This is a genomic window from Enhydrobacter sp., assembly GCF_030246845.1.
GTDB lineage: Bacteria > Pseudomonadota > Alphaproteobacteria > Reyranellales > Reyranellaceae > Reyranella.
Genome location: NZ_CP126889.1, coordinates 2,785,001 through 2,895,272 on the forward strand (window position 1 = coordinate 2,785,001; position 110,272 = coordinate 2,895,272).

General features: G+C 65.6%; 110 protein-coding genes, 1 tRNA gene, 2 rRNA genes, 2 pseudogenes and 1 riboswitch (2 of these 116 cut by a window edge). Of the genes and pseudogenes, 61 read left to right on the top strand and 54 right to left on the bottom strand.

The genetic code is table 11. The features are described from left to right. From OJF58_RS13965 to OJF58_RS13975, 3 genes are all read left to right on the top strand, one after another. A 23S ribosomal RNA gene (locus OJF58_RS13965) occupies window positions 1-1,785 on the top strand; it begins 945 nt to the left of the window's first position. Between the two features lie 82 nt (window positions 1,786-1,867). Beyond that, window positions 1,868-1,982, top strand: a 5S ribosomal RNA gene (gene rrf, locus OJF58_RS13970). A gap of 57 nt (window positions 1,983-2,039) precedes the next feature. Continuing rightward, window positions 2,040-2,116 (top strand) — tRNA-Met (locus OJF58_RS13975). Window positions 2,117-2,243: 127 nt separating this feature from the next. Here the strand turns inward: OJF58_RS13975 and OJF58_RS13980 are convergent. Continuing rightward, the gene (locus OJF58_RS13980) at window positions 2,244-2,789 is read right to left on the bottom strand and encodes a pyridoxamine 5'-phosphate oxidase family protein (protein WP_300778230.1); all 546 of its coding nucleotides are present in this window, start codon (window positions 2,787-2,789) and stop codon (window positions 2,244-2,246) included. A gap of 219 nt (window positions 2,790-3,008) precedes the next feature. Here OJF58_RS13980 and OJF58_RS13985 point away from each other — a divergent pair, with 219 nt between their 5' ends. Next, entirely contained in the window at window positions 3,009-3,431 is a 423-nt protein-coding gene (locus OJF58_RS13985; RefSeq protein WP_300778231.1) for a CBS domain-containing protein, read from the top strand. Between the two features lie 84 nt (window positions 3,432-3,515). Here OJF58_RS13985 and OJF58_RS13990 read toward each other — a convergent pair whose 3' ends face one another. After that, on the bottom strand, window positions 3,516-3,878 hold the full coding sequence (locus tag OJF58_RS13990; protein ID WP_300778233.1) for a hypothetical protein: 363 nt from the start codon (window positions 3,876-3,878) through the stop codon (window positions 3,516-3,518). Window positions 3,879-4,036: 158 nt separating this feature from the next. Between OJF58_RS13990 and OJF58_RS13995 the strand changes: the two genes are divergently transcribed. The 7 genes from OJF58_RS13995 to OJF58_RS14025 all read left to right on the top strand — a co-directional run bounded on the left by OJF58_RS13995 (window position 4,037) and on the right by OJF58_RS14025 (window position 10,185). After that, window positions 4,037-4,873: a universal stress protein gene (locus OJF58_RS13995; protein WP_300778235.1), complete on the top strand. Its 837-nt coding sequence runs from the start codon at window positions 4,037-4,039 to the stop codon at window positions 4,871-4,873. Window positions 4,874-4,878: 5 nt separating this feature from the next. Continuing rightward, window positions 4,879-6,222, top strand: a complete 1,344-nt coding sequence (gene hemN, locus OJF58_RS14000; protein WP_300778238.1) for an oxygen-independent coproporphyrinogen III oxidase — start codon at window positions 4,879-4,881, stop codon at window positions 6,220-6,222. Between the two features lie 32 nt (window positions 6,223-6,254). After that, the gene (locus OJF58_RS14005) at window positions 6,255-6,470 is read left to right on the top strand and encodes a hypothetical protein (RefSeq protein ID WP_300778240.1); all 216 of its coding nucleotides are present in this window, start codon (window positions 6,255-6,257) and stop codon (window positions 6,468-6,470) included. 72 nt (window positions 6,471-6,542) lie between these two features. Further along, window positions 6,543-8,108, top strand: coding sequence for a PAS domain S-box protein (locus tag OJF58_RS14010; RefSeq protein WP_300778241.1), 1,566 nt, complete (start codon window positions 6,543-6,545; stop codon window positions 8,106-8,108). Next, window positions 8,098-8,724, top strand: coding sequence for a response regulator FixJ (gene fixJ, locus OJF58_RS14015; protein ID WP_300778243.1), 627 nt, complete (start codon window positions 8,098-8,100; stop codon window positions 8,722-8,724). The genes OJF58_RS14010 and fixJ overlap by 11 nt, the downstream gene beginning before the upstream one ends. A 74-nt stretch (window positions 8,725-8,798) precedes the next feature. Beyond that, a complete protein-coding gene (locus OJF58_RS14020; protein ID WP_300778245.1) occupies window positions 8,799-9,173 on the top strand; it encodes a response regulator in 375 nt (124 codons plus the stop codon). Window positions 9,174-9,303: 130 nt separating this feature from the next. Then, complete coding sequence (locus OJF58_RS14025; protein WP_300778246.1) at window positions 9,304-10,185, top strand: ABC transporter transmembrane domain-containing protein; 882 nt, start codon at window positions 9,304-9,306, stop codon at window positions 10,183-10,185. A 13-nt stretch (window positions 10,186-10,198) separates the two neighbouring features. Here the strand turns inward: OJF58_RS14025 and OJF58_RS14030 are convergent, their stop codons facing one another. Continuing rightward, window positions 10,199-10,486 carry a c-type cytochrome gene (locus OJF58_RS14030; RefSeq protein ID WP_366526838.1) on the bottom strand — a complete coding sequence of 96 codons (288 nt, stop codon included), beginning with the start codon at window positions 10,484-10,486 and terminating at the stop codon, window positions 10,199-10,201. 76 nt (window positions 10,487-10,562) lie between these two features. Beyond that, window positions 10,563-10,823, bottom strand: coding sequence for a hypothetical protein (locus OJF58_RS14035; protein ID WP_300778250.1), 261 nt, complete (start codon window positions 10,821-10,823; stop codon window positions 10,563-10,565). On the opposite strand from OJF58_RS14035, the gene OJF58_RS14040 reads away from it, so the two are divergent. From OJF58_RS14040 to OJF58_RS14070, 7 genes are all read left to right on the top strand, one after another. Further along, entirely contained in the window at window positions 10,822-11,019 is a 198-nt protein-coding gene (locus OJF58_RS14040) for a hypothetical protein (RefSeq protein ID WP_300778251.1), read from the top strand. The genes OJF58_RS14035 and OJF58_RS14040 overlap by 2 nt on opposite strands. A gap of 164 nt (window positions 11,020-11,183) precedes the next feature. Beyond that, entirely contained in the window at window positions 11,184-12,260 is a 1,077-nt protein-coding gene (locus OJF58_RS14045; protein ID WP_300778252.1) for an NAD(P)-dependent alcohol dehydrogenase, read from the top strand. Window positions 12,261-12,273: 13 nt separating this feature from the next. Continuing rightward, on the top strand, window positions 12,274-13,656 hold the full coding sequence (locus tag OJF58_RS14050) for a GH1 family beta-glucosidase (protein WP_300778254.1): 1,383 nt from the start codon (window positions 12,274-12,276) through the stop codon (window positions 13,654-13,656). Continuing rightward, window positions 13,653-14,630 carry a glucokinase gene (glk, locus tag OJF58_RS14055; RefSeq protein WP_300778255.1) on the top strand — a complete coding sequence of 326 codons (978 nt, stop codon included), beginning with the start codon at window positions 13,653-13,655 and terminating at the stop codon, window positions 14,628-14,630. The genes OJF58_RS14050 and glk overlap by 4 nt, the downstream gene beginning before the upstream one ends. Window positions 14,631-14,635: 5 nt before the next feature. Next, the gene (locus OJF58_RS14060) at window positions 14,636-15,754 is read left to right on the top strand and encodes an SbmA/BacA-like family transporter (protein WP_300778256.1); all 1,119 of its coding nucleotides are present in this window, start codon (window positions 14,636-14,638) and stop codon (window positions 15,752-15,754) included. A gap of 91 nt (window positions 15,755-15,845) precedes the next feature. Continuing rightward, window positions 15,846-16,535 carry a cyclic nucleotide-binding domain-containing protein gene (locus OJF58_RS14065; protein WP_300778258.1) on the top strand — a complete coding sequence of 230 codons (690 nt, stop codon included), beginning with the start codon at window positions 15,846-15,848 and terminating at the stop codon, window positions 16,533-16,535. Then, the gene (locus OJF58_RS14070) at window positions 16,528-17,262 is read left to right on the top strand and encodes a CBS domain-containing protein (RefSeq protein WP_300778260.1); all 735 of its coding nucleotides are present in this window, start codon (window positions 16,528-16,530) and stop codon (window positions 17,260-17,262) included. The genes OJF58_RS14065 and OJF58_RS14070 overlap by 8 nt, the downstream gene beginning before the upstream one ends. Before the next feature lie 94 nt (window positions 17,263-17,356). On the opposite strand, the gene OJF58_RS14075 is transcribed toward OJF58_RS14070, so the two are convergent. From OJF58_RS14075 to OJF58_RS14085, 3 genes are read right to left on the bottom strand one after another with little or no spacing between them, the layout of a single operon-like run. Further along, a complete protein-coding gene (locus tag OJF58_RS14075; protein ID WP_300778262.1) occupies window positions 17,357-18,205 on the bottom strand; it encodes a hypothetical protein in 849 nt (282 codons plus the stop codon). Window positions 18,206-18,250: 45 nt separating this feature from the next. Continuing rightward, a complete protein-coding gene (gene phbB / locus OJF58_RS14080) occupies window positions 18,251-18,973 on the bottom strand; it encodes an acetoacetyl-CoA reductase (RefSeq protein ID WP_300778263.1) in 723 nt (240 codons plus the stop codon). 30 nt (window positions 18,974-19,003) lie between these two features. Continuing rightward, complete coding sequence (locus OJF58_RS14085; protein WP_300778264.1) at window positions 19,004-19,876, bottom strand: universal stress protein; 873 nt, start codon at window positions 19,874-19,876, stop codon at window positions 19,004-19,006. 200 nt (window positions 19,877-20,076) lie between these two features. Here OJF58_RS14085 and OJF58_RS14090 point away from each other — a divergent pair, with 200 nt between their 5' ends. The 5 genes from OJF58_RS14090 to OJF58_RS14110 all read left to right on the top strand — a co-directional run bounded on the left by OJF58_RS14090 (window position 20,077) and on the right by OJF58_RS14110 (window position 27,045). Next, entirely contained in the window at window positions 20,077-21,186 is a 1,110-nt protein-coding gene (locus OJF58_RS14090; RefSeq protein ID WP_300778266.1) for an HlyD family efflux transporter periplasmic adaptor subunit, read from the top strand. A gap of 1 nt (window position 21,187) precedes the next feature. Next, a complete protein-coding gene (gene rbbA / locus OJF58_RS14095) occupies window positions 21,188-23,929 on the top strand; it encodes a ribosome-associated ATPase/putative transporter RbbA (RefSeq protein WP_300778268.1) in 2,742 nt (913 codons plus the stop codon). Window positions 23,930-23,932: 3 nt separating this feature from the next. Next, window positions 23,933-25,057: an ABC transporter permease gene (locus OJF58_RS14100; RefSeq protein WP_300778269.1), complete on the top strand. Its 1,125-nt coding sequence runs from the start codon at window positions 23,933-23,935 to the stop codon at window positions 25,055-25,057. Window positions 25,058-25,140: 83 nt separating this feature from the next. Then, window positions 25,141-25,962 carry a universal stress protein gene (locus OJF58_RS14105; RefSeq protein ID WP_300778271.1) on the top strand — a complete coding sequence of 274 codons (822 nt, stop codon included), beginning with the start codon at window positions 25,141-25,143 and terminating at the stop codon, window positions 25,960-25,962. A gap of 66 nt (window positions 25,963-26,028) precedes the next feature. After that, window positions 26,029-27,045, top strand: coding sequence for an ATP-dependent metallopeptidase FtsH/Yme1/Tma family protein (locus OJF58_RS14110; RefSeq protein ID WP_300778273.1), 1,017 nt, complete (start codon window positions 26,029-26,031; stop codon window positions 27,043-27,045). On the opposite strand, the gene OJF58_RS14115 is transcribed toward OJF58_RS14110, so the two are convergent. After that, a complete protein-coding gene (locus OJF58_RS14115; protein ID WP_300778275.1) occupies window positions 27,042-27,422 on the bottom strand; it encodes a hypothetical protein in 381 nt (126 codons plus the stop codon). The genes OJF58_RS14110 and OJF58_RS14115 overlap by 4 nt on opposite strands. Before the next feature lie 54 nt (window positions 27,423-27,476). Here OJF58_RS14115 and OJF58_RS14120 point away from each other — a divergent pair, with 54 nt between their 5' ends. The 3 genes from OJF58_RS14120 (at window position 27,477) to OJF58_RS14130 (ending at window position 29,000) form a co-directional block, all read left to right on the top strand. Further along, window positions 27,477-28,064 carry a hypothetical protein gene (locus tag OJF58_RS14120; protein WP_300778277.1) on the top strand — a complete coding sequence of 196 codons (588 nt, stop codon included), beginning with the start codon at window positions 27,477-27,479 and terminating at the stop codon, window positions 28,062-28,064. Between the two features lie 114 nt (window positions 28,065-28,178). After that, entirely contained in the window at window positions 28,179-28,622 is a 444-nt protein-coding gene (locus OJF58_RS14125) for a DUF3775 domain-containing protein (RefSeq protein ID WP_300778278.1), read from the top strand. A 102-nt stretch (window positions 28,623-28,724) separates the two neighbouring features. Beyond that, window positions 28,725-29,000: a hypothetical protein gene (locus tag OJF58_RS14130; RefSeq protein WP_300778279.1), complete on the top strand. Its 276-nt coding sequence runs from the start codon at window positions 28,725-28,727 to the stop codon at window positions 28,998-29,000. A 55-nt stretch (window positions 29,001-29,055) separates the two neighbouring features. Here OJF58_RS14130 and prs read toward each other — a convergent pair whose 3' ends face one another. The 6 genes from prs to OJF58_RS14160 form a co-directional block, all read right to left on the bottom strand. Continuing rightward, window positions 29,056-30,015, bottom strand: a complete 960-nt coding sequence (gene prs, locus OJF58_RS14135) for a ribose-phosphate diphosphokinase (protein ID WP_300778280.1) — start codon at window positions 30,013-30,015, stop codon at window positions 29,056-29,058. Next, complete coding sequence (locus tag OJF58_RS14140; protein WP_300778281.1) at window positions 30,012-31,349, bottom strand: nicotinate phosphoribosyltransferase; 1,338 nt, start codon at window positions 31,347-31,349, stop codon at window positions 30,012-30,014. Before OJF58_RS14140 ends, prs begins: the two co-directional genes overlap by 4 nt. Beyond that, a complete protein-coding gene (locus OJF58_RS14145; RefSeq protein WP_300778283.1) occupies window positions 31,342-32,418 on the bottom strand; it encodes a hypothetical protein in 1,077 nt (358 codons plus the stop codon). The genes OJF58_RS14140 and OJF58_RS14145 overlap by 8 nt, the downstream gene beginning before the upstream one ends. 162 nt (window positions 32,419-32,580) lie before the next feature. Continuing rightward, a complete protein-coding gene (locus OJF58_RS14150) occupies window positions 32,581-33,231 on the bottom strand; it encodes a phosphoribosyltransferase (protein WP_300778284.1) in 651 nt (216 codons plus the stop codon). A 42-nt stretch (window positions 33,232-33,273) separates the two neighbouring features. Beyond that, window positions 33,274-34,902, bottom strand: coding sequence for a chaperonin GroEL (gene groL / locus OJF58_RS14155; protein ID WP_300778286.1), 1,629 nt, complete (start codon window positions 34,900-34,902; stop codon window positions 33,274-33,276). Between the two features lie 58 nt (window positions 34,903-34,960). Next, complete coding sequence (locus OJF58_RS14160; RefSeq protein WP_300778288.1) at window positions 34,961-35,875, bottom strand: 1-phosphofructokinase family hexose kinase; 915 nt, start codon at window positions 35,873-35,875, stop codon at window positions 34,961-34,963. A 152-nt stretch (window positions 35,876-36,027) separates the two neighbouring features. Between OJF58_RS14160 and OJF58_RS14165 the strand changes: the two genes are divergently transcribed. From OJF58_RS14165 to OJF58_RS14185, 5 genes are all read left to right on the top strand, one after another. Then, window positions 36,028-36,708 carry a hypothetical protein gene (locus tag OJF58_RS14165; protein ID WP_300778289.1) on the top strand — a complete coding sequence of 227 codons (681 nt, stop codon included), beginning with the start codon at window positions 36,028-36,030 and terminating at the stop codon, window positions 36,706-36,708. 74 nt (window positions 36,709-36,782) lie between these two features. Next, the gene (locus OJF58_RS14170) at window positions 36,783-37,361 is read left to right on the top strand and encodes an HPF/RaiA family ribosome-associated protein (RefSeq protein WP_300778290.1); all 579 of its coding nucleotides are present in this window, start codon (window positions 36,783-36,785) and stop codon (window positions 37,359-37,361) included. Window positions 37,362-37,866: 505 nt separating this feature from the next. Further along, window positions 37,867-38,391: an Hsp20/alpha crystallin family protein gene (locus tag OJF58_RS14175; protein WP_300778291.1), complete on the top strand. Its 525-nt coding sequence runs from the start codon at window positions 37,867-37,869 to the stop codon at window positions 38,389-38,391. Between the two features lie 142 nt (window positions 38,392-38,533). Beyond that, complete coding sequence (gene ppsA / locus OJF58_RS14180) at window positions 38,534-40,954, top strand: phosphoenolpyruvate synthase (RefSeq protein WP_300778293.1); 2,421 nt, start codon at window positions 38,534-38,536, stop codon at window positions 40,952-40,954. Between the two features lie 51 nt (window positions 40,955-41,005). Next, a complete protein-coding gene (locus OJF58_RS14185) occupies window positions 41,006-41,227 on the top strand; it encodes a ChaB family protein (protein ID WP_300778295.1) in 222 nt (73 codons plus the stop codon). Here the strand turns inward: OJF58_RS14185 and OJF58_RS14190 are convergent. Both OJF58_RS14190 and OJF58_RS14195 read right to left on the bottom strand, forming a co-directional pair. After that, complete coding sequence (locus tag OJF58_RS14190; RefSeq protein ID WP_300778297.1) at window positions 41,222-41,719, bottom strand: host attachment protein; 498 nt, start codon at window positions 41,717-41,719, stop codon at window positions 41,222-41,224. The genes OJF58_RS14185 and OJF58_RS14190 overlap by 6 nt on opposite strands. 4 nt (window positions 41,720-41,723) lie before the next feature. After that, window positions 41,724-42,158 (bottom strand): DUF2267 domain-containing protein, encoded by a 435-nt coding sequence (locus tag OJF58_RS14195; RefSeq protein WP_300778298.1) that lies wholly within the window; start codon window positions 42,156-42,158, stop codon window positions 41,724-41,726. 168 nt (window positions 42,159-42,326) lie between these two features. On the opposite strand from OJF58_RS14195, the gene mgtA reads away from it, so the two are divergent. Further along, the gene (gene mgtA / locus OJF58_RS14200; protein ID WP_300778300.1) at window positions 42,327-44,873 is read left to right on the top strand and encodes a magnesium-translocating P-type ATPase; all 2,547 of its coding nucleotides are present in this window, start codon (window positions 42,327-42,329) and stop codon (window positions 44,871-44,873) included. A 26-nt stretch (window positions 44,874-44,899) separates the two neighbouring features. Here mgtA and OJF58_RS14205 read toward each other — a convergent pair whose 3' ends face one another. Beyond that, the gene (locus OJF58_RS14205) at window positions 44,900-47,413 is read right to left on the bottom strand and encodes a cation-translocating P-type ATPase (protein WP_300778301.1); all 2,514 of its coding nucleotides are present in this window, start codon (window positions 47,411-47,413) and stop codon (window positions 44,900-44,902) included. A 248-nt stretch (window positions 47,414-47,661) separates the two neighbouring features. Between OJF58_RS14205 and OJF58_RS14210 the strand changes: the two genes are divergently transcribed. Continuing rightward, window positions 47,662-48,441: a universal stress protein gene (locus tag OJF58_RS14210; RefSeq protein WP_300778303.1), complete on the top strand. Its 780-nt coding sequence runs from the start codon at window positions 47,662-47,664 to the stop codon at window positions 48,439-48,441. Between the two features lie 26 nt (window positions 48,442-48,467). Here OJF58_RS14210 and OJF58_RS27145 read toward each other — a convergent pair. From OJF58_RS27145 to OJF58_RS14230, 4 genes and pseudogenes are all read right to left on the bottom strand, one after another. After that, window positions 48,468-50,921: pseudogene (locus OJF58_RS27145) on the bottom strand (cbb3-type cytochrome c oxidase subunit I). Window positions 50,922-50,931: 10 nt separating this feature from the next. Beyond that, window positions 50,932-52,143, bottom strand: a complete 1,212-nt coding sequence (locus tag OJF58_RS14220; protein ID WP_300778305.1) for an NnrS family protein — start codon at window positions 52,141-52,143, stop codon at window positions 50,932-50,934. Between the two features lie 6 nt (window positions 52,144-52,149). Continuing rightward, window positions 52,150-52,596, bottom strand: coding sequence for a CBS domain-containing protein (locus OJF58_RS14225; protein ID WP_300778306.1), 447 nt, complete (start codon window positions 52,594-52,596; stop codon window positions 52,150-52,152). After that, on the bottom strand, window positions 52,596-53,300 hold the full coding sequence (locus tag OJF58_RS14230) for a succinate dehydrogenase iron-sulfur subunit (protein WP_300778308.1): 705 nt from the start codon (window positions 53,298-53,300) through the stop codon (window positions 52,596-52,598). The genes OJF58_RS14225 and OJF58_RS14230 overlap by 1 nt, the downstream gene beginning before the upstream one ends. Window positions 53,301-53,612: 312 nt before the next feature. Here OJF58_RS14230 and OJF58_RS14235 point away from each other — a divergent pair, with 312 nt between their 5' ends. Then, on the top strand, window positions 53,613-53,825 hold the full coding sequence (locus tag OJF58_RS14235; RefSeq protein WP_300778310.1) for a hypothetical protein: 213 nt from the start codon (window positions 53,613-53,615) through the stop codon (window positions 53,823-53,825). A gap of 43 nt (window positions 53,826-53,868) precedes the next feature. Here OJF58_RS14235 and ccoS read toward each other — a convergent pair whose 3' ends face one another. From ccoS to OJF58_RS27155, 10 genes and pseudogenes are all read right to left on the bottom strand, one after another. After that, a complete protein-coding gene (gene ccoS / locus OJF58_RS27150) occupies window positions 53,869-54,099 on the bottom strand; it encodes a cbb3-type cytochrome oxidase assembly protein CcoS (protein ID WP_366526770.1) in 231 nt (76 codons plus the stop codon). Continuing rightward, entirely contained in the window at window positions 54,099-56,348 is a 2,250-nt protein-coding gene (locus OJF58_RS14245) for a heavy metal translocating P-type ATPase (RefSeq protein WP_300778311.1), read from the bottom strand. The genes ccoS and OJF58_RS14245 overlap by 1 nt, the downstream gene beginning before the upstream one ends. Further along, window positions 56,345-57,160: a DUF2189 domain-containing protein gene (locus tag OJF58_RS14250; protein ID WP_300778312.1), complete on the bottom strand. Its 816-nt coding sequence runs from the start codon at window positions 57,158-57,160 to the stop codon at window positions 56,345-56,347. The genes OJF58_RS14245 and OJF58_RS14250 overlap by 4 nt, the downstream gene beginning before the upstream one ends. Then, a complete protein-coding gene (locus tag OJF58_RS14255; RefSeq protein WP_366526771.1) occupies window positions 57,157-57,339 on the bottom strand; it encodes a hypothetical protein in 183 nt (60 codons plus the stop codon). Before OJF58_RS14255 ends, OJF58_RS14250 begins: the two co-directional genes overlap by 4 nt. Window positions 57,340-57,377: 38 nt before the next feature. Then, window positions 57,378-58,256, bottom strand: a complete 879-nt coding sequence (gene ccoP, locus OJF58_RS14260) for a cytochrome-c oxidase, cbb3-type subunit III (RefSeq protein WP_300778316.1) — start codon at window positions 58,254-58,256, stop codon at window positions 57,378-57,380. Window position 58,257: 1 nt separating this feature from the next. Further along, window positions 58,258-58,437, bottom strand: coding sequence for a cbb3-type cytochrome c oxidase subunit 3 (locus tag OJF58_RS14265; protein WP_300778318.1), 180 nt, complete (start codon window positions 58,435-58,437; stop codon window positions 58,258-58,260). Window positions 58,438-58,439: 2 nt separating this feature from the next. After that, window positions 58,440-59,171, bottom strand: a complete 732-nt coding sequence (ccoO, locus tag OJF58_RS14270; protein ID WP_300778320.1) for a cytochrome-c oxidase, cbb3-type subunit II — start codon at window positions 59,169-59,171, stop codon at window positions 58,440-58,442. 4 nt (window positions 59,172-59,175) lie between these two features. Continuing rightward, window positions 59,176-60,828 carry a cytochrome-c oxidase, cbb3-type subunit I gene (ccoN, locus tag OJF58_RS14275; protein WP_300778322.1) on the bottom strand — a complete coding sequence of 551 codons (1,653 nt, stop codon included), beginning with the start codon at window positions 60,826-60,828 and terminating at the stop codon, window positions 59,176-59,178. 515 nt (window positions 60,829-61,343) lie between these two features. Further along, entirely contained in the window at window positions 61,344-61,970 is a 627-nt protein-coding gene (locus OJF58_RS14280) for an XdhC family protein (protein WP_300778324.1), read from the bottom strand. Beyond that, a pseudogene (locus tag OJF58_RS27155) lies at window positions 61,971-62,219 on the bottom strand (XdhC family protein); the annotation flags it as partial. A 257-nt stretch (window positions 62,220-62,476) separates the two neighbouring features. Here OJF58_RS27155 and OJF58_RS14285 point away from each other — a divergent pair. Then, window positions 62,477-63,337: a LysR family transcriptional regulator gene (locus OJF58_RS14285; RefSeq protein WP_300778326.1), complete on the top strand. Its 861-nt coding sequence runs from the start codon at window positions 62,477-62,479 to the stop codon at window positions 63,335-63,337. Here OJF58_RS14285 and OJF58_RS14290 read toward each other — a convergent pair whose 3' ends face one another. After that, window positions 63,338-64,987 (bottom strand): AMP-binding protein, encoded by a 1,650-nt coding sequence (locus tag OJF58_RS14290; RefSeq protein WP_300778328.1) that lies wholly within the window; start codon window positions 64,985-64,987, stop codon window positions 63,338-63,340. It lies immediately after the preceding gene. 113 nt (window positions 64,988-65,100) lie between these two features. Here OJF58_RS14290 and yghU point away from each other — a divergent pair, with 113 nt between their 5' ends. Next, window positions 65,101-65,976, top strand: a complete 876-nt coding sequence (yghU, locus tag OJF58_RS14295) for a glutathione-dependent disulfide-bond oxidoreductase (protein ID WP_300778329.1) — start codon at window positions 65,101-65,103, stop codon at window positions 65,974-65,976. A 44-nt stretch (window positions 65,977-66,020) separates the two neighbouring features. Here the strand turns inward: yghU and OJF58_RS14300 are convergent, their stop codons facing one another. Then, entirely contained in the window at window positions 66,021-67,193 is a 1,173-nt protein-coding gene (locus tag OJF58_RS14300; RefSeq protein WP_300778330.1) for an FAD-dependent oxidoreductase, read from the bottom strand. Between the two features lie 222 nt (window positions 67,194-67,415). Between OJF58_RS14300 and OJF58_RS14305 the strand changes: the two genes are divergently transcribed. The 3 genes from OJF58_RS14305 (at window position 67,416) to OJF58_RS14315 (ending at window position 70,597) form a co-directional block, all read left to right on the top strand. Further along, window positions 67,416-68,603, top strand: a complete 1,188-nt coding sequence (locus tag OJF58_RS14305) for an aminotransferase class V-fold PLP-dependent enzyme (protein WP_300778332.1) — start codon at window positions 67,416-67,418, stop codon at window positions 68,601-68,603. A gap of 195 nt (window positions 68,604-68,798) precedes the next feature. After that, a complete protein-coding gene (locus OJF58_RS14310) occupies window positions 68,799-70,055 on the top strand; it encodes a hypothetical protein (RefSeq protein WP_300778334.1) in 1,257 nt (418 codons plus the stop codon). A gap of 20 nt (window positions 70,056-70,075) precedes the next feature. Further along, on the top strand, window positions 70,076-70,597 hold the full coding sequence (locus tag OJF58_RS14315; RefSeq protein ID WP_300778336.1) for an OB-fold domain-containing protein: 522 nt from the start codon (window positions 70,076-70,078) through the stop codon (window positions 70,595-70,597). A gap of 129 nt (window positions 70,598-70,726) precedes the next feature. Here OJF58_RS14315 and lepA read toward each other — a convergent pair whose 3' ends face one another. The 5 genes from lepA to rpmI all read right to left on the bottom strand — a co-directional run bounded on the left by lepA (window position 70,727) and on the right by rpmI (window position 76,767). After that, window positions 70,727-72,529, bottom strand: coding sequence for a translation elongation factor 4 (lepA, locus tag OJF58_RS14320; protein ID WP_300778337.1), 1,803 nt, complete (start codon window positions 72,527-72,529; stop codon window positions 70,727-70,729). Window positions 72,530-72,609: 80 nt separating this feature from the next. Continuing rightward, window positions 72,610-75,006, bottom strand: coding sequence for a phenylalanine--tRNA ligase subunit beta (gene pheT, locus OJF58_RS14325; protein WP_300778339.1), 2,397 nt, complete (start codon window positions 75,004-75,006; stop codon window positions 72,610-72,612). Beyond that, complete coding sequence (gene pheS, locus OJF58_RS14330; RefSeq protein ID WP_300778340.1) at window positions 75,003-76,103, bottom strand: phenylalanine--tRNA ligase subunit alpha; 1,101 nt, start codon at window positions 76,101-76,103, stop codon at window positions 75,003-75,005. Before pheS ends, pheT begins: the two co-directional genes overlap by 4 nt. Window positions 76,104-76,203: 100 nt before the next feature. Next, window positions 76,204-76,560: a 50S ribosomal protein L20 gene (gene rplT, locus OJF58_RS14335; RefSeq protein WP_300778341.1), complete on the bottom strand. Its 357-nt coding sequence runs from the start codon at window positions 76,558-76,560 to the stop codon at window positions 76,204-76,206. 3 nt (window positions 76,561-76,563) lie between these two features. Beyond that, complete coding sequence (gene rpmI, locus OJF58_RS14340; protein ID WP_300778344.1) at window positions 76,564-76,767, bottom strand: 50S ribosomal protein L35; 204 nt, start codon at window positions 76,765-76,767, stop codon at window positions 76,564-76,566. A 150-nt stretch (window positions 76,768-76,917) separates the two neighbouring features. Here rpmI and OJF58_RS14345 point away from each other — a divergent pair, with 150 nt between their 5' ends. Further along, window positions 76,918-77,676: an SDR family oxidoreductase gene (locus OJF58_RS14345; RefSeq protein WP_300778345.1), complete on the top strand. Its 759-nt coding sequence runs from the start codon at window positions 76,918-76,920 to the stop codon at window positions 77,674-77,676. Window positions 77,677-77,883: 207 nt separating this feature from the next. On the opposite strand, the gene infC is transcribed toward OJF58_RS14345, so the two are convergent. The 3 genes from infC to OJF58_RS14360 form a co-directional block, all read right to left on the bottom strand. Further along, a complete protein-coding gene (gene infC / locus OJF58_RS14350; RefSeq protein ID WP_300785274.1) occupies window positions 77,884-78,420 on the bottom strand; it encodes a translation initiation factor IF-3 in 537 nt (178 codons plus the stop codon). Between the two features lie 59 nt (window positions 78,421-78,479). Then, window positions 78,480-80,420 (bottom strand): threonine--tRNA ligase, encoded by a 1,941-nt coding sequence (gene thrS, locus OJF58_RS14355; protein ID WP_300778346.1) that lies wholly within the window; start codon window positions 80,418-80,420, stop codon window positions 78,480-78,482. 255 nt (window positions 80,421-80,675) lie between these two features. Continuing rightward, window positions 80,676-81,791, bottom strand: a complete 1,116-nt coding sequence (locus OJF58_RS14360) for a glycosyltransferase (RefSeq protein ID WP_300778348.1) — start codon at window positions 81,789-81,791, stop codon at window positions 80,676-80,678. 44 nt (window positions 81,792-81,835) lie between these two features. Between OJF58_RS14360 and OJF58_RS14365 the strand changes: the two genes are divergently transcribed. Further along, complete coding sequence (locus tag OJF58_RS14365) at window positions 81,836-82,591, top strand: alpha/beta hydrolase (protein ID WP_300778349.1); 756 nt, start codon at window positions 81,836-81,838, stop codon at window positions 82,589-82,591. On the opposite strand, the gene OJF58_RS14370 is transcribed toward OJF58_RS14365, so the two are convergent. After that, window positions 82,588-83,448 carry an SDR family oxidoreductase gene (locus tag OJF58_RS14370; protein ID WP_300778351.1) on the bottom strand — a complete coding sequence of 287 codons (861 nt, stop codon included), beginning with the start codon at window positions 83,446-83,448 and terminating at the stop codon, window positions 82,588-82,590. The two genes, OJF58_RS14365 and OJF58_RS14370, sit on opposite strands and share 4 nt — an antisense overlap. Window positions 83,449-83,511: 63 nt before the next feature. On the opposite strand from OJF58_RS14370, the gene OJF58_RS14375 reads away from it, so the two are divergent. Together OJF58_RS14375 and OJF58_RS14380 are read left to right on the top strand one after the other, a co-directional pair. After that, window positions 83,512-84,315, top strand: a complete 804-nt coding sequence (locus OJF58_RS14375) for a tetratricopeptide repeat protein (protein WP_300778353.1) — start codon at window positions 83,512-83,514, stop codon at window positions 84,313-84,315. A gap of 33 nt (window positions 84,316-84,348) precedes the next feature. Further along, window positions 84,349-84,981: a hypothetical protein gene (locus OJF58_RS14380; protein WP_300778354.1), complete on the top strand. Its 633-nt coding sequence runs from the start codon at window positions 84,349-84,351 to the stop codon at window positions 84,979-84,981. A 13-nt stretch (window positions 84,982-84,994) separates the two neighbouring features. Here the strand turns inward: OJF58_RS14380 and rnhA are convergent, their stop codons facing one another. Genes rnhA through ispH form a run of 3 tightly spaced genes read right to left on the bottom strand, consistent with a single transcriptional unit; the run spans window position 84,995 to window position 87,350 of the window. Continuing rightward, window positions 84,995-85,441 carry a ribonuclease HI gene (rnhA, locus tag OJF58_RS14385; protein ID WP_300778356.1) on the bottom strand — a complete coding sequence of 149 codons (447 nt, stop codon included), beginning with the start codon at window positions 85,439-85,441 and terminating at the stop codon, window positions 84,995-84,997. Next, window positions 85,438-86,397 carry a homoserine kinase gene (locus tag OJF58_RS14390; protein ID WP_300778358.1) on the bottom strand — a complete coding sequence of 320 codons (960 nt, stop codon included), beginning with the start codon at window positions 86,395-86,397 and terminating at the stop codon, window positions 85,438-85,440. The genes rnhA and OJF58_RS14390 overlap by 4 nt, the downstream gene beginning before the upstream one ends. Further along, window positions 86,397-87,350, bottom strand: coding sequence for a 4-hydroxy-3-methylbut-2-enyl diphosphate reductase (gene ispH, locus OJF58_RS14395; protein ID WP_300778360.1), 954 nt, complete (start codon window positions 87,348-87,350; stop codon window positions 86,397-86,399). The genes OJF58_RS14390 and ispH overlap by 1 nt, the downstream gene beginning before the upstream one ends. Window positions 87,351-87,487: 137 nt before the next feature. Between ispH and OJF58_RS14400 the strand changes: the two genes are divergently transcribed. From OJF58_RS14400 to gcvPB, 7 genes are all read left to right on the top strand, one after another. After that, window positions 87,488-87,730, top strand: a complete 243-nt coding sequence (locus tag OJF58_RS14400) for a CDGSH iron-sulfur domain-containing protein (protein ID WP_300778362.1) — start codon at window positions 87,488-87,490, stop codon at window positions 87,728-87,730. Then, on the top strand, window positions 87,727-88,269 hold the full coding sequence (locus tag OJF58_RS14405; protein ID WP_300778363.1) for a hypothetical protein: 543 nt from the start codon (window positions 87,727-87,729) through the stop codon (window positions 88,267-88,269). The genes OJF58_RS14400 and OJF58_RS14405 overlap by 4 nt, the downstream gene beginning before the upstream one ends. Before the next feature lie 18 nt (window positions 88,270-88,287). Further along, a complete protein-coding gene (locus OJF58_RS14410) occupies window positions 88,288-89,628 on the top strand; it encodes a (Fe-S)-binding protein (protein ID WP_300778364.1) in 1,341 nt (446 codons plus the stop codon). A gap of 82 nt (window positions 89,629-89,710) precedes the next feature. After that, window positions 89,711-89,803, top strand: a riboswitch (glycine riboswitch). A gap of 163 nt (window positions 89,804-89,966) precedes the next feature. Further along, entirely contained in the window at window positions 89,967-91,088 is a 1,122-nt protein-coding gene (gene gcvT, locus OJF58_RS14415) for a glycine cleavage system aminomethyltransferase GcvT (protein WP_300778365.1), read from the top strand. A gap of 9 nt (window positions 91,089-91,097) precedes the next feature. Beyond that, window positions 91,098-91,472 carry a glycine cleavage system protein GcvH gene (gene gcvH / locus OJF58_RS14420; RefSeq protein ID WP_300778366.1) on the top strand — a complete coding sequence of 125 codons (375 nt, stop codon included), beginning with the start codon at window positions 91,098-91,100 and terminating at the stop codon, window positions 91,470-91,472. A gap of 12 nt (window positions 91,473-91,484) precedes the next feature. Continuing rightward, the gene (gene gcvPA / locus OJF58_RS14425) at window positions 91,485-92,831 is read left to right on the top strand and encodes an aminomethyl-transferring glycine dehydrogenase subunit GcvPA (protein WP_300778368.1); all 1,347 of its coding nucleotides are present in this window, start codon (window positions 91,485-91,487) and stop codon (window positions 92,829-92,831) included. Then, the gene (gcvPB, locus tag OJF58_RS14430) at window positions 92,831-94,429 is read left to right on the top strand and encodes an aminomethyl-transferring glycine dehydrogenase subunit GcvPB (protein ID WP_300778370.1); all 1,599 of its coding nucleotides are present in this window, start codon (window positions 92,831-92,833) and stop codon (window positions 94,427-94,429) included. The genes gcvPA and gcvPB overlap by 1 nt, the downstream gene beginning before the upstream one ends. Window positions 94,430-94,441: 12 nt before the next feature. On the opposite strand, the gene OJF58_RS14435 is transcribed toward gcvPB, so the two are convergent. Together OJF58_RS14435 and OJF58_RS14440 are read right to left on the bottom strand one after the other, a co-directional pair. Beyond that, window positions 94,442-94,846 carry a type II toxin-antitoxin system VapC family toxin gene (locus tag OJF58_RS14435; protein WP_300778372.1) on the bottom strand — a complete coding sequence of 135 codons (405 nt, stop codon included), beginning with the start codon at window positions 94,844-94,846 and terminating at the stop codon, window positions 94,442-94,444. After that, on the bottom strand, window positions 94,846-95,085 hold the full coding sequence (locus OJF58_RS14440; RefSeq protein WP_300778373.1) for a type II toxin-antitoxin system VapB family antitoxin: 240 nt from the start codon (window positions 95,083-95,085) through the stop codon (window positions 94,846-94,848). Before OJF58_RS14440 ends, OJF58_RS14435 begins: the two co-directional genes overlap by 1 nt. Window positions 95,086-95,132: 47 nt before the next feature. On the opposite strand from OJF58_RS14440, the gene OJF58_RS14445 reads away from it, so the two are divergent. After that, window positions 95,133-96,221 carry a TIGR03617 family F420-dependent LLM class oxidoreductase gene (locus OJF58_RS14445; protein ID WP_300778375.1) on the top strand — a complete coding sequence of 363 codons (1,089 nt, stop codon included), beginning with the start codon at window positions 95,133-95,135 and terminating at the stop codon, window positions 96,219-96,221. 128 nt (window positions 96,222-96,349) lie between these two features. Here OJF58_RS14445 and OJF58_RS14450 read toward each other — a convergent pair whose 3' ends face one another. From OJF58_RS14450 to OJF58_RS14475, 6 genes are all read right to left on the bottom strand, one after another. Further along, on the bottom strand, window positions 96,350-96,883 hold the full coding sequence (locus OJF58_RS14450) for an ATP synthase F0 subunit B (protein WP_300778376.1): 534 nt from the start codon (window positions 96,881-96,883) through the stop codon (window positions 96,350-96,352). Continuing rightward, window positions 96,883-97,452, bottom strand: coding sequence for a F0F1 ATP synthase subunit B' (locus tag OJF58_RS14455; RefSeq protein ID WP_300778378.1), 570 nt, complete (start codon window positions 97,450-97,452; stop codon window positions 96,883-96,885). The genes OJF58_RS14450 and OJF58_RS14455 overlap by 1 nt, the downstream gene beginning before the upstream one ends. 27 nt (window positions 97,453-97,479) lie before the next feature. Next, complete coding sequence (locus OJF58_RS14460; protein WP_300778379.1) at window positions 97,480-97,707, bottom strand: F0F1 ATP synthase subunit C; 228 nt, start codon at window positions 97,705-97,707, stop codon at window positions 97,480-97,482. Between the two features lie 52 nt (window positions 97,708-97,759). Further along, window positions 97,760-98,488, bottom strand: coding sequence for a F0F1 ATP synthase subunit A (locus OJF58_RS14465; protein WP_300778381.1), 729 nt, complete (start codon window positions 98,486-98,488; stop codon window positions 97,760-97,762). A 48-nt stretch (window positions 98,489-98,536) separates the two neighbouring features. Further along, the gene (locus tag OJF58_RS14470; RefSeq protein ID WP_300778383.1) at window positions 98,537-98,911 is read right to left on the bottom strand and encodes an AtpZ/AtpI family protein; all 375 of its coding nucleotides are present in this window, start codon (window positions 98,909-98,911) and stop codon (window positions 98,537-98,539) included. Between the two features lie 127 nt (window positions 98,912-99,038). After that, on the bottom strand, window positions 99,039-101,240 hold the full coding sequence (locus tag OJF58_RS14475) for a rhodanese-like domain-containing protein (protein ID WP_300778384.1): 2,202 nt from the start codon (window positions 101,238-101,240) through the stop codon (window positions 99,039-99,041). An 85-nt stretch (window positions 101,241-101,325) separates the two neighbouring features. Here OJF58_RS14475 and OJF58_RS14480 point away from each other — a divergent pair, with 85 nt between their 5' ends. From OJF58_RS14480 to OJF58_RS14505, 7 genes are all read left to right on the top strand, one after another. Further along, on the top strand, window positions 101,326-103,206 hold the full coding sequence (locus OJF58_RS14480) for a lytic transglycosylase domain-containing protein (RefSeq protein ID WP_300778386.1): 1,881 nt from the start codon (window positions 101,326-101,328) through the stop codon (window positions 103,204-103,206). 46 nt (window positions 103,207-103,252) lie between these two features. Next, on the top strand, window positions 103,253-103,615 hold the full coding sequence (locus OJF58_RS27160) for a type II toxin-antitoxin system Phd/YefM family antitoxin (protein WP_366526772.1): 363 nt from the start codon (window positions 103,253-103,255) through the stop codon (window positions 103,613-103,615). Continuing rightward, the gene (locus OJF58_RS14485; protein ID WP_300778388.1) at window positions 103,509-103,913 is read left to right on the top strand and encodes a type II toxin-antitoxin system VapC family toxin; all 405 of its coding nucleotides are present in this window, start codon (window positions 103,509-103,511) and stop codon (window positions 103,911-103,913) included. The genes OJF58_RS27160 and OJF58_RS14485 overlap by 107 nt, the downstream gene beginning before the upstream one ends. Then, entirely contained in the window at window positions 103,913-104,542 is a 630-nt protein-coding gene (locus tag OJF58_RS14490) for a cysteine dioxygenase (RefSeq protein WP_300778390.1), read from the top strand. The genes OJF58_RS14485 and OJF58_RS14490 overlap by 1 nt, the downstream gene beginning before the upstream one ends. 95 nt (window positions 104,543-104,637) lie before the next feature. Then, window positions 104,638-105,606, top strand: coding sequence for a tripartite tricarboxylate transporter substrate binding protein (locus tag OJF58_RS14495; RefSeq protein WP_300778392.1), 969 nt, complete (start codon window positions 104,638-104,640; stop codon window positions 105,604-105,606). After that, window positions 105,603-106,094, top strand: a complete 492-nt coding sequence (locus tag OJF58_RS14500; protein WP_300778393.1) for a tripartite tricarboxylate transporter TctB family protein — start codon at window positions 105,603-105,605, stop codon at window positions 106,092-106,094. Before OJF58_RS14495 ends, OJF58_RS14500 begins: the two co-directional genes overlap by 4 nt. A 13-nt stretch (window positions 106,095-106,107) precedes the next feature. After that, the gene (locus OJF58_RS14505) at window positions 106,108-107,592 is read left to right on the top strand and encodes a tripartite tricarboxylate transporter permease (RefSeq protein ID WP_300778395.1); all 1,485 of its coding nucleotides are present in this window, start codon (window positions 106,108-106,110) and stop codon (window positions 107,590-107,592) included. A 45-nt stretch (window positions 107,593-107,637) separates the two neighbouring features. On the opposite strand, the gene OJF58_RS14510 is transcribed toward OJF58_RS14505, so the two are convergent. Beyond that, a complete protein-coding gene (locus OJF58_RS14510) occupies window positions 107,638-108,102 on the bottom strand; it encodes a cupin domain-containing protein (RefSeq protein WP_300778397.1) in 465 nt (154 codons plus the stop codon). 60 nt (window positions 108,103-108,162) lie between these two features. Between OJF58_RS14510 and moaB the strand changes: the two genes are divergently transcribed. The 3 genes in view from moaB to OJF58_RS14525 are tightly spaced (at most 56 nt apart) and all read left to right on the top strand, a layout consistent with a single transcriptional unit that may run on beyond the window. Next, entirely contained in the window at window positions 108,163-108,711 is a 549-nt protein-coding gene (moaB, locus tag OJF58_RS14515) for a molybdenum cofactor biosynthesis protein B (RefSeq protein WP_300778399.1), read from the top strand. 56 nt (window positions 108,712-108,767) lie between these two features. After that, complete coding sequence (locus OJF58_RS14520; RefSeq protein WP_300778401.1) at window positions 108,768-109,922, top strand: PA0069 family radical SAM protein; 1,155 nt, start codon at window positions 108,768-108,770, stop codon at window positions 109,920-109,922. Window positions 109,923-109,931: 9 nt separating this feature from the next. After that, window positions 109,932-110,272: the 5' portion of a glutathione S-transferase family protein gene (locus OJF58_RS14525; RefSeq protein ID WP_300778403.1), read on the top strand. The gene runs 283 nt beyond the window's last position; 341 of the gene's 624 nt are visible here — the first part of the coding sequence; its start codon is at window positions 109,932-109,934; its stop codon lies off the right edge, out of view.

Here is a 110,272-nt window from a genome sequence, read left to right on the forward strand (position 1 = left end):
GTCGTCGAGAGGGAAACAGCCCAGACCGCCAGCTAAGGTCCCCAAGTCATGGCTAAGTGGGAAAGGATGTGGGAAGGCCAAAACAACCAGGAGGTTGGCTTAGAAGCAGCCATCCTTTAAAGAAAGCGTAATAGCTCACTGGTCTAAACAAGCCAGCCTGCGCCGAAGATGTACCGGGGCTCAAGCCATGCACCGAAGCTGCGGACTCGAAAGAGTGGTAGCGGAGCGTTCCGTAAGCCTGTGAAGGGAGACCCGCGAGGGCTTCTGGAGGTATCGGAAGTGAGAATGCTGACATGAGTAGCGATAAGGAGCGTGAGAGACGCTCCCGCCGTAAGTCCAAGGGTTCCTGCGCAAGGTCAATCCGCGCAGGGTTAGCCGGCCCCTAAGGCGAGGGCGACAGCCGTAGCCGATGGGAACCACGTCAATATTCGTGGGCCTGCTGGAAGTGACGGATCCTGACAGTGGTCCTGGCTCGTTGGCGAATGCCAGGACGGCCGAGGGGTTCCAGGAAACAGCTCCAGCGTATAGACCGTACCCTAAACCGACACAGGTGGACTGGTAGAGCATACCAAGGCGCTTGAGGGAACGGTGTTGAAGGAACTAGGCAATTTACCCCCGTAACTTCGGGATAAGGGGGCCTCTGTCGGTCTCGACAGAGGGGCACAGACCAGGGGGTGGCGACTGTTTAACAAAAACACAGGGCTCTGCTAAGCCGTGAGGCGAAGTATAGGGTCTGACGCCTGCCCGGTGCCGGAAGGTTAAGAGGAGAGGTTCACGCCTTGAATCGAAGCCCCGGTAAACGGCGGCCGTAACTATAACGGTCCTAAGGTAGCGAAATTCCTTGTCGGGTAAGTTCCGACCTGCACGAATGGCGTAACGACTTCCCCGCTGTCTCCAACACCGGCTCGGCGAAATTGAATTCCCCGTGAAGATGCGGGGTACCCGCAGTTAGACGGAAAGACCCCGTGCACCTTTACTACAACTTTGCAGTGGCATTAGAGAATGGATGTGTAGGATAGGCGGGAGCCTTTGAAGCGCGGGCGCTAGCCTGCGTGGAGGCAACCTTGAAATACCGCCCTTTTGTTCTTTGATGTCTAACCGCGGTCTGTCATCCAGATCCGGGACCCTGCATGGTGGGTAGTTTGACTGGGGCGGTCGCCTCCCAAAGAGTAACGGAGGCGCGCGATGGTGGGCTCAGGCCGGTCGGAAATCGGCTGTTGAGTGCAATGGCACAAGCCCGCCTGACTGCGAGACTGACAAGTCGAGCAGGGACGAAAGTCGGCCATAGTGATCCGGTGGTTCCGCGTGAGTGGGCCATCGCTCAACGGATAAAAGGTACGCCGGGGATAACAGGCTGATACCACCCAAGCGTCCACAGCGACGGTGGTGTTTGGCACCTCGATGTCGACTCATCACATCCTGGGGCTGGAGCAGGTCCCAAGGGTTCGGCTGTTCGCCGATTAAAGTGGTACGTGAGTTGGGTTCAAAACGTCGTGAGACAGTTTGGTCCCTATCTGCTGTGGGTGTTCGAGACTTGAGAGGAGCCGTCCTTAGTACGAGAGGACCGGGATGGACGTACCTCTGGTGTACCGGTTGTGACGCCAGTCGCAGCGCCGGGTAGCTATGTACTGAAGGGATAAACGCTGAAGGCATCTAAGCGTGAAACCCGCCTCGAAACGAGGTCTCGCTGAGAGTCGTGGTAGACCACCACGTTGATAGGCCGCATGTGCAAGTGCAGCGATGCATTCAGCTTAGCGGTACTAATAGCTCGATCGGCTTGATTTCAATCGTTCCGTGCAGCGGTCGACATCCGCTGCCGGCCGAGATCGCACGGACTTTCAGATCCTCATCCTTCGCGCTTCGACGACCTGGTGGCACTGGCGAGAGGTGTCCACCCGATCCCATTCCGAACTCGGCCGTGAAAACTCTCAGCGCCGATGGTACTGTGTCTTAAGGCACGGGAGAGTAGGTCGCTGCCAGGTCTTCCAAGCGCGAAGGCGTCTTCCGATCAAACGACTGTCGCACGCGCATGGATTTGCCGCGGGGTGGAGCAGCCCGGTAGCTCGTCAGGCTCATAACCTGAAGGTCGTAGGTTCAAATCCTGCCCCCGCAACCATTCGAGGCCAACACTCCCGCAGCCCGCGCTGCGGGAGCGTTGTTTTTTGGGGGTCATTGCCAATGGCAATTCGATCCTTGCCGCAATCGTGTCCCGCCTGTCGGCTGTTTATCCCTGTCGCCCTTTCCTAGCCTGCATCGTTGCTCCAGCGATGCTGCAGACTCGCGATATGGACATCGAGATCGCGATCCGAAAAGGTCATGAGGTCGCTGTGACCGAAACCTCGCGAATAGTCCAGGAGAGAGAATATTTCCGGCGCAATGCGGAGCAGTACGACGCTTTTCGATGACGGCCGAGGTGCAATGCGTGCTGCTGCGGCTTTGCGCGCTAGTGCAGGCCGCGGCACCGCGTATTCCGGATAGCGCGTCAGCCGCAGGCGGCTGATATCGTCAAACTCGGTCTGGTCGGTGACGACAGTCGCCGTGCCCGCAAGCGAAAGCCCTTCGATATCGAGAGGACGAGGGGCGTCGCTGCCGATTGCCGCCGACACCCGCGGATCACGCAGGATATTGGCGTACTTCTGCGAGTTGTGCGCGACAAAGCAGTACAACAAGAAGCCGTCGTTGACGTAGCCCACAAGCGTCACCTGCGGCCAGCCGTCGGGCCTGTTGGTCGCGAGTGCCATCAATCGATGCCGGTTCAGCAGTTGAAGTATGGCCTGCTTCTCTTTCACTCGGGATTTCCCGCAATCGAGATTGAAACCGATCGATCTCAGCCAATGGCGCAGGCCTCTTCCTTGATCCAGATCAATCAGGAAAGGGACACTGTTTCCGCCGAAGCCCACCGACGGAACGCAGCGATCAAGTTCTCCGTCGCGTTGATCCAGCGCAAGGCCGGGCCCACAGACGACCGTGTACTGGAACCGTATCGATAGAACGACATGAGGTCCGGGATGCGGAAGCTCGCCGATATCGTCTTCGACCAGAACCCGCTCATTCTCAACGCGGCCCAGTCTGTCGAGGAAGGTTGCAGGAGGATGAGCGAACAGCGGGTCGGCTCGGCACTGGTTTGCAACGACGCGGGCCGGCTCGTGGGAATCTTTACGGGGCGGGATGCCGTCTGCCGGGTACTGGCGCTCCGCAAAGACGCTGCCCGCTGCTCGCTGGCGGAGGCCATGACTCCCGATCCGATCACGCTCTCGCCAGATCAGTCGGCCGTCGACGCGCTGCGCCTGATGTGGGACGGAGGATTCCGCCACGTGCCGCTCGTCAACAAGGCGGGTCGGATCCTCGGCGTGGTGTCACGCGGCGATTTCAGCGGCCTGGAGCTCAGCCATCACGAGGACGAGCGCGAGTTATGGGAGCATATGCGCTGACGGCCTGACGGCGAAATGTATCGCCGGCGTGCGCGGCTTTTCTCGGCCTTCGGAGCCAGGGCCCGACTGCCTTCGGAAAATCCCTTATTGCGGGCGCACATCCACGACTTTGAACGGGCGCGCTACCCCGTCGTGCTCCGTGATCGAGACATACTCGCCGGGCAGGAACTTGTGCTTGTCGAAGCGGAAAATCGGCTCTTCCTCGTCTTCGGACGTATAGGAGAAGGCCCATCTTCCGCCACGATGGTGGATCAGGCGGCCATGCTCGTCATCGGCCTCTTTCCAAAATCGCCGCACCGAGCACTCGTCCTTGAAGTGCGTCCACTGCTTTGGATCGAGCTTGCCGGTGCGATCGAGCGGCGCAGTGAACTCATAGCCGCAGTCGGCACTGCCCTCGGGAAACTCGGGGGTCCGCGCCAGCTCGAGTCGTATCTTCTTCAAGCCCATGATGGATGTCTCCCAAGAGGATCGGTTTCCTTTTTCGATAGTTCGGGTTGAGTGGCCCATGATCCAGATCAAGTGCCTGAGAGGGGTTGACCTGAATCAATGTCGGACCGGCGAGCTTACCGCACAAGTCGCAACTGGCGCCCCAGAGGAGGCCGACGATGAGCTACAAGACGATCCTTGTTCACTGCGATGCGAGTAAGACCGTCGATCACCAGATGGCCGTTGCGACCGAGCTCACGGAGCGTTTCGGCGCGCACCTGATTGGACTTCATGCCCGTCCGCCCTTCGAATCGCCCAATTACATCGACATCGGCGTTCCCATGGGTCCGCTGCTCGACGCCTACGAGCAGAGCGTAAATGCCGAGCAGGCGGCGGCCGCGGCGGCGTTCGACAAGTCCGTGAAGGGAAAGCACCTGGCGACGGAGTGGCGGGTCGTCGATGGATATCCCGACGATGAGCTGACGGTGAACGCACGTTATGCCGACTTGCTCGTCGTCGGACAGTCCGACCGGAAGAATACCTCGCCGATCCCGGGCGGCCTGCCCGAAGCAGTGGCGCTTTCGACCGGCAGGCCGGTCCTCGTGGTGCCGCAGATCGGCGCCGACAAACCACCGGGCAGCGTGGTGATGCTGTGCTGGAGCGCAAGCCGCGAAAGCGCCCGCGCCGCGGTCGACGCGCTGCCGTTTCTGAAGGCAGCGAGGGAAGTGATCGTGCTGGTCGTCGATCCACAAACCTCGGCGAATGGCCATGGACCAGAACCGGGCGCGGATGTGGCGACCTGGCTCGCGCGGCACGGCGTCAAGGTCACCGTGCAGCGGGACGTCGCCGCCGATGCCGATGTCGGCAATGTGATCCTCTCCCGTGCCGCCGACCACGATGTCGATCTGATCGTGATGGGCATCTACGGCCATTCGCGCCTCCGCGAAGTGGTGCTCGGCGGCGTGAGCCGCACCCTGCTGTCCAGCATGACGGTGCCCGTTCTCATGTCGCACTGATCACCATGGATGCGGCGCTCCTCTCGGCCTACGACAGGCCGGTGCCTCGCTATACGAGCTATCCGACCGCTGCGCAGTTCGGTACGGCGGTCGGGCCGGCGCAGCATGCCTCCTGGCTCGCCGATCTGGCGGGCGCATCGGCCGCGCTCTACCTCCACGTGCCGTTCTGCCGCCGGCTCTGCTGGTACTGCGCTTGCCACACCATGGCGATGCGAAGCGAGTCCACGCTCGAAGCCTATGCGGAGGCGCTGTCGCGCGAGATCCTGAAGGTCGCGCGAACGGCGCCCGGGTTGGTGATCGACGCCATCCAGTGGGGAGGCGGCACCCCTGGCCAGATCGGCCCCGCCCGGCTGCGCCGCATTGGCCGCCGCGCGGCGACCCTATTCGACCGCCGACCGCAGGCGGAAGTGTCCTTCGAGATCGATCCGCGCTACTGCGGCCCGGAGCTTGCCGCCGCCGTTGCCGAACTGGGCGTGACGCGCGTCAGTCTCGGCGTGCAAGACTTCGATCCGTCGGTCCAGCAGGCGATCAACCGGCTCCAGTCCTTCGATGATACCGCTGCTGCCATCGATCGATTGCGCGCCGCCGGCATCCGCCGCCTCAATATCGATCTGGTCTATGGCTTGCCGCACCAAACCCTGGACAGCCTGACGAAGACCATCGGACAGGCGTTGCAGCTCGCGCCCGATCGGTTTGCCGTCTTTGGCTACGCGCACGTGCCCTGGATGAAGCCGCATCAACGCTTGATCGACACCGCTGTGCTGCCGGATCTGCAATTGCGGGCCGAGATGGCCCGTCTGGTGGCAGACCGCCTCACCGCCGCGGGTTATGTGCGTGTAGGCCTCGATCACTATGCCGTGCGTGAAGATCCCCTGGCGGTTGCCATGGCCAATTCGAGCCTGCAACGCAATTTCCAAGGCTATGTCGCCGACGGGTCGCGCTGGGTCGTCGGCGTCGGTGCCTCGGCCATATCGAGCTTGCCGCTCGGTTTCAGCCAGAACGTCGTAGAAGCGCGCGATTATATCTCGGCTGTCGTCGGAGGGGCCTTCGCCACGGTTCGAGGTGTCGCTTTGACGGCTGACGATCGATTGCGCGCCGAGATCATCCAACACCTGATGTGCCAGAACTGCGTCGACCTCGCCGAATGCTGCCGACGTTTCGACGTGGATCCCGAGGTGTTCGTGGGCGGCATCGAGCAATTGCCCTCCCTCGAAGAGAACGGTCTGATCGAGAGCAGGGGTTTGAAGCTCGCCGTGACCGAGAAGGGACGGCCGTTGGTCCGTTTCGTGTGCGCCGCCTTTGACCGGTACTACAAGGCCGGTTCAGGCCGTCACGCCAGTGGCATCTGAGGGACCTGGCCGACCGGCATGAGGTTGTCGACATGAGCAGCTACGAACTTGTCTCCCGCCACGTGCGCGCGGCTCTCGACGAAGCCGCGACCCGCTCGATCTCCAGCGATGTCGTGGCGCGCTGTCTCCTGTCGGAGGCGATCCGGCTCTTCAAGCAGAACCGGTCGAACGACGACATTGCGGCCGAACTGGCGGCCGCTGCCGACAAACTCGACGAGGATGCGCCGCTGGCCTTCATTCGTCCTTAGCGGGCCGATCCGCGCAGTCGGTGGCGGCGGACGCCGCCTCCTGTGCTATGGTGGAGGGAAAGGCGTCAGTGGATGACCTCGACAGCTTCGCCCGGCCCTGCGCCGCCCGTGCTTTCGGCGCTCGTTGCAGCCTCGAGCCACGCCGAGCTGCTGCTGTCGCCGACACTGGACGTCCTGGCTGCGAGCGATCCTTACCTCGAGGCTGTCAACCTTCTCCGCAAGGACCTGATTGGCCGGAACCTGCGTCAGGTGCTGGCAGGCAGCCCGGGATTGCCTCGGCTTGTCGCCTCGATCGAAACAGCCGCGCAGATGGGGCACCCCCATCGGACGGCCGTGGAGAGGATCCTCGTCGCGGCCGCGAACGGCCGCGGTGGCGAGCGTCAGTTCCAAATGATCAATTCGCCGGTTGTGGTCGGGGGCGAGGTCAAATGGATCCTGCACGGCATTGTGGAACCGGCGCGTTCGCAGAGCCCGATGCAGCCGCTGTCCGACATGGCTTCCTCGCTCGAAGAGGCCCGGGCCCTTCTGCAGTCGATTTTGCAAACAGTGCCCGACGCGATGATCGTGATCGACGAACGGGGCCTGATCGAATCCGTCAGCGCCACGGCGGAGCGCCTGTTCGGCTATACGACGGACGAGATCGTCGGCAAGAACGTCTCGCTGCTCATGCCCTCTCCCCATCGGGAGCTGCACGATAGCTATCTCGATCGCTATCTGACGACCGGCGAGCGCCACATTATCGGCATCGGTCGCATTGTGGTCGGGCAGCGTCGAGACGGCACGACCTTCCCAATGCATCTTACGGTCGGCGAGCTGCGCACGGCGTCGAAGCACTTCTTCACGGGCTTTATCCGCGATCTCACTGACCAGCAGATGACCGAGAACCGGTTGAAGGATCTTCAGTCGGAAGTGGCGCACATGTCGCGTTTCACGGCACTCGGCGAGATGGCATCGACGCTCGCGCACGAGATCAACCAGCCTCTGACTGCGATCAACAATTACCTGCGCGGATGTCAGCGGCTGCTCGACAAGGTCGAGAACGGATCGATCGCCATGCTGCGCGATGCCCTGGGCAAGGCGGCGGACCAGACCCTGCGGGCGGGACAGATCATCCGGCGCCTGCGCGAATTCGTCGCCCGCGGCGATACCGAGCGCCAGGTCGAGAGCCTGCCCAAGCTCATAGAGGATGCCAGCACTCTCGCCCTGATCGGTGCCAAGGAGAACGGTGTTGCGGTCTCCTTCCGGCTCGATCCGAAAGCCGATCTGGTGGTGGCCGATCGCATCCAGATCCAGCAGGTTCTGGTCAACCTGATCCGCAACGCGATCGACGTGCTGGCGGAGTGGAAGGGTCCTCGCGAGATCGAGATCGAGACCGTCGCCAAGGCCGATCTGACGGTCCAAATCAGTGTAATCGACAGCGGCAGCGGTCTTGCGCCCGAGGTTGCGGCGCAGCTCTTCCAGCCTTTCGTGACGACCAAGAAGAAGGGGATGGGATTGGGACTTTCGATCTGCCGCACGATCGTCGAGGCGCACGGCGGCAAGATCTGGGTCGAACCCCGGGCAGGTGGCGGCACGATCTTCCGCTTCACGCTGCGGGTCGCCAACGAGGAGGACGAGGAGGAGGATCTTGCCGGATAGCCAGGTTGTCCACGTAGTCGACGATGACGCCGAAGTGCGGCAGTCCCTCGCCTTCCTGCTGAGCACGGCCGGATTCGCGGTCCGAGTGTACAAATCGGCGGTCGCGTTTCTCGAGGCTCTGCCACGAGCGCAGGATGGCTGCGTCGTCACCGACATACGCATGCCGGAGATGGATGGGCTGGAATTGCAGCGCAAGCTCAAGGCGGCAAGGAGTACAATGCCGGTGATCGTAATAACGGGCCATGGCGACGTGTCGCTCGCCGTCGAGGCCATGAAGGCAGGCGCCGTCGATTTCATCGAGAAGCCGTTCGACGACGAGGTGCTGCTCTCGGCAATAAAAGCGGCGCTCGCGCAGCACAAGGATGACCGCGAGCGCGGGTCGAGGGCTGCCGAGATCCGCAGCCGGCTGGCGCTCCTGTCGGAACGCGAGCGGCAAGTCCTCGATGGCCTGGTGGCCGGCAAGGCAAACAAGGTGATTGCCTACGATCTCGGCATTTCCGCGCGCACCGTGGAGATCTATCGCGCCAACGTCATGACCAAGATGCAGGCGGACAGCCTGTCGGCCCTTGTGCGCATGGTGCTCGTCGACTCGATGTCGGGTCGGGCCTTGCGCTAGATCAAGTTGCGGTCTCCTGTCCGGCGCTATCGGGAAGTCGTCACCCGATGGTGAACGGACAGAGGATCTGCGAGATGGCCGACAAATGCGCGGTCGTATGCGTTGTGGACGACGATGCGGCGGCGCGAAGCGCCCTCAAGTTCGCGCTCGAGGTCGACGGCCTGGACGTACGCCTCTATGACGGGCCGCAAGCCTTGCTTGCCGAGGAAAGCTTGCCGCGGGAAGCCTGCCTCGTCATCGACTACCGCATGCCCGAGATGGATGGTCTCGATCTCGTCAGGGCGCTCCGGGCGCGCAAAATAGGCCTTCCGGCAATCATGATCACAGGTCGGGCGAACAAGGACTTGCGCAGGCGGGCGCAGAAGTGCGGCGTTCACTGCCTTCTCGAGAAGCCGCTGTCCGACGGTCAGCTCATTGCGTGCATCCGGTCGGCTCTTGCTGGCGGCTGACCGCGACCATCACGGGAGCATCGCGATGTGGCCACGGTCGATCATGGGATTTGTTCTGCAGGTGACTGGGTGGCACCAGCTCGGCCTCGCCCTGCTGTCGGCCGCCGTATTCCTGCTGAGCGCGGTGCCATTGGAGATCCAGCGCCGTATCGTCAACGATCTGACCGAGAAGGGTGCGTTCAGCAACATCCTGTGGCTGGCCTTCGGCTATGCGGCCGTCGCGCTTGCAGACCAGATCCTCAAGGTGCTGCTCAACGTCTATCGAGGATGGGTGGCCGAAAGCACGGTCCGGTCCCTGCGGCGTTCCATTGCCGAGGCAGACATCGGCGGCGCGACGGAGTCGCCATCGCCGATCGATGCCGGCGTCGAGATCGCGATGATCCTGGAGGAGGCCGAGCCGATCGGCGGCTTCACCGCCCTCAGCGTCTCGCAACCGCTGCTCCAGGGCGGCATCCTGCTGAGCGTCGTGGGCTATATGCTGGCTCTGCAGCCGTCGCTCGCGGCGCTCGGTTTGGCCTTCTTCCTTCCGCAGGTTCTGTTCGTTCCTCTGTTCCAGAGGTCGATCAACCGGCGCGCCCGAAGGCGCATCCTGACCAAGCGCGCGATCAGCGGAACGATCGCAGAAGGCAGCGCTCATGGAGGCACGGGGGCCGAGGCCGCGGGTATCCAGCGGATCTTTGCCTTGAACATGGGCATTTACCGGCTGAAATACGTGATGAACTTGCTGATGAACCTGATGCATCACCTGTCGGTAGCGGCTGCGCTTTGCATCGGTGGCTGGCTGGTGCTGCAGGGCCGTACCGAGGTGGGCACGGTGGTGGCGATTGTGGGCGGTCTTGGCAAGCTCAATGATCCGTGGGGCGATCTCGTGGACTGGGCGCGCGAACTCTCCGTTGTGCGCGTCAAGTACCGGCTGTTCGCGGAAGCGGCGAACTGGTTGACCGGCATGGGCTGGCCCGGCGCCGCGCCGGACCTTCCCTCGCCTCCAATGCCGGTCGAGAAAGCCGCTTGATCACGGGCCCGACCTATCGTTTTCCCAACGTTCGTATGTAAGCGATGAGATCGTCCTGTTCCCGTGACGTCAGGGAGAAATCGGGCATGCGACCATGCGATGCGGACATGGCGCGGCGCAGAGACGTGTCGGTCGTTTGCGGCGCGTCGGCGAGGGCCGGGAAGCTGGGTACCCCGTCGGCGCGTCCTGTGGTCGCCGATCGCGTTACGATGTGGCAGTTGGCGCACCAGCGCTCGGCGAGCACCCTGCCTGTCGCGACATCCTGCGCTGGCGCGATCGCCGGCTGCAATGCCAGCAGCACGGCGACCAAGCCGGACGCCCATTTCCGGCCGACGGCGGCCCGATTCCGGTAAGACATGGCTTGTCGGTTCCTCGGTCTATTTTTCAGGAGCCGGCCCGCCGGTGCGGCGAAGCGACCGCCGGTAGAGCAGAGTCTCCGCGGCCAGAAAGAGGCCCAGACCGGCGAATGCCACGCACACCGTGACAAGATAGTACGTTTCGTTGATCGTCATCGCATTCTCCTCGCCGTCCAATAAATGGCGCGACGACCAGCCGATGCCTTGACCTATCTCAAGGCACTCCCTCCCCGCGGGAGATGTGTATTGACGACATTTTACTGCATTGACGATGTCGGCCATGCGCAACTTCATCTTTCGATGCCCCGCTCTGGGCGTGAACGTGCAGGCGAGCGCTGCGTTACGCGACTGTGGCGAAGGTCGGAGATATGTAGGTCAGCGCTGCGCGGCTTGCGGCAACCTGCATCTCGTAAATCCCGACAACGGCAAATTGCTTGCCGAGGACCTCGCATCCGATGCCCAAAATCGCCCCGATTGACCGATGCCGACGGAAAGGCCGCAGGCGGCGAATTGACGGACAAAGTTCGGCAGTGCGTCGTGGCATGCAGACCGTCACGGTGGAGGACGGTCGTTGCTTGATGCAGGTCAAAGGCAGGGCCGCCCTCCGCATACTAGGTTCGACGGCAAGTGTGGAGACGAAGCATGCCCAAGATGAAGGCCGCGATCTTTGCCGAGCCAGGCCGCATCGTTCTCGAGGCCAAGCCCATTCCGGACGTCGGCCCGCTCGACGCGCTGGTTCGGGTGACGACGACCACCATCTGCGGGACGGACATCCACATCCTTCGAGGCGAGTATCCGGTCCGGAAAGGTCTGACGGTCGGGCATGAACCGGTGGGGATCATCGAGAAGCTGGGGTCAGCGGTAGTCGGGTACGAGGAAGGCCAGCGTGTGATCGCGGGGGCGATCACGCCCAGCGGCCACAGCAATGCCTGCTTGTGCGGTCAGCATTCGCAGGACGGGGCAGGCACGCGCCATGGCTTCAAGTCGATGGGCGGATGGCGGTTCGGCAACACGATCGACGGTTGCCAGGCGGAGTATGTTCTCGTTCCGGATGCCATGGCGAACCTTGCCCCGGTGCCGGACAAGCTGACCGACGAGCAAGTGCTCATGTGCCCCGACATCATGTCGACGGGGTTCAGTGGCGCGGAAAGCGGCGGCGTCAGGATAGGCGATACCGTCGCGGTCTTCGCCCAGGGTCCGATCGGCCTTTGCGCTGCCGCCGGCGCCCGCCTGATGGGAGCGACGAAGATCATCGCCGTCGATACGATCGCCGAGCGCCTTTCCGTGGCACGCCGGCTGGGTGTCGACTTTGTCGTGGACTACAAGCGTGACGATCCGGTCGAGGCGATCCGGACCATCACGCACGGACGGGGCGTCGATGTCGCCATAGAGGCTTTGGGCATGCAGTCCACCTTCGAGAGCGCCCTCCGGGTCCTGCGGCCGGGTGGCACGCTTTCGAGCCTCGGCGTCTATTCCACGGATTTGCGCATTCCGCTCGATGCGTTCGCAGCCGGCCTCGGCGACAGCAAGATCGTCACGACACTCTGCCCGGGCGGCAAGGAGCGGATGCGCCGTCTGATGGAGGTCATCGCGTCGGGCCGCGTCGATCTCAAGCCGCTCGTCACTCACCGTTTCACCCTCGATCAGATCGAGGAAGCCTACGACCTGTTCGCTCATCAGCGCGACGGTGTCCTGAAGGTGGCGATCGCCGCCGCGTAGAGGGGGGAACACCATGGAAGACGATGTCGTGCTCGATCGCGGGGGCGCGCCAGTAGCCGAACGCCGGGAGTTGCCGCACGACTTCGTGTGGGGCGTGTCGACGTCCAGCTACCAGATCGAAGGCGCGACCGACGTCGATGGGCGTGGTCCGAGCGTCTGGGATGCCTACTGCAGGGTGCCAGGCCATATCGCGAATGGGGACACGGGCGACCTTGCCTGTGACCACTATCACCGATATGCCGAGGACATTTCCTTGATGCGCAAGCTTCGCGTCCACGCCTACCGTTTCTCGGTGGCGTGGCCGCGCGTGCTACCGAAGGGGCGCGGGGCCTCGAACGAGGCCGGGCTCGCCTTTTACGATCGTCTGATCGACGGCCTTCTCGCGGCCGGTATCGAGCCATGGCTCTGTCTCTACCATTGGGATCTGCCGCAGGCGCTTCAGGAGGAAGGAGGGTGGCTGAACCGGGACATCGCCGGCTGGTACGGCGACTACGCCGAGCTGGTGGCGCGCCGCTACGGCGATCGCATCCGGCGCTTCGCCACCTTCAACGAGCCGTCCGTCTTCAGCCTGTTCGGCTACGGATTCGCCTGGCATCCGCCCGGGCTGGTCGATCCGGTGGCTCTCAATCGTGCAATCCACCACGTCAACCTCGCGCATGGGAGGGGCGTCGATGTGTTGCGCGCGCATGTCCCTCGAAGCTCCATCGGCGCCATCCACAACGTGCAACCGAGCCGGGCGGCGGGACCGCGGTCTGCCGCCGATGTCGCCGCGGCGAAGTTGCTCGATGCCTACTGGAACAGGGCATTCCCGGAACCACAGTTGCTGGGCCGCTATCCCGAAGAGCTCGCCAGGCTCGTCGAGCCCCACATGCAGGCGGGCGATCTGGATCGGATTTGCCGCCCGATCGACTGGTTCGGCGTCAATCACTACTCACCGATCTATGCGAAGGCCGCGTCCGAGGCGGTGCTCGGTTTCGCCTGGGCCGATGCACCGGCAGACGTTCCCCGTTCACCGATCGGATGGCAGGTCGATCCGATCGCTTTTCGTGACACGCTGCTCGACGTGTGGCGTCGCTACCGTTTGCCGATCTATGTCACGGAGAATGGTGCTGGCGCCAACGAGTCGCCCGACGGTGCCGGGGAGGTCGTGGATCACGAGAGGGTGCGCTACCTCAAGACATACATCTCCGCCTTGCGTGACGCGGTCGCGGCCGGCGCCGATGTGCGCGGCTATTTCGTGTGGTCCCTGCTTGACAACTTCGAATGGGGAGCGGGTTATGCCAACCGCTTCGGCCTGGTCTACATCGACTATCCAAGTCAACGCCGCATCCCAAAGGAATCGGCACACTGGTACGCGCGGATGATTCGTGCCGAAGCCCTGCGGGGCCTCGGATGAGCCGCTTGCTCCTCGCCGACATCGGCGGCACCTACGCCCGGTTCACATTTGCTTCCGGCAAGGCAGTCGGGCCAATCTGGTCGACCGAAGTCGGCGCGCATCATGATGTAGGGAAAGCGATCGCCGCGTTCCTCGAGACCGACGCGCATCGAGCGGGAATCGACGGTGCGCTGTTCGCGGCCGCGGGTCCTGTCCAGGGCGGGCAGTGCCGATTGACCAATGCCGCCTGGATCATCGACGAAGAAGAGATCGCAGGAACGTTCGCCATCCCCTGGGTTCGGGTCGTCAACGATCTCGAGGCGGTGGCCGCCGGTCTTGCCGATCTGCCCCCCGCGCAGACGCGACCGATCGGGGCCGGCGCCGCAATTCCCGGCGCACCCATGGCCATCATCGCTCCAGGCACGGGGCTAGGCATGGCCTGCCTGTTTCCCGGACCGGGCGGCCGGTGCGTTCTCCCCAGCGAAGGCGGCCACGCCGGCGTCGCCGGCATCGATGAACATTCCGATGCGGTGATCGGGTTCCTGAGGCGCCGCTTCGGACGCGTGTCTGCGGAAAGGGTCCTGTCGGGTCCGGGATTGAGCAATCTCCACCAGGCCATCGTGTCACTTCAAGGCGGCAGGAGTTCCGTCAGAAGTCCCAGCGAGATAACGGCTGGCGCCCTGGACCGGTCCTCTCCGGCATGCCTGGCTGTCATCGACATGTTTTGCGCCCTCCTGGGAGCTGTCGCAGGCGACACGGCACTGACATTCGGGGCGAGGGGCGGGGTGTTCATCGGCGGCGGTATCGTTCCCAGGTTCGTGGAGCACCTTTCCCGATCGGCCTTCCGACAATGGTTCGAGGCGAAGGGGCGGCTGGGCGCCTACGCGGCGCGAATCCCGACACGCGTCATCCTCCACCCCAATCCTGCATTCTTTGGCTTGATCAGCCTCGCCGAGGGCCTCCGGGGACCGCGACGGTCGGTCCAGCCGGCTTGATTCAGATGACCGGCGAGTCCACGGCCCGCCTCGTGACGCCTCGCGCCGCGCTGCGTCGCTTCTGGAAAGCGGCGCGCGGATTCTGGCGCGGGCCGGCGGCGTGGGCGCTCATCGCGATGCTGGTCGCCTGCGTCATCCTGCAGCTTTTCGTGCAGTACCGGCTGAACTTCTGGAACCGGGACTTCTTCAATGCCCTGGAAGCGCGCGATGGACGCCTGATCTGGCAGGAGACGCGCCTGCTGCTCGTTCTGGCCGCGGCCAGCACCGCGCTCGCCATCGTCGCGGTGTGGGGACGCATGACGTTCCAGCGCCGCTGGCGGGATTGGCTGACCCGATCGTTGATCGATGCCTGGCTGGCCGAGCAACGATATCAGCGCCTCGGCTTCGTGAATGGCCAGCGCCAGAATCCCGAATATCGCATCACCGAAGACGCGCGCCTGGCGACGGACGCGCCGATCGACCTGGCTGTCGGTCTCCTGTCGGCGCTGCTGGCGGCTGCTGCCTTCATCGTCATCCTGTGGAACGTGGGCGGATCGCTCCAAATCCATATCCGGGGCGAAGTCCTGACCATTCCCGGATATCTGGTGATCGCCTCGGTCGTCTATGCCACGACGACAACGCTCGGCATGACGACCATCGGGCGGCATATGGTCGACGTGATCGAGAACAAGAACCAGGCGGAGGCGGATTTCAAGTATGTGGTCGCACGCGTGAACACGCGAACGACCCTTGCGGCGGTACCGGATGACGCATCGATACTGGCCACGGCGCAGGCCGCCGTCATCCGGCAGTGGAGGCGACTGTGCGGCCAGCATATGCGCACGACCCTGGTGTCGCACGGCAATACGCTGCTGGCTCCGGTTGTCGGCCTTCTTCTTTGCGCGCCCAACTACGTTTCCGGGGCGGTCAGCCTCGGGCAGGTCACCCAGTCGGCCGCGGCCTTTGTCGCCGTTCAAGGCGCCTTCAACTGGCTGGTCGACAACTATCCACGTCTCGCCGAATGGATGTCCTCGGCATACCGTGTCGGCATCCTGCTGAAGGCTCTCGACGGGCTCGGCGAGCGCCTGCCTGTGCTGGCTCGCGAGGAACTGCAGCCGAGCCGGACGGACCCACAGACTACGTAGATTCCCTTAGGCCAATACCTGAATGGTGACGGCGGTCGGCCGGCGGTAGGGGATGGTCATCGAGATCGTGTTCATTCCAGGAGAGAGACCGATGACCGCTACCGCAACCGTCCGCATCCCCGCGCATCGCCCGCCGGCTGGCCTGCTGGCGCAGCGCGTTCTCACCCCCCGTTCGATGGACGAAGGCCAGGCGGCCGGCGCGCGGCGGACTTTTGTCAAGGGCGAGGAACTGTTCGCCGAGGGCGAGGCGGCGGACTTCTTCTACAAGGTGGTGTCCGGCACGGTGCGGGTATGCAAGCTCCTGAGCGACGGCCGCCGGCAGATCGAGGCGTTCCAGCTGCCGGGCGACATCTTCGGGCTGGAGAGCGGCACGGAGCACCACTTCACCGCCGAGGCGGTGGAGGACACCGTGGTTCTCGCCTTTCGGCGCAGCCGGTTTGCCAGCCTCCTGCATGACAACCCGACATTCGGCGACCAGCTCATGAGTTCGATGATCATCAGCCTGGAGCGGGCGCAGGAGCACATGGTGCTGCTGGGGCGCAAGACGGCGGAGGAGAAGATCGCCACCTTCCTGCTCGACATGTCGCGTCGACTGGCGAATGCCGACCGCGTCGACCTGCCGATGCAGCGTACCGACATCGCCGACCATCTCGGCCTCACCATCGAGACGGTGTCCCGTACGTTGAGCCAGATGGTGCGCGACGGCCTCATCAAGCTCGCCGCTACCGGCCGCACCATCGTCATCAGCAACAAGATCGGTCTTCAGGCCCTGAATGGCTGAGCACATCGAGGCGCCGGAAGGAGAGGAAGCCATGCGCGCGAAAGACGTGATGTCCAATGGCGTCATGTCCGTGATGGCGGACGCAACGGTCTTCGACGCCGCGGAGATCCTGACCGCCGAACGCATAAGCGCGGCTCCCGTAGTCGACGATCAGGGCCGGATGGTCGGCATTGTCAGCGAAGCCGACCTCATTCGCCGCGCCGAGATCGGCACCATGCCGCACAAGTCGTGGCTGCAGCGTTTGCTCGCCGACGATGCCACCACGGCGGCGCGCTATGTGCGGTCCCATTCGCGCCGCGTGAGGGACGTGATGACCAAGGCGGTCGTCTCGGTCGACGAGGATGCCACGTTGGCGGAGATAGCCGAGCTCATGTCCAAGCATGGCATCAAACGCGTGCCGGTGGTTCGAGACGGCTTTGCGGTGGGTGTCGTGAGCCGTGCCAATCTGCTGGAGGCGCTGCTCTCGCGCGAGCCGGGAAGCGAGTCCTCCCATCCGACCGACGTGCAGCTGCGTCGCGAGGTATCGGCCGCAGTCGAAAAGCAGTCTTGGGCGTCGGCTTGGCCGATCAATGTCGTCGTGAGCGCGGGTGTGGTCCATCTGTGGGGGTTCGCGTCGAGTGATGTGATTCGCAAGGCTTGTCGGGTGGCTGCCGAGAATGTTCCGGGTGTGAAAACCGTCAAAAATCACATGCGTGTCATACCGCCATCGGTGACCATGGGCATGTAAATCGGAACCCAACGCCCTTGTGCGTCGGCACCGGGCGGAACTGGTCCGTCAGCGAACGGCCGAACGGTCTACGGGCAGCCCGCCAAAGGCCGGCTCAGAAAGGCGTTCGAGGTCCCTCTATTGCCATCTTGTTCGCGACAGGGTCGGGAACCATGGCCGATGCCCGCGGCGGGGCCGACATCTGTGCTTCCCGGGCGGCTTGCAGCAAACCATTCGCCTCTGCCATCAACGGACCGAGCAGGGCCTCGATCTCGTCGGACGTCGCCAGGATTTGCTGGAAAGCTGTCCGCAGAGCTTCGGGATCCGCGGCTGCAAGCGCCGTCTCCAGGTCCTGCTCGCCTGTGCTCCCGATGAGCCGGGCGACGATGCACCGCGCAGCGGCATTGCACGTCCGTACGTCTGTCAGCCCCTGGAGGATGCGCGCCGCGACTTCGTCAATGGCGGAAGGGCGACCAGTCTCCATGGCTGGCCCCGGCTGCGAGCCGCCGCCGCTTCCCGAATAGGCATCCCTTTGCTGGAGCGTCTGCAGCGTACGTGTCAGGGGCTCATCGACGACAGCCTCGCGATCCGTCAGTCGATAGATGACGCCTCCGTCACGAACCATGATTTCGCGAACGACATCATCGTTGCATGTGCGCACTTCGCGGACGTTGCAGGAGGAGAGGGCAGTCGTGGAATCGAGCAGGAAGTGGCGCGCGGCCACGTGGCAAAGTTCAGCATCCGTGCCGTCGACGCAAAGGCGTTCCACTCGAACACCGTCCGGAGCCCGTATATCCGCAACTGTGGCAAGCACCGGCGCATCGGTGAGCTTGACGACTTGCCCCAGAGTCAGCCCGTGAAAGTGCTGCTCGAGCGCAGCTTGGGAAAGAACGACCGGAATGCGGCCCTCCTGCGCTATTTCCTGTCGTAAGGCCTCGAGATCAGCATGGAGATCTTCGGTCATGTCGGCACCTTTCTCAAAGGGAGACGGATCGGGGAGCGATGGCGACTAAACGAGGTACTGGCCGCCATTGGCAGTGATGGTCGAGCCGGTGATGAATCCAGCCCGTTCGCTTACGAGGAACTGGACAATCCGTGCGACGTCGTCGCCCTGGCCGAGGTGTCCTACGGGAATTTGGGAGACGATCCTGGCCAGGACCTCCTTCGCCACGGAGGCCACCATATCGGTTTCGATGTAGCCTGGGGCCACGGCATTCACCGTAATTCCCCGGGCCGCGCTTTCCAGTGCAAGAGCCTTCGTGAAGCCCAGCATGCCAGCCTTGGCGGCGGCATAGTTCGTCTGTCCGAACTGGCCCTTCTGACCGTTGATTGACGAGATATTGACGATACGGCCGAAGCCGCGGTCGCGCATGCCACCGATCAGGAGCCGGCACATGTTGAAGCAAGAGGTGAGATCGGTGGAGATCACCTCGTGCCATTGCGCCGGCGTCATCTTGTGCAATGGGACATCGCGGGTAATGCCGGCGTTGTTGACGAGAATATCGATCGGCCCGACGTCGCGTTCGATCTGCTTGAGCGAAACGTCGCAAGCCGCGAACTGCGAAACGTCGAACTTGAAGGCCGCTATGCCTGTCTCGTGCACGAAACGTTGCGCCGTTTCCTCGTTGCCATGGTAGGTCACGGCGACGCTGTGGCCGTCATCCTTCAAGGCAGTGGCGATCGATCGGCCGATGCCGCGTGTGCCGCCCGTGACCAGTGCCGTACGTTTCATGGGCATCGCCCTTTCACCTTTCGAAGCGCGTCAGTGCATCAACAGCACTGGCCGATCGCACTGATCGAGGAAGTGCCGGGTGCAGCCGCCAAAGACCATCTCGCGGACGCGGCCATGGCCGTAGGCGCCCATGACCAGCAAGTCGGCATCGATCTCGATCGCCAGGGACTGAAGACGTTCGACAACGGGCTGCGAAGAGGAGCGCAGCCATCGGGGAAGGGCGACAATGCCGTTCCACTCCAGGCGCTGCACAAGATGGTAGAGGCTTTCAGGCGAAGCGCCGGCGCCCTCTTCGGCGCTGGCGACGAAGACACGCGTGCTCGCCGCCAGCAGCGGAAGCGCGGCAGCAAGCGCGCGGGCCGATTCCGCGGTTTCTTTCCAGAACACGAGCACCGTGCCCATGAGATGCCGGCGCCGCTGGTCGGACGCGAGGAGCAACGGCCGACCGCTGGTCACGAGGATCTGCTCCACGAGGTCGGGCGGCAATCCGTTGCTGCGCGATCTGCGACCGATGACCGTCAGATCGTTGTGCCGCGCGCAACGCACGATCCTGGCCGCGGCGTCATCGTGCTCCTCGCACCAGGATGCCGAGACACAGGCTCGGCCCAGATCGGCCGGACTGACCGCTATGTCGATCGCTTCCCGTTCGCAAAGCTCCTCGAAATGATGCAGAGCGGCCGAGGCGCGCTTCTGGGCCGTTGTCTCCAGATGGTCAAGAGCGGCATGCAGGGCGCCGCCTCTGGCGAAATCGATATGTGGTGTGTGGATGGCCGCTTCCGCCGGACTTATCCGTACATGGAGAAACTCGAGATGGGCGTCGAACGGCTTCGCGGCAGCCAGTGCGGTATCGAACACCGCCTTGTCCGTCGAGCGGCCGCCCGCCAGCACCAGGATCGTTCGCATCGGTAGCCCCCGGGGTTAGCGAAAGCACAATCGAGCAGATGGCGCTCGGCTGCCTTGACATGTGTCAAGCAACGCCCGGTCCGGCACCGGAGGAAGCGGGCGCACCGACTTTGATCTGCGTCAAGCTTCGCAGCGCTCACGTGAGCTAGGTACGCCACAAGTCGGAGGTTCCGACCGGCCGAGCAGCCGGGAGCGTCTGTATGGGCGATACGCACAATATCGATCCGACATTGGTGAAGGGCGCCGGCGCGTCGGTTGATGCACGGTCGATTCCAGCAGTGGCCGGCCGTTTGCCGGTCCCCGCGATAGCCGCTCCCGATCGCCCGCGGCAACCGAGGCGCTGGTTCCGTGTCGTAGCAGCCCTGTTGTTGCTGCTGGCAACGATGGCGGGTGGCCTTTACTGGTGGATGCACCGCCTGCCGCCATTGCCCGCCGGGATCGCCGTCGGCAACGGTCGCATCGAGGCGGATCCAATCGATATTGCAACCAAGTTTGCCGGCCGCGTCTTCGAGCTGCGGGTGGACGAGGGCGACGTGGTAAAGGCGGGGCAGGCACTGGCGATCATGGATACCCGCGATCTCGCCGAGTCTCTCAAGAAGGCTCGGGCCCAGGTAGCGCTATGGGAGAAATCCGTCGGCGAAGCCAAGGCCAACCTCGAGCAAATCCGCAGCCAGGTCGTGCTGGCGACCCAGGAGATGGATCGGACCAGGCATCTATTCCAGAACGGCTGGGCCACCAGGGAACTGTTCGACCAGCGCCTGCAACAACTGAATGCGGCGCGTGCGGCCGAAGCTGCAGGCGTCGCCAGGGTGAATGTGGCCGAGCACGCTCTCGACGCTGCTTTGCACGATGCGGCACTCTACGAGGTCAATATCGCCGACAATACGCTGGTCGCACCCCGCGACGGCCGGATTGAGTACCGTATCGCCAATGTCGGCGAGGTGCTGCCGGCCGGTGGCAAGGTCTTCACCATGCTGGACACCACCTACGTCTACATGGACATCTATCTGCCGACCCTGACGGCGGGCCGCGTCAAGGTCGGCGACGATGCGCGCATCGTGCTGGACGCCTATCCGGACAATCCGATGGCGGCCAAAGTGACTTTCATTGCTTCGCAGGCGCAATTCACGCCAAAGATGGTCGAGACCCAGAGCGAGCGCGACAAGTTGATGTTCCGTGTCCGGGTGCGAATCGATCTGGATCGCCCGGGGGCGCGCGCCGTGTCGATGACAAGCGGCCTGCCGGGCGTTGCCTATGTCCGATTCGATCCGAAGGCGGCCTGGCCGGAGCGCCTGCAGAAAAAGTCCTGACATGGTTGCCGCTCCTGTCGCACGTCTCGCCGGCCTCGGCCATCGCTATGGCAGCGTTGCGGCGATCGAGGCCGTCACGCTCGACCTGCCCGGCGCGGCCATGGTCGGCCTGATTGGTCCCGACGGCGTCGGCAAATCCACGCTGCTTGGCATCGTGGCCGGTACCAAGCGAATCCAGGACGGCATCGTCGAGGTTCTCGGCGGCGACATGAGGAACACGAACCATCGCGACTCGATTCGCTCACGCATCGCGTTCATGCCGCAAGGATTGGGCAGGAACCTCTATCCTGACCTCAGCGTCCGCGAGAACCTGGAGTTCTTCGGCCGCCTCTTTGGGCAAGCTCGCGCTGAGCGCGCGATGCGGATGGCGGAGCTGCTCGACAGCACAGGGCTCGCCCCGTTTGCGGATCGACCCGCCAGGAAACTATCGGGCGGCATGCGCCAGAAGCTCGGGCTTTGCTGCTCGCTGATCCACGATCCGGATTTGCTGATTCTCGATGAGCCGACGACGGGCGTCGATCCGCTGTCGCGGCGCCAGTTCTGGGAACTGATCGACCGCCTGCGCGCCCGCCGGCCGGGCATGAGCGTCATTGTGGCGACCGCCTACATGGAGGAAGCCGAGCGTTTCGACTGGCTGGTTGCGATGAATGCCGGCAAGGTGCTTGCCCAGGGCTCGCCGGACGCGCTGAGGGCGAAGGCGGGGGTCGCGACCATCGAGGAAGCTTTCATCGACCTGCTTTCGGATGAGATCAAGGCGAGCCGCCGCGTCCTCGAGATACCTCCGCGAACGGGGTACGATCACGATGCGGTAATCGTCGCACGCGACCTGACCCGTCGATTCGGCGACTTTACGGCCGTCGACCATGTGTCCTTCGACATAGGACGGGGCGAGATTTTCGGCTTCGTGGGTTCCAACGGCTGCGGCAAGACCACGACCATGAAGATGCTCACCGGATTGCTGCCGCCCAGCGAAGGCATGGCGATACTGCTCGGCCATCCCGTCGATGGCTCTGACATGCTGTCGCGCATGCGCGTGGGATACATGGCGCAGTCGTTCTCTCTCTATACCGAGCTGACGGTGCGGCAGAACCTGGACCTTCATGCACGGTTGTTCCGCCTGCCGGCGAGGAAGGCCCAGCGGCGGATTGAGGAACTCGTCAAACGTTTCGGTCTTTCGGACTATGCCGGGCAGCTGGCTTCGACCCTTCCTCTTGGCATTCGACAGAGGCTGTCGCTCGCGGTTGCGGTCGTCCATGAGCCGGACCTCCTTATTCTCGATGAACCCACCTCGGGCGTCGATCCGATGGCGCGTGACTCGTTCTGGGAACTGCTCATCGATCTATCGCGGAACCAGGGCGTGACGATCTTTGTCTCGACCCATTTCATGAACGAGGCGGCGCGCTGCGATCGGCTTTCGCTGATGGACGAGGGCCGCGTGCTGGCGACGGAGACGCCGGCCGCCCTCGCGCGCAGCCGTGGGGTCCACACTCTGGAGGACGCTTTCATCAGCTATCTCGAGGAAGCAAACCGCAAGTCGGGACGCACGATTCCCGCAGGGCGCGCGGCGCCTCCGTACATAGCCCCGCGGGCCAGAGCGGACGAGCCATCCCGGTCGTTCAGTGTCCGCCGCATGATGGCATATGCGGTACGCGAATCGCTCGAGCTGTTGCGTGACCGAATTCGGCTGGCTTTTGCGCTCGGCGGGACGGCATTTCTTATGCTGCTCTTTGGATTCGGCATCACCACCGACATCAATTCCCTTTCCTTCGCTGCCCTCGACCGCGACAATTCATTCGAGAGCCGGGCTTACCTCGGAGAATTGCGCGGTTCGCCTTACTTCGTCGAGCAACCGGCGCTACGGGACGCCCAGGATCTCCAGGATCGCATCAAGAGCGGGAGGGCCATGGCCACAATAGAGATTCCCCCCGGATTCGGCCGCGACCTGAAGCGTGGCCGGACTGTCCAGGTGGGCGTCTGGATCGACGGTGCCATGCCGTTCCGGGCCGAGACTGTCCGGGGGTATCTCGAGGGAGTCCATCAGCGATATCTCGCCGATACTGCCATTCGCGGCCACGCCACGGGAGGGCCGGCGGGGCCGTCGGCCGATATCTCGGTGAGATTCTCCTACAATCAGGACTTCGACAGCATCTACGCCATGGTGCCGGCGCAGCTTGCGCTCCAGCTTGCCCTCATTCCGGCGATCCTCATGGCGCTCGCCGTCGTGCGCGAGAAGGAGCTCGGCTCGATCGTCAATCTCTACGTGACGCCGGTGACGCGGCTCGAATTCCTTCTCGGCAAGCAGATCCCGTACGTTGCACTTGCCATGTTGAACTTCGTCATCCTGCTCCTCATGGCGGTGCTCGTGTTCGATGTCCCTCTGAAAGGGAGCTTTGCCACTTTGCTGTTGGGCTCTCTCATCTATGTCATCGCCACGACGGCGTACGGCCGACTGATCTCGGCCTTCACCAGAACCCAGATCGCGGCGTTGTTCGGAACGGCCATCCTGACGGTGCTTCCGGCCACCATGTTCTCGGGCATGCTGGTTCCCGTGTCGTCCTTGACCGGTGTCGGCGCAATTCTCGGCCGGCTTTTCCCGATGACGTACTTTCTGCCGATCAGCGTCGGCACCTTCACGAAGGGGCTCGGCCTGGCTGATCTGTCGGCCGATCTCTTGCTGCTCTCGGCCTTCGTTCCGGGATTGACCCTGCTTGGCCTGGCCGTGTTGCGGCGTCAGGAAAGATGAGCCATGCGCTCTGCCTCCACCATCTTCTGGCTGTCCATCAAGGAGGTGCGCAGCTTTCTCCGCGACTGGGTCCTTCTCGCACTGGTCATCTACTCATTTTCGCTGGCCATCATCGCTCAGGCGCAGAGCAGTTCGCAGGAACTCCACAATGCGTCCATCGGCGTTGTCGACGACGATCGCTCCGAGCTATCCCGGCGCATTCTGCGGGCCTTCCTGCCTCCACATTTCAAGACCGCCCAGCCCGTGAACGAACGCGACGTGGGTCGGCTGATGGACGGCGGCCGATTTACCTTCATCGTCGACATTCCGCCCAATTTCGAGCGCGACCTGCTCGCAGGGCGCCGTCCCGTCCTTCAGGTGACGGCGGACGCCACGGCGCTGATGCAGGCAGGCATCGGCCTTGGTTACGCGCAGCAGATCATCGCGGCCGAGATCGCGAGCTTCGTGGGCCGGGACGAAGCCGTACCTGCATCGCCGGTCAGCCTCGTCGTGCGCGTCGCCTTCAATCCCAATGTCACGACGGGCTGGTTCACCAGCATCATGGGGATCATCAGCAATGTGACGACTCTGGGCATCATCCTGGCGGGCGCGGCCGTTGTGCGGGAGCGGGAGCACGGGACCATGGACCATTTGCTGACCATGCCGATCACACCGTTCGAGATCGCCATGGCGAAAGTGCTGGGCAACGCGCTCGTTATCCTCGTCGCCGTCGGCCTGTCGCTGTGGCTGATCGTGCAGCATCTGCTGGGCGTTCCCATCGCCGGCTCGGTTCCGTTGTTCATGGTCGGGGTTGCCCTGTATCTCTTCTTCGCGACCTCTGTGGGCATCTTTCTCGCGACCATTGCCCGGACGATGCCTCAGCTCGGCTTGCTGTTCATACTTGTTGCTGTCCCTCTCAATATACTTTCCGGTGCCAACACGCCCCTGGAAAGCATGCCTCTTCTCCTTCGAACCGCGATGCAGGCGTCGCCCTCGACGCACTTCGTGTCCTTCGGCCAGGCGATACTGTACCGCGGCGCGGGTCTTGACGTCGTATGGCTTCAGTTTCTGGAGGTCGGCCTGATGGGCGCTCTGTTCCTGGCGATCGGCCTGTTCCGCTATCGTCGAGTGTCCAGTCAGGGTGCCTGACATCGAGGCTGGAGTTGATCTGAATCAACGCGGTTCCGCCTCCCGCCGGTAGTGATGATCGCAGCGCCGGAAGGAGAGACGAGATGACCTTCAAGACAATCGTGGTCCATTGCAACGGCGACAAGGCGATCCAGCAGCGTTTGGCTGTCGCGACGGACCTCGCAACCAGGTTCGACAGCTATCTCGTCGGCCTGCACGTCCGGCCGCCTTTCCAGCCACCTGTGTACTTCGACGGCAGCTTCGTGATGGACGACCTCTACAAGATTCACGAGGACACCCAAGCCGCCGAGCAGAAGGCGGCTCTGACCGCGTTCGCGGCGGCGACCGAAGGCCGCAACATCGCCGTCGAGCGCGAAATCGTGGACGGACTGGTCGACAGGGAGGTGACGAAGCGCGCCCGGTGCGCGGATCTCACGGTCCTCGGCCAGACCGGCAGCGACATGCCGGCTGCGACGCTTCCCGATTTACCGGAGGTGGTGGCCTTGGCGGCAGGCCGGCCGGTGCTGGTCGTTCCCTACATCCCGGTCCGCCGGCCGATCGGCCGGAACGTCATCTTGTGCTGGAACGCGAGTCGTGAGTCGGCGCGCGCCGCAGCAGACGCCCTGCCGTTCCTGAAGGACGCCGACAAGGTTACCGTGCTCAGCTTTCGCGCGGACGGCGAGGACATGGGCGCGCATGCGGCCGTGAAATGGTTGGGCAGGCACGGTGTCAAGGCCGCGGCGGTCGAGGAGTCCCTGGGCTCTGTCGACGTAGGGGATCTGGTGCTTTCGCGCGCCTCGGATCTCGGCGCGGACATGATCGTGATGGGTGTCTATGGCCATACACGGGTACGCGAGATGGTGCTGGGCGGCGTGAGCCGCACGCTGCTGCGAAGCATGACGGTGCCCGTCTTCATGGCGCACTAGGGTGCAGAAGGGAGCGGCCAGTGCTGCAGTTGCTGCGGTCGTAAGCCGAACGTCCGGAAGCATAGCATGGAGAAGGAGCATCAGATCAACTTCTGGTACGTCGCCGCGGCGTTGATCGGCGTGGTGCTGATCCAGAGCTACTGGGTGCAGCTTCTGACGGTCGGACACATCCCCTACAGCGAGTTCCGGTCGCTGGTGGAGAGCGGAAAGGTGACCGAGGTCGTGGTCGGCGACAGGAGCATTTACGGCAAGTTCGCCGATCCTGCCGATCGGACGACCGAGTTCGCCACCAACAAGGTGGATGGCGAGCTGGCCGACTATCTCTCGAAGTACAAGGTCCGCTACAGCGGCGAATCCGACGCGACATGGCTCACGACGCTGTTGTCGTGGGTGATCCCTACGCTGGTCTTTGTCGGAATCTGGATGTTCGCCATTCGCCGCATGGCCGGCGGGACCCGCGTCCTGATCCCGCACGAACGCGAGGTCATCGCCTTCCATGAGACCGGCCATGCGCTGGTGGCGATGGCGCTGCCGGGGGTGGATCCGGTCCAGAAGGTGTCGATCATCCCGCGCGGCATCGGGGCGCTGGGCTATACGATCCAGCGGCCGGTCGAGGACCGATTCCTGATGGACCGCACCGAGCTCGAGCGGAAGCTGGCCGTGCTCCTGGGCGGCCGCGCCGCGGAGACGATCGCCTTTGCCGCGGTATCCATCGGCGCCGCCGACGATCTGCAGAAGGCAACCGACATTGCTCGCAACATGGCAACCCGGTTCGGTATGGTGGCGGAGCTGGGACAGGTGTCTTACGATGCCGAGCCTGCCCGATTCCTGACGCCAATCCCAGGCATGCCGGCTCCGTCACGCTGGTACAGTGAAGTCACGACCGCCCGGATCGACGCTGCGGTCAGGGAGATCGTGGACGCAGCCTTCTTCAGAGCGCGCACCATCCTGACGGCAAACCGTGCTCTCCTGGAGGAAATGGCGCGTACGCTCATCGACAACGAAACATTGTCGGACGGCGTGCTGGCCACTTTCGCCAAAAGAGTCGACAAAGCGACGCTACCAGCGACCGCTGCAGCCTAAACGGATGTTGGCCGAGCCGGATTGGACCGGCGCGCAGGCGCGGGCGCCGCTGCGGCGCCGCGAATAGCCTCTGCTGAAGTCTTGTCCAACAGACAGTGGTATTCGCTGGCCCAGCCGGGATAGACGTTGTTCTCCTGCGCGTTGGTCGCCTGGACGATCATGTCCGCATCGGCAGGCTCGGCGAAGGCGCAGAAGAGTCGCGCGCCTACTGCCGTCTTCTCGGCGCTGACCGCAAAGTCCCCTTTAGGGCTTACGAGATCGATCAGCAGAGCGACGAGCGCCTCGGGATCCCTCGAAACGTCGCCGGGTACCTCGACAACGACCAGATGACGGACCTTGCACGCGCGTGTGAAGGCAGGCCAGGCAGACTGTGGCATTGCTTCTCTCCGGGGTCTTTCTTCTTTTGACCCCGTACTTCCCTGCATGCCTTGATGTCGATCAATCTTGCCTTCCGGCGCATGACCTACATGAACGGCGACCGGGAGGGGATCCGCATGGAGCTGGTGCCGATACTGCAGTCGATTGTGTTGTTGACGCCGGCAAACAGGTCGCCTGTTCTCGCGAAGAGGTGCTTCGGCTCCCGGTTCGCGACGCCGGTCGATGGAGGAGTGATATTTCCGGATGGACAGCCGGTATTTGGACCGACCAAGACGTTCCGTGGCATTGTCGCCTCGCTCCTGGTCACTGCTGCCGGCGCACCGGTAGTGGGGGTGAGGCCCGAAGGCGGCGTGCTGGCGGCCTCCGTGGCCATGGCCGGAGCCTGCGCCTCGTGGTCCATCTCGATTCCCAGTCGCTGTCTGGCATGGAGCGGGCCAAGGCGCTGCTCCAGTTTCCGTACTATCTCGCTGTCCGACATCGGTTGCTCCGCTTCGATTGCAGAACTGGTTCGTGTGTGTACCGAATGCCCATGCTTGAACGTCCGCTCATCAAAGCGCGATGCCGCTGCATATGCCAGAAGTAATGATGCTGGCCAACAGGCCCGGCCCGTGTTCACCGGAGGCGGTTGCGGACGGATGTGAGCCGGCGACGTTGCCTGCAGAAGGGCGATTGATTTCGATCAAGGAGAGTCGCCCTCGGACGGACCATTGTTGACCATGCCCGAGCATAGGGCTGTCGAACCAGGGAAACCGACCATGCGCAAAATAGCGGACCCCGCCGTCATTCCTGGCCCGCCACTGACGATCTCACCGGAAAAGGCTTGTTTCGTGATCGTCAAAGCGAGGGAGTTCGACGCCAAGGGTCCGGCGAGCGAGACCGATCCGGGGTCGAATCCAGCCGACGACAACGAAGTGGAAGTGCTCGAGGAGCACGCCGACGATCCCGTCCAGGAAGAGCTGACATCGTTCATCGACGCCTTGTCGGAGGACGAGCAGATCGATCTTGTCGCTCTTGCGTGGCTCGGCCGGGATGGTGCCAACGCCTCTGACTGGCCGGAAGCCCGCAAGGAAGCGAGACTTGCCCACAACGAACGTACCGCCAGTTATCTTCTCGGTATGCCGATGGTCGGTGACTTCATCGAGGAAGGGCTGTCGATGCTCGGGCACTCCTGCGAGGACTACGAGATCGGGCGCTTGTGAGGCCGTCGACAATGAGGTGCCCCAGCGGCCAGAAGCAATGCTTCACCCCGGCTCGAGATTTGACCCAGGTCAACACGGCGACCAAAGGCGAGGAGCCATAGAATGATCATGTCCAGCACTTCAACTGGCCCGGGCGGCCGGCAAGTCGCCGGCCGCGAAGACCTCGAACGTATCCTGGGCGGTCTCGACGAGCCGAAACTCATCGACGTCCTGGAGTTGAAGCCTACGGTGGCCGATCTCGAGGCGGCAGCGATCTGCATGGCAGGCGATCATGACGTTCTGGCCAAGAGCGGCCACCATGTCTCCGCAGTCGCCGCGAAAATCATTGAAATCCTCACGGCGAATGACGAGGAGGAACCGCCATTGCCGAGAGCGTAGCAGCGCCGCGCGATCCGCCGCGGAGGATGACGAGTGGATCGGCTTTCGCCAGCGGTCAGATTGCGTCACGGCAGGATGAAATGGCTGCGGCCACCGCGTCGCTGGCATCGATGACCTCGACCCTCCTTGCTGCCGCGGCAGGGAGCCGAAAGAGGGGAACCGTATTGGTGACGGCAATGCCGTCCAGCACCCGCTCCGTGACGAGCTCGGGGGAGCCCCCTATGAACAGGCCGTGCGCCGCCGCCGTGAGTACCTTCGTCGCGCCTGCGGCACGACATGCCTTCGCCGCCCGGACGAGGGTCCCGCCGGTACTGATGAGGTCGTCGACAATAACGGCGGCCTTGCCACGTACGTTACCGGACAGCAGGTCACCCGAGACCACGCCGCCGCTGCGGCTCTTTTCCATGAACGCCGAGCCCACCCCTTTCCCGATCAGGAGCTGAAGCTCCTGACGGAATCTTTCCTCGCGCTTGGCGCCGCCGGCATCGGGGGAAACGGCAACGACGTCCTCGCCACGCAACAATGGGGCGAAATGCGCCGCCAGCAGCGGCGCACACTCGATGTGGATCGTCGGACACCGGAACGCATTCTCGAACGCCGCCATGTTGTGAACTTCGACCGCAATGACACGATCGATGCCGACCGCCTCGAACAAGGCGGCGACGTAGCGGGTGATGACGGGGTCGTTGGGCTTTGTTCTTCGGTCCTTCCGCGCGTAGCAGAGGTAGGGCGTCACGGCAGTGACGCCGGCGGCCCCTGCGTCCCTGAGGGCGCCACAGAAGAACAGCAGCCGGCAAAGCTTGTCGTTCGCGCTCTCGTCTTCGTCGCCGTAGAGAGAATGCAGCACAAAGGCATCATGACCACGTACGCTCTGGAGCGGTCGCGCCTTGTGTTCGCCATCCTCGAAGCGACGCTCTTCGTGTGGAGCGATCGGCACGCCAAGTCGTTCGGCGACACGCTCTGCAAACGGCCGACTGCCCTGCAGCGCGAAGAAAGTCATCGGACGGCTGTTCATATGTCCCTCCGCTGGCGATCCAGCTCCTCGGCAAGCCCGCGTATGCCGGCACTGATCCGGACCGGCACCCGGCCCGGCTCGAGCCTGCGCAATGCCGGAGGCAACCTGGCCAACGAGGCCGCCGCACGGCTGCGCGCCTTCGCCAGAGCGGGCAGTTCAGTTATGCGGCGTCCGTTCCGCATCACCGGATGCAGAAGGGCCTCGCCTTCGACCGATTCGTCCGGCAGGGCGACGATATCGTCGGCGATGGTGCCGTCGCGATCGTAGCGTCGGTGCACTTGCTTCCGGCCCGGCCAGGTGGCCTTGCCCTCGCTGCGCTTGCGCCGGGCGCGAGAGGCGTACTCCTGCAGCTTGTAGGCGCAGTCGAGCGCCGGCGCATCGGACGAGGTCGTCAGGCTGGTGCCTACGCCGAATCCGTCGATCGGCGCACCATCGCGGCAAAGCGACAGCAGCGTCTGGTCGTCGAGCCCCCCGCTGGCGAATATGCGCACGTCTTGCAGGCCGGCGGCGTCGAGGATGGCACGCACCGCACGGGCGTGGGCGGCGAGGTCACCGCTGTCGAGGCGCACCGCCGCGATGGCGATGCCTTCGGCGGAGAGGCGCGGCGCGAGTGCTGCCACGATGCGGGCGCCGCGCTCCGTGTCGTACGTATCGATCAGCAAGGTGAGGGCCTTCGGTCGCACGCGGGCGAACCGCTCGAAGGCGGTCGCCTCGTCGTCATGGGCCTGCACGAACGAATGTGCCATGGTCCCGAAGACGGGGATGCCAAAGTCGCGATTGGCAGCCATTGTCGCCGTGCCGGCGAAGCCCGCGAGGAAGCTTGCCCGCGCGGCCAACGTGCCCGCCTCGGCACCGTGTGCACGACGGAAGCCGAAATCGATCAACTGTTTTCCGGGCGCCGCCAGGACCATGCGCGCCGCCGCCGATGCGATCACCGTCTGGAAGTGGATGAGGTTGATGAGCCGTGTTTCCACCAGTTGCGCCTCAGGAAGGGGCGCCGTCACCCGCAGCACCGGCTCGTCGGGAAAGAAGACCGTCCCTTCGGGCATTGCGTCGAGGTCCCCGGTAAATCGCAATTCCGCCAGGCTGTCGACAAAGCCGCTCGAGAACAGGCCCGAAGCGCGCAGCCAGTCGATCTCCTCGGCGGAATATCGCAGATCCTCGAGAAACAGGACGAGCTGCTCCAGTCCCGCTGCCAGAAGGAACCCGCGTGTCGGCGGCAGCTTGCGGACAAAGAACTCGAACACCGCAGTTTCGGTCATGCCGTGGGCCGAATAGGCTTCGAGCATGGAAAGCTGGTAGAGGTCGGTCAGCAGAAGGCCGTGGTCAAGCATGGCTGGAACGGGGCCCGGTGCCGTCACCGCCGGCGGCGAGCGACCGGTTCATCATATGCTCGAGCCGATCCGCGTTCGCCGTCGCCAGGGCAAGATAGGCGCCGGTCTGGCGGCGCCACTTGGCGGGCGTCCTCGGAGACGGCTCCAGCAGGTGTGCGATCGAGAGGCGCGCCCGCAAGGTCGCACGATAGCAACGATAGAATGCGAAGAGCTGGTCGGACGCCGTGTCCGGCAAGGCCATGCACAGCCGACGCTCGATGTAGTCGCCGTATCCGGCGCCGCCCAGACGGGCGCACTCGATGGAGAGGAAGGCGATTTCATCCAGAGGGTCCACTTCGCGCAGTCGCTGATTGAACTCGAGGCAATCGATGATGCGTACGGGAGGTCCAAGCCAGATGTGCTCGGGCCGCAGATCGCCATGACCGTCGACGATGCGACGACAGCGCTCGACCAGCAGAGCCGATCTCTGATCCAGGAATCTCCTTTGGACCTGATGAAGCCGTCGCACCACGGGAGCCGCGAGATCCAGACGGTGATCGAGAAGGACGACCTCATTCTCCCGGAGGCTTCGACGCCATTGCGCCAGGAAAGTGTCCGGGGAAGGAGCGACCGAGCTGGCGCGCCGGTAGAATCGCGCAAGTACCTCGATCAGAGGGTCGAGCTGCCGTGTCGTCAGTCGTCGTTCCAGAAGGGCCCGCTCGAGAGTCTGGGAATCGTCCAGCCGGCACATGACCACAAGCCAGTCGACGATCTCGCCCCGGCCGTCGATCGCGAGCTCGCCGCCCGAGCAGGTTATCGGGACGATCTTCTTGTAGACATCGGCGGCAAGTCGCCGGTTCAGCGTCAGTTCAGCGAGGCAATGATGATATCGCTTCTCGACAGACGAGAAATCGAGATACGCAAGGCGTACCGGCTTCTTCAGCTTGTAGACATCCTGGCCGACAAGGAAAACCCACGACATATGAGTCTCCCGGCACTCGACCTGCTCGTCCCGCAAGCCATAGGCGGACGCCCGGCTGAGGAAAGCGACCTTATGCGCGAGCGAGATGGGGATCGTGAGACCGTCCATGGCAAGGGATGACCTTCGGGGAGCAGGGCGACATGGAACGCCGGCGATTTCCTCACGGATAGTCTACTGGATACATCCCGCGAGCCGACGGCCGATTGACTTGCATCAAGCAGATGTGGAGGGGCCGACCAACCTCGTCCCCGGGGATGAGCGACCAGGGCGTCAGGTCGTGGCAGGCTGGGCGGCGGCGAGAATGTCGACGACCTCCTGATCGGAAACCTGCCGGAAGTCGTCATAGAATTCGCCAACGGAACCAAACCAATCCGGGCTGGTGAGGCAAATGACGGCATCGGCTTCGCCGTGGAGAGAGTCGAGCGTGCTTGGGGGCGCTGTCGGGACCGCAAGCACCAGCCCGGCCGGCTCGCGGCTCCGAACGGCCTGCAGGGCGGCGCGCATCGTGGCACCCGTCGCAATGCCGTCGTCGACGACGATCGCCGTGCGACCCCGCAGATCCGTGGGCGCGCGATTGCCGAGATAGCGCTGATGGCGGCGTTCGATCTCGGCAGTTTCGCGGGCACAGATCTCGTTGAACTCGAGCGGCGTGGCGCCTGTCGCCGAGATGACCGCCTCGTTGCGCACGATGATTGGACGATGGCCGTCGGCGACGGCGCCCAAAGCCACTTCGGGCTGGCCAGGTGCACCGATCTTGCGGACCAACATGATGTCCAGCGGCGCGCCAAGTGCCTTCGCCACTTCGGCCGCAACAGGAACGCCCCCTCGCGGAAGCGCAAGAACGACGAGCTTCCTGTCACGGTATCCGGAAAGCGCCGCGGCTAGGCGCCGGCCGGCCTCGGTTCGATCACGGAAGCGCATTGCTCGTTCCTTACGATGCGGGGTGGCCCCATGGCGTCATCGTCAAACAGCAGCCAGGTCCGCTTCACGCGCTGCACCATCCTTTCTCGGCTCTTCGATCTCGGTCATTGTGGCTTCGCTCAGGAGCAGGACGCTGGCCACCGAGACGGCATTCTCCAAGGCAATTCGCACAACCTTCGTCGGATCGATGATGCCCGCTTCAACGAGATCGACATACTGCTTGCGGGCGGCATCGAAGCCGTAGGCGCCTTTGCCGTCCAGCATGCGGGCGACGACCACCCCGCCATCGACGGAGGAATTCTCGGCGATCTGTCGCGCCGGCGCTTCGAGCGCGCGTTTCAGCACCTGGATCCCGGTACGCTCGTCGCCGTCGGCTTCGGCTTCTTCGGCCGCTACAGCGTCGATGCAGCGCAGCAGGGCGAGCCCACCGCCAGGTACGATGCCTTCGGCGACCGCGGCCTTTGTGGCGCTGATGGCGTCGTCGAGGGCTTCCTTCTTGGCCTTCATCTCGGCCTCGGCCGGTGCACCGACCTTGATGACGGCCACGCCTCCGCAGAGCTTGGCGAGACGTTCGCGCAACTTCTCCTTGTCGTAGTCGCTCGTTGAAAGTTCGATCTCGCGGCGGATGGCGTTGGCCCGATTCCGGATCGCGGCCTTGTCGCCCATCCCGCCGATGATGGTCGTGCGATCCTTGTCCACGACGACCCGCTTGGCGTGCCCCAGTTCGGCCGAGGTTGCGCTCTCGAGCTTCAGGCCGATCTCCTCGGAGATGACCTGGCCTCCCGTCAGGATCGCGATATCCTCCAGCATGGCCTTGCGGCGATCGCCAAAGCCGGGTGCCTTGACGGCACAGCTCTTCAACGCGCCGCGAAGCTGGTTGATGATCAGCGTTGCCAGAGCCTCTCCCTCCACGTCCTCGGCGACAACCAGCAGGGGCTGCGCCGACTTCGCGATCTGCTCGAGCAAGGGCACCATGTCCTTGAGGGCGGCCATCTTGCGATCGACCAGCAGGACGAGCGCGTCCTCCAGCACGGCCTCCATCTTCTCCGGATTGGTGATGAAGTAGGGCGAGATGAAGCCCCGGTCGAACTGCAGACCCTCGACCACCTCGAGAATCGTTTCCGTCGTCTTCGATTCCTCGACGGTGATCACCCCGTCGTCGCCCACCTTTTCCATTGCGTCCGCCACGAGCTCGCCGATGGCCGCGTCGTTGTGCGCCGAGATGGTGGCAACCTGGGCCTTCTCCTTGCGGGTCTTCACCGGCTGCGACATCGCCTTGAGCGCCTTCACGGTGACATTGGTGGCTCGATCGAGGCCGCGCTTCAGGTCGATGGCGCTCGCGCCGGCGACGACGTTGCGCACGCCGTCCGCGAAGATGGCATGGGCAAGGATGGTGGACCCGGAGGTGCCGTCGCCGACGATCTCGCCGGTGCGCTCGGCGGCCTGGCGAAGCATCTGGGCACCGAGGTTCTCCTCGGGATCCTTGAGCTCGAACTCCTTGGCGATGGTGACCCCATCGTTGCAGACCAGCGGCGAGCCCCACTTCTTCTGGATGAGCACGGATTTCGATTTCGGGCCGAGCGTGACACGTATGGCATCGACGAGCTGCGTCGCGCCGCGCAAGACCTTCTCGCGCGCCGCCGACTGGAACATCACATGCTTGTAGGCCATGGGGAACCTCTCATAAGGCTGCGCGCAGCCTACTGGACGCTCCGCGTCGCGACGTGATCTATGTCAAGAGAGCCTCGACCTCCTCGCGGCGGACCTGGGCCGTGCCGACACCGCGAACGGCGGCGGCACCGCAGGCAAGGGCCAGGCGCAACGCGTCCTCGGGCGGCCTTTGCTCGGCCAGCCCGAGGATCAGCCCGGCAAGAAAGCTGTCTCCAGCGCCGACGCCGGTGCGCTGGGAAACACCGATCGCCGGGCGATGCACGACCCGATCCGTCATGGCGAGGATCGCTCCGTCGGCTCCAAGGGTGAGCGCAATCATCTGGGCCGCGCCCGCCTCCACCAGGCGCTTCGCTTGTTCCATTTGGGAAGGGAGGTCACGCACTTTTCGACCGACGATCGCTTCCAGTTCCGTCAGGCTTGGCTTCAGCAAATGGACGCCGCGCTGCAGCGACGCCGTAAGGGCGGCTCCAGATGTGTCCAGCGCGAACCTGGCGCCTCTAGCCGCGGCAATGCCAGCCGCCTTTCCGTAGAAGTCGGCGGGCACACCCGGGGGCAGGCTTCCACTCGCCACCAGCCAGTCGGCATCGGCCGCCGCCACCGCTTCGAGAATGTTCGCACAGTCCGACGAAGTCAGCTCGGGGCCCCGCGGCACGAAGCGGTATTCCAGGCCGCTCGACTGATCGTGCACGGTGACGCTGATCCGGCACGCACCCTGAATCCGGACGGCTCGCCATGGCACTTTTTCTGCCGTCAGCATCTCCTCGACGAATCGGCCGGTTACGCCACCGGAAGCAAGAAGAGCAAGTGCGTTCCCGCCCAGTGCCGTCACGACCCGCGCCACGTTGATTCCGCCGCCACCCGGGTCGTAACGCTCACCGAATGTGCGGACCTTGTGGCCGGGCTGCACGGACGCGGCTTGAGCGGCCAGGTCGACGGCGGGATTGACGGTAAGCGTTGTGATCCGCACGGCCATCACATCCCATCCGCAATCGGCCAGCGCGCGAGATCAACGCACCGTCCGTGAACAATCATGTGGTCAAAATGGACTATTCCGTGCCAGGGGCATTGATCTGAATCACGGCACTCGGACGTCCTTCGCGCTTTGTTGGAGCTGGAGGACGACCCATGAAGAATATCAGAAGTCGTCGGCATCGCGTCCTTTATTGCCACTTTGTCGGGTTGCTCGTTCTCGCCCTTGGCCTTGCGGCTCAAGTACCGGCTGACGGGACGGCGCCCGTGTCCAGAGGGTGGGAGGTCGAGCGGAACGTCGAAGAGCCCAGCTATGCCCGGATCGAGCCGACCGAGAGCAACCTCAATATAGATGCCCTTGTCCTGACGTGTGCGCTCACCCGGGACGCGACGATCCTGCAGCTGGAGCTCTATCTGTCCACCGAGGGTCCGCTCATGCCAGAAGGCGTCGACGCCAGCCAATTGAGGCCCGACCCGCGAGCCATGGTCGTGATCGATGGTCGAAGCCATCCGACGACAATGTTCTTCGCCGACGACCACGTCGTCGTGGCGGACTCCGTCACTGATCGGATGCCCTCACTGTCCCGGGCGCTGGTTGACGCCATTCAAGATGGCAAGAACATGGTCCTGCGTTTCGACCTCGCGCAGAAGGCCCCTGGGCAGCCATCCGGTTTTGATGGCCTCGCCAGGTTCGACCTTCAGGCCAGCGAGGGCGGCGCTGCCATAGCAGCAGTCCGCCGCTGCGTCAGGTCCCATACGGGCCCGCTCTCGAAGATGGAAAGTCACGGAGCATCGGATGCCGCCGGGCCAGCCGACCGAGAGCGCCCGCCACGGTAGATCGACGTTGACCTGGCTCAATGTCGATCTGTCGTTTCGGGTCAAATCTTGCAAAGTATTGTGGAGGGAATCTCATGCCGCCCTGGCTTCAAATTTCTTTTCGAAACATCGACGCATCGCCGGCCGTCGAGGCGAAGATCCGGGAGCGCGCACACGAACTCGAACAATTCGACGATCGGATCGTGAGCTGCCGCGTCGTGATCGAAGGGCGGCAACGCCGCCGCCATGGGGATCTCTATCATATTCGTGTCGATCTCAAGGTTCCGGGGAAGGAGATCGTGGTCAAGCGCGACCCGCCTGAACACCGCGCTCACGAGGACATCTACGTGGCCGTGCGCGACTGCTTCGACTCCGTGCGCCGCCAGCTCGAGGATCACGTTCGCCGCTGGCGCGGCGATGTGAAGGCACATGAGGTTCCGGCACATGGTCGCATTGCGAGTCTGATCGCCGAAGGCGAGTACGGCTTCATCAACTCGGCAGACGGTACGGAAGTATACTTTCATCGCAATGCCGTCCCTGATCGCGGGTTCGGTCGCCTGAAAGTCGGGGACGAGGTCCACTTCATGCTGCATCCGGCAGAAGGCGAGAAAGGACCGCAGGCAAGCACCGTCGTACCGGTCGGCAAGCATCATCTGACACCGGAACGATTCTAGCCGCCGTCGCTGGTCGTCGGCCGGATGCGCTTCGTCCTCGACACTGCCCGGCCCGAATTGGCCAGCGAACTTCGTCGGATGCTGGGCAATCTTGCCTTGGAAGATGCGGTTGCCACCGGACGCAAAATCCGTCGTTGCCGATAGAGCCTATTCCTCATCCTTTGCGTCAATTCTGATACGTACGTTCACGCCGCAGTGGCTTCGCCGATGATTGATTTGATTTGGATCAAGGAAGCTTTCAGCAGCGTGGGAAATAAAGCTTGCATCGGTTTGCGCCCCGCTAACCGATGCCGCGATGGTTCATGGTCGCGGTCAACCTTCCATCCCGCCCACCGCCTCCCGTCTGGGCGGGTTCTTTTTCCGACCGCACGGAAGCGAACGGTGCCGCTGCAATCCGCGGGAGCTGGCCACTTGGAGGCGTGCACACCCCGCATAATTGATGCAGGTCAATGTTTCCCGCGCTCGCTGCTCCATCTTGCGAGCGTAATCCAACCGGAGGGAAACGATGACTGATACGACCAAGCTTCCAGTGAGCACCGAACAGAAAGGGGCGGAGGTGTGGCGGCCTTTCGAGACGTTGCGCCAGGAGGTCGATCGCCTGTTTGACGACTTCGGCGCCGAGTTCTGGCGGTCGCCTTTCCGGCGGTCGCTGTTCGATATCGGGCCCGCCTTCCGCAAGGTGATGACGGTCGGTGCCGTGCCACCTGTCGATGTCGTGGAGAAGGACGATGCCTACGAGGTGACGGCCGACGTACCGGGGTTCGACGAGAAAAACATCGAGATCAGGCTCGTCAACGGGACGCTCAGCATCAAGGGCGAACGCAAGTCGGAAAAGGAAGAGAAGAAGGAGGGGCGCTACCTCAGCGAGCGCGAGTTCGGTTCGTTCGAGCGCCGCTTCGAGCTCCCGGAGGGTGTCGATCCCGACAAGATCGAGGCCAGCCTGAAGAAGGGCGTCCTCACCGTGACGCTGCCTAAGAAGCCGGAGGCGCAGAAGCCGGCCAAGAAGATCGAGGTGAAATCCGCCGCCTGAGGCGGAATGGGGAGCCTGGCGGGTCGTGCAGCCGGCCCGCCAGATCCGACGGCTATAGATGAGCTTTCGAGTGCAAAGAGGAAGATCAACCAGCTGCGATCTGGTGTCGACATCGTCAATTTGCCTCGGATTGGAGAAGACGGTGGGTCAGCCAAAGTACGTTCGTTGGCTCAGGGATCTGCGCTCGGAGGACATCGCGAGTGTCGGCGGCAAGAATGCGGCATTGGGCGAGCTTCACTCGGCGCTGCTGTCCCGGGACGTCAAGGTGCCGAATGGCTTTGCACTCTCCGCAGACGCCTATCGCGATGCCTTGACCGCCGCCAACGCCTGGCCCCGGCTGCGAACCTTGATGGCGGCGGTGCGACAGGACGACGTCGCAAGCCTGGCCGCCGCTGCAGCCGAGGCGCGTTCCATCGTGTATCGCGCCACCGGCACCGACGAGCTGTTGGCGCAGGTGGCCGGAAGCTACCGTGAACTCGAGCGGGAGTATGGAGCAGGGGTCGCCGTGGCAGTGCGCAGTTCAGCCACTGCGGAAGACCTGCCGACAGCGAGTTTCGCCGGCCAGCACGAGAGCTTCCTCAATGTCCGCGGCGCTCAGGACGTATTCGAAGCCTGCCGGCACTGCTTCGCTTCGGTCTTCACGGATCGGGCGATCGTCTATCGCAACGACAACGGCTTCGATCACCTGAAAATCGGGCTGTCGGTGGGCGTCATGAAGATGGTGCGTTCGGATCGCGCTGCCAGCGGCGTGGTCTTCACGCTGGATACGGAGTCGGGTTTCCGCGATGTCGTCTTCGTCACCGGCAGCTACGGGCTGGGGGAGAACATCGTGCAGGGAAGGGTCGATCCCGACGAGTTCTACGTCCACAAGGCGACCTTTCGGCAAGGACGCCAGTGCGTGCTGCGTCGCCGGCTGGGCGCCAAGCAGCAGCGGCTGATCTACGGTGAAGATCGGAGGAGCGGCGGGACGCAGAACGTCGAGACACCGCCGGCCGACCGCGAGCGCTTCTGCATCACAGACCGCGAGGTCCTCGCCCTTGCAGGCTGCGCCTTGCGCATCGAGGACCATTTTTCGGGGCGCGCGGGCCATGCCGTGCCCATGGACATCGAATGGGCCAAGGACGGCGACGACAACGAGCTCTATATCGTCCAGGCCCGGCCTGAGACAGTGGCCTCCCGCCGCAAGACCGGCGTCTTCGAAAGCTATCGCCTCAAGGGGAGCGGCACCGTTCTGCTGACAGGCAGAGCCGTCGGCGAGAGAGTGGCGAGCGGGCCGATCCGGCGCGTGATGGGCGCACAGGATCTGGCCAAGTTCCAGGCAGGCGAGGTCCTGGTGGCCGACGTCACGAGCCCGGACTGGGAGCCGGTCATGAAGGGCGCATCGGCCATCGTGACGAACCGTGGCGGGCGCACGTGCCATGCAGCGATCGTCGCCCGCGAGCTGGGCATCCCCGCCATTGTCGGCGCCGAGGGTGCGACGACTGCCTTGGCCGATGGGGATGTCGTCACCGTGTCCTGCGTCGAGGGCGAGACTGGGCGCGTCTATCGCGGCGCACTGCCCTTCGAGGTGGCGACGCTCGACCTCTCGTCGGTCGCTCGCCCGCGCACCGCCATCATGGTCAATCTCGGCAACCCGGATCTCGCCTTCAAGACGGCGCTGCGGCCCAACGACGGTGTCGGCCTCGCGCGCATCGAATTCATCGTCAGCGAGCACATCGGTGTCCACCCTATGGCGCTGGCCGAGCCGGAAAAGGTGACATCTGCCGCCGACCGCGACGCGATCGCCCGGCTCGCCGGGCATCATGCGTGTCCGGCCGACTTCTTCGTCGAGCGGCTTTCCGAGGGTGTGGGCACGATCGCGGCGGCCTTCTATCCGAAGCCGGTGATCGTCCGCCTGTCCGATTTCAAGACCAACGAGTACGCTAAGCTGATCGGCGGTGCCGATTTCGAGCCCAGGGAGGAGAACCCGATGCTGGGCTTCCGTGGGGCGGCCCGCTATGCCCATCGCGCCTATGCCGCCGGCTTCGCCCTCGAATGCGCCTCTCTCGCGCGGGTACGGGAAGAGATGGGCCTCGACAACCTCAAGATCATGATCCCGTTCTGTCGGCGCGTGCAGGAGGCACGCAAGGTGCTCGCGGCTTTGGCGGACAACGGCCTGGCGCGCGGCCAGCTCGGCCTGGAGGTCTATCTGATGTGCGAGATCCCCAACAATGTGATCCAGATAGACGCCTTCTCGGAGCTTTTCGACGGTTTTTCGATTGGCTCGAACGACCTTACCCAGCTCACCCTGGGGGTGGACCGCGACTCCGAGATCGTCGCCTTCGACTTCGACGAGCGCGATCCCGGCATGCTCGAGATGTTCCGGCTGGCGATAACGGGCGCTCATCGCAACGGACGCCATATCGGCATTTGCGGCGAAGCGCCCGCGACCTATCCGGAGATCGCGTCCTTCCTGACACGAATCGGCATCGATTCGATGAGCGTCAATGCCGAAAGCGTGCCACACATCATGCGTGTCGTGCACGATGCCGAACAGATCATTCGCCTCAAGCAGATCGTCTAGCTCCGCGTCGTCTTGCCAGGCAACTCGCTCGACGCCGCAAGCGAAAAAGCCATGCCCTACGCCTCCAATGATCAACTGCCGTCTTCCGTGCGCGATCATCTGCCGCCGCACGCGCAGGACATCTATCGCGAGGCGTTCAATCACGCATGGGCAAGCTATGCCCACAGTGGTCGTCAGGATCAGATCGCCCATCGCGTGGCATGGGCGGCGGTCAAGCGCCGGTATCACAAGGATCCGGCCGGGATTTGGCGGACGGACGGCGACCGGCTATGACCGGGCGCGCCGGCTCGCCGAGGCAATTGGCCGGAGCCGTGGGGCGAGGTGCGTCAGGAGGCTGGCCGCCGTTTCGTTCGTAAGATCCTTGGCGATCTCCAGGCGAACGCGCGCCCGGACGTTCTTGGATAGAAGACCACGCAGCTCGCCGAGACTGCGGCGCGGCAATACAAGGACAAGATCGTCAAACTCCTGCTGCATGCAGGCCGAGTCGAGCGCATTGGCAAGCGCAGCCATGAAACGGTGCTTCTCGAGCTTTTGATAGTCGTGCGGCGGCTCGAGTGCATGCCGCGCACCGCTGCGCGACGAACTGTAGCTGCGGCCGGGCTTGTCGCTCTTGAGTTCATGCGCCCGTTGGCGGCTGTCGGGCGAAACCATGTCGGCCTTCCGTACCGAGACGAGCTTCTTCAAGTCGTCGCCCGTCTTGAAGAAGCGTCCGCGAGCACCATCGGCGACGACAATCCAGGTCGTGGAGCGCTTTGGCTTGATCATCGATTCACCAGTGCTCGGGCCACAGGTTGAGTGCCTCGTGTGGCAGGAGCCTCCTGAGCTTCACAATCTCTCCGTCATCGAGGCACTGGCTCATGACGGAAAAGCAGGCCCGCGCCGCCTCGGCCGCGTCGATCCGGCTGTCGCGCGGCATCTCGGCGGCGACATGATCGACGAAATCGGCCAAATGGCGCTCTCGGGTGGGTGTGGCGGCGGGATGCCAACCTTCGTAGTAGGCGCCGCGCAACAGCATCGGCATTTGGGCGCCAAGGTGGGCCGCGTTGTCGACGCCGATCCGGTCGCGGACGGCATGGAGAGCGCCGCGCAAGGCGCCGAAGGCTGCGTGCCGATCGTCGACTCCAAGTTCGCCCATCATCAGCTTCAACCAGTGATTGGTCTCCTGAAGTGTGGTATCGAACACGCCCAGACCGGTTGCGCTCATGGTTCCTCCTTTTGCGGTACGCGAAACCATGTTTACCGCCATCACGCCGGTGCGGATTGATCTCGATCAATCGAGGTGAGCGTGGATGTGCCCGCGCGGTTGACTTGGGTCAAAGTCGCGACCCGATCCGGGCGGCTTACATGAGACCGCCATGCAAATTGCGATGCCATGCAGTTGCGCGCGATCGTGAACACCCCCAGCGTCTTCTGGACACAGGACGAAGCGGCTCTGTGCGCGTCGTTGGCGTGTGGCGTTGGCGGCCTCGACAGTATCGAGGCGGAACGGCGTATCGCGCAATTCGGCCCGAACAGCGATGTTACCGGCAAACGTGTCGGGGTGCTTTCAGCGGCACTCCGACGCCTCCTCGAACCGCTCTGCCTGATCCTGCTCGTGGCGGCGGGGGTCTCCATCGCAACGGGCGATGAAGCGGGCGGCACGATCATCGTCGCGATCCTGGTGTTCTCGATCGGCCTCGACACCTTTCAGGAAGGCCGCGCCGCGAAGGCAGCAGAGTTGCTGCGCCAGTCGGTGGCGTTGAAGGCGGAGGTAAAGCGCGACGGTATTTTCAGGACCGTTCCGGTCGAGTCGGTGGTGCCGGGCGACATCGTGCGGGTGCGCGCCGGCGATATCGTTCCGGCGGACGGACGGATACTGCAAGCCATCGGCTTCACCGCCAACGAGGCCGCCTTGACGGGCGAGCCTTATCCCGTGGAGAAGCGGCCTGGCGCCGTGGATTCACACAATGCAGCGGATGCATCCAACGCCCTGTTCCGCGGCGCCGTCGCCCAGACCGGAGAAGCGACCGCGTTGGTCGTTGCCACCGGAAGATCGACCTTGTTCGGCACAGCAGCCTTTGCACTCGCCGAGGCCGAGCAGGCATCGTCTTTCCAGCGCGACCTCCATGCGTTCGGGCTCATGGTGGCGCGCCTCATCATTGCTCTGATCGTGCTGATTCTCGCAGCGCATGTCCTGTTCGGCCGGCCGGTTCTTCAGTCGCTGATGTTCGCGGTCGCCTTGGCGGTTGGCCTGACGCCCGAGCTGCTACCGATGATCACCACAGTCACCCTGTCGCGAGGCGCCTTGCGCATGGCTCAACGCAAGGTGATCGTGAAGCGTCTGACATCGATTCACGATCTCGGGGCGATGACGGTGCTGTGCACCGACAAGACGGGAACGCTGACATCGGCCAGGATCACGCTGGCGCAAAGCCTCGACGGGGCCGGCAACCCGGATACCCGTCCAGTCCGCCTGGGCGGTATCTCGGCGGTGCTGGCCGGCGATCGCGGTGCGCTCGACGCGGCCCTGATCGCAGCCTGCGGCGATGTGGCAGGCTGGACCCTGATCGGCCGCCAGCCATTCGACTTCAACCGGCGCGTCGGCGCGGTGGTGGCCGACGGACCCGAGGGCAGGGTCCTGATCTGCAAGGGCGCCCCCGAGTCGGTATTGGCACTCTGCAACAGCACTCGTGCGTCGGGGCGTGTATCGACCCTGGGCGCCACCGAACGGGCGGCAGCATTGGCCCGCGTGCAGATGTTGGCGGATCAGGGGTTGCGCGCTGTCGCGGTGGCGACGCGGCCGTGGAACGGCCAGCCGCATGATCCACAGCCGGCCGACGAAGCCGAGCTGGTCTACCAGGGGCTTTGTGTGTTCTCCGATCCGCCGAAGGCGACGTCGGCTGCAGCGATCGCCCGCCTCGCGGCCTGCGGGGTGCAGGTGAAGATCTTGTCCGGCGACGATCCGGTCGTGGTCAAACGGTTGGCGGGCCAGGTGGGATTGAATGTGCCGACCGTGTTGATGGGCGCCGAGGTTGGCCGGTTGGACGACCAGGCCCTCGCCTTGCGGGCGCGGACGGTACACGCCTTCGGCCGGCTTACGCCCGATCAGAAGGCGCGCTTGGTGAGAGCGCTTCGGACATCGGGCGACATCGTGGGCTATCTGGGCGACGGCATAAACGACGCGCCTGCCTTGAAGGCCGCGGATGTCGGCCTTTCGGTCGAAGGCGCCACCGGCGTCGCCCAGGCGGCGGCCGACATGATTCTGCTGGCGCCCGATCTCGAAGTCGTCGCAGACGGGGTCGAGGAGGGCCGACGGACCTTCGTCAACATTCTGAAGTATGTGCGCATGGGGGCGAGCTCGAACTTCGGCAATATGCTGTCGATGGCAGCGGCCTCGCTGTTCCTGCCATTCCTGCCGATGTTGCCGATCCAGATCCTGCTCAACAACCTGATCTACGATGTTTCCGAGATCGGCATTCCCTTCGACACGGTGCGGCGAGAAGCGATCGCGGAGCCCCAGATCTGGGACGGTGCCGCCTTGTTGCGCTTCACCCTTGTCATGGGGCCCCTGTCGTCGGCATTCGATCTTTTGACCTTCGCCGCCCTGCGGCTGATATTTGATGCCGACCCCGATACCTTTCGCACGGCATGGTTCGTGGAATCGATGGCGACCCAGATTCTGGTGATCTTTCTCATCCGGACCAATGGATGGCCGTGGAACAATCGTCCTCATCCCTTGCTGACCGTCTCGTCGCTCGGCGCATTGACGGTCGCGATGATCCTGCCGTTCTCGACCCCGGGGGCCTGGTTCGGCTTTGCTCCGCTGTCGCTGCCGCTCGCCGCCTGCATCGGACTGCTGGTGGCGATATACCTCGCCGCGGCGGAAGTCCTGAAGCGTCTGGCCGTTCGTCCTCGCCCGCCCGGGCGCTTCGGCGCCTGAGCGGTGTTCCCGCGGCGCCTCGGGCATCAGACCGCGGCCAGTCGGCGCGCCAATGGCTTGAGAGAGAACAGGATGACGGCAAGCAGGCCGATCGCGAGCGCGATCAGGCCCAGGTCGTCGGCGTGGATCGGACCGAAGCCGAACAGTTGGCGCGCTGGTTGCCAGCTCACCGAGAGGGCCAGCAGAGACAACGCGGCCGCCGTTATCCCCAGCAGCACGTGGTTCCGTCCAAGCAGGAAGTCCATGGAAAATCCGCGATATGACCGGTTGACGAATATCAGGGCGAGATTGGCAAGAACGAGCGTGAAGAACGAGAGGGACCGGACATCCTCGGCCGGGAGTCCGGCTTGCGCGGTCAAAAGGAAGACCGCTGAAACGGCAGCCAGGGCCAGAGTTCCCTGAAGGGTGCTCCAGATGATCATCGCAGGCGAGAAAAGCTCGGCGTTGCGCGGACGTGGCGGCCGTCGCATCAGATCCTTTTCCTCCCTTTCCGCCTCGAAGACGATCGAGCAGGCCGGATCGATGATCATTTCGATGAAGGCGATGTGGAGCGGATGGAGCACCATTGGCAATCCGGTCAGCAGCGGCAGAAGCGCCATGCCCGCAATCGGGATATGGACCGCGACGATATAGGCCATCGCCTTGCGCAAATTATCATAAATGCGCCGGCCCAGCCGAATCGCCCGCACGATCGAACCGAAGTCGTCGTCCAGCAGGACGATCGAGGATGCCTCGCGGGCCACGTCCGAACCGCGTCCGCCCATGGCGATGCCGATATCCGCGGCCTTGAGGCTCGGCGCGTCATTCACCCCGTCGCCCGTCATCGCCACGACCTCGCCATTGGCCTGCAGCGCCCTTACGATGCGGAGCTTCTGCTCCGGCAGCACGCGCGCAAAGATCCCGGCCTCCTCGACGCGCAGTGCAAGTGCGCTGTCGGTCAGGTTGGCGATGTCGAACCCTGAAACGACGACATCGTGATCGAGTCCGGCCAGCTTCCCGATGGCCCTTGCGGTCGCGGGATAGTCTCCCGTGATCATGATCACGCGGATGCCGGCCGCGCGACATTGCGCGATGGCATCGGGAACGCTCTCGCGCAGCGGGTCGGCAAGCCCGATCAATCCGACCCACGAGAACGCGAAGCGCTCCGGCCGTTCGGGCAGCGCCTGCGAGCCATGCCGCGCCGTTGCCACGGCGAGGACCCGAATGCCCTGCGCGGCCAGCGACTCGACCGTGTCGCGGATGCGGGCGACAGTCTTTCCCTTCAGTCCGCACAGACTGATGATCGCCTCCGGCGCGCCTTTGGCCGCCACCGCGAGATCGCTGTCGCCGGGCACCTGCCAGACCTGGGTGACGGCGAGAAGCTCGGGCGTGAGGGCATAGCGCCGGACCAGAATCGCGCCGGTCGCCATCGCATCGGTTGCCGCCGCCGTCATGATCGCTCGATCCATGGGGTCGACAGCTTCTGGCGCGCTGGCCATGGCCGCGATGCGCAACACCGACCGGGCCTCGCTGGGCATGTCGCTGCCGGATACGCGCGATCGTTCGACAACGGCGTCGCCGGCAGCCAGCGCGACGACCGACATGCGGTTTTCGGTCAGCGTGCCTGTCTTGTCGGTGCACAGCACGGTCGCCGACCCCAGGGCTTCTATGGCGGCGGACCGACGGGTCAACACGCGCGCCTTGGATATGCGCCAGGCACCCATGGTCATGAACACGGTCAGGACGAGTGGGAACTCCTCGGGCAGCAGCGACATGCCGAGCGCAATGCCGGCCAGGCTTGCGTCCAGCCACGAGCCCCGTATGAATCCGTAGAAGCCGACCGTGATGGCGCAGGCGCCGAGGCCGACCGCCGCGAAGATCCGCACCAGGCTTCGTGTCTGGGCCGCGAGTCGCGGGGCCGCGGTATCGATGCCCGCGAGCGCCTTGCCGATACGACCGATTTCCGCCCGTAGGCCGGTTGCCTGGACTTCCGCAATGCCCACGCCTCGTACGATCAGCGTGCCCGAATAAAGGCTGGGCAGGCCGTCTCCCCCTGGCGGACCGACAATTTCCTCGGGCGAGCGGCGAGCCCGTTTTCCGACCGCGACCGATTCGCCGGTCAGAAGCGACTCGTCCACCAGGAGATCCGTAGCCTCGAGCAGAATGGCGTCAGCCAGAACCCGGTCGCCTTCGGCGACAATCACGAGATCGCCGCGGACGACCTCGCGTCCGGGGATCCGCTTGCGTTGCCCTTGTCGGATCACGAGAGCTCGCGGGCTCGTCATCGCTCGCAATGCCTCGAGCACGCGCTCGCTGCGGGTCTCCTGCACGACCGAGATCGTCACCGAGAGCGAAGCGAAAAGCAGCAGAACGGCTCCCTCCACGATGTCGCCCAGCAGGAGATAGACGACGGCAGCGCCGATCAGCAGGGCGAACATGGGCTCGCGCAGGACTTCGGCCGCGATGTGCAGGGCGGTGCGTCGCGTCCCGGCTGGCAGCTCGTTCGCCCCTTCGGCGGCCAGTCGCCGCCGAGCGTCGCTTTCGTCAAGGCCCCGCAACATGCATGCTTCGTCGATTGGGAGGGACTCTGCTCTTCATGTAGATGTAGATGTATATGCGACCGCCTTTCGTCGGTTGACTTGCATCAAGGCTGCACAGGGAAACCTCCTGTTCTGTGTGCCCGTCGTCGGCTCACGACGAATGCCTGGACCAACTGGCGGTGGGAAAAATGTCGTTTCGAGACGTCCTTGTCGTGCTTCGAGCCTATCCGGCAACGACCCCGGCCCCGGCGGTCGAACACGCGGCCGCCATGGCGGTCGCGCTCAAGTGCCGCCTATCGGTCATTGCCTGTGGGATCAAGCCTCATCTGCCGGGCAATATTCTGGGCAACGCGATCTTCAATGTCTCCGCCCTGGTCGCTGAAGAAGGCAGGAAGAGCGTCGATGACGCCCGAAGGTTGCTCGCGGAGTTCGAGAAACTGGTCGGGCGGCATGACGTTGCCTGCAGGCGAATTCTGGAAACATGTCGATCTTCCGATGTCCCCGCCGCCCTGGTCGACCATGCCAGGCTTCGTGACCTGACGATCTTGCCGATGCCCAAGGGCCCGTACGTCTCGCAGCTCGACGCGCAATGGTATGCGGAGACGATGATTTTCGATTCGGGCCACCCCGTCATCGTCCTGCCGCAGGATCGAGAGAACGCCGAGCCTGTCGCGTTCGATACCGTGATGGTCGCCTGGGACAAGGGCCGCGCGGCTTCGAGGGCCATCGCCGACGCCATGCCGATCTTGCGGCTGGCAAAGCGCACCTATGTTCTGACAGTCCTCGGCGAAAAGCCCATCGCGTCGCGGAGGTCCGGCAGGGAGCTTGCCGAACATCTGGCGGTGCATGGCGTCGATGTCAGCCTGAAGGAGGTGGACGCCGCCGGCCGGACGATCGGCAAGGTGCTCGAGGACGAGGTGAAAGCAAGCCGCGTGGATCTGCTCGTCATGGGCGCCTACGGACGCTCACGGCTGAAGGAGTTCATTCTGGGTGGGGCGACCAAGAGCATGCTCACCGATCCTCCTACGAGCCTGTTCATGTCGCACTGACGGGTCGGCAGCCGGCCTCGAGAGCGCTATTCCGCCGCCTCGGATGTCGGTTGCGCAGCGCCGGTCCACCGTGTCACGAAACGCGGGAGAACCGGGGCTGCCTTGACGAGAAAGTCCCACGCCATCAGGAGCGCCGCCGCGGCAAACACCACATCGCCCGGCAACCGCAGCCACTGCCAGACGAGGGTCGTGTCGTAGAAGGTGACGCTGCGCGCATAAGCGAGGCCGTGCTCGTAGACGGCGGCAAGCTGCGGCCAGCCGATCGGGAAGAAGTTCAGCAGGATCCAGAGGACCAGTCCGGCATTGTAGAGCCAGAACGCCCACAGCCCGATCCGCTCGCCGAACGGCCTGCGTTCGGCCGCGATGTAGCGCAGGCAGAAGTAGATCAGGCCGATCGCCAGCAGGCCGAAGGCGCCGAACAGCGCGGTATGCGCGTGGTTCAGCGTCAGGAAGGTGCCGTGCTCGTAGTAGTTGATGAGCGGCGCATTCAACGTGCCGCCGCCGAACACGCCCGCGCCCACGAAGTTTCAGAAAGCGGCGCCGATGATGTAGATATAGGCCAGCCGGTAGTTGAAAGCCTCATGGGCGCGGATCAGCCGGTAGTGCTGGATCGCCTCGATGATCAGCAGCACCAGCGGCAGGACCTCGATGAAGGAGAACATGCTGCCGAGCGGCACCCACATGCTCGGCCCGCCGGCCCAGTAGAGATGGTGCCCGGTGCCGAGGACGCCTCCGAGGAAGATCAGGATCAGCTCGAAATAGACGGCGCGCTCGGCGAGGCGGCGCGACACCAGCCCGACCGCCATCAGAAGATAGGCGCTCGTGCTGGCGGCAAAGAACTCGAACGACTGCTCGACCCAGAGATGGACCACCCACCAGCGCCAGAAGTCGGTGATGGTGAACGACTTCTCGATGCCGGTGAGCGGGATCATGCCGAACACGTAGAGGATGGCGATGTTGAGCGTGGCGGCCCAGATCAGGTTCTCGAGCCTGATGCGGCCCGACCAGAACTGGCGCGTTGCCTGCCGCAGCGCCACCGCAGTCGGCCACAGGGCACGAAACATCAGGCCGCTCCACAGCAGCAGGCCCACGAAGAAGCCGATCTGCCAGAATCGTCCGAGCTGGATGTAGGACAGGCCCTGGTTGCCGAACCAGAACCAGCCTTCCCGCAGGTATCCCATGATGCCGAGCCAGTCGCCGACAAGGGCGCCGGCCACGATCACGAGCGTTACCCAGAACAGCAGGTCGACCAGCACCCCCTGACCGCGCGCCTCGCGGCCGCCGGCGATCGCGGGCGCCAGAAACAGGCCTGCGCCGATCCAGCCGACGCCAATCCAGATGATCGGCGCCTGGATGTGGACGTCGCGCAGGAAATTGAACGGCAAGATGTTGTGCAGGTCGAGGCCGTAGAAGCTGCGGCGATCGTAGTAGGCATGCGCCATGATGGTTCCGGCCGCGATCTGCAGCAGCAGCACCGCGGCAACCACCAGGAAATACTTCCCGACCTTGATCTGGCTCGGCGTCAGGGGACGGAAGCCGGCCAGCGGCGCTTCCATCGGCGCGTCGTCGGCGACGTTGAGCCAGTATTCGTAGATGAACAGGACGCCGCCGAAGGCGAGGAAGGTGAAGCAGAAGCTGGCCCAGGTCCAGATGAACGTGCTGGTCGTGGGTGTGTTGCCGACCTCGGGCTCGTACGGCCAGTTCTCGGTCCACGACCAGGTCGTGTCGGGCCGGCGGGCCACGGTCGTCAGGGCGGAGTAGATCAGGAAGTCGACGGTGTTGCGCGCCTCAGCCTCGTCGAGGCTGTAGGCCGGCGTCCAGCCCGTCGTGAGGTCGACCGTGCCGAGATCCTTCGCCATGGTCTCCCCGAGCGCCGTGATCGCCTCGGCCAGCGCGTCGGGGACGACCACCGCGTCCCTGGTGAGATCGATGCCCTGCAGCTCCTTGCGCATGGCGTCGCGCACGGCCGATTGCTCGTCGTCGGGAAGCGATGCGAAGGGCTTGCCGAAGCGGTTGCAGGCAATGTTGTCCTCCGTCAGGCGAGCCAGGCGAATCAGCGTGAACGCCGTGTAGTCCTGCCCGAAATAGGAGCCCATGCCATAGAGGCTGCCGTAGTCCATGAGGTCGGCCTTCTGGAAGCCGGCCTTGCCTGCGACGACGTCATGGTCGGTGAAGAGGGTCTCGCCGGCGGCCGTCGTGAACCTGTTGGGCTGCGGTGCCGCGCGTTCGTAGGTGAGCACGGTTGCCCAGGCGAACAGGGCAAAGCAGAGAACCGCCGTGGCGAGCAGGATCCACTTGAGGACGTTGCTGACCGGGTCCTCCGATACGGCTGTGGCCGCTGCTGCCGCACGCGCCATCGAGCTCTCCCCCTTGAGGCGACTCTCTTTGGCCGAACGCGCACGGCGCGAGCGGCGGTGCACAGCCAATGCCCTGCACTCGCTCTGCGGTCGGAGCGGCCGGCGAGGTACCCGCCGGGACATCCGATGGATTTCAGTTGGATCGGGGCCCTGCGGTTCCCCGAGGGCTCGGCCGCTTGGGCAGGCAGAGCAGAGGGGCAAAGAGCCCGGTGAAACCCAGGAATGCTGCGGCCCAGGCAAAGGCCGCGACGTGAAGGAGTGCCATGCTCCAGCCCGGCAGGACCGCCGCGGCAATGCGCACGACCGCGGCAATCGCGACGAGAGCGTACACGACCTGGAGGCCTGGCGTGGCGGACAGCGGACGGCCGGTGTGGCCGAGGGTCGCGCGGCTCATGACCGCCAACGTCATGATACCGATGGCGCCTACGGTCCAGGCGTGGATGCCGGCACTCGGCGCGATGCCGCCGATCGCGGCGAGGGCGCCCAGCAGGAAGCCAAGGGGCACGAAGGCAAACCCCACGTGCAGGATCAGGACGAGGCGATCGGCCATCGTGCGATCGCCCGCCCAGCGCGCGAGCCGGGCTGCGTTCGCGATACCCGCTGCGGCGAGGATTGCGGCGATTGCTCGCCCGTCGAACCGGGCCGCCCACAGGAGCAGGCTTGCGGCGCTCAGCACCATGCAGGCGATGTCGAAGCGATCCAACGGCGCCGGCAGACGGCCGGGCTCCTGCCGCACCAGCCAGTTCCGGGTGAAGCTCGGTACGATGCGCCCGCCCACGATCATGATGAGGAAGATGACGAGACCTATGCCGACGCGCGTGGCATAGGATGCGATGCCCTCGACATGCGCCTCGAGATGGAAGGCGAGGTTGGTCACCGCCAGCAACGCGAGCATCACCACGATCTTGAGGTTGCGCCAGTTCTTGCCAGCGAAGATCTCCCGTGCGACGGCAGCGGCCATCAGCGTCAGGAAGGCGACGTCGACCAGCGCGGCGGCAAGCCATCCGATCTCGGCCGAAAGAGCGACCGCAATGCGCCCGGCGAGCCAGACCAGGACCAGCACGAGCAAAGGCCCGCCCTGAAGCGGCAGGCGACCGGTCCAGTTGGGAATCGCCGTCAGCAGGAAGCCGGCGATGATCGCCGCCACGTAGCCGAACAGCATCTCGTGCACGTGCCAGTCGAGGGCGGAGAAGGCTGTCCTGATCGACAGTTCGCCGTAGAACATCGGCAGCCACGCCAGCACTTCCAGCCCGGCATAGGCCGACCCCAGCAGAAAAAACGGTCGGAATCCGTAGGAAAGCAGCGCAGGCCCCGAATAGGCTCGCAGGCGGGGAATCTGGGCCATGCCGAACTACCGATATCCGATGCCCATGACATAATCCCGCAGCAGCCCTTCCTCGTACTCCGATCCTTCCAGAAGGACGAGCAGGGCATCGCGCGCATTGACCACACCCATCGGCCTGAATCCCTCGTCGACGATGGGGACATGCAGCAGGTTGCGCTCCTTCATGATGGACCAGACGTCGTGAAGGAGATCACCGGGGCGGCAATAGGTGACGTCTCTGGTCATCACCTCCGCGACGGGCGCGGTGCAACCGCTCCCGCTGCAATGGGAGAGCTGGCGCACGATGTCGGTCTTGGTAACGACGCCCGTCATGGCCCCCCTCTTGTCGTGCGCGATGACAAGGTTGGTGTGCCGATCATTGAGCAGCCTGGCCGCCGTCGTCAGCAGGGCATCCTCGTCGATCATGACGAGACGTTCACGCGCCACGGGCAGCATTTTTTCAACGAGGATCATCAGATCAGCTCCCGCGTCGCAATCATCTTCTTGATCGAGGCAATGGCCTTGCCGGGATTGAGCCCTTTCGGGCACGTCCGCGTGCAGTTCAGGATGGTGTGGCAGCGGTAGAGGCGGAATGCGTCCTCCAGTTCGTCCAGTCTCTCGCCGGCGGCCTCGTCGCGGCTGTCGGCCAGCCAGCGCCAAGCCTGGAGAAGGACAGCCGGGCCAAGGAACCTGTCGCCCGTCCACCAATGGCTCGGGCAGCCCGACGTGCAGCAGAAGCACAGGATGCACTCGTAGAAGCCGTCGAGCCGGCGTCGCTCCTCGGGCGACTGGAGGCGCTCCCTCGACGGGGCCGGCGTCGTGGTACGAAGCCAGGGGCCGATCGTCTCGTACTGCGCGAGCACGTGGGTGAGGTCGGGGACGAGGTCCTTGACGATCCGCATGTTCGTGAGCGGAAGGATCGAAGCCGGCGTTCCCGTCTCGGAGATGAACCGTGTGCAGGCCAGCCAGTTCGTGCCGTCGATGTTCATGGCGCACGAGCCGCAGACGCCTTCGCGGCACGACCGGCGAAAAGTCAGCGTCGAATCGATCGTGTTCTTGATCCAGATCAGGGCGTCGAGCACCATCGGGCCGCATTCATCGAGATCTACGGCAAAAGTGTCGAGGCGCGGATTCCGGCCGGAATCGGGATCGTAGCGATAGATCTCGAATGTTTTCACCCGGCTGGCGCTCGCCGGCGCGGGCCATGTGCGTCCTCGCTCGATGCGTGACCGCGGCTCGACGTCGAAGTTTCTCGGCACCGGAAATCGCTTCAGGAACGTCGTCCGCGGAATTTGATTCGAGGAGCGGATGATCACTGGAGTTCTCCGTCACCAAGACCACGATCCGGGAATGGAGCGCGTTGCTGCCAATGCTTACAACTCGATTTTTCACGAGCGCGACAGAATGGCGCTCTCCGCCATATCGAGCCCGTTCTCCTTGGGGGCTCGCTGCCGCGACCTACATCTGAACGACAGTGCAGGAAGAGTCCCATGACGATGCGCATCAGGAAGAAGCCGCACAAGCATCCTCGAGCGACAACCGCTCATCTCGATCGCCTGCTCGATGAGGCGCTGCGGGAGACATTTCCGGCGAGCGATCCTGTGGCGATCGCCATTGATATTGGCTTCTCCCGGCACAGGACAGCCGACGCGCCGATGAGGCGTGGCCGCAAACCCGGGCGGTACCGGCCAAGCGATCCGTGACCAGAGCCGCCGCGCTCGACCGCGGAGATGATGTGGGCCCGATCTAACGGCGCCGCTCGGTGCGGATAGGGTTGTCAGTCGAGGTGGGCACGGTCTGGTGGAGGACAATCGATCCGCCAGCACGTCGCAGGGGCTGGTCGTCGTCCGACAACACGCGTTCGGCCGCACCCTCGATATCGTCGTACTGGCCGCTGGAAAGGGCCCACATGAAGGCGGCGAGGCCTATGACGCCCAATATCAGGGCGACCGGGACGAGGAAAAGGAAATCGGCCATTACGCAGCGCCCCTGGCGAGCCTGACAGAAGTTGCGTGTCGGTGCGGTCGGTCGGGCGGCAGACGAGCGAGCCGCAGGGCATTGGCGACGACGATCAACGACGACAGCGACATGGCGATGGCGGCGACGAGCGGCGTCACGAGGCCCAGGACGGCGATCGGGATCGCGAACAGATTGTAGACGATCGCAAGAACGAGATTCTGGCGCACCAACATGCCGCTCGAGCGTGCGATCCGGATCGCGTCGGGCACGGCCTGGAGGGTCTTGTGGAGAAAGACCAGGTCGGCGGCACTGCGGCCGATGTCGGCGGCGGTGGCGGGCGCCATGGAGGCGTGAGCCGCCGCAAGGGCTGGTGCATCGTTGATCCCGTCACCCACCATCAGGACCTTGTGCCCGCTTGCCTCGAGGGCGGCGATGCGGGTGACCTTTTCGGATGGGGCGACATTCGCACGGAAAGGAATGTCGAGTTTGCCGGCGATCTGTCCCACGGCTTCATCCCGGTCTCCCGACAGGATTTCCATCGGCAGGCCTGTGCCGCGCAGTGCGGCCACGGCCTGTTCCGCTTCGGGGCGGATCTGGTCGTCGAAGTGAAACGACGCGACGAGGCCTCCGTCCCGTGCAAGCACGACGCCGGCTGCGGGCACGTCGTCGTTCCTGTCCGCGCAAAGCGCCCAGGCCGGTCGTCCCAAGCGATAGATGCCGGTGTCAAGATGCGCCTCGAGACCGCAAGCCGGGTGTTCGGTGACATCCGCCGAGGTGATCGCGACCGACAGGGCAGGATCAATGGCCTGGGCCAATGCTCGGGAATAGGGATGGCTCGAATGGGCGGCGATCCCGGCCGCGATCCGCAAAGCCGAGGGAGCGACAGCGTCGCCATTCTTAAGGCGCGGTGTTCCGAGTGTCAGCGTTCCCGTCTTGTCGAACACGACGGTGTCGATCTCTGCAAGCCGCTCGAGTGCGCCGCCGTCCTTCAGCAGGATGCCGTGTTCGAAAAGGCGCCGCGCCGCGACGACCTGGACCATAGGAACGGCAAGGCCGAGCGCGCAGGGGCAAGTGATGATCAGGACGGCGATGGCGATCGTGGCCGCCCGATGCAGGTCGCCTGTCGACAGCAACCAGCCGACGAAAGTCAGCGCAGCAGCCAAATGGACGGCCGGCGCATAAAGTCGGGCCGCGCGATCGGCGATCCGCCGATAAGCCGCCCGGCCGGCCTCTGCCTGCTCCATCAATCGGATCATGTCGGCAAGGAACGAATCGCTTGCCGTCGCCGTCGCGACAATCGTCAAGGGGCCCCTGAGATTGAGCATGCCCGCTTGCAGCGCGGCGCCCTCCATCGCCGGACGTGGCACGCTTTCGCCGTTGACCAGCGAGCAATCGAGCTCGGAGTCTCCGCTGACCACCCGGGCATCGACCGGGACGCGCTCGCCGGCGGCCAGGAGGATGGTCATCCCCGGCTTCAGCTCATTGACCGGCAAATATGTTCGCGTGCCGTCCGATTCCAGGACGAAAGACCCGCGCGCCGCCAGGCGTGTAAGGCCCATGACCGCCTGACGGGCGCGCCCGCGCATCATGTGGTCTAGCGTACGGCCGATCAGCAGGAAGAAGAGAAGAGAGGCGGCGGCGTCGAAATAAGCGTGCGGCCCGTGATGGACGGTTTCATAGAGGCTCATGGCGAAAGCGGCGAGAACACCAATCGAGATGGGAACATCCATGTTGGTGCGCCCGCGTTCCAGCGCGCTCCACGCCGAGCGGAAGAAAATGCGCCCGGAATAAACAAGCGCGACGATACCAAGCAGCGCCGACAGCCAATGGAAAAGGTCGCGCGTGACGACGTCGGCCCCGGACCATACCGCGACCGACAGCATCATGATATTGGCGGCCGCGAAGCCCGCGACCGCGAGCGCGCGCACGAGTTCGCGAAGCGCGCCATCCTCGCGGTCGTCCGCGATATCGTGGAGATGGGACGGATAGCCGAGCTGGGCGAGGATCGCGGTAAAGGGGGGCGGCGCGCCGCCCTCATGCCATCGGATGGTCACCCGCTTGGTCGACAGGTTCACCCTGGCCATTTCGACGCCCGGCAGCCTGCCGAGTGCCTGCTCGATCCTCTGAATGCAGGCGCCGCAATGGATGGTCGGCACCGACAACTCGGTCTGCCGCACGCCGGGACCGACGGTCCGGCTGGCCAGCAACACCTCGTCGGCACGACTCGCCGGCTCCGCCGTCGGGGAGGTGCGTGCGGCCGCGTTCATGTCGCGGCGGCAGGCCTCAGCGCCCGGTAGGCATGCCACGTTCCGTGCCCCAAGACGGGAAAGACGACGATCAACCCGATCAGGCCGGTGACGAGGCTCAGCAGGAAGAGCCCGAGCACGATTGCCCCCCAGGCCAGCATCGGCCGCAGATTCTGCCCGACAACCGCCACGCTCGTGCCCATGGCGCTGAGCGCATCGACACGTTCCTCCAGCAGCATCGGGATCGAGTAGGCGCTGATGGCGAATGACAGTGCCGCAAACAGCGCACCGACCAGCGTGCCGACGATCAGCATCGCCCAGCCGGTCCACGTCAAGAACAGCATCGACGAGATATGGGACAGGCCGGCAAACGGCCGCAGCCCGAAGAACAGCGCATAGACGATGACCGCGGCCCGCATCCAGAGCAGCATCAGCAGGCACAGGAGCACACCGGTGAAAAGAATCTGGGCGCCGGATCGCGGGCGCACGAAGATCATCCGTGACAAGCTGATCGGTGCGCCCGCGGCGATCCGTCGGCTCTTCTCGTAGAGGCCGATCGCGATGATGGGGCCGACCACCATGAAGCCGGCAAGCGCGGGAAACAGGATGTAGTCCAGCCCGAATCGGTACAGGCCTCCGACAATGAGCAGCGAGACCAGAAAGACGAGCATGCCATAGGCGAGGCTGGTCGTGGAATGCACCCGGAAGTCCTTCCACCCTTCGAGAAGCCAGCCTGCGGCCGCGCCCGCCGGCAGGTTGCGGCTCCACCGACGGTCGCGGGGCAACGGCGGCAGGACCGCCGGAATGATCACAGGCCGATCTTGCTGCCTCATCTTGCCTCCACTCGGCCCGTCGCCGGCGTGCAGGACGATTGCGCCGCGCTGTACAGGCCTTTCGTTCCATCGCCGTCGCCGGCACGCAGATGCGTGACGCAGTCCGGTTGGGACGTCACCGCGACGCTCACCAGGTGCCAGTTGGCGACGCCGACGATCACCAGTCCAACGGCAATCATGAGCCACATCCCGAGGTAGCGTCTGGTTGTCGTCGTGCTCATGGCGCAGTCTTGCGCAGGTCGATGAGGTATAGGGCGAGGATCTTGCGGTCGGTGGGCGACAGCCGGGCTTCCCAGGTCGGCATGTGACCCTGCCGTCCGCCCCATATCGTCGTATAAACCGATGCCGCGTCACCGCCGTAGATCCAGACCGCATCCGTAAGATCGGGAGCCCCGACGTCGGTCTTGCCTCTGGCATCGTCGCCATGACACGACGCGCAATTGCTGGCGAACAGCGCCTTGCCGGAGGAGACCTTGCCGGCGGGCACGTCCGACGCAGCACTCTTCGAGAGGCTGAGCACGTAGGCGAGAACATTCTCCATGTCCGGGCGCTCGAGTATTCGATCTCGTCCGAACGCGGGCATTTGCGACACGCGGCTGTCCGGATGGCTGGAATTGATGCCAACGCGAATGGTCTCGGCCATCGCCTCGGGCGAGCCGCCCCACAGCCACGCGTTCGTGGTCAGATTCGGAAAGCCTTTCCCGCCCTTTGCCTCGCGCCCATGGCAGGCCGCGCAGTTGTCGCCGAACAGGGTTCGGCCGGTCGTGCGGACCATCTCCATCAACTGCGGATCGGCCTGGATTCGGGCATAACTTTCCTTCTCGATCAGATTCGTCCAGGTCGCGCGATCGAGCGCCGCCTGCTTCAGCGACTCGCTGACGGCGGCGCGCTGATCGGCGCCCAGAATGCCCTTGGTGAAGGTCGTGCCGAGCGGCCAGGTCGGCATCAGCACCCAGTACCCCAGGGAAAACAGCACGGTCGAGATCAGGAAAAAGAAAATGACGCGTGGAACGGGGGTGTTCAGCTCGGTGATGCCGTTCCACTCGTGCCCTGTCGTGAGATACCCGGTATGGGAGTCGCGTTCGTCTTTCGCCATTTTACTTTGCGCCTTCGCTGGGCCTGCCCTCGTCGTTCAGGATCGCCCTCGCAGCCCGCTCGAACCGCTTCTTGTTCGAAGGCCAGTAGACATAGACGAGGACGGCGGCGGAAAGGCCGATCAGATAGAAAAGCCCGACCGACTTGGAAAGCCATAGCAGAGTGTCGTGCTCGACGGTCACGATCATTCCCCTGCCGCAGGAGCGGGCCGGCTTGCGACATCCGTAAGGCGGCCTAGGATTTGCAGATAGGCGACCAGAGCGTCCATCTCCGTAAGCTCGGCCGGATTGCCGTCGAAGGCCCGCACCGTCGTCGCCTCGCCATAGCGCCCGGTCACGCCCTCGGCGAGCGGCGAGTCGGGCGCGGACTGCGCGTAGGCGTCGGCGGCCGCATTCGCGATCATGTCGTCGGTATAGGGCACGCCGACGGCGCGCTGCGCCCTCAGGTGGGAGCCGAGGTCGCCGGTCCGCAGCGCTGTTCCCAATAGCCAAGTGTAACGTGGCATGACGGACTCCGGCACCACGTCGCGCGGGTTTACGAGATGGGCGACGTGCCATTCGTCGGAGTATTTTCCGCCGATGCGCGCGAGATCCGGTCCCGTGCGCTTGGAGCCCCAGAGCATGGGATGGTCGTATTTCGATTCGACCGCGAGCGAGTAGGGGCCATACCGCTCGACCTCGTCGCGCAGGGTACGGATCATCTGCGAATGGCAGGCGTAGCAGCCTTCGCGCGTATAGATGTTCCGGCCCGCCAGCTCGAGCGGCGTGTAGAGCCGCATGTCGGGGGCGTCTTCGACGGTCTGATGGATCGTGAAGAGCGGTGCGATCTCGAAGATGCCGCCGATGCTGGCGACAAGGACGATGCTGAGAACGAGCCCGATGGTCCTGCGTTCCAGCCGATAGTGGAATCCGAACATGACCTCACTCTCCCGGCTGGAGGAGCGGTTGCTCCGCGAGCACCGGCTGGTCGGCTCCCGAGCGGACCGCGGCGCGGGGCGCGGTGCGGATGGTCATCCATACATTGTAGCAGCCGACCAGCGCGCCGATCAGGAACAGCAGGCCGCCGACGGTACGGGCGATGTAGTAGGGATGCATGGCGACCAGCGAGTCGACGAAGGTATAGGCGAGCGTGCCGCCGTCATTGTAGGTCCGCCACATCAGCCCCTGGATGATGCCGGAGTTCCACATCGCGAAGACGTAGACGATGGTCCCGGCGATCGCGAGCCAGAAGTGCACCTCGACGAGCTGGGGCGAATGCATGGTCGGCCGCTTCCACAGCCAGGGCACGGACGCATAGATCGCGCCGAAGGTGATCATCGACACCCATCCCAGGGTGCCGGCATGGACGTGGCCGATCGTCCAGTCGGTGTAGTGCGACAGGGAATTGACCGGCCGGATCGCCATGAACGAGCCCTCGAAGGTGGAGAGCCCGTAGAAGACCGCGGCGACCATCATGAAGCGCAACACGGCATCGTCGCGAACCTTGTGCCAGGCGCCGTTCAGGGTCATCAGCGCATTGCCGGCCGATACCCAGGATGGAACGAGTAGCATCACCGAGAAGGTCATGCCCAGAGACTGCACCCATTGCGGCAGCGCGGTGTAGTGCAGGTGGTGCGAGCCCGCCCACATGTAGAAGAAGGTGATGCCCCAGAAGCTGATGATCGACATCCGATAGGAATAGATCGGCCGACCGGCGCGCTTCGGCATGTAGTAGTAGAGCATGCCGAGGAAGCCGGAAGTCAGGAAGAAGGCGACGGCGTTGTGGCCGTACCACCATTGCGTCATCGCGTCCTGGACGCCGGAGAAGAGCGAGTAGCTCTTGGCGCTGCCGAAGGAGACCGGCACGGCGAGATTATTGACGATGTGCAGCATCGCCACGACCAGAATGAACGCCAGGTAGTACCAGTTCGCGACATAGATATGCGGTTCGTTGCGGCGTGCCAGCGTGCGCAGGTAAGTGACGAAATAGACCACCCAGACGACCACGAGCCAGATATCGGCATACCATTCGGGCTCCGCGTACTCCTTGGACTGCGTGATGCCCATCATGTAGCCGCTCACGGCGAGCACGCAGAAGAGATTGTAGCCGAACAGCACGAACAGCGGGCTGAGCTGATCGGGCAGCCGGGCCCGCGACGTGCGCTGCATGACGTAGAACGAGGTCGCGATCAGCGCATTGCCGCCGAAGCCGAAGATGACGCCGGTCGTGTGGACGGGGCGGATGCGCCCGAAGCTTGCCCAGCCGGCGTCGAAGGTGAGATCGGGCCAGGCCAGCAGCGCGGCCACCCACACGCCGAAGAACATCCCGACGGCGGCCCAGGCCATCGCGAGCACCAGACCGATCTTGCTCGGCTCGTCGTAGTAGTGATCGAGACGTCGCTCGTCCGGCTCCGGGGCGAAGTAGCCGGAAATCACCGCAAATGTCGCCGCGAGCGCGACAACCATTACGAGTGCACCGTGCCCGCCCAGCGGATCGTTCCGTCCCGCTCCCATCAGTGCCAGCCCGAGGGCGAACAGGACCAGAAGAATGACGAGCGCCGACAGTCGTTCGCTTCTGGTGAGAGTCGCAATCACTCGCATTGCCGTGACACCCCCGGTCCCGCGGAATCGTCGGCACCGGTCACCACGACAGCGACGCCGCGCGTTCGGCTTAACTAGAGGATAGAAAGAGGATCGCCATCGGCATTTAACGTCGCAGGAGTCAACAGAGAAAGGTTGACATATCGCTAAAAGATATAAGTAGTTTGAATGTTAAAGCGGCATCGCACGGTGCGTCGAGAAGGCGTCGACGCCGCCTCGCTCGTGAGCCGAGGCGTTGGCGATGGAAACTTGGGTGACTGATCGCATGGCAGGGATTCCGCTGCTGTTCCATCTGCTGCCATCAGGCTGCGTATGCATGGAGAGCAGCAAAGGCTACTGCCGTATCGAGGGCGGTTGCGTCGTGCGAAGCGCCCTGTGCAACGCGACGAGCGCATTTCTTGCCACGCTCGACGGACATACGCTTGCGGATCTGGTGAGGCCGAAGCGGACGCTTGGCCGATTGCTGGCGCTCGACCCCGGCCACACGTCGCGCGGTCGATCGGGGACAGCTAGGTGACCATCGAGAGCGTCGCCGGCCGTCTCGCTTCAGCGTCCGGCAGAGATTCGCTGCCGCCGCTGTCCCGAGCCTTGCCTTTGCCCGCTCGGGAGCGTCGAACGAGGACCATCTCGCCCACGATCGAGAGAGCGATTTCCTCGGCGGTGCGCGCACCGATCTCGATGCCGGCCGGCGCGCGAATCCGGCTGATCGCCTGCTGATCGAATCCCGCGTCGCGAAGATAGTCGAGCACGAGACCTGTCCGCTTTCGGCTGGCGATCAGCGCGATGTAGCCGACGTCACTGGCAAGCAAACGTTGCAGCGATTCGTGGTCGCCTCGGTGTTGGGTGGCGATGACGACAAAATCGCGCGCGTCCGGCTTGAGACTGTCGTAGTCGGCGGAATCGTCGACGATCACCCGCGAGGCATCCGGGTATCGATCGGCTCTGGCCATCGGATCGTTGACGATCACGTCGAACGACATCAAGGCGCCGAGATGGGACAGGCATTCCGCGATGCGCCCGTGCCCGAGAATCCACAGTGTCGGGCGAGGAACGACCGGCTCGACATAAACTCTCATGCTGCCTCCGCAGGGCATGCCGGCGCCGAGCACCTCGTCGTCGAGATCGATATCGATCACCCGCGGGGTTTCCGTTCCGAGACACTCGAGGACGGCGTGCGCCACGGCCGATTCTGCACAGCCGCCGCCTACCCATCCGGCGATCGCCGCTCCCTTCGCGTCGAACAGGGCCTTGGCGCCGGGCCGCGCCGACGTCGATCCTTGCGCCTCGACAACGATGGCGAGGGCGAAGGCACGCCGCGCGGCGATGAGCTCGGCCGTCATGCCCAGAACATCTGCCCTTTCGAATCGTCGCGCGCCTTCGCTCATTGCTGACACTTCCAAGAATGGTTGTCCTTATCTTGTGTGTCGTTGCACGTCGTACAAATGAAATTAATGCTCTATTCAGTGCAATATTTTTGTTGTGAACCTAGCCACAGCAATTGCCGTTGCGGAGGCCCTGCGCGCGGACGAGCCGCCGCGGGGCGAAAGAAAGTAGCCAAAATGAGCGACTTCGAGAGCGTTTCCTCCGATGCTGCCGAACTCGCTCCATTGTCATTTAAATGCAAATCTATTCATATGAAGGAATGGACCTCGACCAGGCGCGCACCTTCCTCGAAATTGCCCAGACCGGAAGCTTCCTCGCGGCGGCCGAGCGTCTTCACATTACCCAGACCGCTGTCAGCGCGCGCGTGCGCAAGCTGGAAGATTTGCTCGGGCGCAGGCTGTTCGTCCGGAACAAGGCCGGCGCGCGACTGACGCCCGCAGGCGAACGCCTGGTCCGCCATGCGACCATGATGATCCAGGTATGGGAGCGGGCAAGGCAGCAGGTGGCCCTCCCTCCCGGCCGCAAAGACGGGGTCAGTGTCGGCGGCGAACTGAGCCTGTGGCACCCCCTGCTGGCCGACTGGCTGATCTGGATGCATCGCGAATGCCCCGAGATTGCCCTGCGTGCCGAGGTGGACAATCCCGCTCAATTGCTCGCGCGGGTGCAGGACGGCTCTCTCGACCTCGCCGTGCTCTACCATCCGCCGACTGGGCCGAACCTCGTGACCGAACTGCTTCTCGAGGAAAAGCTCGTCCTGGTGACCACGTCGGCAGACTGCAAGTTGACGCCCGAGCAATATGTCTATGTCGAATGGGGCCAGAGTTTCGCGGCCAATCACCAGACGGCGTTTCCGGAATTGGGCAGTCCGCCGATCTCGATCTCACTGGGGCCGCTTGCCCTCACATATCTTCTCACGGTCGGCGGTTGCGGATATTTCCGCGTCGGCACCGTGCAACCGTTCTTGAGGGACGGTCGCCTCTATCGCGTGACGGATGCCCCGGAGTTCTCCCATTCGGCCTATGCGGTCTACGCGGGGCACGGCGACAGCGATGTCATTCACCAGGTGCGGCAGGGATTGAAGACAGTCGCGCACGGCGCTCGGACGCGCCCAGCCGCATGATCAGCCGCCGGCCGCGTCTAACGCGGGGACTCCGAACCGCTTCCTGGCATCCTCGCGCAGGTCGGCCTTCCTGATCTTGCCCGATTCCGTCATCGGGAAGGCCTCGACGAATACAACGTGCTTCGGCAGCTTGAAGCTTGCGACCTTGCCCCGGCAGTGACCGAGCACGTCGTCGGCGCCGATCGTGGCGCCCGCTCGGCGCTCGACATAGGCCACCGCGACTTCGCCCAGGCGTTCGTCCGGCAGGCCGACCACGGCCACCTGCTGCACGTCGGGATGCTCCAGGAGCAGGGCCTCGGTCTCCATCGGGTCGACGTTCTCGCCGCCGACCTTCAGCATGTCCTTGTAGCGGCCGAGGAAGCGAAGGCAGCCGTCGGCGAGCCACATGGCCGCGTCGCCCGTGCGCAGCCAGCCGTCGCGGGTGAAGACGGCCGCCGTCTCGGCCGGTTTCCTGTAGTACTCCTTCATCACCGCGCGGCCCCGCACCTGCAGCTCGCCCAGCGCGCCCGGCCCCAGGACCTCGCCGCTCGCGTCATCGACGATTCGCAGGTCGTAGCCGAGCCCCGGCCAGCCGGATGCCTCGCAGCGATGGGCTTCGTCGTCGTCGAGCGAAGACAGCGCGACGCCCAGCCATGTCTCGGTCATGCCGAAGCCGGACAGGTTCCTGAGCGGCGCCAGCGCCCGCATGCCGCGGCGTACGACGGGCGTGGCGCTCAGCATGCCGGCCGCGAAGATCCCCGTGCGCAGGCTCGAGAGGTTGCGCGGGCGCGCCTCCTGCGCCTCGGCGAGCCCCTTCATGTGCGCCTCGAAGCCGTGGACGATCGTCACGCGCTCCCGCTCGGTCAGGTCGAGACTCTCCTCGGCATCGAAGCCGCGGGTCACGATCTGCCGGGCGCCGGTGATCATGGACATCCACGCTCCCTCCGACAGGCCGAAGGCGTGGAACAGCGGCAGATAGTTCAGGATAGTGTCGTTCGGCGTGATGGCCATCCTGAACGCCCGTTCCTCGACATTGCGGATGAGCTCGTGCGTGCGCACCACGCCCTTGGGAAACCCCGTCGTACCCGAGGTGTACATGATGAACGCCGTCGCGCCGGGATCGACCGCCCGGGCACGGGCCGCCAGATGGTCGGCGGCGACATGCCGGGCAGGCTCGGCCAGCGAGGCCCAGTCGACCGTTCCGGTCCGTGGCGACGGGCCGAGCAGGATCACGCGTCTCAGCAATGGATAGCGAGAATCCTGCACCTCGTCGCCGGAGGCCGGCAAGGCGATGGCCTCGCGCACCATGCCGGCATAATCGACGGGGCCCGAACGATCATGCGTGATCAGGAAGCTGCTGTCGGATTGCGCCAGAACGTACGAAAGATCCCGCGCGCGGAACCGCGTGTTGATCGGCACGAGCACAGCGCCGATCTTCTGGACGGCAAAGGCAATGAAGATCCAGTCGTCGCTGTTGTTGAGCCACAGGGCGACATGTTCGCCGTGTCTGACGCCAGCCGCTATCAGGCGACGCGCGGCGTCGTCGATGCGCGCCGCAATCTCGCGGAACGTATGGCGGGCTGCACCGAACACCAGCCCCTCGCGGTCGGGCAGGCGGGCCGCGATATCGTCTGCGAGGTCGCCGAACCGGCGTTGCCGATCTTCCTTCATGGTGCGTGATCTCCATCCTCCTCCCGCGTTGAAGTGTGTCGCGAGGCGCGCGACATCGCTACAGGCAAGATAGGATGGCCCGCCAAGCGCAACGCCAGCAGAGGATACAAAGAATGGACCGCTCATCCGACTACACGCCGCCCAAGGTCTGGACCTGGAACAAGCCGAGCGGCGGCCGCTTCGCCAACATCAATCGTCCGACGGCAGGTCCCACCCATGACAAGGAGCTGCCGGTGGGCCGCCACCCCCTGCAGCTCTATTCGCTCGGAACGCCGAACGGCCAGAAGGTGACCATCATGCTCGAGGAGCTTCTGGCGCTTGGCCATCGCGGTGCGGAATACGATGCCTGGCCGATCCGGATCGGCGAGGGCGAGCAGTTCGGCAGCGGCTTCGTGGCGGTGAATCCGAATTCCAAGATTCCGGCGCTGGTGGATCGCAGCGCAGGCGCGCCGATCCGTGTGTTCGAGTCCGGCGCGATCCTGCTCTATCTCGCCGAAAAGTTCGGGGCATTGCTGCCGCAGGGCGGCGCCGGGCGCGCCGAATGCCTGTCTTGGCTCTTCTGGCAGATGGGAAGCGCGCCCTATCTGGGCGGGGGCTTCGGCCACTTCTATGCCTATGCCCCGACGAAGATCGAATACGCCATCGACCGGTTCGCGATGGAAGCCAAGCGGCAACTGGACGTCCTCGATCGACGGCTTGCGGAAAGCAGCTATCTGGCCGGCGACGACTACACCATCGCCGACATTGCGGTGTGGCCCTGGTACGGCGGCCTGGCCAAGGGGCTGCTATACGGCGCCGGCGAGTTCCTGTCGGTGAAGGACTACACGCATGTCCAGCGCTGGGCCGATGCCATCGGCGATCGTCCGGCCGTGCGGCGCGGGCGCATCGTCAACCGCTTCCAGGGCGATCCCGCGAACCAGCTTCATGAACGCCACGACGCCAGCGACTTCGAGCTGAGGACGCAGGACAAGCTGGTCGCGGCGAAGTAGTTCCCGGCAGGCGCTCGCTGCGTCGGCGAGGTGTTTCAGGCGGCTTACGCTGTCGCGGGCAGAGTTCCGCGCCAGTGTTCCGGCGAGAACAGCTCGGCCAGCGTCGCCACCGCGCGGTCCGCCTCGGCGCGGTCGATCGTCTCGTTGGCGTCGCCAAAGCCCTTCATGTCGCCGCCCTCGACGGCCTGGACCACGATCCCGTCGCGCCGCGGCACGATGAAAACGTGGCGGTACGACAGCCCGTAGCGTACCGCCGGCTGCGGGATCAGCCGCGCGATCTGCCCCCGCACCGGCGTGACGGTCTCGTCCTTCCACAATGCACGCGCGCCGTAGCCCGTGCAGTCGATCGCCACGCTCTTGCCCAAGGCGGCGATCTGCGACGGTGCGTGGAAGTGCGCATGCCTGATCTGGCCGCCGGCGAGGAGGAAATCGTTCAGCAGGGTGTGGCCGTAGTCGGCGATGTTGAAGATCATGTTCTCGCTGCGATACACGGCCGCGGCGCGGAACGGCGCCGCGTCGGGCGACAGCCGGCGCGCCTTCGGCAGCAGGTCGGCGATGCTGCGATGGTATTCTGCGAAGTCGAGGGCCTGCGCCGGCGCGGAGCCGCTGTTCGACGGCTGGTCGGTGACGACGGAGTAGAAGTCGGTCCATTCGACCGGATCGCCGGCAAGGCCCAGATAGTTCCGGTGCATCTTGAACGCCGTGCGCGCCATCTCTTCCCACAAGGCCGCGAACGCCGGTGGCGCCGCGTCCGCGAGCGCTATGCGCGAGTCCGGCGTCCACGCGCCGGTCGCCCGGGCGGAGCGCGTTTGTGGCAGTTGCTCGCGGGCGTAGATCGTGACCTTTGCGCCCGCCCGTTGCGCGAGGATCGCCGAAGTGAGCCCGAGAATCCCGCAGCCGATGACCGCGACCTCGCGCGGGCTGCTGGCCATCGCCTTGCGCACCGCCACGGCGCTCGAGCCCCACGACAAAGACCAGCCGCTGCCGCCGTGACCGTAGTTGTGCACCACGAGAGTGTTGCCGACACGCTCGGCATCCAGCCTCGGTCCGGCGGCGCGGAACGGCCGCAAGCAGACCGCGATGTCGAATATCCGATCCGCGCGGGCGCGGATGGGCACGAGCGGCGGCATGGCCTCGAAGGCCGCCCGCCCGCGACTCGTACATCCGGCCAGCAAGCCTCCGCTTGCCAGCAGCGCCCGCCGATTCAGCGTCCGCATCTCGTGATCCCTCGTTCCGCGGCCCGCTCCCTATCAACCATATCGTCGAGGCGGAGAGAACGGCGCCGCAATGCGCAAAAGAGGTCGGGGCCGCCATCAATCAAATTCAGGTATGCTGGCGATAAGGCTTGTCCCCGATTGTAGTAGCTTGTCGGGACAATCCCGAGGGCGCGGCGTTGCGCCGGCACAACCAGAGCGCCGTCGGCGCGCGGAGGAATAAAGATGAGTGTGCGTGCAGGGCGCGAGTTTCTGGCTATCCCGGGACCGACCACGGTGCCCGACGAGGTGCTGGGGGCGATGCATCGTCCCGCCGTCGACATCTATTCCGGTCCTCTGCTCGCGCTGACCGACAGCCTGCTCGCCGATCTCGCGCGCGTGTTCAGGACGAAGGGTCGCACCTATATCTACATCGCCAACGGCCACGGCGCCTGGGAGGCGAGCCTCACCAACGTCCTCAGCAAGGGCGACAGGATCCTGGTGCTGGAGAGCGGCCGCTTCGCCATCGGCTGGGGCGAGAGCGCGCGGCGCATGGGGGTCGAGGTCGAGATCCTGAAAGGCGACATGCGTCGCGCCGTGCGGCCGGCCGACGTCGAGGCGCGGCTCAAGGCCGACAAGAAGGGCGCCATCAAGGCCGTGCTGGTGGCGCAGATCGACACCGCTTCGGGCGTGGTGAACGACATCGCCGCCATCGGCGAGGCGATGCGCGCCGCTCGCCACGACGCGCTGCTGATGGTCGATACCGTGGCGTCGCTGGGCTGCATGCCCTTCGAGATGGATGCCTGGCGCGTCGATGTCGCGATGTCGGGCTCGCAGAAGGGGCTCATGACGCCGCCCGGCCTGAGCTTCGTCGCCGCCAACGACCGCGCCCGCGAGGCCCACAGGAGGGCCGGCTTGCGCACGCCCTACTGGGACTGGACCGATCGCGAGGGCGAGCAGCACTACCAGAAATATGCCGGCACGCCGCCCGAGCATCTGCTGTTCGGCCTGCGCAAGGCGTTCGACCTCCTGTTCGAGGAAGGTCTCGAGAACGCCTTCCGGCGCCATCGCTTGCTGGCGGAGGCGGTGCGCCGCGCCGTTGGCGTGTGGGCCGAAGGGCAGGCGATCGGCTTCAACATCATCGAGGCGGGCGAGCGCAGCGACACCGTCACCACCGTGTTGATGAACGGCGGGCGCGATCCGGAGGCGCTGCGCGCCTACTGCCAGCAGAAATGCGGCGTGACGCTGGGGCAGGGGATCGGCGAGCTGTCCGGCAAGGCCTTCCGCATCGCCCACATGGGCCATGTGAACGCGCCCATGATCCTCGGCACACTGAGCGTGATCGAGGTTGCCCTGGCCGCCCTCGATGTTCCCCACGGCAAGGGCGGCGTGCAGGCCGCCATCGACTGGTTGGGCGAGCAGGTCGAGCCGTAGCGCCCTCGCGGTCGCTGCAATTCCTGCACCGGCGAACTTCGCGAGCGAGTCGGGGCGGGAGGCTCGTCGCGATGTCGTCCAGGCCGTTCGGCAACGGGCCGCATCTCGAAATCGGAATAGTCCGGCAATTCAATAGAGCTCGGCGAAATGCGAGGCTGCTGCCCGGAGTCGGCGCAATCGAAGCAGGAGAATGCCATGACGATGCCGAACGAGACCGACACGACCAGCCCCAAACATCTGTGCGACAAGTACGCCATCGTCGGCGTCGGCGAGACGGCCTACATGCGGGGGTCCGGCATGACCACGCGGGCGCTGGGCACGTGGGCGGTGCGCAATGCGATCGAGGATGCGGGTCTCGAGCCGTCCGACGTCGACGGCATGCTGTCCTATCAGTCCGGTGATTCGACCTTTGCGCCCTTCATCGCCGGCGACCTCGGCATGCGGCTGAACTTCTACATGGACGTGTTCGGCGGAGGCTCCTCCACCGAAGCGCTGGTCGGGCTGGCGATGGGGCTGATCGAAGCCGGCATGTGCAAGGTGGTGGTGATTTTTCGGGCGATGAACGGCTTCTCGCAGGTTCGCATCGGCGGTACCGGCGCGAGGGCGGCGGCGCCGGTCTCCGGCGATATGCTGCACAGCCGCGCCTACGGCTGGCAGAGCGCGGGCCAGATGTTCAGCCCGACCTTCATGCGCCACATGTACGACTACGGGACGCGGCCCGAGCAGGTGGCGGCGGTCAAGGCGATTCACAGCGAGCACGCCTCGAACAACCCCAAGGCGTTCTACCGGAAGCGGGTCTCGGTCGCCGACGTGCTCGCAAGCCGCATCATCTGCAAGCCGCTGCATCTCCTGGACTGCTGCGTCGAGACCGACAACGGAACGGCGATCGTCGTGACCAATGCCGAGCGGGCGCGCGATTGTCGCCATCCGCGCGTGCTGATCCGCGGCGTCGTGGGCCGCTGCAGCAAGCCGCGCATGGACATGCACTACCAGCACGGCCCTGTCTCGACGGTCGCGGGCCACTACGCCCGCGAGATCCTGTGGCCCAATTCCGGTGTCGGGCCGGAGGACATCGATGCCACCGGCTCCTACGACGCCTTCACCTTCACCACGATGCTGCAGCTCGAGGACTACGGCTTCTGCAAGAAAGGCGAAGGCGGCGACTATGTCAGCGACGGCACGATCCGCCTGGGCGGCCGGCGCCCCAACAATACCAGCGGCGGCCATCTGTGCGAGGGCTATACGCACGGGCTGAACATGGTGATCGAGAACGTGCGGCAGTTGCGCCACGACGCCGACGATTCCTGTCCGGTGGGACCGGACGGCCGGCGCCGGCACACCTACGACTATCGCGAAGGCGGCTGCCGCCAGGTCAGGAACTGCGAGCTGACCGCCAATCTCGGCTGGGCAAATCCCGGCACCGGCTCCGCCATGGTCATGCGGCGCGACTGAGAAGAGGGGGAGACGACACCATGGCGATCCAGGCCACCTACCTCGGCATGCCGCTGGACATCAACGATCTCGACGTCGAGAACCTGGCGTACTTCAAGCACTGCGCGGCGCACGACTTCCACCTGCAGCGGTGCGGCGCCTGCGGCCTGCTGCGCTATCCGCCCACCACGGCCTGCCCGTGGTGCGCCAGTCCGAAGTCGGAATGGATAGCGGTCGAAGGCCGCGGCGCCGTTCACTCCTACACCGAGGTCCACCACGCCATTCAGCCGGCCTTCAGGAACCACACGCCCTATCTCGTTCTTCTCGTCGACCTCGACACGCAAAGGGGCAAACCCGGCGAGCATGAAGCCTTGCGCGTGGTCGGCAACCTGGTGACGCCGCAGGGCCGACTGGCGCCGCCGGAGATGGTCCGCCGCGTCGGCATCGGAACGCGCGTCCGCATGGTTTTCTCCGATGTGGCGCCCGGCCTCGCCCTGCCCCAATGGACCCTCGACGAGGGCGCCTCCCAACCGGCCTCGCCCTGGCGTTACCCGCAAGAGTGACGGCCGCGCGGTATCGTATTACCCCACGAATGGGGCAACGCGGCGAAGCGACAAACGGGCCGCGAATGCCGATGCCATCGGCATCGGAGGCTCCTCGCCGGGGCGAGAAGTTCGTGAGAAGTCTCCGCCCTACCGGCTGTCCATCTTGAGCGCGGCGATGAAGGCCGACTGGGGGATCTCCACGTCACCCACCTGGCGCATGCGCTTCTTGCCCTTCTTCTGCTTCTCCAGGAGCTTCTTCTTGCGGCTGATGTCACCGCCGTAGCATTTGGCCAGCACGTCCTTGCGCAGCGCGCTGATCGTCTCGCGCGCGATCACGCGGCCGCCGATCGCGGCCTGGATCGCGATCTTGAAGAGCTGGCGCGGGATCAGGTCCTTCAGCCGCTCGCACAGCGCCCGGCCGCGGCTCTCGGCGGCGTTCTTGTGCACGATCATGCTGAGCGCATCGACTGGCTCGGAGTTCACCAGGATGGTGAGCTTTACCAGCTCGCTCTCCTCGTAGCCCGCCATCTCGTAGTCGAAGCTCGCATAGCCGCGCGTCGCCGACTTCAGCCGGTCGTAGAAGTCGAACACCACCTCGTTGAGCGGCAGGCGGTAGATCGCCATGGCGCGCGTGCCGGCATAGGTGAGCTCGACCTGCTGGCCGCGCCGCTCCTGGCACAGCGTCAGCACGGCGCCGAGATGCTCGTCCGGCGTCATGATCGTGGCCTTGATCCACGGCTCCTGCACGCTCTCGATCTTGACCGGGTCGGGATAGTCGGCCGGGTTGTGCAGCTCGGTCTCCGTCCCGTCGGTCATCCGGACCTTGTAGACGACCGACGGCGCGGTGGTGACGAGGTCGAGATTGAACTCGCGCTCCAGCCGCTCCTGCACGATCTCGAGATGCAGCAGCCCCAGGAAGCCGCAGCGGAAGCCGAAACCCAGCGCCGCGCTGGTCTCGGGCTCGAAATGGAACGAGGCGTCGTTCAGCCGGAGCTTGCCGAGCGATTCGCGCAGCGTCTCGAACTCGGCGGCGTCGGCCGGGAAGAGCCCGCAGAACACCACCGGCACCGAGGGCTTGAAGCCGGCCAGCATCTCGGTGGCAGGCTTCCGGTCGTCGGTGATCGTGTCGCCCACCTTGCAGTCGGCGATGGTCTTGATGCCGGCGATGATGAAGCCGACCTCGCCCGGCCCCAGCTCGGCCACGTCCCTGGGCTTGGGCGTGAAGACGCCGACCTTGTCGAGGTCGTAGGCGGCGCCGGTCGCCATCATGCGGATGCGCTGGCCTTTCTTCAGCACGCCGTCCTTCACGCGCACCAGGGTGACGACGCCGAGATAGGGATCGTACCAGCTGTCGACCAGCAGCGCCTTCAGGGGCGCGTCGCGGTCGCCCGCCGGCGGCGGCAGGCGCTTCACCATCGCCTCGAGGAGGTCGTCGATGCCGAGGCCGGTCTTGGCCGAGACCTTTATGGCGTCGGACGTGTCGATGCCGATCACGTCCTCGATCTCCCTGCAGACGCGCTCGGGCTCGGCCGAGGGCAGGTCGATCTTGTTGAGGACCGGGATGATCTCGTGGTTGGCTTCGATTGCATGGTAGGCGTTGGCGAGCGTCTGCGCCTCGACGCCCTGGCTCGCATCGACCACCAGCAGCGAGCCCTCGCAGGCGGCGAGCGAGCGGCTCACTTCGTAGGCGAAGTCGACATGGCCCGGCGTGTCCATCAGGTTCAGGACGTAGGTCCTGCCGTCGCGGGCCGGGTAGTCGAGCCGCACCGTCTGCGCCTTGATGGTGATGCCGCGCTCGCGCTCGATGTCCATGGAGTCGAGCATCTGGTCGTGGAACTCGCGCTCGCTCACCGCCCCGCAGCGCAGCAGCAGGCGATCGGCCAGCGTGCTCTTGCCGTGGTCGATATGGGCGATGATCGAGAAATTGCGGATCAACGACAGATCGGTCATTTCATACTCTTTTGGACCGCGCGCATCTTGCGTGCTCTTCATCGTTATGAGCGCGCTGGAAGCGCGCGGTCCGGAAGATTCTAACCACGCAGCACGGCGCCGGTTGCCTTGGCGACCTGCGCCACGATCTTGTCGCACACCGCCTCGATCTCGGCATCCGTCAGCGTGCGCTCCATCGGCTGCAGGGTGACGGCGATGGCGAGCGACTTCTTGCCCTCGGGCACGCCCTTGCCGGCGTAGACGTCGAACACGCGCGCAGCCGAGATCATGACCTTGTCGGCATTGCGCGCCGCCCGCACCAGCTTCTCCGCCTCGACACCGGCATCGACCAGGAAGGCGAAGTCGCGCTCCACCGGCTGGAAGGGCGAGAGCACGAGCCGCGGCCGCGCCTTGGTCGCGCGTGCCTTGGAAAGCGGCGGTGCGTCGAGGAAGACCTCGAACGCCGCGACCGGACCCTTGAGGTCGGCGGCCGACACGAGCTCGGGGTGCAGCTCGCCGAAATGCGCCATCACGCGGTCGCCGAGCTTCAGCACGCCGGAGCGCCCGGGATGGTACCAGTCCGGCGCGCCGGCGTAGGTCGCGAGATTGTCCGGGGCGCCGATCGCCGCCAGCACGGCGAGCGCATCGGCCTTGGCGTCGAAGGCATCGACGGTGCGGGCGGGGCCGGTCCAGTTGCGCGGCACCGCCATGTTGTGGCGCAGGCCGCTCGCCATGCGCGCCTGACCCTCGGGCGTTGCGTCCTTGTATTGCGGGCCGACCTCGAACAGCGCCGGATCGTGCAGGCCGCGCGCCTCGTTGCGGGCGGCGGCGTCGATCAGGTTGGGCAGGATCGAGGGCCGCATGGTGTCGAGCTCGGCCGCGATCGAGTTCAGCAGGCGCAGATCGGCGCCGCCACCGCCGAAGCGCTCGGCCTGCGTCAAGGGCAGGAACGACCAGGTCACGACCTCGTTCATGCCGCGCACGGCCAGCGCCCGGCGGGCGAGCGGCACGCGCCGCTGCAAGGGATCGCGCACCGGCCTGGAGGTCGCCGACAGTGCCGGCAGCGACACCGCCGGAATGCGGTCGAAGCCCCACACCCGTGCGACCTCCTCCACCAGGTCGGCCTCGCCCACGATGTCGGGACGCCACGACGGCACCGCCACCGTCCACGGGCCGCTGCCCGAGACGGCGAAGCCGAGCCTGGTCAGGATCCCGGCCGCGTCCTTCGCCGGCACGTCGATCGCGGTCAGCGTCTCCACCCGATCGGGGCGCAGCGTGTAGCGCCTCTGCCAGTCGGGCATCACGCCGCTTTGCAGGACCTCGCTTGCCTCGCCGCCGCAGAGCTCGAGGATCAGGCGCGCGGCGACATCGACGCCCCAGTGCACGGACTGCGGATCGATGCCGCGCTCGAAGCGGTAGCGCGCGTCGGACTGGATGCCGAGCTTGCGGCCGGTGGCGGCCACCGAGGTCGGCGTGAAGTAGGCGACCTCGAGAAACACCTCGGTCGTGTCCTCGCGCACGCCGGTATCCTCGCCGCCCATCACGCCGCCGATGCCGTGCACGCCCTTCGAATCGGCGATCACTGCGACGGTGGGATCGAGCGTGTAGGTCTTGCCGTCGAGCGCCAGGATGGTCTCGCCGTCGCGCGCCTGGCGCATGACGAGATCGCCCGCGAGCTTCCTGGCATCGAACACATGCAGCGGCCGGTTGAGGTCGAAGGTGACGAGATTGGTGATGTCGACCAGGGCCGAGATCGGCCGCAGCCCGATCGCCTTCAGCCGCCGCTGGAGCCAGTCGGGCGAGGGCCCGTTCCTCAGGCCGCGGAAGTAGCGGCCGGCCACGATGGGGCAGGGGCTGTCGGGCCTGGCCTGATAGCCGTGAGTCCACTTGATCGGGCTCGTGAAGGTGCCCGCCACGCGCTCGGCCCTGAACGGCTTCAGCGTGCCGAGGCCGGATGCCGCGAGATCGCGCGCGATGCCGTGGACGCCCAGGCAGTCGGCGCGGTTGGGCGTCGCCTTGATCTCGATCACCGGATCGTCGAGGCCGAGCGCCTCGGCGGCCGGCGCGCCGGTCCTGGTCTCGGCCGGCAGGTCGATGATGCCGCTATGGTCGTCGCCGAGCTGCAGTTCGCGCGCCGAGCACAGCATGCCATTGCTGGCCTCGCCGCGGATCTTGCTCGATTTCAGCGTGATGCCCGTGCCGGGGATGAAGCTGCCGGTCGGCGCGAACACGCCCTTCATGCCGGTGCGGGCGTTGGGGGCGCCGCACACCACCTGGACGATGCCGGCGCCGGTATCGACCTTGCAGAGACGCAGCCGGTCGGCGTTGGGATGCTGGACCGCCTCGACCACGTAGCCGACGACGAAGCCCTTGAGCGTCTCCGCCGGGTTGCTGATCTCCTCGACCTCGAGTCCGAGCATGGTGAGCCGCTCGCGCAGCTCGGCGAGCGTCGCATCCGTGTCGAGATGCTCCTTGAGCCAGGAGAGCGTGAACTTCATCGGCCGAGCCCCTGCGTGAGCGACGGCCACTCGAGCGCCGAGAAGCCGTAGTGGCGCAGCCACCGCAAATCCGAATCGAAGAAGCTGCGCAGGTCCGGGATGCCGTACTTCAGCATGGCGATGCGGTCGATCCCCATGCCGAAGGCGAAGCCCTGGTACGTGGCTGGATCGAGGCCGCAATTGGCGATCACGTTGGGATGCACCATGCCGCTGCCCAGGATCTCGAGCCACGAATCGCCCGCCCCGATGCGAAGCTCGCCGCCCTTCCACGAGCAGCCGATGTCCACCTCGGCCGAGGGCTCGGTGAAGGGGAAGTAGGAGGGGCGGAAGCGCAGCGGCAGGTCGTCGACCTCGAAGAAGGCGCGGCAGAAATCGACCAGGCAGCCCTTGAGGTGGCCCATGTGGGTCGTGCGGTCGATCACCAGCCCCTCGACCTGATGGAACATCGGCGTGTGGGTAGCGTCGTTGTCGAGCCGGAAGGTGCGGCCGGGCACGATGATGCGGAGCGAGCCGCCACCCGCCAGCATCTCCTGCACCTTGTTGTCGAGCATGGTGCGCGCCTGCACCGGCGAGGTGTGCGTCCTGAGCACCATCGGCGTGCCGTCGGCCCTGGGCGGCAGGTAGAACGTGTCCTGCATCTGCCGCGCCGGATGGTCGGGCGGGATGTTGAGGGCGGTGAAGTTGTGCCAGTCGTCCTCGATGTCGGGACCCTCGGCCCAGGTGAAGCCCATCTCGCCGAAGATGGCGGCCAGCTCGTCCATCACCTGGCCGATCGGATGCAGCGTGCCTTGTCCCTCGGGACGGGTCGGCAGGCTGACGTCGATCTTCTCCGACGCGAGCCGGGCGGCCAGCGCCGAGGCGCCGAGCGTCGCCTTGCGCGCCTCGAGTGCGGCCTCGATTTCGCTCTTGAGCTGGTTCACGCGCGCGCCGAATTCCTTGCGTTGCTCGGGAGCGAGCCCGCCCAGCGTCTTCATCAGGCCGGTGATGCTGCCCTTCTTGCCGAGCGCCGCCACGCGCACGGCGTCGAGCGCGCTGAGATCGGCGGCGCCGGCCACCGCGTCGAGCGCCTCGCTGCGAATCGTCGACAGATCGTCCATCCTTCGCCCACCTTCGAAACCGAACACGAAAAAAGGGAGCCTGCGGTCCAGGCTCCCTCTTTATCATTTCTATCCGTTGCGCCTCTCGGGCGCGCGGACGTTACTTGAGGGCGGCCTGGGCCTGTTCGACCAGGGCCTTGAACGCTGCCGGCTCCCGCGCCGCGAGATCGGCCATTACCTTGCGGTCGACCTCGATCCCGGCCTTCAGGATGCCGTTCATGAACTGCGAGTAGGTCATGCCATGCTCGCGTGCGGCGGCGTTGATGCGCTGGATCCAGAGCCCGCGGAACGCGCGCTTCTTGTTGCGCCGGTCGCGATAGGCGTATTGCAGGCCCTTCTCGACCTTCTCGATGCCGACACGGAACGCCACCTTGGCGCGGCCGCGATAGCCCTTGGCGAGCTTCAGGACCTTCTTGTGACGAGCGTGCGCTGCCACGCCCCGCTTGACGCGTGCCATGGCTTACCTCGCGTACGGGAAGAAGTTGCGCTTGATGATGCGGGTGTCGGACTCCGACACGAGCGTCATGCCGGTCTGCTGACGCAGGAAGCGGTTGCCCCGCTTGGTCATGCCGTGGCGCTTGCCCGCGACCCCATGCTTCACTTTGCCGGTGCCGGTGAAGCGAAAACGCTTCTTGGCCCCGCTTTTGGTCTTCATCTTGGGCATTTTCGTTCCTTTTCAAAAGGTTGAGACAGGTGACCGAGGCAATGCCCTTGAGGCCAGGCCACCGAGGAACCGGGCTTATAGCGATGGCCGCAGAGCGACGCAAGCACGGGGCTTTGTGGCACAGTCCTCTCCGGAAGAGGGGATTTGCCGATGAAATTGGCAGGCAGGGTGGCGCTGGTGACCGGCGCCCAGCAGGGCATCGGGGCGGCGATCGCGGCGGCGCTGGCCGGGCAAGGAGCGGATGTCGCCGTGAACTGGCTGGACGATCGGCTGGCGGCCGAGACGGTCGAAGCCGAAGTGCGGAAGGTCGGCCGCCGGGCTCTGCTGGTGAAGGCCGACATGGCGAAACTCGCCGAGATCGAGGCCATGGTCGCCGAAACGGCGTCGAGCCTCGGCCCGCCCGACATCCTGGTGAACAATGCCGGCGTCTATCCGCGCGTGCCGCTCCTGGAGATGCGCGAGAGCGACTGGGACTTCGTGCTGGATATCAACCTCAAGGCCGGCTGCTTCGCCACCATCGCCATGGCCAAGGCCCTGATCTCCGCCGGAAAGAAGAGCGGCTCGGTCATCAATCTCGCGTCGTCGGCCATTCGCGGTGCCGTACGCGGCGTCCACTACAGCGCCAGCAAGGGCGGCGTCGTCTCCATGACGCGGTCGCTGGCGCTGGAACTCGCGCCCCACGGCATCCGCGTCAACGCCATCGCGCCCGGTCTCACCGATACCGCCCAGCCGCGCTATGGCAACACGGACGAAGAGCTCGCCGAGATGGCGCGCACGGCGATCCCGCTGGGCGGCCGGATGCTCGCTCCCGAGCAGATCGCGCGCACCGCTGTCTTCCTGGCGTCAGACGACTCGAACGCCATCACCGGTCAGATCCTCCACGTCAACGGCGGCGCATACATGGCCTAGAAGATTGCGCCACGGGAGTGGCCACTGGCGAAGCCGGCACTCAGAGATGAGACCGCGTTGCTTGCAGAGCAACCGGTGTCATCGCGAGCGTAGCGAGGGATCCTTCGCAGCGTCAGCCAAAGGTCCCTCGCTACGCTCGGGATGACACGGGGTGGCCGAAATGCCGTCCTGACGACCGTCGCCACTCCGGAGGGCAGCCGTTTCAACTCACTTGGGCGCCAGCACCATGATCATCTGTCGCCCTTCCATGCGCGGCATCGATTCGATCTTGGTGAGCGGGTCCATTTCGCTGCGCACCCGGTTCAGGACCTGCAGACCGAGCTCCGAATGCACCATCTCGCGGCCGCGGAAGCGCAAGGTGACCTTCACCTTGTCGCCTTCCTCGATGAACCGCTTCATGGCGCGCATCTTCACCTCGTAGTCGTGGTCGTCGATGTTCGGGCGCATCTTGATCTCCTTGACCTCGATCACCTTCTGGTGCTTCCGGGCCTCGTGCGCCTTCTTCTGCGCCTCGTACTTGTACTTGCCGTAGTCGGAGATCTTGCAGACCGGTGGACTCGCATTGGGCGAGATCTCGATCAGGTCGAGACTGGCCTCGTCGGCCATTTCCAATGCCTCCCGGACACTGACGACGCCGACCATATCGCCATTCTCGTCGATCAGTCGGACTTGCGGCGCTCTGATTTCGCCGTTCACGCGCGGACCGTCGCGGGTCGGCACGCTTTGTTGGGCAGGTCGAGCTATGGCTTCCTTCTCCTTCGTTGATGCCCCTCATCGGGGCGGAAAATGAGGCCGCAACCGCCTCACGCGGGCGGCAGGGCCTCGTTTGAAAGTGTAGTGACGGCGGCCCCCAATTCAAGGACCTCCTGTTTTTCCGAGCCGAGACGGCGCACGGCGAGCGTGCGGTTGTCCATGTCGCGGCGGCCAACCGCCAGGATCAGGGGCACGTGCGCCAGCGAATGCTCGCGCACCTTGTAGTTGATCTTTTCGTTGCGCAGATCGGTGTCGACCCGCATCCCGGCCTTTCGCAGCGCGCGCGCGACCTCGTCGGCATAGCTGTCGGCATCATTCACGATCGTCGCCACCACGGCCTGCGTCGGCGCCAGCCAGAGCGGGAAGCGTCCGGCATGGTGCTCGATCAGGATGCCGATCATGCGCTCGAACGAGCCGAAGATGGCACGATGCAGCATCACCGGAACCTTGCGCACGCCGTCCTCGGCGACGTAGCTCGCGCCCAGCCGCTCGGGCAGCATGAAGTCGACCTGCAGGGTGCCGCACTGCCAGTCGCGTCCGATCGCGTCGCGCAGGACGAACTCGAGCTTGGGCCCGTAGAACGCGCCTTCGCCCGGATTGAGGATCAGGTCGAGACCCGCGGCCTTCGATGCCGACTGCAGCGCGCGTTCGGCCTGGTCCCATATGGCGTCGGAGCCGATGCGCATCGGCGGGCGATCGGAGAACTTCACGAAGTACTCGAAGCCCAGGTCGCGATAGACCTCGCCCAGGAGCTTGCAGAAGCGGATCGTCTCGCCCTCGATCTGGTCCTCGTTGCAGAAGATGTGGGCGTCGTCCTGCGTGAAGTTGCGCACGCGCAGGATGCCGTGCAATGCGCCGGACGGCTCGAAGCGATGGCAGGAGCCGAACTCGGCCAGCCGCAGCGGCAGCTCCCGGTAGCTGCGCAGGCCCTGGTTGAAGATCTGGATGTGGCAGGGGCAGTTCATCGGCTTCAGTGCGAAGATGCGCTGCGCCGGATCGGCGATGAACGTGCGCAAGCCCTCCTCGTTCTCGCTGAGATACATGTTCTCGCGGAACTTCTCCCAATGGCCCGAGGCCTCCCACAGCCGGCGGTCGTTGAGCTGCGGCGTCTTTACCTCGACATAACCGCCGGCCTCGAGCTTGCGCCGCAGGTAGGCTTCGAGCGTGCGCCACAGCGTCCAGCCCTTGGGGTGCCAGTACACCATGCCGGCCGAGTCTTCCTGCTGATGGAACAGCCCCATCTCGCGGCCGAGACGGCGGTGGTCGCGCTTCTCTGCTTCCTCGAGGCGATGCAGGTAGGCCCTGAGGTCCTTGTCCGAGAAGAAGGCCGTGCCGTAGACGCGCTGGAGCTGCGCCTTGCTGGCGTCGCCGCGCCAATAGGCGCCCGACACCTTCGTGAGCTTGAACGCCTTGCCGAGCTTGCCCGTGGAAGGCAGGTGCGGGCCGAGGCACATATCGAGCCAGTCGCCCTGCTTGTAGACGGAGATTTCCTCGTCCTTCGGCAGCTCGTCGGCCCATTCCGCCTTGAAGCTCTCGCCGTGCTTCCGGAAGTAGTCCTTGATCTTCGCGCGATCCCACACCTCGCGCGTGATCGGCAGGTCGCGATCGACGATCTCGGCCATGCGCTGCTCGATCCTGGCAAAGTCCTCGGGCGTGAAAGGCTCGGCGCGCACGAAGTCGTAGTAGAAGCCGTCCTCCGTCGCCGGTCCGAACGTGATCTGCGTGCCGGGATAGAGCTCCTGGACGGCCTGCGCCAGCACATGCGCCGCGTCGTGGCGCAGGAGCTCGAGCGCCTCCGGATCGCGCGACGTCACGATGCCGACCCTGGCGTCGCGATCGACGGTCGCGGAGAGGTCCTTCATCTTGCCGTCGACCCGCAGCGCGAGGGCCGCCTTGGCGAGGCCGGGCCCGATCGCGGCCGCGATCTCCGCGCCGCTCACCGGTTTTTCGAACGACCGGACCGAACCGTCCGGCAGGGAAATATTGATCATCTCAACCACCTGGAGAGGAATCCGAACACGGCCCATCAGCCGACGCCCTGGCGTCGGCCGACGCAGGCCGGGAAGCGGCACGAATGCGCGCGCCCGGCCGAATCAAGTTCGAACGGTGGTCAGTGTCGTCGGAACGGGAAAAATCATCCGGTCCATGCGCATCGGAAATAGTTGCGGCCGGCTTTCGCGTCAAGCCTCGGGACCGGATTCCAGCCCGCGTCCCGCCTCGCAGCTTGTCTGCATAGGCGAGGAACTTCAGGCAGTTAGGCGCTCATAGAGCTGCAGCAGCCGGCTGTTGGACTGGCCGAGGCCATAGCGGGCACGGACGTGGTGTCGGGCCGCCCGGGCAAGCTCGAGCCGCCGGTCGACCGGCAGCGAGAGCGCCGTGGCGATCGCCTGGGCGAGGCCAGACGCATCCCTTTCGGGGGCCAGCCAACCCGTGATGCCTGCCCGCATCGCCTCGGCCGCACCGCCCCCCTGTTCGCAGACGACGGGACGCCCCATCGCCTGGGCCTCCACCATCGCCCGGCTGAACCCCTGGCGGGCGCCGCCCGTGGTCACCACCACGTCGGCCAGCATGTAGGCGGCGGGCATGTCCTCGACATAGGGCCCGATCTGGACCTTGCCGTTCAGGCCGGCCCGCTCGATGGCCCGCTCGAGCTCCCTTTCGAGCGCGGTCGGTTCCCCCGTCGAGCCCAGCAACAGGCAGAACAGGTCCTCGCGGCCCAGCTTCCTGATGGTGTCGATCAAAGTTCTCTGGCCGCGATCCTCGACGAAGCGGCCGGGATAGAGCACAACAGGAGCGCCATCGGGGATGCGCAGCCGGGCGGCAAGCTTGATCAGGCGTTCCGCCTGCACCCTCGCCGGATCGAACCGGTCGAGATCGATGCCCGTCGGGATCACCTCCAGGCGATCGCCGAGCGCCGGAAAGCGGCGACGGAAATCATGCGCCACATGTTCGGACACGGCGATCACGGCATCAGCTTTGGCCTGTCGTCGCTCGACATGGCGTCCGAGCATTCCCTTTGCGACGAGGGGCTGGTGCAGCGTGGCGACCCACTTGAGCTCGAGCCGTCTCGCGACAGCGCGCGCCATCCAGCCCGTCGTCGGCGAACGGGACTGCACCAGATTGAAATCGAGGCCGTCGATACGCGCCGCAAGACCAAGGCGCGCGCGCAGCGGATGGCGGTTCAAGGGCACCTCGACATGACGGGCGCGCAAGCGCAGGAGGTTGGGCAGCATGGTGCCGCCGGGCGAGGCGACGACGGCGGATCCGCCGGCGCGGATCACCGCCCGAGCCGTATCGAGTGTCGCCCGCGCGAGACTGCCCGACAGGCCGGGAACGATCTGCAGAAGCTTGAGGGGAGGCATGGCGCGGCTGGCGGGGAGTCGATGGCTATGGCAGGTAACACGACATGACCAGCAAAGGTAGCGTTCAGCATCTGCCGCGGCCCGACGGAAATTTCGTCGCCTATGTCAGAACCGCAGGCACGCCGCCGACGGTCGTCTTCCTGGGCGGCTTTCGCTCGGACATGACCGGCACCAAGGCGACGGCGCTCGAAGCCTGGGCGCAAAAGCGTGGACAGGCCTATCTCCGCTTCGACTATCTCGGCCATGGCCAGTCGTCGGGCTGTTTCGAGGATGGCACGATCGGGCGCTGGCTCGACGACAGCCTGGCCGCCATCGACGGGCTCACCGACGGCAGGCTCGTACTCGTGGGCTCGAGCATGGGCGGCTGGCTTTCGTTGCTGGCGGCGCGTGCCCGCGCGGAACGGATGGCAGGGCTTGTCCTGATTGCCGCGGCGCCCGATTTCACCGAGCGCATGCTGCTCGAAGGCCTGTCGCCCGAGGATCGCGCGACGCTGGAGCGCGACGGCCGGCTCGAGCGGCCGTCGCAGTATTCCCCCGAGCCCTCGGTCTTCACCTGGAAACTGATCGAGGAAGGGCGCCGTCATCTGCTGCTGGACAAGCCGCTCGCGCTGCCTTGCCCGGTCCGGCTGCTGCACGGCCAGAGCGATCCCGACGTGCCATGGGAGTACTCGCTGCAGATCGCCCGGCATCTCAACGCGCCTGAGGTGGTGACGACGCTCGTCAAGGGCGGCGATCACCGGCTCAGCACGTCCGCGGACATTGCGCGCCTGATCGCCACCGTCGAGGAACTGGTGCCCTAGCCGAGACCTGCGATTGCGCGCAGGCCCTCGCGGTAGGTGGGATAGCGCAAGGTGACGCCGAGCTCGCGCTTCATGCGCTCGTTCCGGACCCGGCGATTCTCGGCATAGAAGGAACGCGCCATGGCGGTCATGGAGGGCCCCGCCTCCGCCCAGGAGAGCAGCGGCGGCGCGGGCACGCCGAGCAGCTCGCACGCGAAGGCCATCACCTCCGCGCTCGACGCCGGCAGATCGTCGGCGATGTTGTAGATGCTGCCGGGACCGCCGCGCGCCATCGCCGTCACGACGGCGTGGGCGAGGTCGGTGACATGGATGCGCGAGAAGACCTGGCCCGGCTTGTCGATGCGCCGCGTCCTGCCGGCCTTCACCTGGTCGACGGGACTGCGGCCCGGGCCGTAGATCCCGGGCAGGCGAAAGATGTCGACGGCGGCGCCCGTCCTCGTTCCCAGCGCCTGCCAGGCGCGCTCGGCGGCCAGTCGCGCGACGCTGCGCGGCTGGGCCGGGGCGGCCGGCGTCGCCTCGTCGACCCAGTCTCCGCCATGATCGCCGTAGACGCCGGTCGTGGAGAGGTAGCCCAGCCATCGGGCCCCCTCGAGCAGACCGGCACAGTGGAGCAAAGCAGGATCGCCCGACGCGCCGGGCGCGATCGTGCAGAGAACGTGGCTCGCCGCTGCCAGCGCCCGCGCCGGCGGTGTCGCTGTTCCATCGAACGGCACCGTCTCGATTCCCGCGGCGCGCAACTGCTTTGCCTTCTCCGACTGGGTGCAGGTTCCGCCGACGATCCAGCCGCGGGAACGAGCGATGCCGGCTATTTTCAGGCCGCTGAAGCCGAGACCGAAGATGAAAAGGCGATGTGTCATCTTGCCAGAATCGTCGCGGCACGGTTCTTTTCAACCATGTTCTGCGTTCGTCGCGCACTGGCCTTGGCCGCAACTCTGCTGTCGATGACCGCGTCCTCGGTCGCGGCGCGCGATGCCGGCTCGTTCAATACGACGGCCGACAATCTGCAGCGCTACCAGGAATGCATGTCGCTCGCCCGCCAGGAGCCCTTGCGCGCGCTGCCGATGGCCGAGAAGTGGAAGGGGCAGGGCGGCGGTCTCGGCGCGCGCCATTGCAAGGCCATCGCCATGTTCGAGGCGGGCCGCCATACCGAGGCCGCCACCGAGCTCGAAGCGATCGCGCGCGACATGGGCCAGGCGCGGCCGGGTCTGCGCGCCGAATTGTGGGCCCAGGCGGGTCAGGCCTGGAGCGCCGCCGGACAGGCGACCAAGGCCGCCGCGGCGCAAAGCCGCGCGCTCGATCTCAAGGCCGACGATGCCGACCTGTGGGTGGATCGCGGCTTGAGCTATGCGACGCTGCGCGACTGGCCGCGCGCGGTGTCCGATTTCGATCGGGCGCTCACGCTGCGGCCCAAGAATGTGGATATCCTGGTCCTGCGCTCGGCCGCCTGGCGCAAGGCCGGCCACCCCGACCGTGCGCTCGCCGATGCGCAGCTTGCGCTGAAAGTAGCGCCGGACAACACCCGCGCGCTGCTCGAACGGGGCTTCACCTTCCTGGCGCGCGGTGACAAAGTAAGTGCGCAGGCGGACTTCAAGAAGGTGCTGAGTCTCGTGCCGCCGGACTCGGAAGCGGCCAAGCGCGCCCAGGCCGGCCTGGACGGCGAAGCCGATCAGACCGATGTGCCGCCCGCCGGCAGCCGTCCCGCGACGAGCGGGGCGAAGCGGTAGTATCCCCATCCGTCCTCATGTAAGAGCCCAACGATGAAACGATTCCTCCTCTCGTTCGCTTTGCTGCTGGCCGCCGGGACGGCTCTGGCGCAGAAGCCGACCTCCGAGCCCCAGGCGACGCCCTACTATCCCGCACCGCCGCCCGAGCTCGCACCCAAGACCGAGCAGGGGATGTCGGTCGACGGCCTCACCTCGCCGCTGGCGCAGGATCAGGCGAAGATCGCGCGCACGGTGATCGATTCCGATGCGGAAGCCGAGCTGTTCGCCAACGCCGACAAGATCGCCTGGGGCCGCTACGCCAAGGCGAAGGGCGAGAAGCCGGGCACGGTCACCGTGACCAAGGGCGCGGTCTGGACGGTGAAGGGGCGCCTCGACAGCACGGCTCCCGGCAGCGAGGGCGACTATGCATCGATCGAAGGCGCGGTCGAGAAGATCACCGCGCACCATGTGGTCATCCGCGGCGAGGTCGCCTTCCGGGTGGCGAAGATCGAGGACGGCGCGCTTTGCAAGATGGCGGGCGAGCTGCACTTCCGGCGGTCCGGCCGGTCGCATGTCTGGCGCTTGGCCGGAGGCGAGAATCCCTGCGACGGCTCGCGCGAGCTCTTCGATCTCGTCTACGACAAGCCGCCGCCGGCCGAGAAGAAGCCGGCTGCCAGGCGCGGCTAGCCCGAGCGTCCGCTCACGGCCGGATCTTTTCGATCTCCATCCGCGCCAACCGGTCGGCACGGTCGTTTTCGACGTGACCGCTGTGGCCTTTGACCCAGGCCCAGTGCACCGTGTGCGGCGCGGCGGCGGCGGCGAGGCGCTGCCACAGCTCGGCATTCTTCACCGACTTCTTGTCGGCGGTGCGCCAACCGTTCTTCCGCCAGCCATGGATCCACTTGGTGGCGCCTTCGAGGACGTAGCGGCTGTCGGTATAGAGCTTCACCACGCAGGGCCGCTTCAGCGCCTCGAGACCGGAGATGGCGCCCATCAGCTCCATGCGGTTGTTGGTCGTCGAGATCTCGCCGCCGGAAAGCTCGCGCTCGCGGTCACCCATGCGCAGGACGGCGGCCCATCCGCCGGGCCCGGGATTTCCGCTGCAGGCGCCGTCGGTGAAGATCTCGACCTCGGGCTTGTCGCTCACAGTCCGTAATCCGCGAGCGAAGTCGCGCTGCGGTGGAAGCGGAGATAGGCGAGGTACTCGAGCGGATCCTTGCGCTTCACCAGCGCATTGGCCGGCGTGTGGATCCAGTCGTAGAGCCGCGTCAGCAGGAAGCGCAGCGCGGCGCCGCGCGCCAGCAGCGGCAGCGCTTTGCGTTCGGCCGGCTCCAGGGGACGGGTCTTCTCGTAGGCCTGCAGCAGCGCGCGCGCCTTCGTTGCGTTGAAGGCGCGGTCCGGCTCGAAGCACCAGGCGTTGAGGCAGATCGCCACGTCGTAGGCGAAGGCGTCGTTGCAGGCGAAGTAGAAGTCGATCAATCCGGAAAGCCTGTCGTGCAGGAAGAAGACATTGTCGTTGAACAGGTCGGCGTGGATGACGCCGCTCGGCAGCACCTTCGGCCATTCGGCCTCGAGAACGTCGAGCTCGGCTTCGAGCTCGCGCGCCAGGCCGTGGCCCAGCTCGTCGGCGCCGCTGCGGCTGGCCTCGAACAGCGGCCGCCATCCCGCCACTGAGAGCGCGTTGGGGCGGGTCATCTTGAAATCCTGCCCGGCCAGATGGAGGCCCGCGAGCGCGGCGCCGACCGGCCCGCAATGCTTCACGGCGATGCGACGTGGCCACATGCCGTGCAGGAAGCTCGTGATCGCGGCCGGCTTGCCGGCCAGCCGGCGCAGCGCCTGTCCGTCACGACCATGGATCGGTTGCGGGCAGTTGATGCCGCGCTGGGAGAGGTGGTCCATGAGTGCGAGGAAGAACGGCAGGTCGTCCGGATCGACGCGCTTCTCGTAGAGCGTGACGATGTATTGGCCGCGCGTCGTGGTCAGCAGGTAGTTCGAGTTCTCGACGCCTTCGGCAATGCCCTTGAAGGCGTCGGCCTCCCCGATGTCGTACTCGGCGAGAAAGACCTCGAGCTCGGCGTCGCCGACTTCCGTGTAGACCGCCATCAGCCGACCAGTTCGCGCGGCAGCTTGAAGACCACGTGCTCCTGGCTGGTGTGCACTTCCTCGATCGTGACCTCGTAGCGATGGCGGCACGATGCGATCAGCTCCTCCACCAGGTGCTCCGGCGCCGAGGCGCCGGCCGTGATGCCGAGCCGTCGTACGTTGTCGCCCAGCCACTCCCAGTCCATGTCGCCGGCCCGCTGGAGCAGCCGCGATCGTGCGCATCCGCTGTTGGTCGCGACTTCCACGAGCCGCATCGAATTGGAGGAGTTGGGCGCGCCGATGACGACCAGCGCGTCGCATCTGGCGGCGATCGCCTTCACCGCCGCCTGGCGGTTGGTCGTCGCGTAGCAGATGTCTTCCTTCTTGGGCCCGTGGATGGCGGGAAATCGGCGCCGCAGGATGGCCACGATGTCGACCGTGTCATCGACCGACAGCGTGGTCTGCGTCGCGTAGGCGAGGTTGAGAGGATCGGACACCGCGACGGATTCCGCCTGCTCGACATCCTCGACCAGCAGCACCTGGCCCGGCGGCAACTGGCCCATCGTGCCGATCACCTCCGGATGGCCGGCATGGCCGATCAGGATCACCGTGCGTCCGGACTCGGCGTGGCGCTCCGCTTCGCGATGGACCTTGGAGACGAGCGGGCAGGTGGCGTCGAGATAGAGGAGATGGCGACGCGCCGCCTCGGCCGGCACCGTCTTCGGCACGCCGTGGGCCGAAAAGACGACGGGCCGATCGTCCGGCACCTCGTCGAGCTCCTCGACGAAAATCGCGCCCTTGGCCTCGAGCGCCTCGACCACGGACCTGTTGTGCACGATCTCGTGACGCACATAGACCGGTGATCCATAGCGCGCGAGGGCGCGCTCGACGATCTGGATCGCGCGCTCGACTCCGGCACAGAAGCCGCGCGGGCTCGCCAGAAGAATCGTCAGCGATTTCTTCGCCTCGATCATGAACAAACGGCGATCATCGGAAACGGACACCCCGCATGCGAAGCCGCTCGCTTGCAGGCCCGCAGACCATTGCCTAGACTCTCTCCCGACGGAGAGGCGCGGCACCGTAACAAAGCCGCCGCAACGGGGAAAGCAGCATGACTGAGCCGGTTGTCGCGGCCAGGGCACCGAACAAAGTGTCGCTCGAGGCAGGCAAGGACTATTGGTGGTGCGCCTGCGGAAGGAGCCAGAATCAGCCCTTTTGCGACGGCTCGCACAAAGGCAGCGGCCTGACGCCGATGAAGTACACGGCCGAGAAGTCGGGCGATCACTGGCTCTGCGCCTGCAAGCATTCCGGCAAGAAGCCGCTGTGTGACGGCACCCACAAGACCCTCGTATGACCGACAGAAGATTCGCTCCTCTGACGCCGCTTGCGCTCGTGCTTGCGTTCGCCGTCGCCGGCTGTGGCCGCTCCGAGAAGGAGCAGCTTGCCGCGGACTACTGCCCGCAGCCCTTCCAGGTGCAGGACGCCCAGACCCTGACGCGCTTCGCGCCCGGCTCGGGCCACGACCCCCGCAATGTCATGTTCGAGGCGGGGCTGCTGGACAGTGCGGCTTCCTGCTCGCTCGGCAAGCGGCAGATGAACGTCGACCTCGTCCTGCGAATCGCCGTCAGCCCAGGTCCGGCAGTGAGCCGCGGTGTGACAAGCGTGCCCTACTTTGTGCGCGTGCTCGACGGCAGCGGCCGCATCGTGCAGGGCCAGGAATTCAACGCCGACTTCGAGCTCACCCTGTCGGGCGGGCGACGCGGATCCAAGGAGGAGCTCAGCCTGACGCTGCCCTTCGAGAAGCCGTCCGACACCGTGAACTATCGCATCGCCGTGGGCCTGAAGCCGACGCCGGAGGAGCTGGAGTACAATCGCCGCAACGCCGGCCGCTGAGCCGGCGGGAGGGTTTCTTTGAGCGCTTACGCGGACCGTTTGCAGGCATTGGCGACCGCCGCGGCAGACCGCTGCACGGGCTGCGGAAAATGCTTCGAGGTCTGCCCGACCGCGCGCGAGGTCGGCCTGGAAGCGAGCGAAGCCAAGCAACGCGTGGCCGAGCTGTCGGCGCTGACATGCGGGGACGCCGCCACCGCCGACCTGGAGACGTGGCTGACCGCCTGTGATGGCAGCGCGCGCTGCAGCGCCGCCTGCCCGGAGGGCATCAATGTCCGCCAGTGGGTGACGATCGCCAAGCTCAGGGCGACCGAGGCGGCGCGGCCGGCGGAGCAGAACGCCATCAACGCCGCCAAGCGCTTCCGTCACATGGCGCAGGCGGTGCGGCTGCTGGCCAGCATGCAGCTCCCATCGGAAACGCTGCGACGCATCCTGGCGCCGGCGGAGAAGCGCGCCGCCGATGTGCTTTTCTACACGGGCTGCAACGTGCTGCGTACGCCGCACATCGTGCTGAACGTGATGGACATCCTCGATGCGCTGGAGCTCGACTTCGACGTGGTCGGCGGCACCGCCCATTGCTGCGGCGTCTACCAGTTCCTGGAGGCCGACCTGCCGACCTACGAGCGGATCGGCCACCGCACCTTCCAGCGCTTCGGCCAGTCGGGTGCGTCGCGCGTTCTCACCTGGTGTCCGACCTGCACCAAGAATTTCGGCGAGCTGGAAGAGGACGTCGAGGCGCCGTCCTTCGATCTCGGCCATGTGAGCGAGTTCCTCGCCGCCAACCTCGAGGCGCTGAGGTCGCATTTCACCCCGAATCAGCCGAAGCGGCGGGTCGTGATCCACGAGCATCTGGGCATCGGCGCGACGGTCGAGAGCATCGCCGCGCTTTTGCGCGCCGTGCCCAATCTCGAGCTCCTCGATCTGCCGCAGGATTCGGGCTTCTCCTATGCCTGCGGCGGCGTGGCCGCGAAGTACAAGGAACGGGAGGCGGCGATCCATCGCGGCCTGGCGGAAGCGGCGGTTGCGGCCGGCGCCGACACGATCGTCACCATGTACCATTCCTGCCATCGCGCCTTCGCCGGCGCCGAGGCGGTCTATCCGATCAAGGTCGTGAACTTCACCGACGTGATCGCCGAGGCGCTGGGTCGCGGCGGCCATCCCGACTATTACAGCCTCTACAAGAAGGGCGGCGCGATGGACGAGGCCGTGGCCGCCGCCCGCAGGTTCCTGCAGAGCAACGGCGTCGAGATCGACGAGGCCTCGGTCCGGTCGCTGACGGCCGAAATCTTCAACGAGACCGGCCTTGCCGGCCGTCGTGAGGCCTTCGCGCAGGCCTTCGCCGATCTCGCCCGTCAGGGCTGATTCGAGCACGTTCGAGCACGGCTCTACCTCCCTTTTCCCGGTGGACGCGGCGGGGCGGCCTGCCTATGGTCGCTCCACCCAGACGATCCCTGTGGGAGAGACCGTTCCTTCGGGAATGGCGCCGAAGGAGCAACCGACCCCGGAAACTCTCAGGCAAACGGACCGCAAGGGGGATGGGTCTCTGGAAAGCGGCGCCTGCCGGCAACGGCGGCGTCCACCGACGAAGTAAGGCCTGCTCTTTGGTGGTAGAGGGCGGCCGAATCTTTCAGGTCTCCGGACAGAGGGGGTCGCGACGGCGCAATCCATGCGCCGGCAATGCGACTCTTTGAGGAGACCTGATGACCGAAACCGCCGCCGGCCCCCTCAAACGCACGCCGCTTCACGCCTTGCATCGTGAGCTCGGGGCCCGGCTCGTGCCGTTCGCCGGCTACGAGATGCCGGTGCAGTATCCGACCGGTATCCTGGCCGAACACGCCCAGACGCGCGCCGCGGCGGGCCTGTTCGATGTCTCGCACATGGGCCAGGTACGGCTCACGGCCAGGCCGGGGCGCAGCGCCGCCAAGGCGCTGGAGGCGCTGGTGCCGGGCGATATCGCGGGCCTTCAGCCTGGTCAGCAGCGCTACACGCAGTTCACCAACGAGACGGGCGGCATCCTCGACGACCTGATGGTGACCAGCACGGGCGATCATCTCCTTCTGGTGCTCAACGCCGCGTGCAAGGACGCCGATCTCGCGCACCTCCAGAAGCATCTCTCCTCGGCCTGCGAGGTCGAGCCGATGTTCTCGCGCGGCCTGCTGGCGCTGCAGGGCCCCCAAGCGGCGCAGGCGCTGGCGCGGCTCGCGCCCCCGGTCGCGACCATGAAGTTCATGACCGGCGCCTATGTCGTGATCGACGGCATCGAATGCTACGTCACGCGCTCCGGCTATACGGGTGGAGATGGTTTCGAAATCTCGACGCCGGCCGATGCCGCCGACACTATCGCCCGCAAGCTGCTCGCCCAGCCCGAGGTGAAGCCGATCGGGCTCGGCGCCCGCGACTCGCTGCGCCTCGAGGCAGGCCTTTGTCTCTATGGCCACGATATCGACACGACCACGACGCCCATCGAAGCCGGGCTGCTGTGGAGCATCGGCAAGGAACGTCGTGCGCAAGGCGGCTTTCCCGGCGCGACGGTCATCCAGAAGCAGATCGCCGAGGGCGCGCCGCGCAGGCGGGTCGGCCTGCTACCAGATGGCAAGGCGATCGCGCGTGAAGGTGCGGAGATCGCGATCGCCGGCAAGGTTGTCGGCAAGGTGACGTCGGGCGGCTTCGCGCCGACCCTCGGACGCGCCGTCGCCATGGGCTACGTCGAACGCGCTCGATCAGCCAATGGGACGAAGGTCGAGCTCGTCGTCCGCGGCAAGCCCGTGCCGGCCGAGATCGCCGCCATGCCGTTCGTGAAACACGCCTACTACCGCGGATAGGAGCCTCTGATGAGCGTCAAATACACCAACGAGCACGAATGGGTCCGCGTGGAGGGCGATGTCGGCACGATCGGCATCACGAACTATGCCCAGGAGCAACTGGGCGACGTGGTGTTCGTGGAGGTGCCGGCGGTCGGCCGCAAGGTCGCGAAGGGCGAGTCGGTGGCCGTGGTCGAATCGGTGAAGGCCGCGTCCGACATCTATGCCCCGGTATCGGGCGAAGTGGTCGAGGCCAATGCGGCGCTGGCCGACAGCCCCGGCGACGTCAATGCCGAGCCCACCGGCAAGGGGTGGTTCTTCAAGCTCAGGCTTTCCGACAAGACCGAGCTCGACGGGCTGATGGACGAGGCGGCCTACGATGCTTTCGTGAAGAGTCTGGGCTGAACGGAGCGACGCATGCGCTATCTCCCCCTGACGGATCAGGATCGCCGCGAGATGCTGGCGGTGATCGGGGCCAGGTCGGTCGACGAGCTGTTCTGCGACGTTCCCCGGTCGGCGCGGCTCGCGGCCAAGATCGCGGATCTGCCGGACCACCAGGGCGAGCTTGAGGTCGAACGGGCTTTTCAGGCCTTTGCGGCGAAGAACGTCTCGCCGGCCAGCGCGCCGTTCTTCATCGGCGCCGGCGCCTATCGCCATCATGTGCCCTCGACCGTCGACTACATGATCCAGCGCGGCGAGTTCCTGACCTCCTACACGCCCTATCAGCCCGAGATCACCCAGGGCACGCTGCAGTACCTGTTCGAGTTCCAGACCCAGGTGACGCTGCTGACCGGCATGGAAGTGGCCAACGCGTCGATGTACGACGGCTCGACCGGGGCCGCCGAGGCCGTGCTGATGGCCAATCGCGTCACCAGGCGCCACAAGGCGCTGATCTCGGGCGGCCTGCATCCCCAGTATCGCCGGGTCATCGAGACCACCGGCCGCTGGGAGGGCTTCAGCGCCGTCGTCGGCAAGCCGGACGTCGAGGGACTCGAGGACCTGATCGCAGGTATCGACAAGGAGACGTCCTGCGTCGTCGTGCAGAACCCGAGCTTCTTCGGCCACGTGCGCGACTTCGCCGAGCTCGCCCGGGCCTGCCATGCCGCCGGCGCCCTCCTGATCGTGGTCGTGACGGAGGTCGTGTCGCTCGGCCTCATCAAGCCGCCGGGCGAGATGGGGGCCGATATCGTGGTGTGCGAAGGCCAGTCGATTGGCAATGGCCTCGGCTTTGGCGGGCCCTATGTCGGCCTGTTCGCCACGCGCGAGAAGTACATGCGCCAGATGCCGGGCCGGCTGGTCGGCGAGACCGTCGATGCCGACGGCAAGCGCGGCTTCGTGCTGACCCTCTCGACCCGCGAGCAGCATATCCGCCGCGAGAAGGCGACCTCCAACATCTGCACCAATGCCGGCCTCTGCGCGCTCGCCTTCACGGTCCATCTCACTTTGCTGGGCGAAGCGGGCTTCCGGCGTCTGGCCGAGCTCAACCATGCCAAGGCCTGCGAGCTCGCCGACCGAGTGTCCGCGGTGCCGGGCGTGCAGCTCGTGAACGAGAGCTTCTTCAACGAGTTCACCGTGCGCCTCCCCGGGCCCGCGGCGCCGGTCGTGGAGGCGCTGGCCGCCAAGCGCATCCTCGGCGGCCTGCCCGTGTCGCGGCTCGTTCCCGACGATCCCTCGGTGGCAAACCTCCTGTTGCTGGCCGCGACCGAGACCGCGACCGAGCATGGCATGGCGCCCCTGGTGACCGCACTTAAGGAGGTGCTGTGATGGTCCAGTCGCTCGATCGCAGCCAGGGTCGTGCCGGCGGTGCCGCCGGCCGGCCGACTGGTGCCGTGACCACCTTCACCGGCAACCGCGCGCTCCAGATCGAGGAGCCGCTGATCTTCGAGTTGGGCCAGCCGGGACGTTGCGGCGTCGATCTGCCGGAGCCGGCCAAGGTGAAGGACCGCCTCAACGGCCTGCGCCGGACCGGCGAAATCGGCCTGCCGGGACTCAGCGAGCCGCAGGTCGTGCAGCACTACACGCGGCTCAGCCAGAAGAACTACGCCATCGACATGGGCGTCTATCCGCTGGGCTCGTGCACCATGAAGCACAATCCCCGCATCAACGAGAAGGTGGCGCGGCTGGCGGGCATCGGCGATCTCCATCCGCTGCAGCCTCTGTCGACGGTGCAGGGCGCGCTGGAGCTGATCGACAGTCTGGCGCACTGGCTGAAGACGCTCACCGGCATGCCGGCGGTGGCGATGTCGCCCGCCGCCGGCGCGCACGGCGAGATGTGCGGCATGATGGCGATCGCCGCCGCGCTCGAGGCCAAGGGCGAGCGCGCCAGGCGACGGATCGTGCTGGCGCCGGAATCGGCGCACGGCACCAATCCCGCGACGGCGGCGGCGCTCGGCTTCACCGTGAAACCGATCCCGGCCAACGAGCGTGGTCGCGTCGATCTCGGAGCGCTCAAGGCCGCGCTGGGCCCCGAGGTGGCGGCGATCATGCTCACCAATCCCAACACCTGCGGCCTGTTCGAGAGCGAGATCGTCGAGATCTCCGAGGCGGTGCACGAGGCCGGCGCCTACTTCTACTGCGACGGCGCCAACTTCAATGCCATCGTCGGCCGCGTGCGGCCGGGCGATCTCGGCGTCGACTGCATGCATATCAACCTGCACAAGACCTTCTCGACGCCGCACGGCGGCGGCGGGCCGGGCGCGGGCCCGGTCGTGCTGTCGGCGGCGCTCGCGCCCTACGCGCCCTATCCCTGGATCGTGAAGCAGGCCGACCGCTGGGCCGTGGCCGAAGACGGCGCCCGTGTCGACGGCAAGCCGCTCGGACGGCTGAAGGCCTTCCACGGCCAGATGGGCATGTTCACCCGCGCGCTCGCCTACATCATGAGTCACGGGGCCGACGGGCTGAAGCAGGCCGCCGAGGATGCGGTGCTGTCGGCCAACTACGTGATGGCCTCGCTGAAGGACGTCATGACGCCGGCCTTCGAGGGGCCCTGCATGCACGAGGCGCTGTTCGACGACGGCTTCCTCAAGGATACCGGCGTCAGCACCCTCGACTTCGCCAAGGCGATGATCGACGAGGGCTATCACCCCATGACCATGTACTTCCCGCTGGTGGTGCATGGCGCGATGCTGATCGAGCCCACCGAGAGCCAGGCCAAGGAAGATCTCGATCTCTTCATTGCCGCGATGCGCTCGCTCGCCGAGCGCGCGAAGAGCGGAACGGCCGCCCAGGACTTCAAGGCGGCTCCGCACTTCGCGCCGCGCCGCCGCCTCGACGAGACCCTGGCCGCCCGCAAGCCGATCCTGCGCTGGCGCCCGAGCAACAACCCGCCGGAAGGCGATCCGCTGCGGCAGGCGGCCGAGTAGGGACGCTGCCTTTCAAGCCGCAGGGTCGATATCTGTCTTCGTGAAATCGTCGCCCTTGAACAGCAATGGGATACCGCGATTGCGCGCCACGGCATAGGCGAAGCAATCGTCGAGATTGAGCTCAGCGGGATGGCCGCGTCTCTTTCCATAGCGGGCGTAGGCGGCGAGCGCCGTTCGGGCTTCCTGCAAGGTGATGGGAAGACACCGGACTCCAGCCACGCCGAGGAATTCCTCGACATCGGCGGCTGCATCCTCGACAGCCGTATGTCGGGTCCGGCACAGCGCCAAGGCCGCCTCGAAGATGGCGATCGGCGAGGTGACGGCGCTGCCGCCGCTTGCCTCGATGGCGTCGGCAAAGGTATCGGCCTCCGGCTCGCTGTTCAGGATGGCGACGATCGCCGAGGCGTCGACGAACATCAGCGCTCGTCGCTCAGCTCGTCATAGAACGCCTTGTCGGCTGCAAGCCCTGTCGCAGGCCGCTTCTGCACGCGTTGCTGGATCGCTCGAAGCCGCTCGCGAAGCGGCACGGCTTCCTCGAGGCGCCGCAACTCGTTCTCCAAGGCGAGCTTCACCGCCTCGGTCTTGTTCAAGCCTTTGCGCGCCGCGAGCCTTTCGGCGAGGCGGTTGACCTCTTCGCTGCGGATATTCAACGGCATCGCGCAACTCGTGTGTGTAGACGTCAACGTAGTGTTGACAACACGAGATGACAATCGAAAAGGATTGCGTGCGCAAGCTGCGCCTGCAAAGCAAAGGCATGCGCGTCTTCACGACCCTTCCACAACACGACCTGCGCAAGGTCGGGCCGGCGGCCCTGGCGATCGAGGCGGCCGGTTATGCTGGCGTCAGCACGCAGGAGAACAAGCACGATCCGTTCCTGGCGCTGGCCGTGGCGGGCGCCGCGACGCAGCGGATCGAGCTGCATACCGGCGTCGCCATCTCCTTCGCCCGCTCGCCCATGGTCTGCGCCAATATTGGCTGGGATCTCGCGGCCAGCACGGGCAGCCGCTTCACGCTGGGACTCGGCTCACAGATCCGGGCGCACAACGAAAAGCGCTTCTCCGTGCCGTGGTCGGCGCCGGCGCCGCGCATGCGGGAGTACGTGCAGGCGGTGCGGGCGATCTGGGCCGCGTGGAAGGGCGACGGCAAGCTCGCCTACGAGGGCAAGCATTACCGCTTCACCCTCATGACGCCCAACTTCGTGCCCGAGCCCTATGACGGCCCGGCGCCGCGGATCGGCATCGCCGCCGTGGGGCCGGCGATGATGAAGGTGGCCGCCGAGGAATGCGACGGCGTGAAGCTCCACGTCTTCTGCACCCGCAAGTATCTGGAGCATCGGATCCGGCCGATCCTGGCGGAGGGCCTGGCGAAGGCCGGCCGTGCGCGCGAGACGTTCGACATCTCCGGCGGCGGCTTCGTCGTCACCGGCAAGGACGACGAGGCGGTCGCCCGGCTGTTCGACTGGGTGCGCTATCGCGTGGCCTTCTACGGCTCGACGCCGGCCTACTGGCCGGTGTTCGAGGAGCACGGGCTGGGCGATCTCGGTCGCAAGCTCAACGCCATGACCAAGGCGGGCCAGTGGAACGAGATCGCCCAGCAAGTGCCGGACGACGTGGTGCATCTCTTCGCCGCGGTCGGCCGCCACGACCAGATCGCCCGGGCGATCGAGGCGCGCTTCGGCGGGCTGGTCGATTCGGTGAGCGCCAGCGCCAGTGCGTCCAAGCCCGCCGACCTGCCGCCGGACCTGATCCAGGACATCGCGCGCATCCCGACGCTGTATCGGCCGGCGGCGTGATATCGGTCATCGCTCTCCGGTAGCAGACCCTTCGCTCCGCTTCCCGCAAAAGAAAAGCCCCCGTCTTGCGACGGGGGCGCCAGGTAGCCCGCGATTGTTCTGTGCGGGCAATACGAGTTGTCTCGATGTCAGTGCAGTTTACGCGGTAGCTCGGCGATCGCCTCGCTCACCAGCTTCTCGGCGCTGCCGGTACCGACCTGCTCGCGCAGGAGGGATCGGGTGGCGGTGAGAGCGAGATCGACGGCCATGTCGCGCACATGCTTGGCGGCAGCGGCCTCCGACTGCGCGATGCGGTCGAGGGCCTGCTGTTCGCGCAGCGCGATCGCCGTCTCGAGGTGCTGCGCCGCGTGATGCTGCATGCGCTGCGCTTCCTCGCGGGCCTGGGCCACGATCGCCTCGGCCTCCGCGGTCGCCTCGTCGAGCGTGCGCTGGGCGTCGGCCTTGGCACGCAGGGCGTCGGTGCGCAGCCTCTCGGCGTCGCCCAGCGCGCGAGCGATATCGGCCGAGCGCTTGTCGAGCAAGGCCGAGATGCGCGTCCAGAGCAGCTTGCCCAGAAGCGCGACGAAGAGCAGGAAGCCGACGGCGACCCAGGTTTCCGGGTTGGCAAAGAAGCTCGTGTGCTCGGCGACGCCTTCGGTGCCGGCGGCCCATGCGCTACCCATCAACGGCCTCCTTTGGCGAGGGCGATCTTCGTGCCGAGGGCGGCCTTGTCCGCCGGCTGGCCGGCGAGCTTGGCATAGACCTCGGCGGCGACGTCGTGCGCCATGTCCTCGATGCCTTCCAGGACCTTGGCGCGCTGACCGGCGATGCGCTTCTCCGCCTCGTCGATCTTGGCGCCCAGCCGCTGGCCGACCTCTACGAGCCTGGCGGTGGCGGCGGCGTTGTCGGCCTCCACCCGCTCGCGCTGCAGGCGACGCGCCTCGTCGCGCGCATCGGCCAGGCGCTTCTCGTAGGCGGCGACCAGCGCGCGGGTCTCCTCGCTCGCCTTCTCGGCCGCGTCCAGGTCGCCCTGGATCTTGGCCTGGCGCTTTTCCAGCGTGTCCGAGATCGCGGGAATCGCCGCCTTCGACATCACCAGGTACAGCACCACGAAGGTGATCACCAGCCAGACGATCTGGGGCGGGAAGTCGTGGACGTTGAGCTGCGGCATGCCCTCGGTGGCGGCCTCTGCTGCTCCGCTCGTGCCCAGGACGGCCAGAGCCGCCAGCGTGCTGTGTACCGGTGTCCGCATGATCTTCGGCCCGAAGCTCCCTCGCCGCTAGAACACGAACAGGATCATGAAGGCGATGACCAGCGCGTACAGCGCCACGGCTTCCGTGAGCGCGAAGCCCAGGAGCACGTTGCCGAACACGCGGGGCGCGGCCTCGGGGTTGCGCAGGGCGCCCTGCACGAAGCTGCCGAAGATTTGGCCGATGCCCACGCCCACGCCGGCGAGCGCGATGGTGGCGAGACCGGCGCCGATGAGCTTGGCTGCAGAAGCGTCCATTTGAACTGTCCTTTCGAGTATCGAGTCGTGTTGCGGTTGGAAGGCGACGCCGTCAGTGACTCGGATGGAGGGCGTCGTGGAGATAGAGGCAGGTCAGGATCGTGAACACGTAGGCCTGCAGGAAGGCGATGATGAGCTCGAGACCGGTGAGCGCGAAGATGAGCGCAAGCGGCGCCCAGCCGGCGAGGACGCCGAGCATCACCGCAAAGCCCCCGAACACTTTCAGCATGGTATGGCCGGCCAGCATGTTGGCGAACAGTCGGATCGAGAGGCTGAACGGCCGGACGAAGTAGGAAAAGACCTCGAGCGGCGCCACGAAGACGAGGAAGTAGACCGGCACGCCCTTGGGCGCGAAGAGCTGCAGGAAGTGCAGGCCGTTCCTGGCGAAGCCGATGATCGTGACGCCCACGAAGACCACGACGGCCATCCCGAACGTGACGATGATGTGGCTGGTCGGCGTGAAGGAGTAGGGCACGAGGCCCAAGGTGTTGCAGAACAGGATGAAGACGAAGAGGGTGAGGATGAACGGAAAATAGGCCTTGCCCGCGTTGCCGACATTGTCGCGCACCATGCCGGCCACGAACTCGTAGCCGAGCTCGGCCACGGCCTGCAGGCGACCCGGCACCAGCGCCCGCTGGCGCATCCCGTAGACGAAGAGAAGGGTGGCGAGGATGACCGTGATCGTCATCCAGAGAGCGGAATTGGTATAGGAGGCGTCGAGAGAACCGATCCGTAGGTCGAGCAGCCGTTTGATCTCGAACTGCTCCATCGGGCTATGCATATCGTCCCCACTCCATCCAACGCCTGCGCGCCTAACGCCGAACCGTCGTCAGGGCAGGCGGCTGTCGTTCCCCCTGGCCGCCTCTTCCGAGTAGGCCCGGATGACGCGCCACGCATTGTTGACGCCGGCCGCGAGCCCCAGAACAAGGCCCGCCACCAATGAATACGGCGTCCAGCCCATCCAACGGTCGAGCCAGTAGCCGAAGAACCCCCCGACCAAAAGGCCCGCGATCATATCGACCAACACTCGATAGGCAACGCCCGTCTGACGGTGCGACACCCGCAAGTCCAGCTTCGGCTCGTCGCTGGCCGGACCGCGCGCCTTCCTGAGACGCTCTTCCAGCTCGTCGATCCGTCGCCGATCGCCTTCCGGATCACGATGAGGCTCGCGACCCTGGCCGGCATTGCGCGAAGGGGTATCCATTTGCCTATGCTCCCGAACGTCGTCGCGGTGAGGCTCCGCCGCCCGATTGCGCGCGGATGTCTAGGGGGTCGAGGATACCCTGTCAAGGAACGGATTCCCTTTACCTCTCAAGTAGTTAAACCCACGGTCAGGGCTTCATCACGGCGAAGCTCGCGTCGCCGTCACGCTCCACCTGGGGCACGAGGTCGACCTCCCAGTCGAGATACTGGCGCATCGCCGCCTCGACGTCCTGCTTGAAATCGTACGGCCGGTACCAGACGTCGGTCGGCGGATCGGCCATCCGCGTGTGGCCGGTCTCGACCGGCAGCCCGGCCGTGCGCCAGCTCTTCATGCCACCGGCAAGGATCGCGACCGGCAGTTCGCCGGCAGCCTCTCTCGCCTCCGCCACCGCCAAGGCTGCGATCTCCCCGTCGGGCGAGACGAGCACGATCCGCGCGGCATTGCCCTGCTTCCGCAACATCCCGGGAATCGAGCCGGCAAGGCCGGCACGTACGGCGAACCATGCCCCCGGTATGTGGCCGTCCCGATATCTGAGGCTGGTGTCGAGATCGATCACCAGGGTCGAGGCGCGTGCGGCATCGAGCTCGGCCGGCGTCACCGTTGCCGGTGTCGGCAGCGCAAAGCCCTTGGGGAAGCGGGGCTCGGGCTCGGTCGTGAGTTCGCCCGCGACCGGCTTGTGGTCCAGCACATAGGTCTTGGCCCAACCCATCTGCAGCAGCCAGTGTGCGGTCATCGTGGCGCGCACGCCGTCATTGTCGTGCAGCACGATCGTGGCGTTGCGCGCACCCACATATTGATCGGTCGCCTGCACGAGCTGCCCGCCGGCGGCATGGCGAAAGCCCACGAGATGGCCTTGCGCATATTCGGACGGGTCGCGCACGTCGAGGCGGTAGAGCGGACCGCCCCCGGCTTCGAGCCGCCGAAACGCCGCGAGGTCGATCTTCCGGATATTCAGGCGTTCGGCGATCCTTGCCGCGGCGGCCTTGGCGAACGCCGCCGCCTGCGTGCTTTGCGGGCCGAAGCTCCGGGTCTCGCCGCGCGCTACCTTCAGGCCTGCGAGATGCCAGCCCATGGTGCCGTTCTTCAGCGCCATCACCTTGTTGGGAAGACCGGCATTGATCAGCGATTGGGCACCGATGATCGAGCGCGTGCGGCCGGCGCAGTTCACGACGACCAGCGTCTCCGGATTGGGCGCGAGGTCCTTGACCCGATAGACGAGCTCGGCGCCCGGGCAGTCGACGCCGCCGGGGATCGACATGTTGTTGAACTCGGGCATCGGCCGCGAGTCGAGGATCACTAGATCGGTCCCGGCGTCGATCAACCTCTGCAGGTCCGACGCGTCGATGCGCGGCGTGTCGTTGCCGTGCTCGACCACCTCGCCGAACGCCTTGCTGGGCACGTTGACGCCCGTGAAGACTTCGTAGCCCGCTTCGCGCCAGGCCTTCAGGCCGCCTTTCATGACGGCAAGATCGGTGTAACCCAGCGTCGAAAGCCGGGCGGCGGCACGGTTGGCGCGGCCGGCCCATTGCGGGTCGCGGTCCTCCTCGCCGCTGTCCATCAAGACGATGCGGGTATTCGGATCGGGCAGCAGGGCGAAGGCGCGCGGCTCCAGCCGCGACAGCGGCAGGGGCGTCGCGAACAGGGGATGTCCCTCGGTCGAGAACTCGCCCTCCTCGCGGACGTCGAAGAAGGCGAAGACCTCGCCCGATTTCAGCATCGCCTTGACCCGCTGCACCGGCAGAAGCGGCGTCAGGATCCGCGCTTTGGCCATGAAGCGCTTCGCGGCCCCCGTACCAAGGTCGACGCTGACGCGGTCAGGCAGATGCTCGAGGCTCAGGCCATAGAAGTGGAGATGCAGCGCATCACCCGAGCCCGCCGGCGTCTCGATATGATGGAAATCGTCGGGCAGGTAGCAGATGAAGTCGCCGCGTCTCAGCGTCTTCTCCCTGGCAGGCGCCTCGCGAAGCTGCACCATGTCCGCGCGGGCGCCGTTGTCCAGTCGGTCGTAGACGACATTGCGCTCGGCGCCGTGCACGCCGGCAATGATTGCCCAGGTCGTATGGTTGTGAGGCGGTACCTTCTTTCCCGCACCGCCGGCCGAGGCGTAGAGCGCGAAGCGATGGTCGCGATCCTCGCTCAGGCGATAGATGCCGCCGTCCGGTCCGAGCGGGAACTCCTCCTGCGGGAAGAGCTCGGCCCGGTTCGCCAGCGAGGCGAGGAGATGGCCGAGCCGGTCGAGTGTCGCCCGGCCGATGCCGTCCTTCTCGATCGCGCGGGCCTGGTCGACAAGCTGCCGGACGGCGGCGGCGCGTTCCTGGTGCAAGCTCATGGTCTCCTCCGGTTTGCGCCAGTATAGCGAGCCCGTGCTTGTCGCCCTACGGCCGTCAAACTACTCTGCGAGCATGAGATATCTTTTGGCGTCGGTCTTGATGGCGGCGGCGACCGGCCTCGCAGCCTCGGCCTGGGCGCAGACCACCACGCCGCCGCACCGTCCCCCGGCCGCCAAGACCGCCAGGACCACCACCAAGGTCGCCGTCCGGGCGCCCGCCCACCACGCCCCGGGCGCGCCTCACGCCAAACCGCACCCGGTCGTTCGTCATGCGGCGGTCCGCCATCCGGTGTTCGTGCCGCCGCCGCCGGTCATCGAGCTCGACGAGACGGCGGTCAATCCCGAGCTGCCCACTGCGCTCGATGCCGGGACGAGAGACCGCTACCGCCGCATCTTCCAGGATCAGGCGGCCGGCAAATGGGGTGAGGCGGATGCCGAGATCGCCCGCCTCGGCGACAGGACGCTGATGGGTTATGTCGGCGCCCAGCGTCTGCTGTCGCCGCGCTATCGCGCGGGCTACAGCGAGCTCGCGGCCTGGCTGCAGGATTACAACGACCATCCCGATGCGCCCGCCATCTATCGCCTCGCCCTCGCCAGACGGCCGCGCGGCGCGGCCGATGAATTGACCCCCGCGACCTTCGTCACCCGGGTGCCGCTCTCGCCGGCCTTTGCCGCTGCCCGTACCGTGACGGGATCCGACGCCGCCGAAGCGGCCCAGCTGCGCGCGCGGCTGCAGCAGATGATCGACGATGGCGGCTTCAACGCTGCCTTCGCCTTGCTCGATCGCAAGTCGACGGCCGATCTCCTGGGGCCGCAGGAAGTTGAGCTGTGGCGCGGCCGCGTCCGCACGCACGCGCTCGAGGCCGATTCGCAGCGCGCCCTGCAGGTCCCGGTCGAGATCAGCCTGCCGCCCGACGCCAACTGGAACGCGGGCCTGGCGGCCTTCACCGGCGGCGATATGCCCGAGGCAGCGCGTCGTTTCGAGATGGTGGCCGATGCTGCGCCCGATCAGGTGTCGTCCTGGACCTTGTCGGCCGGCGCCTTCTGGGCCGCGCGCGCCAACCTGCTGGCGGGCAACCCGCAGAAGTTCGCGCCCTATCTCAAGCGTGCGGCCCTGCACGGCCGCACCTTCTACGGGCTGATCGCGCAGAAGGCGCTCGGCATGAAGATCGTGGCCGACTGGAGCCTGCCGGCGATCGATCGCAAGGAAGCCGATCTTCTGCGCAACGATCGTGCCGGGCGGCGCGCGCTGGCCCTGCTGCAGCTCGGCGCCTCGACCGCGGCAAGCCGCGAGCTGTTCGCCGCCTCGCTCGACGCCGATCCCGGCTACATCACCGCCATCCTGTCGCTGGCCAGCAAGGCCGTGCTGCCCGACCTGTCGGTGCGGGTCGCCAACGCCGCCTGGGACGTCCGGCACAGGATCCCGGGCTATGACGCCGCCGCCTATCCGCTGCCGCCCTGGCAGCCGGCCAGCGGCTTCGGCCTCGATCGCGCGCTGCTTTGGGGCTTCATGCGCCAGGAATCCGCCTTCAATCCCAAGGCCCGCTCCTATGTCGGCGCGATCGGCCTTCTGCAGCTCATGCCGAGTACGGCGCAGATCGTCAGAGCCAAGCTCGCACCCGAGACGGCGGGCGGCGATACATTCGATCCCTCGATCAACATGTCGCTCGGCCAGGCCTACATCAGCTCGCTGATGGGCGATGTCGACGACAGCCTGGTGCGTGTGGCTGCCGCCTACAACGGCGGACCGGGCAACGTGAACCGCTGGGACAGTTCGCTGAACGCCTCGGCCGATCCGCTGCTCTACATCGCCTCGATCCCGCTCAACGAGACGCGGGACTTCGTGCAGCGCGTGCTGGCGAACTATTGGATGTACCAGATCCGGCTCGGCCAGCCGACGCCGTCGCTCGACCAGATCGCCGCCCACGAATGGCCGCGCTACATCCCGCAGGACACGGGCCGTTGATCCTGTTCCTATGTGACCATGTAATATGGCCACATAGGGATCGGCCATGGAGCGCAAGATAAATGCGGCCGCTTTCAAGACGCGCTGCCTCGCCCTGATCGACGAGGTCGCCGAAAGCGGCGCGCCGATCATCGTCACCAAGCGCGGCAAGGCGAAGGTGCAGGTCGTCGCCGTGCGCGAGAAACCCAGGACGCTTTTGGGTGCCACGAAGGGCACTTTCAGGATTCTCGGCGATATTGTCGGTCCTGTCGTCGAGGATTGGGACGAGGATCGTGAATGGCGCAACATCACCGGGCAATTCGATGACCCTCCTGCTCGATACGCACACGATCCTTTGGCTCACCGAGCAGATGCCCAGGCTCGGAAAAGCAGCAAGGCGAAGGTGCGACGTCGCTCTCGCCGCCGGTGAGCTTGCCGTTTCGACGGTGACATTCTTCGAACTGAACTGGGCCTTGGGGCGCGGCCGTGTCGAAGGACCGTCAGATATTCGCGGATGGCGTCGTGATCTCCTGACACTGGGCCTACGTGAGATTGCCTTGTCGGCCGAGATTGCACTGAAGGCGGCGGAACTCGACAATCTGCACGGTGATCTGTTCGATCGGATAATCGTTGCCACGGCGCTGGTCGAAGACGCAGTATTGCTCACCGCCGACCGTCCGCTCCTCGCCTGGTCCGGGAAGCTCCGCCGGCAGGACGCGCGGCTGTGATGGGGAAGGTTCTCGCCATGAATGCCGCCCGTTTGCGCCGCTTCATTGCCGACATGACTTCCCTCGTGGGCGGGGCGTGGCAGGACAAGGACGAGGCGGCGGTCATCGAGGTCGGCCGCAAGCTCCTGGGCGAGCTGGTGAGTCACGACGACTGGCTGCCCGAGAGCATGGCCAGATGCCCGCCGCACGGCTATGCGCAAAACCTTCTGTGGTGCGATCCGTTCGAGCGCTTCTCGATGGTAAGCTTCGTCTGGGCGCCGAGCGCCTGCACGCCCGTGCACGATCACCGCATGTGGGGCCTCGTCGGCATGCTGCGCGGCTCGGAGATCTCGCAGGCCTTCTCTCGCGACGCGGCGACCGGTACGCTCGCCGCCGGCGAGGCGACGACGCTGATGCCCGGCGATGTCGAGGCGTTGGTTCCCGCACTGGGCGACATCCATCGCGTGACCAACGCGCTTGCCGACTGCGGCTCGATCAGCATCCATCTCTATGGCGGCAATATCGGCGCGGTGCACCGGCATATTTTCGATCCAGAGACAGGCGAGCCCAGACCGTTCGTGTCCGGCTACACCAACCAGGTCATGCCCAATCTCTGGGTCCGTTCCGCCGAGGACCGTGCCGGCATGTAGGTGTCAGCAGCGAAACTGCCGCTAAATCCAACTTGACCTGCCGCGTCGGCACCACCAAATCTCACTCAGTGTGAAATGGAAAGGACAGTGGTGTGATGCGTCGTAGAACCGTGCTGCGCGCCGGCAGCGCTTTCGCCGTCGTTGCGGGCGCCGCGCCGGCGATTGCCCAGCCCGGCAAGTGGCCGAGCCGCGAGATTTCGCTGATCAATCCCAACGCTCCGGGCGCCGCGACGGACCTGACGGCGCGCATCATCGCGCAGGCGCTCGAGAAGCGGCTCAACGCCACGGTCATCGTCAAGAACGTGGTCGGCGGCGCAGGCGCGCTCGGGCCCACGACGCTGGCGCAATCGACGCCCGACGGCCACACGATCGGGCTGGTGGCGATCTCGACCCACGTCGCCGTGCCCAACATGATGAAGGTCAACTACGAGCCGTGGAAGGCGTTCGACATCATCGGCCAGGTCGCGGCCCTTCGCTACGGCGTCGGCGCCCGTGCCGACGGTCCGATCAAGTCGATCGAAGAGCTGATCGCGCAAGGCAGGCAGAAGCAGCTCACCTACAGCTCCAACAACGTCACCAATGTCGTGGCGATGTTCCAGCTCGCCAAGCTGACGGGCACCAAGCTGCGCTGGGTCGTGTTCCCGGGCGGCGTCGAGTCGGTGACGGCGGCGATCGGCGGTCACGTCGACGCGGTCATCCAGACCGTCACCGAGATGAAGCCGCAGATCGAAGCCGGCAAGCTGCGCTTTCTCGCGTCGGCGGCGGAGGCGCGCTGGCCGGACTATCCGGAGGTGAAGACGCTGCGCGAGGCGGGCTACGACGCGATCAGCAACGGGCCGTTTGGCTACGCCTTCCCGACCGGCGTCGATCCGGCGATCAAGGAGCGCATGGACAAGGCGCTCGCCGACGTGATGGCCGACGAGGGCGTACGCAGTCAGATCGCCACACTCGGCATCCAGCCGGTCTACCGCGACGGCAAGGATTACGCGGCGCTTCTGAAGAAGATCGAGGTCGATCTCGTGCCGATACTGAAGGAAACTGGTATGGCGAAGAAGGCGGCATGACCCGCCCCGGCGGCGCGCGGATCGCCGGCCTTGGCCTGCTGGCGGCCGCGCTGGTCGGCTTGTGGAAGTCGCTGGAACTCGAAAGCTGGAGTTTTGACGGTCCGGGCGCCGGTCTCTTTCCGCAGCTCGTGACCGGCGTTTGCGTGGCCCTGGCCCTGCTTGTCGTCGTCTCGCCGGGCAAAGCCGGATCGACCGAGGAGGGCGACACCGAGGAAGCCGGGACGGGTGCCGAGGCGCGCCGCACCTTCGCCCTCTACGCCATTGCCTTCGGCACGCTTGCCGCAGGAGCGGCCTATGCCGGTTTCGCCGTGACGGCGATCGTCACCGCCGTCGTGATCGTGCGTTTCGCCGAGCGGCGTTCGTGGGCCGCGGCCCTGGGCTACGGCATGGCCTGTGCCGCCATCGGCCTGGTCTGCTTCGGCTGGCTGCTGCGGGTGGACCTGCCCGAAGGGCCCATCGAACGCGCCTTCTACACGCTCGTCCGCTGATCGAAGCCTCGCCATGGAAGCACTCCTCGATGGCTTCGCCGTCACCCTGACTCTGGGCAACCTGCTCTACTGTTTCGCCGGCGTCCTGCTCGGCACGGTCGTTGGCATCCTGCCCGGCCTCGGCCCGCTCACCACCATCGCGATCCTGCTGCCGATCACCTTCAAGATGGAGGTGACGTCGGCGATCATCATGCTGTCGGGCATCTACTACGGCGTCGCCTACGGCGGTACGGTGACGTCGGTCCTGATGCGCATTCCCGGCGAGGCCTCGTCGGTCGTCACCTGCCTCGACGGCTACGAGATGGCGCGCAGGGGCCGAGCCGGCGCGGCGCTCGGCGTGGCCGGCCTCGGCTCGTTCGTGGCGGGCACCGTGGGCGTCATCGGCATCTCCTTCCTGTCGCCGCCGCTTGCCAGGCTTGTGCTGGCGTTCGGGCCGGCCGAGTACGCCATGCTGATGCTGGCCGGCCTCACCATGGTCACCTACATGTCGAGCGGCTCGCTGGCGCGTGCGCTCTTGATGGCGGCCTTCGGCCTGCTGCTGGGGACGGTCGGCAGCGATCCGATGAACATGACGCCGCGGCTCACCTTCGGCATCCTGGCGCTGGGCGACGGCGTCAATCTCGTGCCGCTCGCGATCGGCCTGTTCGGCCTGTCGGAAGTGCTGTTCATGGCGCGGCAGAAGGCCGAGGACCTGAAGATCCTGCCGCCGCCCTCGCGTCTGCTGGGCTTCCTGCCCTCGCGTGACGAGGCGCGCCGTTCCCTGGGCCCGGTGGCGCGCGGTACGGGGCTCGGCTTCCTGGTCGGACTGCTGCCCGGTGGCGGCGCGACACTGGCCTCGTTCCTGTCCTACGGTATCGAACGCAAGCTCTCCAGGCATCCCGAGGAATTCGGCAAGGGCGCCGTCGAGGGCGTGGCCGGACCCGAATCGGCCAACAACGCCGGCACGGCCGGCGCCTTCGTGCCGCTCCTGTGCATGGGCATCCCGGCCAATGCCATCACGGCCCTGCTGCTCGGCGCCTTCATCATCCACGGCGTCACGCCCGGGCCGACCATCCTCGAGCGCCAGCCGCAGGTGTTCTGGGGCGTGGTGGCCAGCATGTATGTCGGCAACGCGATGCTGCTCATCCTGAACCTGCCGCTGATCGGCCTGTTCGTGCGCATTCTCGAGATCCCGCGCGCCTACCTCGCGCCGATGATCCTCGTGGTCTGCCTGATCGGCGTCTACTCGTCGAGCAACAATCCGGCGGACGTATTGCTTGCCGTCGTCTTCGGCTTCGTGGGCTACGGTCTGCGTCGCCACGGCTTCGACCTCGGCATCGTGATCCTGGCCTATGTCCTGGGACCAATCTTCGAGCGTTCGGTGCGCCAGGCGCTGGCCATCTCGGACGGCGATCCGTCGATCTTCTTCCACAGCTACCTGTCGACCGCCTTCGCGCTCGTGGCGCTCGCGCTCCTGGTTGCCGGCCTCTGGCCGAGGAAGCGCGCTGCGACGACATGAAAAACCCGCTGCAAGAGCCGCAGCAGGCCCTCCCCAGTCCGGCCGTCAGTGCTCGTGCGGATGGGGGTGGGTCGGGTCGACCCAGTAAACCTCTTCCGGCTTCTCGGCCGGCGCGATGTCGAGGTTGATGGCGATCGCCTCGTTGTCGGAGCGGACCAGCACGCATTCCAGCGGCTCGGTATCCGAGGCGTTGATCTCCTGGTGCGGCACGTAGGGCGGGACATAGATGAAGTCGCCGGGACCGGCCTCGGCGATGAACTCGAGCTTCTCGCCCCAGCGCATGCGCGCCTTGCCCTTGACGACATAGATCACGCTCTCGAGATGGCCGTGATGATGCGCGCCGGTCTTGGCATGGGCGTGGATCGTCACCGTGCCCGCCCACAGCTTCTGCGCGCCGACGCGGGCGAAGTTGATCGCCGCGGCGCGATTCATGCCCGGTGTCTGGGCGGTATTGGTATCCAGCGAACCCGCGGGGATGACCCGCACGCCGTCATGTTTCCAGTCGGTCATGGCGTCTCATCTAGGCCCCCCCACCTCGCTTCGGCAAGCGAGGAACGTTAGGATGATCGCATGAACAAAATCGATGAGACCAAGGCTTTCAAGCCGGTGAACATCGCCGTGCTGACGGTGTCCGATACGCGCACGCGCGAGACGGACAAGTCCGGTGACACGCTGGCCGAGCGTGTCGTGCGCGACGGTCACGTGCTGGTCGATCGGGCGATCGTGACCGACGATGTCGGCCTGATCCGCGGCCAGGTGAAGAAGTGGATTGACGATCCCAGGGTCGAGGTGGTGATCACGACCGGCGGCACAGGGGTCACCGGCCGCGACGTCACGCCCGAGGCGCTCGAGGGGCTGTTCGAGAAGAAGATCGAGGGTTTCGGCGAGGTGTTCCGCTGGATCAGCTTCCAGAAGATCGGCACCTCGACCATGCAGTCGCGCGCGACCGCGGGCGTCGCCAATGGCACCTATATCTTCGCGTTGCCCGGATCGACCGGCGCCTGCCGGGACGGCTGGGACGAGATCCTGCGCCACCAGCTCGACATCCGCTTCCAGCCCTGCAACTTCGCCGAGCTGATGCCGCGCTTGAACGAAGGCAAGATGCCCCGCAGCGGCTGAGCCACAATATCTCGTGGCTTGACGGGTTCCTGTTTTGTTCTCAAAGTCGGCGAGCCATGACGCCCAAGGATCCGCCGCTCTATCCCGACGATGCGATCCCCGAGCCGCAGCACAACGGACGCGGGGCGCTCAGCAACGCCTCGAGCCGCTACGACAGCGAGAAGCGCATCCGGACGACCGACGGCTGGGAGGCTTCGGCCGAGCAGGCGCCGGAGGACGGCGAGCTGCCTCCGCTGCGCACGACCCTGACGCGCGATGCCACCCGCACCATCCTCGCACGCAACACCTCGCCCGACGTGCCGTTCGACCGCTCGATCAATCCCTATCGTGGCTGCGAGCACGGCTGCATCTATTGCTTCGCCCGGCCGACCCATGCCTATCTCGGCCTGTCGCCCGGCCTCGATTTCGAAACCAGGATCCTGTTCAAGCCCGATGCCGCGAGGCTCCTCGTGGCGGAGCTCGCCTCGCCCAAGTATCGCTGCGACGTGGTGGCCATGGGCACCAACACCGACCCCTATCAACCGGTCGAGCGCGAGCTCAAGGTCACGCGGCAGATCCTGCGGGTGCTGAGCGACTTCAACAATCCGGTCGGTATCGTCACCAAGAACCACCTGGTGACGCGCGACATCGATATCCTGGCCGACATGGCGCGGCGCAATCTCGCCGAGGTGTTCCTGTCGGTGACGACGCTCGACCGGGATCTCGCGCGCACCATGGAGCCGCGCGCTTCGGCGCCATATCGTCGGCTGGAGGCGATCCGCGAGCTCGCGGAGGCGGGCGTGCCCGTGGGCGTGATGACCGCGCCCATGATCCCGGGCCTCAACGATCACGAGATGGAGTCGATCCTCGAAGCCGCGATGGCGGCCGGCGCCACGCGCGCGGGCTTCACCGTCCTGCGCCTGCCGCTCGAGATCAAGGACCTGTTCGAGGAATGGCTGCGCGCGCATCGGCCGGACCGCGCCGAGCGCGTGCTGTCGCTGATCCGCCAGATGCGCGGCGGTGCGCTCTACCAGGCCGAGTTCGGCCTGCGCATGCGCGGCGAGGGCCCGATCGCCCAGCTCCTGGCCGCCCGTTTCTCGGCGGCGGTGAAGCGCCTCGGCCTCAACCGCATTCGTTACCGGCTCGACACGCTGCGCTTCGCTGTGCCGGAATCCGCGCGCACCGCGCTCGTCGATGCCAGGCGCGATGCCCGGCAGATGAAATTGTTGTGAGAGGGCAGCATGACCGAAGAGATTGTTTTCTACACCAATCCGCAGTCGCGCGGGGCGATGACGCACTGGATGCTGGAGGAGACCGGCTGCCCGTACCGCATCGAACTCAAGAGCTTTGGCGCCGACATGAAGACGGCCGAGTATCTTGCCATCAATCCGATGGGCAAGGTGCCGGCGATCAGGCATGGCCGCACGATCGTGACCGAGACCGGCGCGATCCTCAGCTATCTCGCCGATGCCTTCCCCGAAGCCAGGCTCGCGCCGCCGCCCGCCGAGCGCGGCAGCTACTACCGCTGGCTGTTCTTCGTCGCCGGCTGTTGCGAGCCGGCACTGGGCAACAAGGCGGCGGG

What these genes read in the sequence shown, in the direction of transcription:
- OJF58_RS13985 (WP_300778231.1), top strand. Translation starts at nt 3,009, where the DNA reads ATGCGGAAGCTCGCCGATATCGTCTTCGACCAGAACCCGCTCATTCTC.
- OJF58_RS13990 (WP_300778233.1), bottom strand. Translation starts at nt 3,878, where the DNA reads ATGGGCTTGAAGAAGATACGACTCGAGCTGGCGCGGACCCCCGAGTTT.
- OJF58_RS13995 (WP_300778235.1), top strand. Translation starts at nt 4,037, where the DNA reads ATGAGCTACAAGACGATCCTTGTTCACTGCGATGCGAGTAAGACCGTC.
- hemN (WP_300778238.1), top strand. Translation starts at nt 4,879, where the DNA reads ATGGATGCGGCGCTCCTCTCGGCCTACGACAGGCCGGTGCCTCGCTAT.
- OJF58_RS14005 (WP_300778240.1), top strand. Translation starts at nt 6,255, where the DNA reads ATGAGCAGCTACGAACTTGTCTCCCGCCACGTGCGCGCGGCTCTCGAC.
- OJF58_RS14010 (WP_300778241.1), top strand. Translation starts at nt 6,543, where the DNA reads ATGACCTCGACAGCTTCGCCCGGCCCTGCGCCGCCCGTGCTTTCGGCG.
- OJF58_RS14020 (WP_300778245.1), top strand. Translation starts at nt 8,799, where the DNA reads ATGGCCGACAAATGCGCGGTCGTATGCGTTGTGGACGACGATGCGGCG.
- OJF58_RS14040 (WP_300778251.1), top strand. Translation starts at nt 10,822, where the DNA reads ATGCGCAACTTCATCTTTCGATGCCCCGCTCTGGGCGTGAACGTGCAG.
- OJF58_RS14035 (WP_300778250.1), bottom strand. Translation starts at nt 10,823, where the DNA reads ATGGCCGACATCGTCAATGCAGTAAAATGTCGTCAATACACATCTCCC.
- OJF58_RS14045 (WP_300778252.1), top strand. Translation starts at nt 11,184, where the DNA reads ATGCCCAAGATGAAGGCCGCGATCTTTGCCGAGCCAGGCCGCATCGTT.
- OJF58_RS14050 (WP_300778254.1), top strand. Translation starts at nt 12,274, where the DNA reads ATGGAAGACGATGTCGTGCTCGATCGCGGGGGCGCGCCAGTAGCCGAA.
- glk (WP_300778255.1), top strand. Translation starts at nt 13,653, where the DNA reads ATGAGCCGCTTGCTCCTCGCCGACATCGGCGGCACCTACGCCCGGTTC.
- OJF58_RS14060 (WP_300778256.1), top strand. Translation starts at nt 14,636, where the DNA reads ATGACCGGCGAGTCCACGGCCCGCCTCGTGACGCCTCGCGCCGCGCTG.
- OJF58_RS14065 (WP_300778258.1), top strand. Translation starts at nt 15,846, where the DNA reads ATGACCGCTACCGCAACCGTCCGCATCCCCGCGCATCGCCCGCCGGCT.
- OJF58_RS14070 (WP_300778260.1), top strand. Translation starts at nt 16,528, where the DNA reads ATGGCTGAGCACATCGAGGCGCCGGAAGGAGAGGAAGCCATGCGCGCG.
- OJF58_RS14075 (WP_300778262.1), bottom strand. Translation starts at nt 18,205, where the DNA reads ATGACCGAAGATCTCCATGCTGATCTCGAGGCCTTACGACAGGAAATA.
- phbB (WP_300778263.1), bottom strand. Translation starts at nt 18,973, where the DNA reads ATGAAACGTACGGCACTGGTCACGGGCGGCACACGCGGCATCGGCCGA.
- OJF58_RS14085 (WP_300778264.1), bottom strand. Translation starts at nt 19,876, where the DNA reads ATGCGAACGATCCTGGTGCTGGCGGGCGGCCGCTCGACGGACAAGGCG.
- OJF58_RS14090 (WP_300778266.1), top strand. Translation starts at nt 20,077, where the DNA reads ATGGGCGATACGCACAATATCGATCCGACATTGGTGAAGGGCGCCGGC.
- rbbA (WP_300778268.1), top strand. Translation starts at nt 21,188, where the DNA reads ATGGTTGCCGCTCCTGTCGCACGTCTCGCCGGCCTCGGCCATCGCTAT.
- OJF58_RS14100 (WP_300778269.1), top strand. Translation starts at nt 23,933, where the DNA reads ATGCGCTCTGCCTCCACCATCTTCTGGCTGTCCATCAAGGAGGTGCGC.
- OJF58_RS14105 (WP_300778271.1), top strand. Translation starts at nt 25,141, where the DNA reads ATGACCTTCAAGACAATCGTGGTCCATTGCAACGGCGACAAGGCGATC.
- OJF58_RS14110 (WP_300778273.1), top strand. Translation starts at nt 26,029, where the DNA reads ATGGAGAAGGAGCATCAGATCAACTTCTGGTACGTCGCCGCGGCGTTG.
- OJF58_RS14115 (WP_300778275.1), bottom strand. Translation starts at nt 27,422, where the DNA reads ATGCCACAGTCTGCCTGGCCTGCCTTCACACGCGCGTGCAAGGTCCGT.
- OJF58_RS14120 (WP_300778277.1), top strand. Translation starts at nt 27,477, where the DNA reads ATGTCGATCAATCTTGCCTTCCGGCGCATGACCTACATGAACGGCGAC.
- OJF58_RS14125 (WP_300778278.1), top strand. Translation starts at nt 28,179, where the DNA reads ATGCGCAAAATAGCGGACCCCGCCGTCATTCCTGGCCCGCCACTGACG.
- OJF58_RS14130 (WP_300778279.1), top strand. Translation starts at nt 28,725, where the DNA reads ATGATCATGTCCAGCACTTCAACTGGCCCGGGCGGCCGGCAAGTCGCC.
- prs (WP_300778280.1), bottom strand. Translation starts at nt 30,015, where the DNA reads ATGAACAGCCGTCCGATGACTTTCTTCGCGCTGCAGGGCAGTCGGCCG.
- OJF58_RS14140 (WP_300778281.1), bottom strand. Translation starts at nt 31,349, where the DNA reads ATGCTTGACCACGGCCTTCTGCTGACCGACCTCTACCAGCTTTCCATG.
- OJF58_RS14145 (WP_300778283.1), bottom strand. Translation starts at nt 32,418, where the DNA reads ATGGACGGTCTCACGATCCCCATCTCGCTCGCGCATAAGGTCGCTTTC.
- OJF58_RS14150 (WP_300778284.1), bottom strand. Translation starts at nt 33,231, where the DNA reads ATGCGCTTCCGTGATCGAACCGAGGCCGGCCGGCGCCTAGCCGCGGCG.
- groL (WP_300778286.1), bottom strand. Translation starts at nt 34,902, where the DNA reads ATGGCCTACAAGCATGTGATGTTCCAGTCGGCGGCGCGCGAGAAGGTC.
- OJF58_RS14160 (WP_300778288.1), bottom strand. Translation starts at nt 35,875, where the DNA reads ATGGCCGTGCGGATCACAACGCTTACCGTCAATCCCGCCGTCGACCTG.
- OJF58_RS14165 (WP_300778289.1), top strand. Translation starts at nt 36,028, where the DNA reads ATGAAGAATATCAGAAGTCGTCGGCATCGCGTCCTTTATTGCCACTTT.
- OJF58_RS14170 (WP_300778290.1), top strand. Translation starts at nt 36,783, where the DNA reads ATGCCGCCCTGGCTTCAAATTTCTTTTCGAAACATCGACGCATCGCCG.
- OJF58_RS14175 (WP_300778291.1), top strand. Translation starts at nt 37,867, where the DNA reads ATGACTGATACGACCAAGCTTCCAGTGAGCACCGAACAGAAAGGGGCG.
- OJF58_RS14185 (WP_300778295.1), top strand. Translation starts at nt 41,006, where the DNA reads ATGCCCTACGCCTCCAATGATCAACTGCCGTCTTCCGTGCGCGATCAT.
- OJF58_RS14190 (WP_300778297.1), bottom strand. Translation starts at nt 41,719, where the DNA reads ATGATCAAGCCAAAGCGCTCCACGACCTGGATTGTCGTCGCCGATGGT.
- OJF58_RS14195 (WP_300778298.1), bottom strand. Translation starts at nt 42,158, where the DNA reads ATGAGCGCAACCGGTCTGGGCGTGTTCGATACCACACTTCAGGAGACC.
- mgtA (WP_300778300.1), top strand. Translation starts at nt 42,327, where the DNA reads ATGCAGTTGCGCGCGATCGTGAACACCCCCAGCGTCTTCTGGACACAG.
- OJF58_RS14205 (WP_300778301.1), bottom strand. Translation starts at nt 47,413, where the DNA reads ATGTTGCGGGGCCTTGACGAAAGCGACGCTCGGCGGCGACTGGCCGCC.
- OJF58_RS14210 (WP_300778303.1), top strand. Translation starts at nt 47,662, where the DNA reads ATGGCGGTCGCGCTCAAGTGCCGCCTATCGGTCATTGCCTGTGGGATC.
- OJF58_RS14220 (WP_300778305.1), bottom strand. Translation starts at nt 52,143, where the DNA reads ATGGCCCAGATTCCCCGCCTGCGAGCCTATTCGGGGCCTGCGCTGCTT.
- OJF58_RS14225 (WP_300778306.1), bottom strand. Translation starts at nt 52,596, where the DNA reads ATGATCCTCGTTGAAAAAATGCTGCCCGTGGCGCGTGAACGTCTCGTC.
- OJF58_RS14235 (WP_300778310.1), top strand. Translation starts at nt 53,613, where the DNA reads ATGACGATGCGCATCAGGAAGAAGCCGCACAAGCATCCTCGAGCGACA.
- ccoS (WP_366526770.1), bottom strand. Translation starts at nt 54,099, where the DNA reads ATGGCCGATTTCCTTTTCCTCGTCCCGGTCGCCCTGATATTGGGCGTC.
- OJF58_RS14245 (WP_300778311.1), bottom strand. Translation starts at nt 56,348, where the DNA reads ATGAACGCGGCCGCACGCACCTCCCCGACGGCGGAGCCGGCGAGTCGT.
- OJF58_RS14250 (WP_300778312.1), bottom strand. Translation starts at nt 57,160, where the DNA reads ATGAGGCAGCAAGATCGGCCTGTGATCATTCCGGCGGTCCTGCCGCCG.
- OJF58_RS14255 (WP_366526771.1), bottom strand. Translation starts at nt 57,339, where the DNA reads ATGATTGCCGTTGGACTGGTGATCGTCGGCGTCGCCAACTGGCACCTG.
- ccoP (WP_300778316.1), bottom strand. Translation starts at nt 58,256, where the DNA reads ATGGCGAAAGACGAACGCGACTCCCATACCGGGTATCTCACGACAGGG.
- ccoO (WP_300778320.1), bottom strand. Translation starts at nt 59,171, where the DNA reads ATGTTCGGATTCCACTATCGGCTGGAACGCAGGACCATCGGGCTCGTT.
- OJF58_RS14285 (WP_300778326.1), top strand. Translation starts at nt 62,477, where the DNA reads ATGGACCTCGACCAGGCGCGCACCTTCCTCGAAATTGCCCAGACCGGA.
- OJF58_RS14290 (WP_300778328.1), bottom strand. Translation starts at nt 64,987, where the DNA reads ATGAAGGAAGATCGGCAACGCCGGTTCGGCGACCTCGCAGACGATATC.
- yghU (WP_300778329.1), top strand. Translation starts at nt 65,101, where the DNA reads ATGGACCGCTCATCCGACTACACGCCGCCCAAGGTCTGGACCTGGAAC.
- OJF58_RS14300 (WP_300778330.1), bottom strand. Translation starts at nt 67,193, where the DNA reads ATGCGGACGCTGAATCGGCGGGCGCTGCTGGCAAGCGGAGGCTTGCTG.
- OJF58_RS14305 (WP_300778332.1), top strand. Translation starts at nt 67,416, where the DNA reads ATGAGTGTGCGTGCAGGGCGCGAGTTTCTGGCTATCCCGGGACCGACC.
- OJF58_RS14310 (WP_300778334.1), top strand. Translation starts at nt 68,799, where the DNA reads ATGACGATGCCGAACGAGACCGACACGACCAGCCCCAAACATCTGTGC.
- OJF58_RS14315 (WP_300778336.1), top strand. Translation starts at nt 70,076, where the DNA reads ATGGCGATCCAGGCCACCTACCTCGGCATGCCGCTGGACATCAACGAT.
- lepA (WP_300778337.1), bottom strand. Translation starts at nt 72,529, where the DNA reads ATGACCGATCTGTCGTTGATCCGCAATTTCTCGATCATCGCCCATATC.
- pheT (WP_300778339.1), bottom strand. Translation starts at nt 75,006, where the DNA reads ATGAAGTTCACGCTCTCCTGGCTCAAGGAGCATCTCGACACGGATGCG.
- pheS (WP_300778340.1), bottom strand. Translation starts at nt 76,103, where the DNA reads ATGGACGATCTGTCGACGATTCGCAGCGAGGCGCTCGACGCGGTGGCC.
- rplT (WP_300778341.1), bottom strand. Translation starts at nt 76,560, where the DNA reads ATGGCACGCGTCAAGCGGGGCGTGGCAGCGCACGCTCGTCACAAGAAG.
- rpmI (WP_300778344.1), bottom strand. Translation starts at nt 76,767, where the DNA reads ATGCCCAAGATGAAGACCAAAAGCGGGGCCAAGAAGCGTTTTCGCTTC.
- OJF58_RS14345 (WP_300778345.1), top strand. Translation starts at nt 76,918, where the DNA reads ATGAAATTGGCAGGCAGGGTGGCGCTGGTGACCGGCGCCCAGCAGGGC.
- thrS (WP_300778346.1), bottom strand. Translation starts at nt 80,420, where the DNA reads ATGATCAATATTTCCCTGCCGGACGGTTCGGTCCGGTCGTTCGAAAAA.
- OJF58_RS14360 (WP_300778348.1), bottom strand. Translation starts at nt 81,791, where the DNA reads ATGCCTCCCCTCAAGCTTCTGCAGATCGTTCCCGGCCTGTCGGGCAGT.
- OJF58_RS14365 (WP_300778349.1), top strand. Translation starts at nt 81,836, where the DNA reads ATGACCAGCAAAGGTAGCGTTCAGCATCTGCCGCGGCCCGACGGAAAT.
- OJF58_RS14370 (WP_300778351.1), bottom strand. Translation starts at nt 83,448, where the DNA reads ATGACACATCGCCTTTTCATCTTCGGTCTCGGCTTCAGCGGCCTGAAA.
- OJF58_RS14380 (WP_300778354.1), top strand. Translation starts at nt 84,349, where the DNA reads ATGAAACGATTCCTCCTCTCGTTCGCTTTGCTGCTGGCCGCCGGGACG.
- OJF58_RS14390 (WP_300778358.1), bottom strand. Translation starts at nt 86,397, where the DNA reads ATGGCGGTCTACACGGAAGTCGGCGACGCCGAGCTCGAGGTCTTTCTC.
- ispH (WP_300778360.1), bottom strand. Translation starts at nt 87,350, where the DNA reads ATGATCGAGGCGAAGAAATCGCTGACGATTCTTCTGGCGAGCCCGCGC.
- OJF58_RS14400 (WP_300778362.1), top strand. Translation starts at nt 87,488, where the DNA reads ATGACTGAGCCGGTTGTCGCGGCCAGGGCACCGAACAAAGTGTCGCTC.
- OJF58_RS14405 (WP_300778363.1), top strand. Translation starts at nt 87,727, where the DNA reads ATGACCGACAGAAGATTCGCTCCTCTGACGCCGCTTGCGCTCGTGCTT.
- gcvT (WP_300778365.1), top strand. Translation starts at nt 89,967, where the DNA reads ATGACCGAAACCGCCGCCGGCCCCCTCAAACGCACGCCGCTTCACGCC.
- gcvH (WP_300778366.1), top strand. Translation starts at nt 91,098, where the DNA reads ATGAGCGTCAAATACACCAACGAGCACGAATGGGTCCGCGTGGAGGGC.
- gcvPA (WP_300778368.1), top strand. Translation starts at nt 91,485, where the DNA reads ATGCGCTATCTCCCCCTGACGGATCAGGATCGCCGCGAGATGCTGGCG.
- gcvPB (WP_300778370.1), top strand. Translation starts at nt 92,831, where the DNA reads ATGGTCCAGTCGCTCGATCGCAGCCAGGGTCGTGCCGGCGGTGCCGCC.
- OJF58_RS14435 (WP_300778372.1), bottom strand. Translation starts at nt 94,846, where the DNA reads ATGTTCGTCGACGCCTCGGCGATCGTCGCCATCCTGAACAGCGAGCCG.
- OJF58_RS14440 (WP_300778373.1), bottom strand. Translation starts at nt 95,085, where the DNA reads ATGCCGTTGAATATCCGCAGCGAAGAGGTCAACCGCCTCGCCGAAAGG.
- OJF58_RS14445 (WP_300778375.1), top strand. Translation starts at nt 95,133, where the DNA reads ATGACAATCGAAAAGGATTGCGTGCGCAAGCTGCGCCTGCAAAGCAAA.
- OJF58_RS14450 (WP_300778376.1), bottom strand. Translation starts at nt 96,883, where the DNA reads ATGGGTAGCGCATGGGCCGCCGGCACCGAAGGCGTCGCCGAGCACACG.
- OJF58_RS14455 (WP_300778378.1), bottom strand. Translation starts at nt 97,452, where the DNA reads ATGCGGACACCGGTACACAGCACGCTGGCGGCTCTGGCCGTCCTGGGC.
- OJF58_RS14460 (WP_300778379.1), bottom strand. Translation starts at nt 97,707, where the DNA reads ATGGACGCTTCTGCAGCCAAGCTCATCGGCGCCGGTCTCGCCACCATC.
- OJF58_RS14465 (WP_300778381.1), bottom strand. Translation starts at nt 98,488, where the DNA reads ATGCATAGCCCGATGGAGCAGTTCGAGATCAAACGGCTGCTCGACCTA.
- OJF58_RS14470 (WP_300778383.1), bottom strand. Translation starts at nt 98,911, where the DNA reads ATGGATACCCCTTCGCGCAATGCCGGCCAGGGTCGCGAGCCTCATCGT.
- OJF58_RS14475 (WP_300778384.1), bottom strand. Translation starts at nt 101,240, where the DNA reads ATGAGCTTGCACCAGGAACGCGCCGCCGCCGTCCGGCAGCTTGTCGAC.
- OJF58_RS27160 (WP_366526772.1), top strand. Translation starts at nt 103,253, where the DNA reads ATGGAGCGCAAGATAAATGCGGCCGCTTTCAAGACGCGCTGCCTCGCC.
- OJF58_RS14485 (WP_300778388.1), top strand. Translation starts at nt 103,509, where the DNA reads ATGACCCTCCTGCTCGATACGCACACGATCCTTTGGCTCACCGAGCAG.
- OJF58_RS14490 (WP_300778390.1), top strand. Translation starts at nt 103,913, where the DNA reads ATGGGGAAGGTTCTCGCCATGAATGCCGCCCGTTTGCGCCGCTTCATT.
- OJF58_RS14495 (WP_300778392.1), top strand. Translation starts at nt 104,638, where the DNA reads ATGCGTCGTAGAACCGTGCTGCGCGCCGGCAGCGCTTTCGCCGTCGTT.
- OJF58_RS14500 (WP_300778393.1), top strand. Translation starts at nt 105,603, where the DNA reads ATGACCCGCCCCGGCGGCGCGCGGATCGCCGGCCTTGGCCTGCTGGCG.
- OJF58_RS14505 (WP_300778395.1), top strand. Translation starts at nt 106,108, where the DNA reads ATGGAAGCACTCCTCGATGGCTTCGCCGTCACCCTGACTCTGGGCAAC.
- OJF58_RS14510 (WP_300778397.1), bottom strand. Translation starts at nt 108,102, where the DNA reads ATGACCGACTGGAAACATGACGGCGTGCGGGTCATCCCCGCGGGTTCG.
- moaB (WP_300778399.1), top strand. Translation starts at nt 108,163, where the DNA reads ATGAACAAAATCGATGAGACCAAGGCTTTCAAGCCGGTGAACATCGCC.
- OJF58_RS14520 (WP_300778401.1), top strand. Translation starts at nt 108,768, where the DNA reads ATGACGCCCAAGGATCCGCCGCTCTATCCCGACGATGCGATCCCCGAG.